The organism is Streptomyces abyssalis (genome assembly GCF_001751365.1).
Lineage (GTDB): Bacteria > Actinomycetota > Actinomycetes > Streptomycetales > Streptomycetaceae > Streptomyces > Streptomyces abyssalis.
In genome coordinates, this window is sequence record NZ_LJGT01000036.1 from 1 (window position 1) to 115,343 (window position 115,343).

A 115,343-nucleotide genomic window follows, 5' to 3' on the forward strand; every position below is an offset into this window, starting at 1 on the left:
TCACAACCCTGCCACAGGCCACTCCGGGCGCTTCCCTCTCGGTGAACCCGACACTATCAAACTCCTTGCCCCGCAAACGAATTGGGGCTGCAGGCCGAGCTGTCGGGCGCCGGGCCGAGGGGCGACGTTACCGGGCTGCAGAAGCAGGGGCAAATTGATTTCCCACCACACGGGGCCCGTGCGGGGCCGGTACGCACACGCCACACCCTCTCGCTCGCGCTGAGCGGGCCGTTTCCATGACTTACGCTTCTCAACGATGCGCCGTCCAGGACAGGTCGGGGACGGCGGACGTTCCGTTCCCTCACCGGGAGGCGCCATGACCACCGTTACGTCCCCCCTGGCCGGAGTCGCCATCGGGCTTTCGGCGGTGCCCGACCCTGTCTTCTCAGGGGCGATGGTCGGGCCCGGCACCGCCGTGGACCCCGTACGGGAGCCCATCGAAGCCGTCTCCCCCGTCGACGGGATCATCGTCTCGCTGCATCCGCACGCCTTCGTCGTCGTCGATCCGGACGGTCACGGTGTGCTGACCCATCTCGGGATCGACACGGTCCAGCTCAACGGAGAAGGTTTCGAACTCCTGGCCGCCAAGGGCGACACGGTGGAGCGCGGACAGGCGCTCGTGCGCTGGGACCCGGCCGTCATCGAACAGGCGGGGAAGTCGCCGGTATCGCCGGTGATCGCGCTCGAGGCCGCCGCCGACTCGCTCGGGGCCGTACTGGAGGAGGGTGTCGTCGACACGGCTACGACACTCTTCAAGTGGAAGTGACGCCCGTGCCCGCTCCCGCGCAGAGCGTCTGGTACGCGTGAAGTACAGCGGTGGCCGGCTCACCGCACCAACCGGAGATGAGTGAGATGGAAACACCCCTTCGAGGTGTCGGCGTGAGTCACGGAGTGGCGATCGGTGAGGTCCGGCACATGGGTACGGCGGTCATGGAGCCGCCGGCCAGGCAGATCTCCGAGTCCGAGGCGCCGCGGGAGCAGCAGCGTGCGCAACGTTCCGTCGAAGCCGTGGCCAACGACCTGATGGCCAGGGGCAATCTCGCGGGCGGTGAGGCGCAGGCAGTCCTCGAGGCGCAGGCCATGATGGCGCAGGACCCCGAACTGATGGCCGACGTCGAACGGCGCATCGCGGTGGGAAGCACGGCGGAACGGGCCGTCTACGACGCCTTCGCCGCCTACCGGGCTCTGCTCGCCGGCGCCGGTGAGTACCTGGCGGGCCGGGTCGCGGATCTCGACGACGTACGGAACCGCATCATCGCGCGGCTCATGGGTGTTCCGATGCCGGGTGTGCCCGACAGCGACCAGCCGTACGTGCTGATCGCGCGCGACCTGGCTCCGGCCGACACCGCGTTGCTGGATCCGGGGCTCGTGCTCGGGTTCGTCACGGAAGAGGGCGGTCCGACGAGTCACAGCGCCATTTTGGCCCGCGCGTTGGGGGTGCCCGCCGTCGTGGCGCTGGCCGGTGCCTGCGAGGTGGCGGAGGGCACCGTGGTGGCTGTTGACGGCAGCACCGGCACGGTGCGGGTGTCGCCGAGTGAGGAGGAGCAGGCCGAGCTGGCCCGGGAGGCGCAGGAGCGGAAAGCGACGCTCGATGCGGCCAAGGGGCCGGGGGCGACGTCCGACGGTCACAAGGTGCCGCTGCTGGCGAACGTCGGAGGACCCGCGGACGTGAGTGCCGCTGTGGAAGCGGGCGCGGAGGGCGTCGGGCTGTTCCGCACGGAGTTCCTCTTCCTCGACGACAGCATGAAGGCGCCCTCGGAGGAGAAGCAGGTCACGGCCTACAGGCAGGTGCTGGAGGCCTTTCCTGAGGGGCGCGTCGTCGTGCGTGTGCTGGACGCCGGGGCGGACAAGCCGCTGGACTTCCTCACGCCGGGCGACGAGCCCAACCCCGCGCTCGGAGTCCGCGGTCTGCGTACGCTGCTCGACCACCCGGAGGTGCTCCAGGGACAGCTCGCGGCGCTTGCGAAGGCGGCCGACGGGCTTCCGGTCTACCTGGAGGTGATGGCTCCGATGGTGGCCGACCGAGCCGACGCCAGGGCGTTCGCCGAGGCCTGCCGGGCGGTGGGGCTGGAGGCCAAGTGCGGGGTCATGGTGGAGGTGCCGTCGGCTGCGCTGCGTGCGCGGTCCGTGCTGCAGGAGGTGGAGTTCCTCTCGCTGGGGACGAACGATCTCGCGCAGTACACCTTCGCCGCGGACCGTCAGGTGGGCGCGGTCTCGCGGCTGCAGGACCCCTGGCAGCCCGCGTTGCTGGATCTGGTGGCGCTCGCGGCCGAGGCGGCAGCGGCGGAGGGGAAGAGCTGCGGAGTGTGCGGGGAGGCTGCTGCCGACCCGCTGCTCGCGTGTGTGCTGACGGGGCTCGGGGTGACGAGCCTGTCGATGGGCGCCGCGTCCATCCCGTACGTACGGGCGACGCTGGCGAAGCACACGCTGGCCCAGTGTGAGCGCGCGGCCGCGGCGGCGCGTGCGGCGGACAGCGCGCAGGACTCGCTGATCGCCGCGCAGGCCGTGCTTTCCGGCGAGTGAGATCAGGGCCGGCGGCCGGTCCGCGGCCGGTGTATGTCTGACGCCGGTCGCGGACCGCCGGTGCTCGTGCGGACCTGCTCAGCAGTGCAGTCCACCTCCCGGGTGCGGCAAGTCGTGGCCGGGCGCGTGCTCGACCCCGGGCTCCGGGGCCACCGGCTCCCGCGTGGCCGGGTCGGTGCAGTAGGCCGCGAAGACCTCGGCGGCGCTCAGCGGGCTCAGCCAGCATCCGGCGGGGTCGAGCCGCCAGCCGCGAACCACGTCACCCGGCGGGCCCCCGCCGACCGGTCCGCCGCCTCTGCCGTCGGAGCCGCCGGCTTCCGTACGGAGCACGAGACCGCCGTGGCTGCCGGACGCGAACCCGGCGGCGAGCGCCGTGGTCAGTGCCAGCGCCGCGGACTCGTGGGCGTGGCAGGCGCCTTCGGGCGTGCGGCGCACATCGAGTGCCGCGGCGAGCGGTGAGCCGGGGACGGCGACGCTGGCGACCAGGTGATGGACGCCGGGGCCGGCCGCGTCGAGGAGCGTGCTCAGCGCGTGAGCGGCGCGGTCGAAGGCCGCCTTGCCGACGTCGGTGCCGCACCGCCCGCAGGAACCCGCCCTTGCCAGGATCTCGGCTCCCGCCTGCCAGGTGAGGCGGCACGCGTGCGCGTCGCGGAGCTGCGGCAGCAGCCGGGCCAGGGTCTGTCCCCTGTACGGCACGGTGGTGCCGGTCACGGCGACCTCCGCGACAAAGCGCCCTCTGCTGGACGCGGTGTCGGGGTCGAGCCGCTGCTCCTGGCAGAACAGCTCGTAGTCGACGGGGTCGAACAAGGCCACGCGGGTGTGCACGTGATCGGCCGTCAGCGCGCGCAGCATGCCTTCCAGTTGCCTCAGGTAGCTCTGGTGATCGTCGAACGTGAAGGATCCGTACGCCCGCATGCGCGCGAAGTGCGACTCGTCGGCCAGGACCGGGACGATGCTGGGTGCTTCGCGACGCAGGGTGCGGCGGCGGCTGCGTCTGCGGCTTCTGGTGTGTGCCATGGGCTCCCCCTCGGGCCATACGGACCACTTGCTCACTCACCGTAATCGGGGGGTCTGACAACGGGCCGCCGCGGCGGCGGCGCTCAGCCGGCGCGGTCCTGGGCGAGCCGCTCGTAGAAGCGGAGCAGCTCGACGTCGTCGACGGATCCGGGGTTGACGGCCTTGTCCAGTCGGGCGCCCTGGAGCAGGCGCTTCACGGGGACTTCGAGACGCTTGCCGGTGAGCGTGTGCGGCACGCCCGCGATCTCGATGATCTCGTCGGGTACGTGGCGCGGTGAGAGCCCTTCCCGGATGGTGCGCCTGATGCGGTCACGCAGCGTGTCGTCGAGCTCGGCTCCCGGAGCGAGGTGCACGAAGAGCGGCATCCAGTAGCCCCCGTCCGCCTGCTCGACTCCGATGACGAGGGATTCGCGGATCTCGGGCAGCCGCTCCACGGCCTCGTAGATGTCGGCGGACCCCATGCGCACGCCCTGACGGTTGAGCGTGGAGTCCGAACGGCCGTGGATGACGACGGTGTTGCGGCCGGTGAGCGTGATCCAGTCGCCGTGCCGCCAGACGCCGGGGAACATCTCGAAGTAGCTCTCGCGGTAGCGCGTTCCGTCCGGGTCGTTCCAGAAGCGGATGGGCATGGACGGCAGAGGGCGGGTGACGACGAGTTCGCCGACCTCGTCCGTGAGCGGCTTGCCCTGGGGGTCCCATGACTGCAGGTCCGTCGCGAGTGAGGGCGCCTGCAGCTCTCCGGTGTGCACGGGGAGGGTGGGGACGGCGCCGGCGAAGCAGCTGCAGACGTCGGTGCCGCCGCTGACGGAGGCGATCCACATGTCCTCGGAGACCTCGTCGTGGATCCAGCGGAAACCGTCGGGCGGCAGCGGCGACCCCGTGGTGGCGACGCACTTGACGCGTGAGAGGTCGAGGTCACGACCGGGATGGATGTCCGCCTTGCGGCAGGCCATGACGTACGCGGCCGAGGTGCCGAAGAAGGTGGTGCCGGTGCGGGAGGCCACCTGCCACTGCGCGTTCATGTCCGGGTGCCCCGGGCTGCCGTCGTAGGTGACGACGGTGCTGCCGGTCAGGAGGCCGGAGATGAGGAAGTTCCACATCATCCAGCCGGTGGAGGTGTACCAGAAGAAGCGGTCACCAGGGCCGGTGTCGCAGTGCAGGCCGAGCTGCTTGAGGTGTTCCAGTAGGATTCCGCCCTGCGACTGGACGATGGCCTTGGGCAGCCCCGTGGTGCCGGAGGAGTACAGGACCCACAACGGGTGATCGAAAGGCACCTGCTCGAAGACGGGGGCGCTGTCGGCGGGAGCGGAGGTCAGGGCGGACCACTCCAGCGTTCCATCGGGGGCGGGCGTGCCGAGCAGCGGGATGTGAACCACCGCGCGCAGGCTGGGCAGTTCGCGGCGGAGTTCGGCGACGGTCTCGCGGCGGTCGTGTTCCTTGCCGCCGTAGCGGTATCCGTCGACCGTGAACAGCACGGCCGGCTCGACCTGCTGGAAGCGGTCGAGGACGCTGCGCGCACCGAAGTCCGGCGCGCAGGAGGTCCACACCGCTCCGACGGCGGCGGTCGCGAGCAGGGCGACGACCGCCTGGGGAACGTTGGGCAGGTAGCCGCTGACGCGGTCGCCCGGACGTACGCCGAGCCGGCGCAGTTCGGCGGAGAGGGAGCCCACTTGGCGGCGGAGTTCGCCCCAGGTGACGGGGCTCGGCTCATGCTCCTCGTCGACGTGCAGCAGTGCAGGGTCGTCGACGCGTGCCGGGTCCTCGGCCGTGCGCAGCGCGTGCTCTGCGTAGTTGAGCTTCGCGCCGGGGAACCATTCGGCGCCGGGCATGGAGGAGCCGGCCAGCACCGTTTCGTACGGGGCGGAGAAGCGGACGTCGAACCATTCGGTGAGCGCCTGCCAGAAGGAGGCCAGTTCCTCCACGGACCAGCGGTGCAGCGCCGCGTAGCTCGCCTCCGGGTCGCCGGGGACGGCGGCGGGCGCACCGTGGTGTTCGGCGGCCCATGCCTGGAAGCGTGTGATCCGTGCGCCAGCCACGCGGTCCGGTCCCGGCCGCCAGAGAGGCTCCGGCGAGACGGGGTGCGGTTGCGGTGTGCTGTGCGCTGCGGTCATGGCGGCTCCCGGTCCGGATGGGCTGGCGGCACGCCTTGCGGGCGTACGTGTGGCTGACCTGGACGATGCCATGTGATCAACACTCACGCCAGGGCGCACACCACATGCCCGCCTCGCGGCGAATGTGGCGGGAGCACGCTCCTACGGTGACGGGCACGGGCGCCGGCCCCACACACCGGCCGAAGGCGTGTGGAAGGGAGAAGGCGCACGGCACGAGCGGATGTTCGCTGAGTGAACTCCGGTTGAACGCCGGTGACGGGCGACGCCCCCGCTGGCACGCTGAACAGCATGGATGGGCGTGGCCTGGTGGGGGCGGTGCGTGCGGCGGGGGCGGCGTGGCGGTCGAAGCCGGGGCGGTCGAGTCCTGGACGGCCCAAGGCCCAGCGAGCCTCGTGGGGACTGCGGCGAGGTACATCAGGGCGGCAGCGGCCGGGTGGAGCCGAGAGGGCCCGTGTGCCCGGGGCGGCGAGCGGCGCGGTGACCCGGCCGGGGGGCGGGGTGATCCGGTTCGAGCGGTCGTCGCTCTCGGTACGAGTCGCTGTGGGGGGTGCCGTCTTCCTCGGCTGGGACGAGGCGGAACCGAGCCCTTCGTACGCGCTGCCCGGTCCCGTTCCGGACGTGGACACCCGTGCGGTGCTGGAGCCGGACAAGGACGGCGGATGGCGGCTGGTGTCCGAACGGCTGCTGCTGACCGTCTCCCGCCATGGGACGGTCGAAGTGCGCACTCCCGGCGGTGAGTTGCTGCGCAGGGACCTTCCGCCGCGCTGGTGGGAGACGGGCAGCGCCGGGGACGGGAAGCGGGACGAGCCTGCCGGGGTGCAGGGGGCGGCGGAGCCGGAGGACGCCCGGGCAACCGTCGGGGAGGCGGCAGCTGCGGGGCGGGACGAAGCCGCCGCGCCGCGGGGGCTCGAAGCGGGGGTGCCGCCCGTCAGCCGGGGCGGCCGGTGGATGCACCGCTCCCAAGTGGCCGCCGACGCCCGCTTCTTCGGGCTCGGCGGACGTACGTGCGGACCCAGCCTGCCCGACGGCTCGTATCCGCTGCACGGGCGCGCCGCCGCCACCGCCCCGGACGCCGCCCGGCACGGGGGCCGCGTGCCGGACCTCACCATGCCCGTCCAGCTCGTCGTCGCAGACGCGGGCACGCATCTGGTCTTTCACGACAACCCGGGAGAGGGCCGGGTGACGGTGCGCCAGGGCCTGGAGGGCCGAGGCTCGGGACACGACCGTCCGGGGCACAGTCAAGTCCGCATGTCCGGGGGGCCGTTGCGCTACTGGGTGATGGCCGGTCCGCCGGCACGGGTGCTGCACGGCTGGGCACGCCTGACGGGTGCGCCCGCGCTGCCGCCCGGGTGGGCACTGGGGCACCAGCACGCGGGACTCGGCGCCGGTCCGGGCCGGCGGCCGGGTCAGGTCGCGGCGGGTTACCGCGAGCATGAACTGCCGCTGCGTGCCCTGCACTTGGACGGCCCGGCAGGTTCCGCAGGGCACGCAGGTCACGCCGCGAACCTGATCCTCAGGGGCGAACGCGGACGGCGGGCCGGTCTGCCGCCTCTGGCCGCCGAGTTGCAGGCCCAGGGCGTGCACCTCGTGTCCGGCGACGACGACGCCGGGAAGACCGCGTCGTCCGCTGCGGGCGCACAGGAACCGTCCGCGACGGCGCACGACAGCGCCGGCTTCGCCCTCTCGCAAGGGGGCTGGGCGGGCGTGCAGCGCGACGGCGGAACCTGGTGCGGCGAGGTGGCCACAGGGTGGGAGGGACTGCGTGAGTCACTGTCCCTGGTGGTGGGTCTGGGTCTGTGCGGTGTGCCGTATTCGGGCCCGGGGATCGGAGGGCCGGCCGGCACCCCGTCTCCGGAGCTTTATCTGCGCTGGTTCCAACTCGCCGCCTACTTCCCGCTGTTCCACGTCCGTCTCGCCAAGGGGACCGGCCCGAGGGAGCCTTGGGCGTTCGGCGGCGAGACGCTGTCGGGCTGCGCTTCGGCCATGGCCGAACGGGAGAGGCTACGGCCGTACTTCACCACGCTGGCGCATCTCGCGCACCGCACCGGCGCACCGTACGTACGCCCGCTGTGGTGGCAGCATCCACGTGAGCGGTCACTGCGCGACTGCGGCGACGCCTTTCTGCTCGGCGACGCGCTGCTGGTGGCACCGGTGCTGGAGGAGGGCGCCCGCCGCCGGACGGTGCGGCTGCCGCACGGCCGGTGGTACGAGACGGTGACGGGCGAGGTGCACGAAGGCCCGGGCGAAGTGCTCCTCGATGCCCCGCTGTCGCGCATCCCCGTGCTGGCCCGTGCCGGAGCGGCGGTGCCGGTGACCGGCACGGACGGGGGCACGGAACTGGAGGTCTGGACGCCCGCACCGGGACGCCGCGGCAAAGGGCTGGTCATCCGGGAAGCCGGTGCGGGGCGCGGGGAACAGCCGGCGCCCGCGGAGCGCTTCACGGTCCTGCGGCGCGGCGGCACCACGGTGGTGATGCGCGAGGACGGTGCTCCCGTGGGCTACCCGGTGCGCCTGCGGAGCTGATAGACGAATGGGCCATGGCAGCATTCAGAGGATCATTCAGCCGCACGGCGCTCGCAGCCGCGCTGCTCGCCCTGGCCACTCTCGTGTCCGCAGCACCCGCAGCCTCGGCCGCGCCCGGTGACCCCGCTCAGCGAAGCCACCGGGGCGGCGGGCACCAAGACCCCTCCGCGCCCGGGGAGTTCGTCGCGCTGCGGGACGTCGCCCCCACCGTCCTGGAGGAGATCCGCTACCGGACGCGGCACAACTTCGTCGGCGACCGCGTGCACGGCTACCGGCAGAGCATGTGCATCGTCACCCGCGACACCGCCGAGGCGCTGCGGACGGCGCAGCGCTCGCTCCTCAGGAAGGGCTACTCCCTGAAGGTGTACGACTGTTACCGCCCGCAGCGGGCGGTCGACCACTTCGTGAAGTGGGCGAAGGACCTGGACGACGAGCGGATGAAGGACGAGTTCTACCCGCGCGTGGACAAGGACCGTCTGTTCGAGGACGGCTACATCGCCGAGAAGTCCGGCCACAGCAGGGGCAGCACGGTCGATCTGACACTGGTGCGGCTGCCGGCGAAGCCGACGCGTCCGTACCGGCCGGGTGAGCCGCTCGTTTCCTGCTTCGCGCCGCAGGATGTGCGCTTCCCCGACAACTCCGTGGACATGGGCACCGGTTACGACTGTTTCGACACGCTCTCGCACACACTCGATCCGCGGATCGAGGGCAAGCAGCGGGCGAACCGGATGCTGCTGAAAAACACGATGGAGAAGTCCGGGTTCACCAACCTCCCCGAGGAGTGGTGGCACTACACCCTCACGGAAGAGACGTTCCCGGAGACCTACTTCGACTTCCCCGTGTGGCGCCGCGCGCTCGAAGGACGCTGAACGGCCACCGGCGGGGCACTGGTGCCCGGCTCGCCGGAGCACCTGGTCGCCGGACGAACGGACCCGGCCCCGTACGGCGGCACGGAGCCACCCCCGTGGGTCCCGTGCCGCCGTACTGACGTCGTGGACGGCGGCGGCGACGGGACGGTTCACCGCCCGGACGGTCCGTACGCACGTGTGCGCGTCCGGTGACACGGCCGTGACATCCGGGACCGGGCGGCCCTCCGGCGGGCCTCAGAACGGGTAGTGCGCGTGCCGCGTGGCGAGCGTGACCCAGCGGGTGTTGCTGAACGCCTCGATGCCCCAGCGGCCGCCGAACCGGCCGTAGCCGGACGCCTTGAATCCGCCGAAGGGGACCTGGGGTTCGTCCGCGACCGACTGGTCGCCCACGTGCACGATGCCGGTGCGTATGCGTCGCGCGACGGCGAGCCCGTGCGTGCCGTTCTCGGTGATGATGCCGCAAGTCAGGCCGTGTTCGGTGTCGTTGGCCAGAGCGACGGCCTCGTTGTCATCGGTGAAGGTGGCGATCGCGCAGACGGGGCCGAACGCCTCACCGTGGTACAGCTCCATGCCAGGGGTGACGCCGGTGAGCACGGTGGCCGGGTGCACGGCGTTCTCCGGTGCGCCTCCCCCGGTGAGCACCTCGGCTCCCTTGCCGACGGCGTCCCGTACGAGAGCCGCGACCCGTTCCGCGGACGCGGCGTTCACCATCGGACCGATGACGGTGGCGGGTTCCGCCGGACCGCCGTGCGGCAGCGAGGCGACCTTCGCGGTGAACTTCTCGGTGAACTCCTCCGCCAGTGCGGCGTGCACCAGGATGCGGTCACCCGACATGCAGATCTGCCCGGCGTTCATGAAGACCGCGAACGTGGCGGCGTCGACGGCGTAGTCGACGTCCGCGTCGTCGAGGACGATGACGGAGTTCTTGCCGCCCAACTCCAGGACAGCGGGCTTGAGATGCTGCGCCGCGAGATTGCCTATGAGCCGGCCGACGCCCGTCGAGCCGGTGAAGTTGACCGCGCGCACCGCCGGTTCGGCCACCAGCGTCGCGGCGACTTCGGCGGCGTCCTCGGGGGCGTTGCTGACGACGTTGAGCACACCGTCGGGCAGGCCCGCCTCGCGCAGTACGTCCGCCACGAAGTAGCCGCACGCCAGCGGTGCGTCCTCGCTGGGTTTGACGACGACGGTGTTGCCCGCGGCGAGCGGCGCGGCCACGGCACGGGTGCCGAGGATGACCGGTGCGTTCCACGGGGCGAACGCCGCCACGACACCGACCGGTTCGCGGACGGCCAGGCTCAGCGTCCCGTCGTCCTGCGGGGTCAGCACCTCGCCCTGGGGGGCGGTGACCGCCGCAGCCGCCTCGCGGAGCATCCCGGAGGCAAGCTGCACGTTGAAGAGGGCCCAGGGGCGGCTGCCTCCCGCCTCCTGCGCCATGACCGTCGCGGCCTCCTCGCCGCGGGAGTCCAGGATGTCGGCGGCCTTGAGGAAGACGGCGCGGCGCTCGGCCGGCCCGGTCGCCGCCCAGGACGGGAACGCCGCGTCGGCGGCGGCGACCGCTCGGCGCACGTCCTCAGGTCCGCCCGCGGCGACCGTGGCGTACACCTCGCCGGTGTAAGGGTTGTGGTCCTCGGCCGTGCGTCCGGAGGCGGCGGGGACATCCTGCCCGCCGATGAACAGGTCGCGGTGGACGGTCATGCCGGGGCCCTCCCGAGGTGGCGGCGGTGCCGGTGCGAGGTCCCGCCGCCGGTGCGGGGCCGTGAGCCGCCGGACGCCGCGAGCAGGACCATGTTCGCCAGGCGAACTTTCGTTCATATTTGCTAGCCGGAGTCTCCGGCTGCCCCGGCGCGGGTGTCAACGGTCGTGGCCCGTCCGCCCCCGCCCCACCCCGCCGGCAGGAAGCGGAATCCTCCCGGCGATCCCGTACGGGCCAGGGTCCGCGAGCGCGCCACGGGGCCCCGGGATCCGGGGGAAATACGGAGCGGATCACTCCGACACGGCGGCGATGTCGATGACCTGCGCGGCCCGGCACGTCCATGATGTCAATGCCCTTGACGGTCCCTCAGCTGCGATGAACACTGCCGACACGCTCGTCACGGAGACCGGGCGGGGTGGCGCGCCGGACCGTGATCAGCGGCCCTCTGCCCTGGCGCCGGCTCCGTGCCAGATCAAGCACCATCCCGAAGGAACGTCCGGGGGCACCTCCCCCGGCCAAGGGACAAGGAGCCGTCATGAGCCAGTTCTCCAACACGGACATCTTCGCGGGTGAGGTGATCGGCACCGCGATTCTCATCCTGTTCGGAGCCGGTGTCTGTGCCGCTGTCAATCTGCGTTTCTCCAAGGCCGCCGCCTCCGGCTGGGTCGTCATCGCCTTCGGCTGGGGCTTCGGCGTCCTGGCCGGCGCCTACACGGCGCTGCCGCTCTCGGGCGGGCACATCAACCCCGCGGTGACCGTGGCCCTCGCCCTCGACAGCGGCGAGTGGGGCAAGGTGCCGCTCTACATAGCCGCGCAGATGATCGGCGCCGTCATCGGTGCCGTCCTGGTGTGGGTGGCCTATTACGCACAGTTCGCCGCCAACGCCGACCCCGAGTTCGCCCAGGGGACGCTCGGCAACTTCTCCACGATTCCCGAGGTGCGCAACCCGGCCGCCAACCTCGCCACGGAGATAATCGCGACCGTCGCGCTGGTTCTGCCGATACTCGCCTTCGGTGCGACCACGGCACTGGCCAAGAACGGTACGCAGGTTCTCATCGTCGCTCTGCTCGTCGTCGGCATCGGGCTCTCGCTCGGCGGCCCGACCGGGTACGCCATCAACCCCGCCCGCGACCTCGGGCCCCGCATAGCCCACGCGCTGCTGCCGATCCCCAACAAGGGCGGGTCGGACTGGGGTTACTCCTGGGTCCCGGTCGCCGGTCCGCTCGTCGGGGCCGCGATAGCGGCGGGCATCTTCAAACTCGCCTTCTGACCCCGGGCCGAGGGCCCCGGGACTCTCTCTCCAGCACTCCGGTTCGGACAAGGGGACGCGACCATGTCGGACAAGTTCGTCGCAGCGATCGACCAGGGCACCACGTCGAGCCGCTGCATCATCTTCAACCAGGACGGCGCCGTCGTAGCCGTCGACCAGCGCGAGCACCGCCAGATCTTCCCGAAGCCGGGGTGGGTGGAGCACGACGCCACCGAAATCTGGTCCAAGGTGCAGGCGGTGGTGGCCGGGGCGATCGCCAAGGCCGGTCTGCGCGCCGACCAGCTGAGCGCGCTGGGCATCACCAACCAGCGTGAGACCACCGTCCTGTGGGACAGGAAGACCGGAAAGCCGGTCCACAACGCCATCGTCTGGCAGGACACCCGCACCGCCGCCCTCTGCACCGAGCTGGGCGGCTCGGACGGCCAGGACCGCTTCCGCGACCGTACGGGCCTGCCGCTGGCGAGCTACTTCGCCGGGCCCAAGGTCGCCTGGCTCCTGGACAACGTGCCCGGTCTGCGGCAGCGGGCCGAAGCCGGCGAGATCGCCTTCGGCACCATCGACTCCTGGCTGATCTGGAACCTCACGGGGGCCACGGACAGCGGGGTGCACGTCACCGACGTCACCAACGCCGGGCGCACCATGCTGATGAACCTGGAGACCCTCCAGTGGGACCAGTCCATCCTCGACGCGATGAACGTGCCCGCGGCCGTGCTGCCGGAGATCAGGTCCTCGTCGGAGGTCTACGGGACGGCACACGGCCAGGTCGCCGGGGTGCCGGTGGCGTCCGCGCTCGGCGACCAGCACGCGGCGCTGTTCGGGCAGACGTGCTACTCCGTCGGCGAGGCCAAGAACACCTACGGCACCGGCTCGTTCCTGCTGCTGAACACCGGGCAGCGGCCCGTACCCAGCAAGAACGGGCTGCTGACGACGATGGCCTACCAGCTCGGCGGTGAGGCTCCCACGTACTGCCTGGAAGGGTCGATCGCCATCACGGGCGCGCTGGTCCAGTGGTTCCGTGACCAGCTGGGCATCATCAAGGAGGCCGCCGAGATCGAGACGCTCGCGGCGAGCGTCGACGACAACGGCGGTGCCTACATCGTCCCGGCCTTCTCGGGGCTGTTCGCTCCGTACTGGCGCTCGGACGCGCGCGGCGTGGTGGCCGGACTGACGCGCTACGTCACCAAGGGGCACCTGGCCCGCGCGGTGCTGGAGGCCACGAGCTGGCAGACGCGCGAGGTCGTGGACGCCATGTACCAGGACTCCGGCGTCCACATCACCAGCCTGAAGGTCGACGGCGGCATGACCGGGAACAACCTGCTCATGCAGCACCAGGCGGACGTGCTCGGCGTACCGGTGATCCGGCCGGTCGTCGCGGAGACGACGTGTCTCGGCGCCGCCTACGCGGCGGGGCTGGCGACAGGGGTCTGGTCCGACCTGGACGAGCTCAGCAGCCACTGGAAGCGCGACGCGGAGTGGACTCCCCAGATGGACGAGGACGCCCGGGGCCGCGAGTACCACAACTGGCGCAAGGCGGTGGAGCGCAGCTTCGGCTGGCTGGAGGACAGCGAGTGACCGGCTGACGGCGGCTCACCCGTCCCGCGGCGTGCGGCACCGCCGCACGCCGCACGGCAGTGGCGGAGCCTCGTCCGGTCCCGGCGGCGTTCAGCGCGCCGGGGCGGGGCGGGGCTCCGTCTGCTGGGCGGCCACGGCACGGCGCATCGCATGCTCGACGACGGAGACGAGCACGTCGCGGACGGACTCGCGGCGGCGGGCGTCGCACACCAGCACCGGTACCTCCGCATCCAGGTCGAGCGCCTCGCGGATGGCGTCGGGAGGGTAGACCTCCGCACCGTCGAAGTGGTTGACCGCGACGGTGAAGGGGATGCTCCGGCGTTCGAAGTAGTCGATGCCGGCGAAGCTGTCCTCCAGCCGCCGCGTGTCGACGAGCACGACCGCGCCGAGTGCCCCCTGCGCCAGCTCATCCCACAGGAACCAGAACCGGTCCTGGCCGGGCGTGCCGAACAGGTAGAGCACCAGGCCGTCGTTGATGGTGATGCGGCCGAAGTCCATGGCGACGGTCGTGGTGGACTTCGACTCCACCCCGGCGGTGTCGTCCACCGGGCGGCCCGCCTCGGTGAGTGTCTCCTCCGTGCGCAGCGGTTTGATCTCGCTGACGGAGCCGACGAGTGTTGTCTTGCCGACGCCGAATCCGCCGGCCACGAGAAGTTTCAGCGTCACCGGTTCGGCTGGTGTCGCCTTGCTCGCGCCTCGCTTAGAGCGCCCGAAGGCCATCGATTACCTCTCTGAGAATGCTTTCGTCCGGCAGTTCCGCCGGAGGGACGGGCCTGCTCACGCGTACCCAGTCCGCGTCGATGAGGTCCCCGATGAGAACGCGTACGACGCCGACGGGAAGGTCCAGCTCGGCGGCCAGCTCGGCGACGGACTGCGGAGCGCGGCGGCACTGGACGACGATGTCGACGTGCTCCGGAGCGAGGGAGTTGTCCGCGAGCACATCTGTGTTGTCGTGGGCGCCGCCGCCGGTGTCCTCACCGGCCGCGCCCTGGTGATTGTCGCCGCCGCCGTCGCCGGTCTCCTGGGCCTTCGCGGGCCCTTCACCGTCCCGGCTCTGCGCGATCACCAGGGCGATGAGGTCGAGACGTACCTCGTCGGAGCTGCTGCGGGTGCGGCCGCGCGTCATGGCGTACGGCCGCACCACAGGCCCTGCGGCGTCGTCGAACCAGCGGTCCGTCATCACTGTGTCCCGTTCAGATCCCGTCAGTTGCCGCCGGCGCGGCTCGGCGGGCCCGACCGGGGGGCGGTGCCCAGGTGCGCACCGACCCGCTTGACCAGGAGCGTCATCTCGTAGGCGATCAGCCCGACGTCGGCGTCCGCCTCGGCCACCACGGCGAGGCAGCTGCCGTCGCCGGCTGCCGTGACGAAGAGGAACGCCTCCTCCAGTTCGACGACGGTCTGGCGCACGCCGCCCACGTCGAAGTGCCGGCCGACGCCCTTGGCAAGGCTGTGGAAACCGGACGCGACGGCGGCCAGATGCTCGCCGTCCTCCCGCGTCAGGTTCTGGGAGGCTCCACGGGGCAGCCCGTCGCCGGAGAGCACGAGAGCCTTGCTGATGCTGCCGACACGCTGGACCAACTCGTCCAGGAGCCAGTTGAGTTCACCGCTCCCAGAAGCGTTGCTCTCCGTGCCTTTCGGTGCGGTCATCGACCGTCCCCCTCCGGTGTCGTTCCTGGTGCTGACTCCGCCGCCTCGTCCCCCGACGCGCCGGCGTTGTGCAGGCGGCCGCGCTGCCAGCCGCGCTGGAGCGAGGCCATCCGGCTGCGTACCTCGTCCGCGTCGCGGTCGGCGAGATCGTCGGGGCGGGGACCTTGGTCGCCGCGCCCCGGTGCGCTGTCGCCCGAATCCTGCTTGAGCTGGGGTGCCAGGCTCGCCTGACGGACCCTGCGGGGCAGTCCGGAGACCGTACCGGACTGCGCGGGTCCGGCGGACGGCGTGGTGCCCTGACCTGTTCCGGCCTCCGCGGAGTGGTCCTGGCGGCCCCGACGGTCCCGGCGCTCTTCCGTCCCGTCGGCCTCCTCGGCCTCCTGCGTCTCTGAGGCCTCCTCGTCGCGTCCGACCGTACGCCCGTGGTCGGCGACCAGCACCGGCGTACGGGGGCGGCGGCGCGGCAGCGGGGCCAGGCCGCCCGCGCCCTCACCGGACGACGAGGGCCGGGAGGAGCCCCCCGGGTCGTCCTCGGCCTGCTGGTGCTGTTCGAGGCCGGGTCTGGGACCGCCCAGGGCCGGCCCGGGGGCGCTGTGGAGCGGCGTGCGGCGGCCGCCGTTCGCGTCCTCCCTGCCGCTCTCGCGCCCGGAGCCCGAGCCCTCCTCCAACTCGCCCAGCGGCGCCTCCAGTTCGACGGGACCGTCGAGAGCGGCCGGCTGCCGCGGAGTCCCGCTCGGACCCGGCGCCGAAGGACCGCGGGTGAGTGCGTCCAGCCGGGTGCCGGAGACGCCGTTGCCCGACGGCCTCCGCTCCAGCCGGTCCTCGTCGTGCCCCGAGGTCTCCGTGAGGATCCTGCCGGGGAGCAGGACGACGGCCGTGGTGCCCCCGTACGGCGAGGGCTGCAGCGACACGCGTACGCCCTGGCGCTGTGCGAGGCGGGAGACCACGAAGAGGCCGAGGCGGTCGGTGTCGGAGAGTTCGAACTCCGGTGTCTCCGCGAGCCGCAGGTTCGCCTCCAGGAGCGCGTCGGCCGCCATGCCGAGGCCGCGGTCGTGGATCTCCAGGGTGTAGCCGTTCGCGACGCGTTCGCCGAGGACCTGGACCGCCGTGTGAGGAGGCGAGTAGACGGTCGCGTTCTCCAGGAGTTCGGCGATGAGGTGCGTGAGGTCGGCAACGGAGCCGCCGTCCACCGCGAGCCGCGGCAGGCGGCGGACCTCGATGCGTTCGTAGTCCTCGACCTCGGCGACGGCGGCGCGTACGACGTCCATCAGCTGCACGGGCTTGCGCCACTGCCGGGAGGGCGCGGCTCCGGAGAGGATCACGAGCCCTTCCGCGTGGCGGCGCATGCGGGTGGTGAGGTGGTCGAGGCGGAAGAGGTCGGCGAGTTCGTCGGAGTCCTCGGTGCGGCGCTCCATGTGGTCCAGGAGGCTCAGCTGCTTGTGCAGCAGAACCTGGTTCCGGCGGGCCAGGTTGACGAACACCTCGGAGACGCCGCGTCGCATGTCGGCCTGTTTGACGGCTGCTTCGACGGCGGCGCGCTGAAGCGTGTTGACGGCCTGTCCGACCTGCCCGGCCTCGTCCTGCGAGTACTCCAGCTTCGGCGCCTCGGTCTCGATGTCGACGGCCTCGCCGGCGGCGAGACGGCGCATGACGCTCGGGAGCCGCACTCCGGCGGCCTCCTGGGCCTCTCTGCGCAGGGTGCGCAGGTCGCGTACGAGGCCGCGGCCGACCCGGAAGGAGATGATCACCGAGGCGATGACGGCGGCGGCACCGAGCACGGCCGCCGCTCCGGCCTGGATGAGCACCTTGGTCGCGTCCGGCTGCACGCGCTGCTCGTAGCGGTCGCGGGCCTCGAAGTTCATGCGTTCGAGGTCGGTGAGGACCGTGGAGGTCGCAGACTGCCAGCGTTCCGAGTTGACGACGCCGTCGGTGCCCCGGCTGCCCGCAGCGATGACGGCGTCCTCGTAACTGCGCAGCGTGCCGCCGTCGGTGCCGTTCCAGTAGGTGTCGAAGACCTGACGTTCCTCGGCGGGCAGTTCCGCGAGCGTCGTCTCGTAGGTGAGGTTCCGTTCGGCGACGCGGTCGGAGAACGCGCGCCTGTCGCCGCTTGTCATCTTCCCGGAGGCGAGGGCCGCGGCCATCAGCGCGTCCTCGCGGGAGAGATACTCACGTGCACGTACGAGGCCGACGAGAGCACGTCCCTGCTTGTCGAGGTCGACGTCGTCGAGGCCGCCCAGCGCGCTGAGGAACGTGTAGCAGGGGTCGATGAGTGCGTTGTACGCCTGGAAGGCGCCGCCCCGGGTGAGTGTGCTCTCCTCCGCCTTGCGGACCTTCTTCAGGCCTTCGAGCTTGTCCAGCATCGCGTCCAGGCGCTGGTGCGCGGTACCCGTGAGGTTCGAACGCAGCCCGGGAGCACGGGCGTTGGCGCGCAGCTTCGCGATCTGCGCGTCGGTGTCCCGCTGCTGCTCCTTCAGCTGGCTCAGCGCCTCGGAGCCACGCGGGTCCGCGAGGTAGACCATCACCTGCCGCCGCTCCCGCTGGAGCGCCTGGGCCGCGTCCTGCGCCGGGTCGCCCACCTTGTCCACGGTGTTGACCACGTTGAGCAGCTCCTGCGCCTGCCGGCCGGTGATGTACGTGGCGAAGGCCCAGATGGACACCAGAGACAGCAGCGGCACCAGCAGCAGCACCACGATCTTCCGGCGGATCGACCTACCGCGCAAGCGCATGGCCTCCCCTAGTCAACCCCGTCCGCTCGGGGGCGAGTTCCGACAGCAAACGGCGTGAGCCTACTACTGACGCAGTACCCAGTCGTAGATGTGTCCGAGCGGGAAAACCGGCCGTCCAGGGTGCCTCATCCTGAGATGTCCGGCGATGCCCCACACGCGTCCCTGGATTGTGGCGCAGGCCACTGACGTGGAAACGTGTGACGTAAGGGGGATCGTGAGGGGGGAGTGAAAGGATCATGTACGCGAGACCCAGACTGCCGGACCCCGTCCGTGCGGCGGCGGTCCGGGCACTCGTCATAGTCGCGGTGACGCTCGTCCAGGTCATGATCGCCGTGCTGTGCTCGCTCGCAGAGGTGTGGCTGGCCTTCCCCATGGTGATCTCCACTGTGGCCAGCACGGTGGTGGCGACGTGGGCGGTGCTCGACGTGTGGGTGACCCGTCAGGTGTGGCGGCAGCGGCACGGGGTGCTCTCCGAGCCCAGCAGCGCCGCGCGGCAGCGCGCGGTGGAGCGGGCCAGGACGAGAACGGGAAGTGGAACCGGAACGGGGCCGCACGGCGGCCGGAGGGCGTGACCGGGAACGGGGGCCGGCGACGCAGGGGGTGCGGCCGGACCGGGGCCGTTCCGCACGGCTTCCCGCTGCCTTCCCGCCGCGGCCGGCCGGACCCCGCTCCGTACGAAGTGCCGCCCGTACGTGCCCGGTCAGGGCTCCCGGCGCGGGCCTTCGGCCTGTGCCGGCACCCGCGGCTCGTGATCGCCCTCGGGCCTGCGGAACATCCGCGTCGCGGTGATCTCGCCGTGCACGGCCTCCTCGTCCGCGTCCTGCTGCGGCAGCCCCGGCCGCAGATGCTCCTCGACGCTGATGTACTTCAGCCCCGCTCGCAGGTCGGCGTCGTTGCGCAGCCGCACGACGAGGGGGAACTCGGCGAGGGCCGTGGTGTCGAACAGCCCCGTGGTGTAGAGCAGTTGGACACCGAGGGCGTCGGCGACGGCCCGCTGCAGCTCCAGCAGATACGTGGCGTTGGCACGTCCGATGGGGTTGTCGAGGAACAACGTGCCGGCGTGCCGGTCCCTGTCCTGGCCTCGGTCGTTGCCGCGCAGCGCCGCCATGGTGCAGTAGAGGGCGATGGCGGCCGTCAGCAGCTGGCCGCCGGAGAAGACGTCGCCCATCTGCCCCACGGGCACCCGCTCGGCGCGCAGCACCGCGTCCGGTTTGAGGATCTCCACAGAGACTCCACGCGGCTCCAGGGCGGCGTGAACTCCCCGCAGCAGCAGCGACATTCCGTCCCGCCGCAGATCGGAGTTCTTCGCGACGGCGGTACGGGTGGCCTCGTCGACCACCTCCCCGAGCCGCTCGGAGAGTACGGCCTGGTCCGGGTCGTCGAAGCGGATGCGCAGGAACTCCTGCCCCGACCACTCGCCGAGCCCCTCGGGCAGCCTGGAGAGGCGCTGCGCGGAGCGCAGCGTCGCCAGTGACGACTCCACGAGGCCGCGCAGCCGGTCGACGATGCTGCCGCGGTTGCGCTCCAGCTGCTCCAGCTCGTCGCTGAGCACCCGGAGCCGCGGCGCGAACGCCTCCGCCCAGGCTGTGGCGTGGTCGGGCAGCGCGGAGGCGGGCAGTTCGCGGATCTGCTGCCGGGCCGGGGTGCGGACCTGCTCGTACCGGGAGGAGTTCGCGTGCCGTACGAGCACGTCGCAGGCCTCCCGCACCGCCTGCTCCGCGGCCGACAGGTCGGCCGCGCAGCCTCGCAGGGAGCGGCGGGCCTCGGCGGCGGCGCTTCGCGCCTCGGCGGGTGTCGCCGGGAACGGCTCGGGCGTCGATCCGGGCTCCTGCGCCGCCGGTTGCTGCGGGTCGCGCAGTGAGTCCCGCAGCAGCGCGGCCGTCTCGTCGAATCCGTCCGCGGCCTCCTCAGCCGCCCGGTGCGCCCGTACGAGTGCGGTGTGCGTGGCGCGCGTCTCCTCCAACTCCTCGTCCTCGGCTGCCAGTTCGGCCTTGGCTGTACGCAGCAGGCGCTGTGCCTCCTCGACGTCCGCCGGCTCCATGCCGGCGGGGAGTTCCGTGTGGCTTCCCCCCTGGGAGGGGGCCAGCCGCTCGGCCTCGCCGCGCAGTCTGCCCAGCTGTTCGCTGGCGGCGGCGGCGCGGGACTCCAGCATCTGCACCCGCGACTCGGCGCGTGCCGCCGCGGCCTGCCGGGCGGGACCGTCCGCGCCGTCCGGACCGTCCAGAAGCAGTGCCGCGCGGCTGCGGACCTTGTTGGTGAGCCGGTCGAGGGCGGCCAGCGCGGCCGACTCGTCGCTCTCGGCGTGGGCCTGCTCGGCACGCAGATCGGCGCCCACGCCGACTCTCTCGTACAGCTGGGAGGCCGATCTGTACGCCTCGCGCAGGGAGGGCAGCGACGCCCCGCCGGGCGCCCGTACGGTCTCGTCGACGTCGTCGGGCACGCCCGCGATCTGCGCCCGTTCGGCGCGCAGCGCGCGTGCGGTGCGCCGCGCGTCGTCCGCGGCTCGCTGTGCGGCACGTCTGTCCTCGTCGCCCGCGCGGGCGCGGGCGAGGCAGGTCTCCGCGCGCTCATCCGCCTCCGCGGTCTCCCCGGCCAGGGCGCGGAGCCGGGTCAGCCAGCCGCTGCGCTCGCGCAGCCGGGAGGCGAGACCGGCGAGGGCGTCCGCCGCCCGCCGGGCCCGTCCGGCCCGCTCCTGCCGCTCGTCCCGTACGCGTGCGGCGCCCGCGGCGGCTTCCTCCGCCTCTTCGTGGGCGGTGCGTGACGCCACGAGGTGGGCGCGGGCCGCTTCCGCTGCCGCTCGGGTGCCCTCCGCGGCCGCTGCCAGCTCCGCGAGCCGGCCGGGCGGACAGCCGGTGCGCCATGAGGCGAGGCGGGCCGCGAGGGTGCGGTCGGCGGAGAGACGTGCGGCGAGGGCGCGGATCTCCTCGTCCCGGGCGAGCGCCCTGGTGCGCAGCTGCCGGCGCTCCTCGTCGGCGGCGTGCTCGTCGTGCATGGCCGGGTTCGGCGGTACGAGGAAGACGTCGTCGCGCCGCGCGGCGGCACCCTCCCGGGGGACGGGCGCGAGCAGGGCCGCGGCCGTGCCGACCGCCACCGCGGACCGGGGCAGCAACGCGGCGCCGGCCAGGACCTCCTGAGCGCGGACATGGCTCGCGGGGTCGGTGATGACGACGCCGTCGACCAGCTCGGGGCGGGCCGCGAGCACGTCGGCGTGGTCCGCCGGGTCGACGGCCTGCGCGAGATAGCGCCAGCCGGGCAGCGCGGGGACGCCGTGCTCGCCGAGGTAGTCGACGGTCGCGGTGACGTCGGGGGCGGGCGGCAGCAGACCGCCGTCGCCGAGGGCGCCGAGCATGCGGGAGTCCTCCGCGGCGCCGGTGCGCAGCTCGAAGAGCTGCCGCTCGCACGCCGCGACCGCGTCGTCGAGGAGCTCGGCCAGCGATTCACCGCCGCTGTCCAACTCCTCGGCGGTCAGGGGGCCTTCGGTGTGGGCGGCGCCTCCCCGGGCGCCGTCCGGAGAGCCCGCCCCCGGCGAGGAGGCTGAACCCGGCGCGGGCCCGGCGTCCTCGTCGGCGGCGGCAGCCGTACGGGGCGAGGGCACCGCGGGCGGCCCGTGCTCCCCGTCCTGGCGCGGATTCCGGGCCGCCTGCGGCAGACCGAGCAGCTCGGCGAGGCGTTGCTCCGCGCCGAGGGCTCCGGCCGTACGCAGCTCCGCGGCGTGTGCGGCGGCGGCCGCCTCGGCAGCGTCCTCCGCGCGTGCGGCGGCGAGTTCGGCGCGGGAGAGCTCCGTGACGGCCTCCTGAGCGCGGTCGGCAGTGCGTCGTGCGGCCTCGCGTGCCTCTTCCCAGGCGGCGGTGGCGCTCCGTTCGGCGTCCTCGGCGGCGAGGGCGGCAGCGGCCGGGTCCGGACCGGCGTCGCCGTCCTCCGGTGCGTCGATCCAGCCCGCCCGCACGGCCTCGGCGGTCTCCTGCTCCACCTCCGCGAGGCGTGCGCGCAGGTGGCCGGTCTCGCTGCGGGCGCGCTCGGCTTCGGTGGCGGCGGCGGTCGCGTCCCGGTGTGCGTCCTCCGAGCCGGACTGCAGCGCCGCGGAGCGCTCCTCCTCCTCGGCGGCGCTGCTCTCCGCGTCCTCGGCGGCGGCATGCAGTGCGCGTACGAGGTCGGCGGCTGCGGTGGCACGGGCGGCGAGGGCGGGAGCCGCGTCCCGCTCGGCCTCGCGGATGGCGTCGGAGAGCCGCGCCGCGCGGTCGGCCGCGGTGCGGTGGGCGAGCACTGTCTCCGCGGCCTGCCAGGCCGAGAACAGGGTGCGGGCCTCGGTGAGTTCGCGGCGCTGGGCGGAGGCCGCCCTCTCCGCTCCCTCGAGCGCCGACGAGGCGTGTCTGTAGGCGAGTTCGGCGGCGATGAGGGACGAGCGGTCGCGCCGGGCGCCGGCGCGGGTGACGGCCTGCTCCGCTTCGGCGACCCGTCCGGCGAGTTCGGCGCTGTGGCTGCGTTCGGCACCGCCGCGGGCCGTGAGGCGGTGCACCAGCGTGCGGGCGCGGCCCTCGGCTGCGGCGTGGATCTCCCGGGCGCGTTCGCGCTGCTGCGCGGAAGAGGCGATGCGGTGCAGGAGGTCCAGCGAACCGGCGGTGAAGTCGCGCTCCGCGGTGAGTTCGCTGCGGCGGCCGAGCTTGTGGGCGAAGCCGTGCACCAGATCGGCCAGTCCGTCGGTGTCGCGGGTGTCGGTGACGGCGCGCAGCAGCAGGTCGGTGAAATCCGAGTCGTTCTTCACCGCGAAGAGGCCGGCTGCCTCCCCCTCGTCGGCGTTCATCTCCCTTTGGTAGCGGAAGAGTTCGGGGTCGAGGCCGAGGCCGGTGAGGCGTTCGGTCCACCGTTCGTGCACCTCCTCCCAGGCGACGTCGAGGTTCGGGTAGGCCTTGCCCGTCTCCGTCAGTACGTCCCGGAAGCCCTTCATCGTGCGGCGCCGACCGCGCGCCGACGAGGTGCCCTCGGACGCGGGACGCAGCGCGGCGGACTCGGCGACGGGCAGCGAGTCCAGGCTCATGCCGGGACCCGGCCGGAAGGAATACCACGCCTCGGCGAACTTCCGCGGGTCACTGGAGACTTGGCGCCCGCGCCACTCGCTGACCTTGCCGACGACGACGGCCTCGCCGGTGCGCGTGTGCTGCCACTCCAGTGCCACGTGGCCGCAGTCGTCCGCGAGGAGGAACTTGCGCAGCACGCCGGAGCTCGCACCGCCGAGGGTGTTGCGGTGCCCCGGCAGCATCACGGAGAAGATCAGCTTGAGCAGTACGGACTTGCCGCCGCCGTTCTCCAGGAAGAGCACTCCGGCGGGGGCGGGGCGGCGCGGGGGCCCGCCCGGCTCCTCCTCGAAGAAGTCGGCCTGTGCGGGCGCGGGGCTGGGCACCGGACCGCCGACTCCGCGCAGATCCAGCACGGTGTCGGCGTAGCGCGCACCGGCGGGTCCGATGGAGTAGAGGCGGATCCGGGACAGCTCGTACATGGCGGCGGGCTCTCGTCGTCGTGGTCGGGGTCAGCGGGTGCGGGGGCCGGGGCCGGCGCGGCGGCTCACGGGCGGGTGCCGGGCGGCACCGGAGCGGACGGTCAGGAAACGGACGGGTCAGGAGTGGAACGGAAGGGCTGCGTCACCCGCGAGGGCCGGTTCGCCGTCCTCTTGTGCCGGCAGCAGCGTGGCGCTGCCGTCGCTGACGGGGACGACGCCCAGCTCCAGCAGTTCGGACATGGCGGCGCTGCCTGCCATGTCGCGGACCTGGAGCTGATAGCGGGCGGTGGTGCGGTAGGTGCCTCCGGCGTCGTCACCGGTGCGCTGCAGGAACCCGGAGTCGGCGAGGAAGGCGACGGCCTTGCCGATGATGCCCGTCGTCGAACCGGCGAGCCTGCGGGCGTCCTTGGTGGCACCGGTGGAGCTGCGCCGTGCGTAGACCCGCCAGGCGGCCTCCAGGCCTGGGGCGTCGGTGGCCGGGTCGGCGTTCTCGCCGGCCTCCTCGGCACGCTCCGCCAGCCTGCGGCAGGCCTGCCGGACGAAGGAATCCACCCCGTTGACCGAGATGCGGCCGATGTAGGTGTCGTCGGCGAGGTCTTCCGGCCGGGGGAAGGCCATGGCGGCGACGGCGAGATGAGCCAGCCCGTGCAGGAACCGGTCGGCCGAGTCGGCGGTGGCACGCCGCGCGTAGTCGCCCATGCGGACGGCGAAGGCCGAGTCCTCGCCGGCGGCGAGCGCCATGCCCGCCCGGCTGGAGACCTCCAGGACGACCAGGCCCAGCCCGGTGGCGACCGCATCGGCGAGGCGCGCGAACCCCGGTTCGTCCCGGTAGCGCCGCAGCAGCCCCGCGTATTCGGAGTCGCGGGCGGGCAGCAGCTTCGGGTGCAGCCCGAACGAGACGAGGCGAGCGGCGTCGGCGGTGTCCGCGGGCGTGACGGCCACCGGTGCGGTGCGGGCCGTGGAGGCGGGCTCGCCGGCCGTGCCCTCCACGGCCGCGAAGGGGGCGCCGGGAGCGGAGGCGAAGCCGCTGCCCTCGTCGTGGTTGTCGGTCACGGGTGCGTCACTCCTGCGCCTCGGGTCGGATGCGGGAACGGGACGGGGCTGGGCGGGAACCTGGAGGGCCGGCGAGAGCCGGAGGGGAACGGCGAGGGGCGCACCGCGAGGGGCACTGCGCTCCGCCGAGTGAACTGGCCGCCACCGCAGCCCACTTCACGAGCTGCGGCGGCAGGCGGGTCGTGGCGGCTCATGCCGCTCCCTCGCGGCCCTCACGGGCCTCGCGGGCCTCGCGGCCGGACGCCATCCCCGCCGCGTCGAGCGCGGCGGTGCCGACGATCAGATCGGCTCCACCGAACTCCTCGTCGTCCAGCTCTTCGCCGTCGTCGACGGCGAAGAGCAGTGTCCGCTCGCCCTGGCGGTATGCGGTGCCCACGGGCGGACTCGCCGCGTGCACCGCCAGCAGCGAGACGAGGTAGGGAAGTTCGGGATCGAGACGCCTGGCGTCCGCAAGCAGCCCGGAGAGCCTGCGCGGCGCGTCCTGCGGCAGGTCCAGCAGCTCCATGGCCCGCTCCAGCTGTTCCTCGCTGAACCGGCTGTCATCGGGGGTGGCGATGAGGTCGGGCTCCGGCATCTCGGCGCCGAGATGTTCACGCGGCGCGGGCGGCGTGAGCAGCATCTCCGTCAGGTCCCCCAGACGTACGGCGCCGGGCGTGCGCAGCCCCGTCCCGCGGGCGAAGAAGGCGTCGGTCACCGCGCCGGCCTGCTCCACGGGCAACGGCAGCAGCGGCGCGAGCAGTTGGCCGTACAGATCGAGGCCGGCGCGGGCGGCGGGCGGCGCGAAGGACTGGCGGTCCTGCTCGGCGCGGAAGAGCGGGCCCGCCGCCAGCAGCCGGGACTGGAGCTGGGTGTGGCGGCGGATGCAGTCCTTGACGATGTCGACGAGCTCGGCGGCGCGGCGCTTGTGGTCGGGGCCCCGCTCGGACGCCGCCTCGTCGCGGGCGCGGCGGATGTTGGTGAGGATCGCGTTCTCGTGGCGGTAGCGCTCGGCGACGTGCTCCAGGGCCTCGGTGATCATGTCGGGAACGGTGCTCAGCCAGTCCACCGCGCGCACGTCGCGCCGGGTCGCCTCCAGGGTGCGGCGGAGCGTCTCCGCATACTGCACCGTGCGGTAGCGGGCCTGTTCGGCCGCGAGCTGTGCGTCGGCGAGGCGGCCGCGGCTGATGAGAACCTCGAGCTTGACCTCGGCGGCGATCTGGGCGCTGGTGACATCCGTGTCGAGGGCGCCCACCAGCACGTTGACGGCCTCGTCCGTGGTGCGCAGATACACGCTGCCGCCGGGGCCGGGGACCTCCTCGATGAGCTTGAAGTCGTAGTCACGGCGCACGTACGAGCCTTCCGGCCCGAATGTGCCGTACACGGCGCGGAATCCGCGGTCGACGCTGCCGACGTTGAGCAGGTTCTCCAGCACCCAGCGGGCGACGCGCTCGTGCTCCGCGGCGCCGCGCGCCGGGGCCTGCGCCGCGACGCGCGGCAAGAGCCTCGCCACGACGTCGTCGTGGTCGGCGCCCGTGTCGAAGTCCATCTGCAGGGTGACGAGGTCGATGGCGCTGAGGGCCACCTCCGCCATGGCGTAAGTGCTGTACTCCCCCGCCAGGTTGGCCTTGCGGACATCCAGGTCGTGCAGCGGAGCAGTGCAGGCCAGGGCACGGAGCCGCCGTGCCAGCCCCTCGTCGGCCGCGGGGCCGGGAGCCGGGGACGGGACGATCGGCGGGGCGTGCTCAGTCACGACGGACACACTATGCGGTCGCGCTGACAACGCCCGGAACAGCCCCTGTTGTCGGTTACGTCACCGGCGCGCGGCCCTCGACTGCGCGCTCCCCCACCGCAGTTCACGCCCGACGGCGCCGGACAGACGGCCCGTCAGACCTGACAGCGAGGAGGAGTTCAGCCGGCAGACCCGGCACCGGGCAGCGAGCAGACGCAGGAGCGCCCGGAGCAGGACCAGGACCTGGACCTGGACCTGGACCGTAGAAGTCACAGGCTGCAGCGGCGTGGACGGGCCCGGCTACGCGGGCTCAGCGCCCCGTCTCCGGGCTGAGCCGTCCGCGCACCGCGCTCTGCACTCCGGCTTCCTCCGCGGGATCGGCGGCGAGCCTCCGCAGCCGTTCGACAACCCGCTCGTCCCCGGTCGCGGCGGACTCCGCGGCGAGCGCGCGAGTCGTCTCCTCGCAGTCCCACAGGCATTCCACGGCGAAGCCCGCCGCGAAAGAGGGGTCCGTCAGGGCGAGCGCTCCGGCCGCGCGGCCGCGCAGCTGCGAGGAGGACGTCTCCCGGTAGATGTGCCGCAGCACCGGCGCCGCGCAGTCCACGCCGAGCCGGCCCACTCCGTCCACCAGCGGCCACAGCGCCTCGCTGTCGGGGCCTTCCTTCCGTACGGTCCGGCGCAGGGCGCTCAGCACGGCCCGGGCGTCCTGCGCACCGCCGCGGCACGCGAGCATCTCGGCGGCGGCGGTCGTGAGGCACTCGGGCAGCGCCCCCTCGGGCGCTGCCGCCCACTGCCGGGCACGCACGATCGCCGCCGTGCTGCGCATCCGCGCGAACGCGCACAGCGCGGCTTCGACGACGGTGGCGCCGGGGTCGGCGGCGGCCAGCTCGATGAGGCCGAGCACGTCGGGGTCGGCCCGGTCGGCGAGATGACGCAGCGCGGCGGCGCGTGCGGCCTCGCGCTGCGAGCGGGCCGCGGTCAGCAGTTCCTCACGGTCCTCAGGGCCCGCAACGGCGGAGAGGCACCGGGCGGCTGCCGCCTCGCGGTGCACTCGCGGATGCTGTTCGAATCCGTCCTGTGCCCAGTCGAGAACCTCGCGCACGCTCCAGCCCGGACGGGGGCCCTGCGCCTGCATCTGGCGCTGCCAGCGGTCGAAGCAGCCCTGTTCGCGCACCCGCAGCAGCCGCTCCGCCTGCTCGGGACGGGCCTCGTCCTCGGCCCACAGCCGCCAGGGGCGCGGCTCGAAGGCGTCCCGGGCCGCCGCGGCCAGCTCGGCGTCGCCTTCCGCCGTACCGGGGAAGCGGGCGAGGACTGCGGGGCCCAGCCCGCGCAGACCGGCGTCGTCGTCGCGGACGGCCAGCTCGTCCAGTGCCCACTGCCAGTTGGCCCCCGAAGCGGCATATCTGCGCAGGAGCGCCCTCGCGGCGGCGTCGTCGTAGGAGGCGAGGTGGCCGAGCACGGACAGCGCCAGCCCCGTGCGCGCCTCGCGGTCGCCGCCGGGCGGGAGTTGGTCCTCGGGAGCGAAGAGATGTTCCTCGATGTCGTCGAGTGAGGCGTCGAGCTCCATGTGGAGCCGCGCGTAGTAGAGCGAACGGTTCTCGATCCGCCAGTCCCGCCGGGGGTCGTGGAGCACGCACTGCCTCAGCGCGGCGAGCGCCTCGGCGCGAGGCGCCGCCAGCGCGTGCAGCGTGCCGTCGCCGCGGCCCCTCTGAAGGAGGCCGAGCAGCGTGCCGCTGGGCGCTATGTCTGAATCGACGGAATCGACGAACATAAGGGTCAGCATCCGGTGCGGGGTGTTCGACTGGCAACGGGATTTCCGTTGACCAGCATCCTTGCCGGTGGTCGCGGTTCTACTCCTGCTCCTGGCACGGCGCACAAGCGGAATGGCGGGACCGCCAGTACGGGCCGGGAGCTTACCCTCACTCCCCTCCGCGTGCCCCTCCGCCCGGACGAGCGCTCCGCCCGCACCTCGCCCCGGCGGGAGAGCCGCATATGTCCGGTGCACCACCCGGCCGGGTATCGCGAAACCACTTACGGACAGTCGCAGGCTGTGCAACAGTCGTAACCGAGCCCTCACTTCCCGTATCGGAGACCTCGATGCCCTCCCACCTCGATGCGGACCGTCCGGCCCCTCAGCCGCCCGAACGCGGCGCGCTCGACGCCCTCATCACGCAGGCGCGGCATCTGCGCGGCGGGATCGACGCCGTGCGTCCGCGCTCGGCGGACGAGGACGCGCAGGGAGTGGAGGACCCGGCCCGGCGCTGGCAGCGCGCGCTGTGCGATCTCGCCGCCCACCAGCTCGACGACCTCGGCCAGCACCTCGGGCAGCTCCGCGCGGGCGCGCCCGCGCAGCCGGACCCGCAGGGCGGCCCGCCTCCGGGCGAGGGTTCCGTCACGGCCGGTGCGGCGCGACCGGCGGCGCCCGCCGGCAGAGCGGGCAGCGCGGAGTGGAACCTGCTCACGGACGAGGTGTCCTGGTCGGAGGAGCTGTACGGCATCTTCGGACGCACCCCAGGGGAGGGCCCCCTCTCCCTGGACGAACTGCCCTCGTGGGTGCTTCCCGAGGACCAGCCGCTGCTGGCCGCCGCCGTGACGGGCTGCCTCGTCGACGGAAGGCCCATCGACCAGGAGTTCCGCATCATGCGGCCGGACGGCGCCGTGCGCAGCCTCCATCTGCTGGGTGAGCCGGTGCTCGACGGCCACGGCGGCACCGCCGCGATGTGGGCCGTGCTGCGCGACGTCAGCTCGCTGCGCCGCAGCGAGCTCGCCGTGCGTGAGAGCCGCGAGACGGTGCGGCACGAGCGTCACGCGGCACAGGCCGAGCGCAGGCTCGCGGCGGAGCTGCAGGAGACGGTGCTTCCGCCGCTGCGCGGCTCCCGGCGCATCGACGGCGGCGGTTCCGGCCGTACGGGCGGCCAGGGGGCGCTCGACATCGCCTCGCACTACCTGCCGTCCCCCACCAGCACCATGATCGGCGGCGACTGGTACGACGCCCTGGAGCTCCCCGGCGGGACCACCCTGCTCTCCGCCGGGGATCTCACCGGGCACGGTGTCGCCGCGGCCTCGGCCATGGCGATGCTGCTGGGCGCGGTACGGGGGATGGCCTTCGCGGGGGTGGAGCCCGGCGCGCTGATGGGTCATCTGAACGACCTGCTGGAGGCCTCGGCGCAGCCCGCTCTCGGCAGCGCCGTGTGCGGCCGCTATGACCCGCGCGACCGCACCTTCACCTGGTCCCAGGCGGGACATCCGGCACCGGTCGTCTTCCGCGGCGCCGCCGGCCGGGCGCTGCGGCCGCCGCAGGGCGTGCTGCTCGGTGCGACACCGGGCGCCGCCTACGGGCAGCGCACCGAAGTGCTGCGGCCCGGCGACCTGTTGGTGCTGCACACCGACGAACTCGCCCCTCGCGTGGGGCCGTCGGGCACGGCGGCCGCGCAGGGCACCGCGCCGGAGCGGCTGCTGGCACTCGCGGAGCGCTTCGCCGGGGCGCGGTCGGCGCAGGAGTGCGTGCAGACACTCGTCGACGAGTTCGGCGGCCGCGAACGCGAGGGCGACGCCTGTGTGCTGGTCGCCCGCGTGACCGGCTGACGGCAACTCACGGGGCCCGCGGCCCTGTTGAAGCGGTCGCGGGGAGCCGCGCGGGGAGCGGCGCAGGGAGCGCGGCATTCGGGACGGCAGAGAAGAAAACACCCGTGCGCGTTCATTTGTTGGAGTCAGAACGCTCTCTCTTGACGTCACGTTTCTTCAACGCGAAGCTTTCGCTCGCCCTGGACGTGACCGTCCGACCCGACGGCTTCACGTGGTGAACTCATCCGGGCGCGGCCGCAGGCCCGTCCCCGTTCCTCTCCTCTGGAGGATGCGTGCGTACCAACTCCCGCCGGAACTTCCTGCGAGCAGCTCTGGTCGGTGCGTCGGCGGTGGCCGCGCCCGTACCGCTGGCGGGCGTGGCCCGCGCCGAGGGCGCGGACACGCCGGCGGCCGCGAGGGCCTCCGGGGAGGCGCCCGGCGGTCCCGGGGCGAGCACGGTGTTCACGCCTGCCGACAAGACGGGCTTCGGCACCTCCCGCACGAAGGAGAGCCTCGTGTGGTTCACCCTGCAGGGCGGCCGCATGAGCGAGACGTACTACCCGGACCTGAGCACCCCCGCCGCCCGCCAGACGCAGCTCGTGGTCACGGACGGCAGGACGTTCGTCGAGCGTCTCAGCGACGGCGAGTCCCGTACGGAGCTCTGCGGCCGGGACGGGGCCCCCGTCTACCGGCTGACCAGCAAGGGCACCGGCTGGTGCGCCGTCACGCGGTACGTCACCGACCCGGAGCGGGCAAGCGTGCTCATCGACGTCGACGTGCGCTCCGAAACGAACGCCCCGCTGCGGGTGTTCCTGCTGCACGACCCGTCGCTCTCCGGGGACGGCGACGACGACAGCGCCTTCCCGCAGGACGGGGCGCTGGTCGCGAAGGACAAGCACGCGGCGAGCGCACTGGTCGCCCACGACGGATTCGCCGAGTCCACGGTCGGCTACCTCGGCGTGAACGACGGCTGGAGCGAACTGTCGGAGAACAACGGCAACTTGGAGCACCATTACGCCACGGCGGGCCCCGGTAACGTCCTGCAGACCGGGCGGCTCCGGATCGACGGACGCACCCGTACCCGGCAGACGGTCGTGCTCGGCTTCGGTGAGAAGCCCGCGGATGCGGTCAGCACGGCACGGCGCTCGCTCCGCCGGGGCTTCGACGCGGCGGCCCGTGCGTACGAGCGCGGCTGGAGCGACTACCTCGCCGGCCTGCCCGGGACGCCGGGGAGCCTGCGCACACCGTCCCAACAGGCCCTGTACACCGCGTCCGTTGTGACGCTCGCGGCCGGCGAGGACAAGCGCAACCCGGGGGCGTTCATCGCTTCTCCGTCCATGCCCTGGGACTTCGCCTCACGCCACGTCGTGCCCGAGACCGGCCCGTACCACCTGGTGTGGCCGCGGGACCAGTACCAGATAGGCACCGGCCTCCTCGCGGCAGGCGACCGCGCGGCTGCGGAGCGGGCCCTGGACTTCATGCTCAGGACACAGGAGTCCGACGGGCACTGGGCGCAGAACTGCAAGGTCGACGGCGAACCGTTCTGGACGAACATCCAACTCGACGAGACCGCGGCACCGATGCTGCTCGCGTGGCTGCTGGACCGCCACGATGCCAGGACCCTGGATCGCCTCGTCCGGGCCGCGGACTTCATCCTCGGCTTCAAGAGCGAGGAGGGCTACAAGGCGCCCTACAGCCAGCAGGAAAGGTGGGAGGAACAGTCGGGCTACTCGCCCTCGACGATCGCCTCCGTGATCGCGGGGCTCGTCTGCCTCGGCGACCTCCTCGAGCGCGGCGGCCAGGGAGAGAAGGCGGCCGAGTACCTCAAGGCAGCCGACAAATGGCAGAAGTCGGTCGAGGACTGGACGGTGACGACGAAGGGACCCGACTCCTCCGAGCCCTACTATCTGCGGCTCACCAAGAACGGCAAGCCGGACTCCGGTATGAAGTACGAACTCGGCAACAACATCGAGACGCCCGTCGACCAGCGCACCGTCGTCGACGCCGGGTTCCTGGAGCTCGTGCGGCTGGGCGTCAAGCGGGCCGACGACCCGGTGATCCTCAACTCCCTCGCCGTGGTGGACCGCAAGCTCGCGGTGGACACTCCTTCCGGCCGGCACTGGTACCGCTACTCCGGCGACGGCTACGGCGAGCAGCCGAACGGCGAGCAGTGGACCGTCAACCGTCCCGAGGTGAAGACGACCCACGGGCGGCTGTGGCCCATCTTCTCCGGCGAGCGCGGTGAGTACGAACTCCTCTGCGGCGACAGGCAGTCGGCGGCCGGGCGGCTGCGCGACATGGCCTCGACGGCCGGCGAGACGCTGATGCTGCCCGAGCAGGTCTGGGACGACCGGCCGCCGGTGCCGCGTGAGCAGTCCGGCACCGGCACGGCCTCGGCCACGCCGCTCGCGTGGACGCACGCGCAGTACGTGCGCCTCGCCCGGTCCCTGGAGCGCGGCACTCCGGTGGAGTACCCGACCGTGGTCGCGGAGCGCTATCTGCGCCGCTGATCCGGCCCGGCCCGCCGGGGGGAAGGACCGCTGCCGCTCACACCGAGCGCAGCCCCCTGCTCCCCGGCAGCTGGGCCGGCTTGGGCTCGTCGGACAGCTTCGGCCGCCTGGGCTTCCTCGGCAGCGCGTGCTGGATCTCCTCGCGCAGGTCGGCGACGGTGCCGTGCCCCGCGTACTGACCCGTGAGCCGGTACATCTCGCGCAGCCTGTCCCAGGTGCGGTGCGAGGAGTTCTCGCCGATGCTGACGAGGGCGAGGCGGGCGTAGCGGTCGGCCTGTTCGGGCTCGTCGGCGATGAAGTAGGCCGAGGCCAGCGAGATCCAGTCGAAGATCTTCGAGCGCTGCCGCTCCTCGGCCCGCAGCTGGAGGGCCTGCTTGGCGTGCCCCTCCGCCACACGTGCCGCGGCCGGCTCGTGCTCGGCGAGCGTACGGAAGGCCAGGGCCTCCATGCCGTGCAGATCGGCCTCGTCGAACATCTGCATCCAACTGGGCGGCGGCACATCGCCCTTGTCGGAGGCGAAGAGGTCCTCCGCCTCCCCGAGCGTCCGCCGCATCTCCTGCCCCCGGCCCATCGACGCCTGCGCCCACGCCTCGATGGTGTGCAGCATCGCGCGCGTACGAGGCAGGGTCTCCGCGCCGGATCCGGCACGGGCCAGCTTCATCAGGTCCAGTGCGTCGTCCGGGCGTCCGAGGTGCACCATCTGGCGTGCGGCGCGCGAGAGGGCCTCGCCCGCACGTGGCCTGTCACCCCCCTCGCGGGCCGCATGCGCGGCGATGACGAAGTACTTCTGTGCGGTGGGCTCCAGGCCGACGTCGTGCGACATCCACCCGGCGAGGACGGCGAGGTTGGCCGCCACGCCCCACAGCCGCCGCTGCAGACGGTCGGGATGGTGGTAGGCCAGCATCCCGCCCACCTCGTTGAGCTGGCCGACGACCGCCTTGCGCTGGAGGCCGCCGCCACGTGCGGCGTCCCATGCGCGGAAGACCTCGACCGAGTGCTCGAGAGCCTCGATCTCCTGCGTTCCCACCGGGGCCGCGTCGTACCTGTCGAGGGCCGCGTGGTCCACGAGGCGCGGATGGCCCGGGTGACCGGGGTGGAGAGTGCCGGCGGCGGAACCGGGGTCGCCGCGGAGCCAGTCGTACATGGCACTGCTGAGTGCCGATCCTGCGGTGAGTGCGGCGCCCGCGCCCACCAAGCCGCGTCGGTTGAGCATGAGGTCCATTCCCGTGAATTCGGTGAGGACCTCGGCCGTCCGATCGGGCGCCCACGGCAGCCCGTCCAGTCCGGACTGCTGCCGTCTGGCCGGCTGCCCCGCCTTGCTGAACCCGAGGTCCTCGATGGTCACGACACGGCCGAGTCGCTCGGTGAACAGGGCCGCCAGCACCTTCGGCACCGGATCGCGCGGGGTCTCCCCCATGTCGATCCAACGCCGCACCCGCGAGGTGTCGGTCGCCAGCTGCGCGTGGCCCATGGCCACCGACTGCCGGTTCACGAGCCGCGCGAGCTCGCCCTTGGACCATCCGGCGAGGCCGAACAGGTCCGCGAGACGGGTGTTGGGTCCCTTGGTCACGTCAAGCCCCCAGGTTCTCGGCTGAGTTGACAGTAACCCCCGCTCAACTGCCCTGCGAGTATTCGCCAGGGTTCGCCAGGGTCCGCCAGATGGTGTGCCACCCGCGCGCGGGTGTCCTGTAGGACCGCGCCACCCCGGTCCCCGTCCGGTCCGGCCGCGCACTCCCCAGGGTGCCGGCCGCCTCCCCCGGACGGGACCGGCGGGCGCGCAACCCGTCGGCGTACGAAGGGACCCTGCTCACCATGCATCCAGCGACGTCCGCCGTGTCCGCACCGCTCCGGCCGCTCGGCACGCCGCCCTACGGCGGCGGTTCCCCCGCAGCTCCCTTGAAGGAGGGGTCCGCCGCCCCCCGTACCGCCCCTCCACGGGCCGGCACCGCACGGGCACGGCTCGCGGGCGGCGCCGCATCCCAACCCGTCAGCGGGAGACTGGACTTGTCCGGGCCACACGGTGCACAGCTGCGCGCGGCCATCGCCTCCGTCCACCGGATCTGCCCGGAGTTCCACCCGGTGCAGGTGCTGCGCCGCGTCGGCCGCTCGGTGCTGGTGTCCGGGACGGCAGGGCGGAACGCCGTGGTCGCCAAGTGCCTCGTGGACAAGGGCGATTCGTCCGTCGAACGCTTCCGGCACGAAATAGCGGCCTACCGCACCTTCGTACGCCACCGGCCCCCGGTCCGGGTGCCGAGGCTGGTGGCCGCCGACCCGGAGGAGTGCGTGCTGGTGATCGAGCGCATGCCGGGCCGCGTGGCGGCATTACGGCGGCATCTGCTCGACTCCCCGCCGCGCGCCGATCTGCGTGCCGCGCTGGGCGCGTTGTGCAAGGTCAACCTCTGGCATCCGCCGGGTCCGGCCTTCACCCGCCCGATCGACTATCCCGCGCGGCTCTCCCGGTGTCACCAGCAGGGCCTGCTGACGGACCGTGACCTGGGAGACCTGCAGACCCTGCTGCACGGCGTCGCCAAGGCGCACGGCACGGGCGGCGGCGCACCCTGGCAGTTCTGCCACGGCGACGCCCTGCTGACCAACGTTCTGCTCGCTCCGCCGGGCCCCTCCCTGGTCGACTGGGAGCATGCGGGCTGGTATCTGCCCGGGTACGACCTGGCGACCCTGTGGGTGGTGCTCGGTGACGCACCGATGGCCCGGCGCCACATCAGTCAGCTCGCCCAGGCGCAGGGGGCGGCGGCGAGGGACGCGTTCCTGGTGAACCTGATGCTGGTGCTGACGCGCGAGATCCGTACGTACGAGACGGCCATCCAGCGCACGATGCGCGAACCTGCCCCGTCCGCTCCCACGGGCGGCGGTCAGGAACGTCCGGGTGCGATGGCCACCGGAGAGCAGCAACGGCTGCTGCTGCGGCGGCTGCACGACGACTGCGGGCTCGCGCGGCGTGCGGTGCGTGCCGCCGTGGGCACCCGGTAGGCGCGGGCCGGCGCAGCGGCCTGCGGGCGGTTCCGCCCGTCACCTGCGGGGCGTCACCGGTCTGGACAGGTGACGCCCCGCAGACGTACGGGGACGCCCGTGTGCGCACCCCAACGCACCACGCTGACGTGCGAATTCTCCTCCGCGTACGGTCATTGACGGATGGTCGGGCAACCGATACCTCTGAGGCCTGCTCGCACCTGTAGCGACGGGCCCAGACCGAGGAGGCCGCATTGCCTGGATCACCCGGATCTTCTGGTTCGCTTCACGACTCTCCCGACCCGCTCAGACGCCTCGCCCGTGGCATTTCCCGAGGCGCCCCGTCAGGAAGGGGCACACCCCGAAGCCGCCGCTCCCGTGCGCTGTGGGCCGCCGGCACCGGTGTCGCCGCGACGGCGCTGCTGCTCCCCCTGGTCTCCGCCGGTCCGTACGCGACGGCGGAGCAGCGCGGCACCTCACGGCTCCAGCAGCAGTTCACCGACGCCGCCGAGGAGTACGGGGTGCCGGAGAGCGTGCTGCTCGGGGTCTCGTATCTGCAGTCCCGCTGGGACGCGCACGACGGCGCCCCGAGCGTCTCCGGCGGCTACGGGCCGATGCACCTGACCGATGCGCGTACGGCGCTCGCCGGGTCGGCGGCGACGCGAGCGGAGCACGGCGCGGGGCACTCCGGCGAAGAGGACGCCCGCGGCGACACGGCACGCCCGGTCCGTACCGCCGGTGCTGCGGCGGCTGACACCGGTGCGCCGCGCGCCCGCGATCTGCCCGCGCGCCTGCGCACCGCCGAGGCGGCCGCGAAACTGACCGGCCTGCCGGCGAAGGAGCTGCGCGGGTCCACGAGCGCGAACCTGCGCGGCGGCGCGGCGCTGCTGGCGGCGGCGCAGAAGAAGCTGGGACGTTCCCTCAGCTCCGATCCATCGGACTGGTACGGCGCGGTGGCCGCCTACCCGCAGGCATCCGAGCGGGGAACCGGGTCCGTGTTCGCCGACGACGTGTTCGAGGTGATGCGTTCGGGAGAGCAGCGCACCACGGACTCCGGGCAGCGGATGCGGCTGGAGGCCGACCCGGGCCTGCGCGCAGGCCCGGGTCGGCCGGGTGGTCCCGGGCAGGACGGGCCGGGCCCGCGCTCCGCGGCGAAGGAGAGGCCCGAGTGCCCCCGCAGCGTGTCCTGCGAGTGGCTGCCCGCGCCGTACGAGGAGTACACGGACGACGACGGCAATCCGACCTACGGGAACCACGACAAGTCCCGCCGTCCCGGCTCGGCCTCCATCGACTACATCGTGGTGCACGACACCGAGGGCCGCTGGGACACCGTCCTGGACCTGGTCCAGGACCCGACGTATGTGTCCTGGAACTACTCGCTGCGCTCCTCCGACGGTCACATCGCCCAGCACGTACGGGCGAAGGACGCGGCCTGGCACGCAGGCAACTGGTACGTCAACGCCAAGTCGGTGGGGCTGGAGCACGAGGGCTTCCTCACCGATCCGGACGCCTGGTACACCGAGGCGATGTACCGCTCCTCGGCCCGCCTGGTGCGGTATCTGGCCGCGAAGCACGACATCCCGCTGGACCGGCAGCACATCCTCGGCCACGACAACGTGCCCGGCGTGACCACCGCCAACATCCCCGGCATGCACACCGATCCCGGCCCGTACTTCGACTGGCAGCACTACTTCACGCTGCTCGGCAAGCCCTTCGTACGGGGCGCCGGGAAGGACAGCAGGCTGCTGACGGTCCGGCCTGACTACGACAAGCACCGGCCGTCGTACACCAAGTGCGACGACTCCGGTGATCCCTGCCCGCCGCACGGCTCGGGTGCCGTGCGGCTGCACACCGGGCCGGACGCGGACTCCGGACTGGTCGAGGACGTCGGGCTGCACCCCGGCGGCGGCAAGTCGACCACCGGCGTCAACGACACCGGCGCACGCGCCAGCACGGGCCAGCAGTACGCGGTCGCGGGCCGCAAGGGCGACTGGACCGCGATCTGGTATCTCGGCCAGAAGGCCTGGTTCCACAACCCCGGGGAGCAGCCCACCGCCGTTCCCTCCCGGGGCAAGGTGGTCGTACCGAAGGCGGGCAAGGACGAGATCCCTGTCTACGGGCGGGCCTACCCGGAGAAGGACGCCTACCCCGAGGGCGTGCCCGTGCAGGAGCTCTCACCGCTGCCGTACAAGATCAAGGCGGGTCAGGCGTACGCCGCGGGCCTCAGGACGCGGGGTGAGTATCTCTACGCCAAGGAGTTCGACCCCGAGGCGGAGAAGTTCAAGGTGGTGCGCGGCGATCTCACGTACTACCAGATCCAGCTCGGTCACCGCGTCGCGTTCGTCAGGGCGGACGACGTGCGGGTGACCGGCTCGTCGTCGTAGGACCGCCGGTCCCGAGGAGAGCGGGAAGCGGAAGGGCCCGGCGCGCGTGGCCGGCACGGAGTGTGCCGCCACGGGCGCCGGGCCCGTTCACGGGTCCGTGAGCGTCACTGCTGGAACATCTCGGCGGGCAGGGGCTTCAGCAGCGCGTAGAGGTCGCTGGTGATGGGCCGGTCCCAGCTCGCGATGGTGACGAGGACGCCGTCGCTGCGGTCGAACTGGACGCACGAGATCCGCTCCTCGGAGCACTTCACGCGGCGCACGATCAGCAGGTTGTCCTCGTGCATGACCGGGTCGTCCTCGACGCCGGTCACCTCGACGGCTTCGTCGTTCTCCAGCGCCGACAGCAGCTGCGCCACCTCGAAGGGGACCTGGCTGCCGGTGACCTCGCGGGCCGGGGAGCCCTCCGGCAGGTTTCCGATGATCATCGCCGGCCCGCGGCCGCCGAAGAGGTCGTACCGCAGGAAGACGCCCTGGCAGGTGCCGTCCGGGGCGGGCAGCAGGCCGGCGCCCAGGTTGCCCGGCCAGTCGGTCGGGTCCATGGCCAGGACATCGAAGTCCGGACCTGCTGGAACGGACGCACTGCGACGGCGGAGGAACGACATGCCGACATGGTACGTCCCCCGGAGCAGCCCTTCCCCGGGGCGCCTCAGCATGGTCACGGTCCCGTCACCGCGCACGGCGGAGGGCTCCCCGGCAGGTGCCGCGCCGGGAGGATGTGCCGGGCTGCGGCGGAGCGGCGACGCGTGACGTCGGCCCTGCCAGGGTCCGCGTACGGGACGGGCCTGACCCGGGCCCGCACGACCCGGGGTCGCGCACGGCCTGACGGTGGCACACACAGCTGGACTGCCGGACATCCTGCGGCAGTTGGGCAGCACCAGCCGAGCGGGGACAAGTCCGGCCCAGGCCACCGGGCCGGGCCGCACGTCAGATCAGGCCAGGCCCGATCAGGCCGGATCAGGTCAGGTCGAAGCGTCCGTTGCGCGCACCGAGCACGAACGCGTTCCACTCACCCGGTGAGAAGATGACCGCCGGGATCTCGGGTGTGCGGCCGTTGCGCATCGCGATGTAGCCCTCGACGAAGGCGATCTCCACGCCGCCCATCGCCTGGGTGCCCGACTGCCAGCGGGCGTTGGTGAGATCGAGGTCCGGCCTCGTCACGGTGCTGGTGGTGGTGCGCTCGGCCACGTGCGCTCCTCCTGGTTCTCTTCGCGGAAGAGTTCAGCGTAACGACCGCGGGAGGGCGCCCGACAGTGCCGTGCTGCAGCCGATTGCGCCCGGGGCCGGGCGCGGGCGCCGTCAGACGATCTTGTCGCCGTTGAAGATCCCGAGGCGCTCGCGGTACAGCTCGACGGGCACACCGTTGGGGTCCCGCAGATAGAGGCTCTCCTCCACCCCGCGGTCCGGTCCCGCGTACTCGACTCCCGCCGCGTCCAGTGCACTGCGCGCCGCCGCGTGCGCATCGCTCTCCATCGACAGGGCGAGGTGCTGCACGCCGCCGACCGTCTCGGCGAACGGCGGGTGGTCGTGGCCGGGGAAGTCGAAGAAGCCGAGCAGGTTGCCGTTCCCGATGTCGAAGAAGAAGTGCGTCGAGCCACGGTAGTCGCGGTTCTCCACCAGTTCGACGAGCGGGAAGCCGAGGAGCTCCTGGTAGAAGCGGATGGTCTCCTCCACGTCACGGCAGATGAAGGCCACGTGGTGTACGCCGCGGGCGGTCGTGTCCGGCCGGTCGGGGACGCCGAGCAGATAGCGGGACCGCAACGTCTCCCGCCGGGTGCGCAGTTCCTCCAATGCCGTTCCCTCCGGCTCAGCCATCGCGGACCTTCCTGCAGAAGTGATTGGTCGTTCAACCATTCACTCTACGGGGCATCCGGGGGCGAGTTGAACCTGCAGCCGGGGCCTTGGGCCGGCCGGGCGACAGAACGGTACAAAGCAGGCGCGAGGCCGCCCGGCTGTCCCGGGCATCGGGCGCCGCTGGACGGAGAGTTCGTGAACGCCGCCGAGCGTGCCCACCGGTCCCCGCCGTGCCCTCCGGTCAGTTCCTCTCTTCCGCGAGGAACGTCTGCACCGTCGCGGCGAACTCCTTGGGCCGCTGCTCGTGCACGAGATGGCCTCCCTCCTCGACGGTGACGAACCGCCCGTGCGGGATGCGTTCCGCCATCGCCGCCATGTCCTCCTGCGAGAGATGACTGCCGGACCCGCCGCCGACGATCAGTGTGGGTGCGGTGACTGCGGCGAGCTGTCGCCACCAGCGCGGATCGGGTTCGTTGCGCTGCCGGGTCCACTGCTTTCTGACCTCGAAGTCGAACAGCGGACGTCCCGGCGGCGGTTCGGGGACCGCACGGGGCGGATCGAGGGGCCGCAGCGCGACCGTCTCCTCCAGCACGAGGCGCTCGACCCTCTCGGGGTGCTCCCCCGCGAAGACCGAAGCGACGGCCGACCCGAAGGAGTGCCCGATGAGGATGACGCGAGCCAGGCCGAGTTCGTCCAGGAAGCACCGCAGGTCCTCGCAGAACAGATCCAGCCCGTACTCGCCGGGCCAGTCGCTGCCGCCGTGCCCGCGCAGGTCCGGCGCGTACAGCGGGTGCGCGGCGGCGAGCTGGGCGACCAGCGGCCCCCGCCAGTCCTCTCCGTCCTCGCCCAGGCAGTGCAGCAGGACGACGGGGGCGCCGCCGGCGTTCTCCGCCCCCCAGGTCCGGTAGGCGATCCGGATGCCGTTCGCCGGCACCGTTCGGACTTCGTCACTCATACGGGCGACGCTACTGCAGGTCCTTCCCGGACTCCGGCTGCCGCTGCCGGGCGAGTCCCGAGCGGCGGCGGATGTTACCCCGGGCGTGGCTCACCGCGCCGGGCCTGCCCCGTGACGGTCGTCCGCCTCCAGTACGGCCATGGCCGCGTTGTGCCCTCCGATGCCGCTCACGCCGCCGCCCCGTACCGAACCGGCGCCGCACAGCAGGACGTTGGGGTGAGCCGTCTCCACGCCCCAGCGACGCCCGCCGTCCTCGTCGGTCCACGGGAAGGAGAGGTCTCCGTGGAAGATGTGACCGCCCGGAAGGCGCAGCTCGCCTTCGAGGTCCAGCGGGGTCTTGGCCTCGATGCACGGTCTGCCGTCGGCGTCCAGGGCCAGGCAGTCGGCGACGGGCTCCGCCAGATGGCGGTCCAGTTCGGCGAGAGTACGGTCCAGGGCCTTCTGACGGAGTGCGGCGCGGCCGGAGCTGTCCGCGGCCTCGAAGCAGCCGGCGGGTGTGAGCAGCCCGAAGAGCGTGAGGGTCTGGTAACCCCCGGCGGCGAGCTCCGCGCCGAGGATCGTGGGGTCGGTGAGGGAGTGGCAGTACAGCTCGGAGGGCGGAACCCGGGGCAGCTCCCCCGCCTCGGCCTGCCGGTGGGCCTCGGCCAGCTGCTCGTACCCCTCGGCGACGTGGAAAGTGCCGGCGAAGGCCTCCCGTGCGTCGACTGAGGCGTCCTTGAGACGGGGAAGCCGGCGCAGCAGCATGTTGACCTTCAGCTGCGAACCGCTGACCGGACCGGGGCGGCCGCCGTTCCCGGAGACGTTCCCCGGGCCGGTGTCCTCCCCGAGCATCTGTGACAGCGCTTGCGGTGAGGCGTTCACCAGGACGCGGCGGGCGGCCGCCGTGCCCTCGCCGTCGGCGGTTCGGTAGTGCACATCCGCGGTGGCGCCGTCGGTCTCGACGCGGTGCACGGTGTGGCCCGTACGGATCTCCGCACCTGCGGCGCGGGCGGCGTCGGCGAGGGCGTCCGTCAATGCCCCCATACCGCCGACGGGCACGTCCCAGTCGCCGGTGCCGCCGCCCACCACGTGGTAGAGGAAGCAGCGGTTCTGCAGCAGCGAAGCGTCGTGCGCATGGCTGAAGGTGCCGATGAGGCCGTCGGTGAGCACCACGCCCCGCACCAGGTCGTCGGCGAACCTCTCCTCGATCGTCTCGCCGAGCGGCCGCTCGAACAGCGCCTCCCACGCGGCGTCTTCGCCGATCCGCGCCTTCAGCTCGGCGCGGGTGGGAAGCGGTTCGGTGAGCGTGGGGAAGACGCGCTGGGCCACGCGCTGCGTCATTCCGTAGAAGCGCTCCCAGGCCTCGAACTCCCGCTCCCCGCCGGTGAGCCGGGCGAAGGACTCGCGCGTACGGGCCGTGCCGTCGCCGACGAAGAGGCCGGTTGCCCTTCCGTCGCGCACGGCGGGCGTGTAGGAGGAGACGCCGCGCTTGCGTACGGCGAAGCGCACTCCGAGGTCGTCGATGATCCGCTGCGGCAGCAGGCTCACCAGGTACGAGTAGCGCGAGAGCCGGGCGTCGACGCCCGCGAAGGTCTGCTCGGAGACGGCGGCGCCGCCGGTGCGGTCCAGCCGCTCCAGCACCAGGACCCGCTGTCCTGCGCGGGCGAGGTAGGCGGCGGCCACAAGGCCGTTGTGGCCGCCGCCGACGATGACGGCATCGTGGGCGGCGCTGTCGTGTGAGGTCTCGTGGGACGCGTGGTGGGAGGCGGCAGGCATGCCTCTTCGTAGCATGTCCCGGCCCGTGCGCACAGGTTCATTCGTCCGGATCGGAGTCCGGCGTGACGTCCATGCCGAGCACGCCGGCCGTGTGGAACATCTCCGACGCCAGCTGCCGCACGTCGCCGGTGCCTTCGAGACGCAGCACGACGTGTGCGGTGTCCTCGGCCCCGGGGCGCTCCCCTCCCCCGGGCTCCCCCGCGGGCCGCGGCACCCTGTCGACCCTGACCCCGAGGATGCGGAAGTCCCGGTCGGTGCACATCTCCATCAGCTGCGGCAGCAGTGCCGCTCCGGTGCGGTAGCGCAGACGGACCGTGGACTCCTTGGCCGCGCGCTCGGCGAAGAGGCGGTTCGCGACGAGCGGGTAGCCGCGGATGACGACGAAGTGCAGGGCGGTGGTGACGGCCGCGAGCACACCGAGCCCGCCGCCGCAGGCCATGCCCACGCCGCAGGTGAGCCAGACGGTGGCGGCGGTGGTGAGCCCGCGTACCGCGTCGCGGCGTACGAAGATCAGGCCGCCGCCGATGAATCCGATTCCGGCGATGATCTGCGAGGCGACACGGGACGGGTCGAAGGAGACGTCCTCCATGCCCAGCACGTTGCTGAAGCCGTACTGGGAGATCTGCATCATCAGGGCGCTGGCGATGCCGACGAGCGCGTGCGTGCGCAGTCCCGCGCTCTTCTGCCGGGTGCCCCGCTCCCAGCCGATGAGGGTGGAGAGCACCAGCGCCAGGCCCAACTCGGCCAGCTGGGACCAGCCCTGATGGTTGTGCACGTCCCAAAGGGGAGCCGCCAGATCCATCGCACGCGCCTCCTCTTGCGCCGGTACGCCGCGGAAACTATCAGCAAACGCATGCTTTCCTGACTATTCCGACACAAGGTTCCAGCCACGCTCCGGCATGCCGTTCCCCTGGGCGGCCCGCCCGCCTCCCAACCCCTGAGGCAATCAAGGCGGTTCGGCATTCAACGTAAGGGCATTCTATGAACCCTTCTCCGAACAGACCTGCCGCCGGGGGGAGTTGAGGTCCGCTCAAGCCGTCCTCTCCGTACACACAGGGGCACGCCTCCCGCACATCGGCCGCCGGAACTCTGTGAGGGCTCCCCGCCCAACTCGATTACCACCAGAGGCTGCTGACATATGCTCAGCACATACCCACCCGGGCCCAGGGCGGAAGAATCGGGGCCAGGCGCACGGAAAAACCGGCTCCCCGCGCATTGCGACCTGGAATGGTGGTTCCGGTCGGTCATGACGCTGAGTAGGGTGTGCGTTGCTGCCGGGAACCGGACCAGTTCCGGTCGAATTCGGGTTGCCCGGATTGTGCATATTGGGCGGCATTCGCGCAGAGAGCAGACTCGGCAGGAGAGCATGACCGCTGGCTTTTTCGAAGGGCAGTACGTGTGGCACCCGGCGGCCGATGACCGTCAGCTCGCACGAGCATGCGTGGATGTGCGGGCGGGCCGGTATCTCAGCGCGTACGAGGTGCTGAAGGACGCCCGCAGGGACGCCGGCCTGCGGGCCCACCGTTCGCTCGTGCTGGCCTCCGAGGCATGCGACTCCGACCTCGCGGAACGCTGGCTGTCCGAGGAGCCCAGCAAGGAGGCGGCGCTGATGTGGGCGCGGGTCTCCTCGCTGCGCGCGCTGCGCGCCGCGGACGCGGAGGACCACCGCGCCGGCGACCTCGGCCGCATCGCCTTCGCCGCCTGCCAGCGGGCGGCGCTGATGGCTCCCAGGGACCCCACGCCGTGGGTCAGCCAGCTCTCCCTTTCCAGGCTCCAGCGCCCCCGGGACCCGGCGCCGCAGGGCCTCCTCACCGCGCCGCCGGGGCCGTGGGTCCTCTTCTCGCACATCCTCCGGCTCGACCCGTGGCACCGCGAGGCCCATCACCGGTTCCTGTCCTTCTTCTTCGCACGCCACGGCGGTTCGGCCAACGCCGCGTGGGACGTTGCGGCCTTCCTCGGCCAACGGGCCCCCGTCTCATCTCCGTTGAGACTGCTGCCGCTGGTGGCCCTCATCGAGGAGCACGACCCGTCGACCCTGCTGGCCGACCGCACATGGGAGCAACCCCAGTGGAAGGCCACGGCGTTGGGGGCCTATCAGCACTGGCTGCCGGAGGTCGCCGCCGGTGAGTTCACCCCGGTGCTCGACCTGGCGTACCTGGCCCACGCACTGATCATGGCGCACTGCGAGTTCGAGGCGCGTCCGGTGTTCGCCGCCATGGGCCCCTACGCCTCACGCATGCCGTGGAGCGCCCTCGGCGACCCCGAGCAGCAGCTCAGCAAGGCCCGGCTGGCCTGCGGGCTGCCCGTACCGGGATCGCGCGGACGCGGTGGGGGCTTCCGCGCCGGCGACGGCCCGTGATCCGCGGCCGCCCCTGGACGGACGCCGGCTCCCACCGCCACCCCACCGATAACGGCGAGGCTTCCCCGATATCCACACGAGAAAGGCCCGAACGTGCCCGACACCGCCTTCACAGGCCGCACGAGAATACGACAGCGGGAAGCGCCTGTCGCTCTGGACGATGATGCGACGCTGCACGCGATGGGATATCCGCGGAAACTCACGCGGCGGTTCCGCGCGTTCGACAATTTCGCGATCTCCTTCACCATCATCAACATCATCTCCGGAATCTTCTCGTCGTTCGGGTTCGGAATGAATGCGGGCGGCCCGTTGGTCCTCGTATTCGGCTGGATCAGCGTTTCGGTGCTGGTGCTCTTCATCGGTGCGTCCATGGGCGAGATCGCATCCGCCTATCCCACCAGCGGCGCGCTGTATTTCTCGGCCGGGAAGCTCGCCAAGCACAACAAGGGCGCATGGTCCTGGTACACGGGGTGGCTGAACTTCGTCGGCCAGGTGGGCGGCACGGCGGCGACGGGGTATGCCGCCGCCACTTTCATCCAGGCGCTCGTCGCGATGCAGTGGCCGGGGTACGAGGTGACCGGGCACCGCACGGTGCTGATCACCGCGGCGATCCTGCTGCTCCAGGCCCTGGCGAACACCTACACGGTGCAGCTTGTCGCCGTCTTCAACCGCATCTCGGTGTGGTGGCTGCTGATCGGCATGGTCGTGATCGTCACCGCCCTGTGGGTGATGCCCGAGCACCACCAGTCGGCGTCCTTCGTCACCCACTTCGCCAACAACACCGGTTTCACGAGCGCCCTTTACGGCGGCATGCTGGGCCTGCTCGTGACGAGCTGGACCTTTACCGGCTTCGACGGCAGTTTCCATATGTCCGAAGAGACGGTCCGGGCCACCGTGAACGCACCGCGTGGCATCATGCGTGCGATCGGTTACTCCGCCATCACAGGTCTGATCCTCATGCTCGCCCTGGTCTACGCGATCCGCGACTACGGCAAGGAGGCCGCCGCGGACGCCCCGCCCGTGCAGGTTCTCATCGACGCCCTTGGCATGGGCACAGCCAAGCTTCTCCTGCTCATCGTGATCGGCGCGATGCTCTTCTGCGGTCTGGCCAACATGACCAGCAACACCCGCCAGATCTTCGCCTTTTCACGTGACGGCGCAATGCCGGGGTCCCGCTGGTGGCATTCGGTCTCCCCGCGCACCCGTACACCCGTGAAAGCCGTATGGCTCGCGGCGGCCTGCTCCCTGATCCTGGTCATCCCGGGCTGGTGGTCCAAGACGGCGTTCACTGCCATCGTCAGCGTCAACGTCGTCGGGCTCTTCCTCGCCTACGCGGTGCCCATCTATCTCCGTCTCCGGCTGAGCGACTTCCAGCCGGGTCCGTGGCACCTCGGGCGCTGGGGCAGGCCGATCGGCATCGTCGCCGTGGCGTGGATCCTCGTCAGCAACGTCCTGTTCATGCTTCCCCACGCCTCACCGATCACCGTGACGACGTTCAACTACGCGCCGATCGCTCTGGGCGTGGTGCTGATCATCGCCACGGCGTGGTGGTTCGCCACCGCCCGGCAGCGCTTCCAGGGGCCGGTCAGCTACGGCAGTCCGGACGAAGTGGCCGCCATGGACCTGATCTGACACAGCGCCGGCGGGCCGCCACCGGCCGGCCCGCCGGCCCACCCACCCAGTGGAAAGGACGCACAAGGCATGGAACCTCTCGGGGACGACGCCCCGTACCCGGCCTCCGCCGAAGGCCCGGGCTCCGTGACGGCCCCGTCCGGCGGCAGCGGCGGCGCGGGCGAACTCGCCGTCTCCCGCGCCTCGTCGGACGAATGGCTCCGAGTGGAGGAGTGGGCGGCCGAGGAGCAGTGGAACCCGGGGCTGGGCGACACGGCCTGCTTCCACCCCACCGACCCCGGCGGCTTCTTCCTCGGACGCGTCGACGGCAGCTCCGTCTCGGCGGTCTCCGTGGTCAACTACTCCCCCGGCTTCGCCTTCCTCGGCTACTACCTGGTCCGTCCGGACTTCCGCGGCAAGGGCGTGGGCCTGGCCACCTGGGAGGAGGCTGTGCCGCACGCCGGGACGCGGACAATCGGCCTGGACGCCGTCCTCGAACAGCAGGAGACCTACGGCCGTTCGGGCTTCTCCCCCGCCTACGGCACCTGCCGCTACGGCGGGCGTCCCGCCTCCCGCGGCACTCCGCCGCCCTGCGTGGGGCCGGCGACGGAGGATCACTTCGACGCGCTCGCCGCCTATGACGAGGAGTGCTTCCCGGCTCCACGCCGGGGCTTCCTCCGCAGGTGGCTCACCGCCGCGGCCCACCGTGCGCACGTCTTCGTACGGGACGGGGAGCCGGCGGGCTACGGCGTGATCCGGCAGGCCAGGGACGGTCACCGCATCGGCCCGCTCTTCGCGGACACCCCGCAGGCGGCCGAGGCACTCTTCGACGCACTCACCGCACACCTCAGCGAGGACGACGAGGTCCATGTCGACATCCCCCGTACCAACGAGGCGGCCGTCTCTCTCGCCACGAGCCGTGGCCTCTCTCCCGGCTTCGAGAGCGTCCGGATGTACAAGGGCCCGCCGCCGGTCGTACGTGCGGAGCGCGTGTTCGGTGTCACGAGCCTCGAACTCGGCTGAGTCCCCGGCTGAGACCGCGGCCGCCGCACCCGCCCGCGAAATCCGCCGGGCAGGCCCCGCGCGTCTCCGCACCTGCCGCCCCGTGCGGCAGGGTGTAGGAGTGCAGCCGGTGCGGGCGGCACCCCGCGCCACGGCGGGATTCATGACAGGCGGTCAGGGAGACCTCGCGGCGCGGCGGCGGACGCCGTGTCAGGGCCGTCCCGCCCGGGCCGTACAACAGGACCGCGCGGCCGCGATTTCGGCTCTGACCTGTAGTAATACTGGCCAGAGGGACAGTGCTACGCTCACTCGGAGGTATCAATGAAGATGCTGATCAATGTGCCGGAGAACGTTGTCGCGGACGCCCTGCGGGGAATCGCCGCCGCGCATCCCGAGCTGACGGTCGACGTGGAGAACCGCGTCGTCCTGCGCCGCGACGCCCCCGTCGCCGGCAAGGTGGGCCTGGTCTCCGGCGGAGGCTCCGGCCACGAGCCGCTGCACGGCGGCTTCGTCGGCCGCGGAATGCTCGACGCGGCCTGCCCCGGCGCGATCTTCACCTCCCCCGTGCCCGACCAGATGACGCGTGCCGCTGCCGCCGTCGACAGCGGCAGCGGAGTCCTGTTCATCGTGAAGAACTACACCGGCGACGTGCTCAACTTCGACATGGCCGCCGAGCTGGCGGAGGACGAGGGCATCCAGGTGAGCAAGGTCCTGGTGCAGGACGATGTCGCCGTCACCGACAGCGAGTTCACAGCCGGACGCCGCGGCACCGGCGGCACGCTGTTCGTCGAGAAGATCGCGGGTGCGCTCGCCGAGGAGGGGGCTCCGCTGGAGCGCGTCGAGGCGATCGCCCGTCAGGTGTCCGACTCCTGCCGGAGCTTCGGCGTGGCCCTCGCACCCTGCACGACGCCCGCGAAGGGCAGCCCCACCTTCGACCTGCCCGCAGGTGAACTGGAGCTGGGCATCGGAATCCACGGCGAATCGGGCCGTGAGCGGCGCCCGATGATGACCTCCGGCGAGATCGCCGACTTCGCGGTGGACGCCGTGCTCACCGACCTGGAACCGGACGGTCCCGTGCTGGCCCTCGTCAACGGCATGGGTTCCACACCCCTGCTGGAGCTGTACGGTTTCTGCGCCGAGGTGCAGCGCGTCCTGGACGAGCGCCGCGTGCCGGTCGCCCGTACCCTCGTCGGCAACTACGTCACCTCGCTGGACATGGCCGGAGCCTCGGTGACCCTGTGCCGGGCGGACGAGGAGACACTGCGGCTGTACGACGCACCGGTGAGCACGCCGTCACTCCGCTGGGGTTGCTGAAGATGAGTCATGGGCACCGGGCCGAACCGCCGGCGCCGTTCCGGGAACGGCTCTCGGCCCTTGTGAAGAGGGAGTTGTCTTGACCGACCTGACCGATGAGCTGGATGCCGGGACCGTCTTCCGCTGGCTCACCACCGCAGCCGCCTCCGTGGAGCGCGAAGCCGACCTGCTCACCGAGCTCGACTCGGCCATCGGGGACGCGGACCACGGCAGCAACCTGCAGCGCGGCTTCGCCGCCGTCGTGACGGCTCTGGGCAAGGAGTCGCCGTCGGCACCCGGAGCGGTACTGATCCTCGCCGGACGTCAGTTGGTCTCCAGCGTCGGCGGCGCCTCCGGCCCGCTGTACGGGACGCTGCTGCGCCGTACGGGCAAGGCGCTGGGCGACGCGGAGCGGGTGACGGGCAGCCAGCTGGCCGAGGCGCTGCGAACAGGAGTGGACGCCGTGGCACAGCTGGGCGGTGCCGCCCTGGGCGACAAGACGATGCTGGACGCGCTGTACCCGGGCGTCGAGGCACTGGCCGCGGGCGGGCCCCACCCGTACGGCGCGGCACGCACCGCGGCCGACGAGGGCGCGCTGGCCACCGTGCCCATGCGCGCGCGCAAGGGCCGCGCGAGCTATCTCGGCGAGAGAAGCGTGGGACACAAGGACCCGGGGGCGACGTCCTCGGCGCTGCTCTTCACGGCGCTGGCCGGGGCGGTCGCCGATGAGTGAGCAGCAGGACACCCCCCTTGCGGGCGGGCAGGCACCGGACCGGTCCGCGGAGGGCAAACCCCAGCCGAGGGTCGGGATCGTGCTGGTCTCGCACAGCAAGGAGGTCGCCGACTCCGTGGCCCGCCTCGCGGTCGGGCTCGCCGCCGGAAGGGACAGCGCGCCGGTCGAAGGCGCGGGCGGCGGGCCGGACGGCGGTCTGGGCACCAGCGCGGAACTCATCAGCGCCGCTGCGCACAAGGTCGACACGGGGGCCGGTGTGGCCATCCTCGTCGACCTCGGCAGCGCGGTGCTGACCGTGAAGGTGCTGCTGGCCGAGGGGGACGATCTGCCCGAGAACGCCCAGCTGGTGGACGCGCCCCTCGTCGAGGGGGCCATCGCCGCGGTGGTGGCTTCGGCGGGCGGCGCGGACCTCGCGGAGGTCGCGGCGGCCGCCGAGGAGGCTTACCACTTCCGGAAGGTGTGAGCGACGCCCGTGACCGGCACGGCCGCCACCGGCGTCGCGGGGCGTTCCGGTGCCCGGCCGTCCCGGGGTCAGGCCCGTCACGCGATCAGGCGGGGCCGCGGAGCCTGGGGGCCGCCGGCGCGCCCCCGGGTGTGCCCGGCGCGGTCTGCGAGTTCCGCGTGGCCGGCTGCTCCTTGCCTCCGGTCCCGGCCTCCTCGGCGGCGTCCGCGGTGGTGCGCGCCCAGTCCGCGAGCCCCGCGACGTCGATGCCGTGCGGGGGACGGCTCCGGTACGGCTCGATGCCGCCGGTGCCGCGCAGCAGCAAACGTGCCCCGCCCCTGGCGTTGCCGCGGGCGAGGTGGGTGATCCCGACGGCGAGCTGCGCGAGGCCCTTCCACAGCGCCGCTTCCGCCTCCGGCGCCGTCTTCCAGGCGTCCTCCAGCACCTCGTGCGCATGGAAGGGCATGCCCTCGTCGAGCAGACGCTGTGCCTCCTCCAGGCTCCGGGCCGGAGTGCGCACGACACCCTCGGGCTGGCGGGCCACGCCCTCCTGTCCGTAAGGAAGCGGCCGTCCCAGTCCGTCGCGGGGGCGGGCGTTGCGGGCCTTGCCTTCGGGGTCGCGGTCGCGCCTGCGCGAGCCGGCCCTGGCACGGGCGGTCTCCGGCGGAGGTCCGGCGGGGGTGGCGGCACCGGCCGGCGGACCCGTACGGGAATCGTGGCCGCAGTGTTCGCACTCGGCCCGTGAGGGGTCCTCACGCACCCTGCCGCACTCCTCGCACACCTGGTTCAGCCAGCACGCCGGCTCCCCGCCCTGCTGCTCGTGGCTCTCCTGCACGTGACGCCCTTCTCCCTCGCTGCACGCGGCCGGTGCCGGTGCCGCACGTCTCGGCCGGTGCCGCCGACGGCCCCTCCGGGGGCGGCGGACATCGCCGTCACCCTCCCGCGAAGACCTCGGTCAGCGGCACGCCGACATCTCCGAGTCTCCCCGCATCGACCGGCAGACCGGAAGTCACCAGTGTGCGGATGGGCCCTGTGACGTCCCAGACGTTGACGTTCATCCCGGCGAGCACCCGGCGCTCCCTGAGCCAGAAGGCGATGAACTGGCGGTCGGCCGGGCTTCCCCTGAAGACGACCCGGTCGTAGCCGCCCCGTCCCACATGGCCCGTGTACTCCATGCCGAGGTCGTACTGGTCGGTGAAGAAGTACGGGAGCCTGTCGTAGCTCGCGTCCTCGCCGAGCATCGATCTGGCCGCCGTGGCGGGCTGGTTGAGGGCGTTGGCCCAGTGCTCGACGCGGATGTGCCGGCCCAGCAGCGGGTGGAAGGCGCGGGCGACGTCGCCCGCGGCCCAGATGTCCGGGTGCGAGGTGCGCAGTGCGGCGTCGACGCGGACGCCGTCGTCGGTCTCGATCCCGGCACCGTCGGCGAGCGCGGTGTTCGGGGAGACGCCGACCGCTACGACGACGGCGTCCGCCGCGATCCGCTCGCCCCCGGGAAGCAGCACACCGCTGACACGGCCGGCCTCACCGGTGATCTCGGTGACATGGGTGCCGCAGCGCACGTCCACGCCGTGATCGGTGTGCAGGTCGGCGAAGACCTGCGCCGTCTCACGGCCCAGCACCCCGACGAGCGGCAGATCGGCCGCCTCCAGCAGGGTCACCCGCACTCCGGCCTCGCGGGCGGCGGCCGTCACCTCCAGGCCGATCCAGCCGCCGCCGATGACGACGAGCCGGGAGGCGGCGCCGAGGGTCTCCTTGAGCGCGTCGCTCTCGGCGAGCCGGCGCAGATAGTGCACGCCGTCGAGGTTCTCGCCCGGCACGGGAAGCCTGCGCGGTGAGGAGCCGGTGGCCAGCAGCAGCTTCGCGTACGGGAGGGTCTCACCGTCCCCGAGGGTGACCGTGTGGCCGCCGGGATCGATGCCGGCCACGGGGGCTGCCAGGCGCAGCTCGACGCCGTTCTCCTCGTACCAGCCGCGCGGATGGACGTAGACCTCGTCGCGCGCCGACATACCTCGCAGGTACTCCTTCGACAGCGGCGGACGCTCGTACGGGCGCTCCTGCTCGTCGCCGGCGAGGACGACCGGCCGGTCCGACCCTCCATCGCGCAGTGCCTCGGCGGCCTTCGCACCGGCGAGCCCGGCACCGGCGATCACGAAGGGGGAAGTCGTCGTCGCGCCCATGCTCTGCTCCTCGGCTGGAAATCGGCGGTGGACGCCCGGCGGTACGGATCGCTCGGCCTGCCTGCGGCTCGCCGCCGGGGAACGTTCGGGCCGGGGCGGTCAGCCGGACGGGCCGTGCGTCCCGGCTGCGCGCAGTTCCTTCTCCAGGGTCCGGAACAGGTCGCTCCAGGAGTCCGCGAACTTCCTGACGCCCTCGTCCTCCAGCGTCGTCACGACGTCGTGGTACGAGACGCCCGCGACGTCGAGGTCGTCGAGGATCTGCTGGGACTCCGCGTACGTGCTGTGGACGGTGTCGCCCGTGATCTCCCCGTGGTCCTCGACTGCGCGGAGGGTCGCCTCGGGCATGGTGTTCACGACGTCCGGCGCGACCAGCCCGGCGACGTAACGGGTGTCGTCGAAGGAGGGGTCCTTCACGCCGGTGGAGGCCCACAGCGGGCGCTGCGGCCGCATCCCGGCCGCTTCTAGCGCCTGCCACCGGTCGCCGGCGCGGGCGCGCTCGAAGTGCTCATATGCGAGGCGGGCGTTGGCGAGGGCGGCACGTCCGCGCAGCGCCTGGGCCTGTGAACTGCCCAGCTTGTCCAGGCGGTTGTCGGTCTCGGTGTCGACGCGGCTGACGAAGAAGGACGCCACCGACGCGATGGAGGACAGGTCGCGTCCCGCGGTGTGCGCCTCCTCCATCCCGTCGAGGAAGGCGCCGATGACCTGGTCGTAACGGTCGAGCGAGAAGATCAGCGTCACGTTGACGCTGATGCCCTCGGCGAGCGCCGCGCTGATCGCTCCCAGGCCCTCACGGGTGGCGGGGATCTTCACGAAGAGATTGGGCCGGTCCACCAGCCACCACAGGCCGCGTGCCTCGGCGAGGGTCGCACCGGTGTCATGTGCCAGGCGCGGGTCGACCTCGATGGAGACGCGTCCGTCCACGCCGCCGCTGGTCTCGTGGACGCCGCGCAGGATGTCGCAGGCCCAGCGCACGTCGTAGGCCGTCATCAGGCGGGCCGCCTCGGCCACGCCGACGCCGCGCCGGGCGAGGTCCGCGATCTGTGCGTCGTAGTGCGGTCCGGATCCGATCGCCCGGTCGAAGATCGTCGGATTGCTGGTGATGCCGACGACGCCCTGCTGGCTGACGAGGCGGGACAGCCAGCCGCCCGCGAGCCGCTCGCGGCTCAGATCGTCCAGCCAGGGGGCCACTCCCTCGTCCGCGAGCCGCTCCAAGGTGTCGGTCATGGTCATCTCCTCGGGTCGTCCTCCCCCCGAACAGCCCATGACTCCAACGTAACTCCGCCCATCCCCGCGCCCATGACCTGCGCGGACGCCCTCGGCGGGCGGGCTCAGCCCTGGGCGATGCCCTCGAACCAGGTGGGCCCGTCACCGGCGGCCTGCTTGATGCGCATGACGACGCCGTCTTCCATGGGCGGCAGGGCGTCGAGCCCGAACCAGCCCACGTCCAGCGACTCGTCGTCGTTGACCCTCGCTTCGCCGCCGGTGGCGCGGCAGCGGAAGCAGATGTCCATGAACTGGCAGATGTCGCCGTTGGGGAAGGTCACCGGCTCCTCCAACGCCTGTACGACGACGACGCGTTCGGCGACGCAGCGCACGGCCGTCTCCTCCTCCACCTCGCGCCGGGCCGCCGCCGCGGGCTGCTCGCCCGGCTCGGGGATGCCGCCGATGATCGACCAGCGTCCGGTGTCGGCCCGCCGGCCCAGTAGGACACGCCCCTCTTCGTCGAACACGACCGCGCTCACGCCCGGCAGGTAGAGCAGCTGGTGACCTGCGGTGGCGCGAATCCGGCGGATGAATTCAGGCGTCGACATGATCCCGAGCCTACGTGTTTACGTACGCCACCCGTCCTCGCCGCTCGTTCACGGCAGGCACATCTCTCCTGTACGGGATATCCACAATCAAGGCCGGACGCACTACGGTTGACGAGCGAAGTCGCAGCCCGTCGCTTCCCGGGGAGTGGAGCGGTACGGGGTGCGCCGGTTTCGGGGGGTCGCAGGGATGACGTCACCTGTGCTCGGGTCGTCCGCGGTGCGTGAACGGGAGAGCGGCGCCGCCGACGTGACAGGGGTACTCGTACTGGGTGCCTGCGCGGGCTGGGCACTGATCACGGCCGCGGGACGGGACGCGAGGCCGGAGGGGCTGCTCCTCGCGGTACTCGCGGTGGGTGCCGGTTACGCCACCGGACGCATCGCGGGTTCCGTGCTGCCCGTCGGCGCCGCCGCCGGAGCGGGGGTTGCGGGGGTCTTTCTCGCCCTTTTCGGGCCGTCGTCCTCGCGCGTCATACCCGGCAGCATCGACTTCGCCGGGCCCGCGGGGCGTTCGGGGGTGACCGCCGCGCTCCTCACGCTGGCCGTGGGCGCCTTCTGCTGTGCCGCTTGGGCGACCGGGGTGCGTGCCGTGCGGCTGGTCCTGCGCCTGCTGGCGGCCGGAACGGTGGTCTGCGCCCTGCTCGCCGGCACTCCGGTCGGATTCGCGGCGGCCCTGGCCGTGCTGGTGTGCTCCCTCGCGGCGGGCTCCGTACGGGGGCGGACGGTGTGCCTGGCCACGCTGGCGCTGGCAGCCGCCGGCGTCACGGGTGTCACCTTCGCGGTGGCACAGGACGGGCTGCCGCGCGGCGCGTACGTCGCACTGCATGAACAACTCACGGATCACCGCGTGGAGTTGTGGCGGGACGCCGTCGCGATCACGCGGGCGAATCCGCTGTCCGGCACCGGTCCGGACACGTTCAAGGATCTGAGCGTCACGGCAGGCGGCAGGGGTCCGGCCGCCGGCACGGCAGGTGGCACGGACACGGAGTCGGACACGGGCACGAGCACGGGCACGGTCACGGTCACGGAGATGAACGCCGGCACGGCGCGCTCCGCGGGCACCGGGCAGGGGACGCTCCCCGCGCACGCGCCTGCGCCTTCCGACGGCAAGCCGCACTCCGCTCCCCTGCAGGTCGCCGCCGAGCAGGGGCTGCCGGGGCTGGCGCTGCTCGCTGCGGCCTTCGGGTGGCTGCTGCTGGCCCTGTGGGCCTCGCCCCGGCCCACGCCCCTCGTACTGACGGCGGGTGCGGCGCTCGCGGCACTGGCCGCGCTGGCGGCGATAGGCAACGCGCTGAGCTTCACCCAGGTCACTGCGGGCGCCGGCCTTCTCGCGGGCATCGCCTGCGCGAGAAGGCTCAGCTGAGGCGCGGCGCCGTGACGGTTCCTTCTGTTACGCGGTCGCGGCTGCCCGAATCGGCCGGACCGGCGGGATCGGCCGGACCGGCGGGATCGCGGGATCGGCGGGATCAGGGCGTGACGGCGGCGCCTGCGAGCAGTCTGCCCTCGGTGTAGGTCGCCGCCGGCTCGGGGAGCCTGGCCGTACGTCCGCCGAGCAGCACGGTCAGACCGCCGGTCGGGGCGGCACCCGGGTCAGGAGCGGTGCCGATCCTGCGCAGGGCCTGGGCGGCGACCGCCTCGGCCGAGCCGAAGAGCACGGGCCCGGGCCCGCCTTCCCCGGTCACGGCCGCGCGGATGCGTCCGCCGACGAGTTCGTAGTGGGTGCACCCGAGGACGACGGCGCGCACGCCGCGCGGGGTCAGCGCGGCGGCCGCGCCGACGGCGACGCCGATGGCGTGCTCCTGAGCGGTCTCCACGGCGTCGGCGAGGCCGTGGCAGGGCACCTCGGTGAACTGGGCGTCCCGCCCGAACTCCGCGATGAGCCGCCGCTGATAGGGACTGCCGGTGGTGGCCGGAGTGGCCCAGACGGCGACCGGACCGCCGCCCTGCGCCGCGGGCTTGACCGCGGGCACCGTGCCGATCACTGGAACGTCGGGCTCCAGTTCCGCGCGGAGAGCGGACAGGGCGTGTACGGACGCGGTGTTGCAGGCGACGATCAGCGCATCGGGCGCGTGTGCGCGCGCCGCCTTGGCGCATGCCATGGCGTGCGCCGTGATGTCGTCGGCGCTCCGCGGGCCCCAGGGCATGCTGCCCGGGTCGCTGGAGAGGACGAGGTCCGCGTCGGGACGCGCTCTGCGTACCGCCGCCGCGGCCGCGAGCAGGCCGATACCCGAGTCCACCAGCGCGATCTTCACGGCAGGCAACTCTAGTCGATCGGCCGTACGGGCCACGCACCTCCTCCCGCCTCACCGCAGGCCCCGGCGTACCGCCCGTACCGCCCGCCGTGCGGCAGACTGCGGCGGATGAGCGCGCTGACCTGGATCGCCTCGACATCCCTCGCCGCATGGCTGTGGCTGCTGCTGTGCCAGGCCCGCTTCTGGCGTACGGACATCCGCCTGCCGCCCCGCGAGCTCCCGGAGCGCTGGCCGGCGGTGGCCGTCGTGGTGCCCGCGCGGGACGAGGCGGAGGTGCTGCCGATGAGCCTTCCCGGACTGCTGGCGCAGGAGTATCCGGGACGGGCGGAGATCTTCCTCGTCGACGACGGCTCCGCCGACGGCACCGGCGCCCTGGCCCGGCGCCTCGCCGCCGAACAGCAGCCGGACGGCCTGCCGTTGACGGTCACCTCCCCCGGCGAGCCGGAGCCGGGGTGGACGGGCAAGCTGTGGGCGCTGCGGCACGGCATGGCTCTCGCCCGCGAGCGCACCGGCGCCGAGTTCCTGCTGCTCACGGACGCCGACATCGCCCATGCCCCGGGCTCGCTGCGGGACTTGGTGAGCGCCGCGACCGGTGCCCGTCTGGATCTCCTCTCCCAGATGGCACGGCTTCGGGCCGACAGCGCGTGGGAGCGGCTCATCGTCCCGGCCTTCGTCTACTTCTTCGCGCAGCTCTATCCCTTCGGCCGGGTCAACCGTCCCGCCTCCCGCACGGCCGCCGCGGCCGGCGGCTGTGTGCTGCTGCACACCGGGGCGGCCGAGCGCGCCCGTGTACCGGAGAGCATCCGGCACGCCGTCATCGACGACGTGACGCTCGCTCGTGCCGTCAAGCGGGCCGGCGGGCGGATCTGGCTGGGGCTGGCGGACGGCGTGGAGAGCGTGCGCCCCTACGACCGGCTGCCGCAGCTGTGGCGGATGGTGGCACGCAGCGCGTACGCGCAGCTCGGGAACAACCCGCTGGTACTGCTGGGAGCGGTCGCGGGTCTGACGCTGGTGTATCTGGTGCCGCCGCTGACGGCGCTGGCGGGGTCCCCCGTCGGGGCGGCGGCGTGGGCGCTGATGGCTCTGACGTATGTGCCGATGCTGCGCTACTACCGGCAGCCGCCGTGGCGGGCACTCGCACTCCCCGTCACGGCGGCTCTGTATCTGCTGATGACGATCGACTCGGCGCTGCGGCACCACCGCGGGCGCGGTGCCTCATGGAAGGGCCGCACGTACGCGTGATCGCCGCGCCCACGGCGGCAGTTGACGACAGGGAAGCCGACGGACCCCGCCCTCCGGGGAAGTTCACCCGCGGGAGCTCACTCGCGGGCGCTCACTTGCGGCCTCGGGTCCACTGCATGCCCCAGCCGTAGGCAGCGTCGACGGTGCGCTGCGGGCTGCTGCCGCGCGGGGTGACCAGATAGCGGGCCTCACGCTGCACGACGAGGTCGCCGCCCTCGTTGGTGATCAGTGCGAGCGCGCAGACGTTGGACGTCACGGTGCACTCGTCGAGCGAGAACTCCACGGGCGCTCCGTGCTGGGGCTGGAGGGTGACGGTGCCGGCGACGCCCTCGAAGCTGCGGGCCCCCTCGTAGATCGTGACGAAGACGAGGATGCGGCGCAGGTCCGCGGCGTGGTCGAGGTTGACGGTGAGGTTCTCTCCGGAGGCGACCGCGCCGGTGCGGTCGTCGCCGTCGAGATGGATGTACGGCGGTTGCTGCAGCGAGCCGAAGGCGTTGCCGAGGGCCTGAACGACGCCCTTGCGCCCGTCGGCGAGTTCGAAGAGCGCGCACAGGTCCAGGTCGAGGTCGGAGTATCCGGCGATGGCCTTGCCGAGCTTCTGGCCCCAGCCCGAGAACTGCTTGTGCACCTGCCAGTTGAGATTGACCCGCAGGACGCCGCCGGAGCCGCCCTGCTTGGTCAGCGAGACGGACGGCGACTGCTTGGTCAGCGTGACCTTGGTGAGCCGCACGGGCGCCCCGCCGGAAGCGGATGCAGGGGTGGGGGCAGAGGGGGGAGCAGAAGAAGGGGCGGACGCGGTTGCGGCAGCCGCGGCGGGCGCCGAGCCGCGCACCGATGCGCCCGCGTCCGCCTGTTCGTCAACACTGATCCCGAAGTCCGTTGCCAGACCTGCCAGTCCGCTTCCGTACCCCTGGCCGACCGCGCGGAACTTCCAGCCGCCCTGCCTGCGGTAGAGCTCACCGAGTACGAACGCCGTCTCAACCGTGGCGTCCGCGCTGTCGAAGCGGGCGATCTCCGCGCCGCCGGACGCGTCCACGAGCCGTACGTACAACCCGGGGACCTGCCCGAACGTGCCGCCGTCGGCGGAGGCGGCCAGCACGATCCGGCCGATGTCCGGCTCGACCTTGCCGAGGTCCGCGCCCAGCACGTCGAGGACGGCGTCCCCTTCGGGGTGCTTTCCCTCGTGCGTCACGGCGCCCGAGGCGTGGCGCGGCTGGTTGTAGAAGACGAAGTCGTCGTCGGACCGGACCTTCCCGGATTCCGTCAGCAGCAGCGCGGACGCGTCCACGTCCACGGGGCCCGTCCCGGACCTCCGGCCCACCTCGATACGCACCGTCTCCGCCGCGACGGACACGTTGCTGCCCTTCTGCATCGTCATGCCACTCCACTCCCCCTCGTCGTTCCGCCGTGGCGCCACGGCGGCCTGTTCACCGCGCTCCAGCCGCGACCGGCACATTCCGTTACAACATCTCGACACGTCCCCGCGACCGTTTTTGCCGGGTTCGCTCGTATTAGTGATGGGGAGTCACGGCAAGCACGAGAAACCGCTCCTTGACCGGGGTCCCCAACGGCCACATTTTGGGCTTACCTTATGGGCATGACCTCCCCCCGCTACTCCCCTGGCGGCTACTACGCTGGCCCTTCCTACCCCGACACACCGATCTACGACATGCTCGTGAACGAGCGCGGCACCCCGCAGATCGCTCCCATCCGGGTCCCGTCGGCGTACGAACCGATGCCTTCCCTCGCCGCACTGCCCCCTGCACTCCCGGCACTTCCCGCCGGCCCGAGTCACCACCAGCAGCACACGCCCCCGCAGGGATACCCGGGCGCCATGGGCCACCAGCCCCCGCCGCCCGGCATGGCGCATCCCGCGCCCCTGCAGTCGGCTCCGCTGCAGCAGACGCCCGCGCCCTACATTCCGCAGCAGGCACCCCAGCAGCGCGGTTATCCGGACCCGCGGCAGCAGCCGCAGCAACAGCCCCCACCGTCGCAGCAGATGCGGCCCGTCGCACCTCCGCGCCCTGCCGCGCCCCGTCCTGCCGCACCGCGGCCGGCCGCGCCCCGGCAGATGCCGAACTCGTACGACGACCCCTACGGCGGCCACCAGTACCCGGGCCGCGGCTACTGACGGCCACTGACCTGATCCGGCCGTTCAACTGCCTCACGGTGGTGGGAGGATGGCCGTATGACGTCCGCGTGGCTGGCATCGCTCCACCTCTACCCGGTGAAGGCACTGGCGGGGACCGAACCTGAGGAGCTCAGGGTCGAGCCGTGGGGCCCGGCCGGGGACAGGCGCTGGATGCTGACGTCTCCGGACGGCAGCCAGGTCACGCAGCGCGAACACCCACGTCTCGCACAGGCACGCGCGCTTCCGCTGCCCGGAGGGGGAGTCAGGGTGGCGGCTCCGGGGAGGGAGCCGCTGGAAGCCGGTGTTCCGCCGGCGGGCCAGGACGTCGTCCCGGTGCGGCTGTTCGGGAAGAAGCTGGAAGTGGCGGCTGCGGACGCGGCGTCGAGCGAGTGGTTCTCGGAGTATCTGGGCACACCCGTGCGGCTGGTGCACCTGGACGCTCCCGAGCGGCGACGCCCCCTCGACCCGCGGTTCGCACGCGAGGGCGAGACCGTCTCCCTCGCCGACGGCTTTCCCCTGCTTCTCACCACGGTCTCCTCGCTGGACGCCCTCAACTCGCTGATCGCACAAGGCGATCACGCCGACGAGGGCCCGCTGCCGATGAACCGCTTCAGACCGAACCTCGTGGTGCGGGGAAGCGCCCCGTGGGCCGAGGACGGCTGGGAGCGGCTCCGCATCGGAGAGATCGTCTTCCGCGTGGTCAAGCCGTGCGGCCGCTGTGTGGTGACGACGACCGACCAGTCCACGGGCGAACGCGGAAAGGAACCGCTGCGCACCCTCGCCCGCCACCGTCGCTTCGGGGACCAGTTGGTATTCGGTCAGAACCTGGTCCCGGAGCATACGGGCAGGGTGCGCAGCGGCGACTCGGTAGAGGTGCTCGCCTAGACAATGCCTCGCGGCATCAGGGAGGTGCCTGGGCGAGCCCCTCCTCTCCGGCTCTTCCGGGATTCCCGGCGCACCTGGTGCCGTGGCGGATGTGCGCCGGTGTGTCCCTTCCGCCGGTGTCCTCACGGCCTCGGCGGGTGTCCTCGCGGCCTGCCGCCGTTCAGCCGCCGTCCTCCTCCATCAGCCGCGAGCGGATCAGGAACCGGACGCCTTCCGGTGCTTCCAGCGAGAAGCCGCTGCCACGTCCCGGCACCACGTCGACCGTGAGGTGTGTGTGGCTCCAGTACGCGAACTGGCTGGCCGACATCCAGAACGGCACCGGCTCGTCGACGCCGTCCACCGCCAGCCGCCCGAGCAGCACGTCGGAATCGCCCGTGCGCAGCTCGCCGAGCTGGTAACACATCGGAGAGCTGCCGTCGCAGCAGCCGCCCGACTGGTGGAACATCAGCGGCCCGTGCTGCTGCGTCAGCCGCCGGATCATCGTGGCGGCCTCCTCCGTGAAGCCGACCCGCTCCGGCACGGGGGCCGCCGTGCGTTCCCCCTCCGCCTGGTCCGCTGACGACATCAGAAGAACCCGAGCTTCTTCGGCGAGTAGCTCACCAGCAGGTTCTTGGTCTGCTGGTAGTGATCGAGCATCATCCTGTGGTTCTCGCGGCCGATGCCGGACTGCTTGTACCCGCCGAACGCGGCGTGCGCCGGATAGGCGTGGTAGCAGTTCGTCCACACGCGCCCGGCCTGGATGGCGCGTCCCGCACGGTAGGCCGTGTTGCCGTCGCGGCTCCATACGCCGGCGCCGAGGCCGTAGAGGGTGTCGTTGGCCGTCGCCATGGCGTCGTCGAAGTCGGAGAAGCCGGTGACGGCCACGACCGGCCCGAAGATCTCCTCCTGGAAGACGCGCATGCTGTTGCTGCCCTCCAGGATGGTGGGCCGCACGTAGTAGCCGCCCTCCAGCTCGCCGCCCAGCTCGGCACGTGTGCCGCCGGTCAGCGCCTTGGCGCCTTCCTGCTTGCCGATGTCGAGGTAGGAGAGGATCTTCTCCATCTGGTCGTTGGACGCCTGCGCGCCGACCATCGTCTCGGTGTCCAGCGGGTGCCCCTGGACGATCTTCTCCGTACGGGCGACGCCCGCGTCGAGGAAGTCCCGGTAGTGGCCCTGCTGGATGAGGGCGCGCGACGGACACGTGCACACCTCGCCCTGGTTGAGGGCGAACATCGTGAAGCCTTCCATCGCCTTGTCGTAGAAGTCGTCGTCGGCGGTGGAGACGTCGTCGAAGAAGATGTTCGGGCTCTTGCCGCCGAGTTCGAGCGTGACGGGCTTGAGGTTCTCCGAGGCGTACTGCATGATCAGCCGGCCCGTGGTGGTCTCGCCGGTGAAGGCGACCTTGGCCACCCGGGGGCTGCTGGCCAGCGGTTTGCCCGCCTCCGCGCCGAAGCCGTTGACGATGTTGACGACGCCGGGCGGCAGCAGGTCGGCGACCAGGCTCATGAAGAAGTGCACGGAGGCCGGGGTCTGTTCGGCCGGCTTGATGACGACCGCGTTGCCGGCGGCCAGCGCCGGCGCCAGCTTCCACACGGCCATGAGGATCGGGAAGTTCCACGGAATGATCTGGGCGACGACGCCGAGCGGTTCGTGGAAGTGGTAAGCGACGGTGTCCTCGTCGATCTCCGACAGTGACCCTTCCTGCGCCCTTATCGCTCCGGCGAAGTAGCGGAAGTGGTCGATGGCCAGGGGAATGTCGGCGGCCAGGGCCTCGCGTACGGGCTTGCCGTTCTCCCAGCTCTCCGCGACGGCGAGTTCCTCGAGGTGGTCCTCCATGCGCTGGGCGATCCGGTTGAGCACCGCGGCGCGTTCGGCCGCCGGCGTGCGCGCCCAGCCGGGTGCCGCGTCGTGCGCCGCGTCGATGGCACGTTCCACGTCCTCGGCCGTGCCACGGGCGATCTCCGTGAAGGACGCTCCTGTGACGGGTGTGGGGTTCTCGAAGTAGCCGCCCTGTTTCGGGGCGACGTAAGTCCCCCCGATCCAGTGGTCGTAGCGGGACTTGTATTTCATGACGGCCCCGTCGGACCCGGGCGCGGCGTAGCGGCTCATCTCTGCCTCCCCTTGGTGCGGGCGGCCCGCCGCATCCCTTCGGCGGGCTCGATCTGCGGCAGAGACTAGGGCCGGGAACGTTGCCGATACGTTGCGTGCGCTCCCCTGTCCTCTCCGTACGGACGGCGAGGGGCCGGCTCCTGGGCACTGTCCAGCCCGTAGGCGCGGCGCAGTTCGCGTACGCGCCCGTTCAGGGCCGCCGTGCGCGCCTGCCCGGACTGGCGTCCGGCGAGCAGCGCCTCCCACATCTCCAGGTCGTCCTCGCCCCAGGGAGTACGCACCCACTCCTCCAGCAGAACCGGGTCGCGGGACGCCAGCAGGGCGCGGCGCAGCCGGTCCTCCAGCCGCCTGCGCAGCCGCATGACGCCTGGCGCCTCGGAGAGCGGCAGCAGCGGACCGCGGTACGCCGAGAGCGCGGTGGGCAGGTCGCCCTCCGCCAGGGCCTCGCCGACGGCGTCGTGGTCGGTGTGCGGGAGGGTGCGCAGCCGGTACGGGCGTGAGTCGAGCAGCGGCCCCAACAGGCCCCGGAGACGGGAGAGTTCGGCTCGCAGCGTGACGGGCGTGACGGACCGTTCGCCGTAGAGTTCCAGGGCGAGCCGCTCACCGGTGAGGCCCTCGGGGTGCGCGGCGAGCAGCACCATGATCTCGCTGTGCCGGCGGCCCAGCCGCAGGGGTGCGCCCCCTCCCGTGTCGAGGAGGGCCTCGTCGCAGCCGAGGGCGTTGAGCACGGGCGCACCGCCGGCGGACGCGCCGCCCACGGCGGCCTGTGCGGCGAGGAACGCCTCGGCGGCGCGTGCCGTGGCCTGGACGAGCGCGAGGCTCTGCGGTGCCGCGAGGTGGTCGCCGCCGGTGATGTCGATCGCGCCGATGAGCCGGTGAGTACGCGGATCGTGCACGGGGGCGGCGGCGCACGTCCACGCCTGTACGGGGCGGCAGTAGTGCTCGGCGGTGAAGATCTGCACGGCGTGGTCGACGGCGAGCGCAGTGCCGGGGGCGTTGGTGCCGATGTAGCGCTCGGACCAGCGGGCGCCCGGCACGAAGTTCATCCGCTCGGCATGGCGCTGCACCTGTGAGTGGCCCTCGACCCACAGCATGCGCCCGTTCTCGTCGCAGACGGACAGCAGATGGGCGCCGTCGTCGGCGACGGTGCCGAGCAGTTCACGGAAGAGCGGCATGACCCGGGAGAGGGGGTGCGCCGAGCGGTACGCGGCGAGGTCCGCGTCGGCCAGGTCGATGCTGGCCACGCTCTCCGGTTCGACGGAGGCACCGGCGCAGCGCTGCCAGGACTCGGCCACGACGTTCCGCACCTGTGCGCCGATCGCACCCTCGGTCACGAACTCCTCGTGCGCGCGGCGTACCTGGCCGGTCCGCTCGGCCGCGTCTGCCCCTGTCTCCAGCGCCAGCCATGGATTATGCACACCGTCATCGTGCCGTGCGTCACAGCCCCAGGCAACGCCGTGGACCCGGACAATCCGACATGGTTCGGGATACTCCCCGGCCCGGCGTACGTGTGCCGCCGCGCACACCCTGGTACCCGTCCTCCATGCACACCCCCTCCTCGCTCTCCGACGCCGAGACCGCACAGCTCGACGCGCACTGGCGCGCCCTGAACTACCTCTCCGCCTGCCAGCTGTATCTGCGGGAGAATCCGCTGCTCCATGAGCCGCTGCGCCCCGAGCACGTCAAACCGAGGCTGCTCGGTCACTGGGGTTCGGCGCCCGGGCTCGGGCTGGTCTACACCCACCTCAACAGGGCCATCCGAGAGCACGGCCTGGAAGCCATGTGCGTGTGGGGCCCCGGTCACGGTGCTCCGGCGGTACTGGCGGGGGCGTGGCTGGAGGGCACGTACGGCGAACTCGAACCGGACCGTGCGCGTGACGCCGAAGGCATGCTCGGACTCTTCCGCGACTTCTCCCAGCCGGGCGGGCTGCCGAGCCACACGGCCCCCGACGTACCGGGCTCGATCCAGGAGGGCGGCGAACTGGGCTACGCGCTGGCGCACGCCTACGGCGCGGCGTTCGACAACCCGCGCCTGCTGGTGTGCGCCGTCGTGGGCGACGGCGAGGCGGAGACGGGGCCGCTGGCCGCCGCGTGGCACTCCGGCAAGTTCCTCGACCCCGTACACGACGGTGCTGTGCTTCCCGTGCTCCACCTCAACGGGTACAAGATCGCCAACCCCACCGTGCTCGCCCGGATTCCGGAGGACGAACTCGACTCCCTGCTGCGCGGCTACGGATACGACCCGCTGCACGTCACCGCTCACCCGGACACACCGCCGGCGGAGACGCACCGAGCGCTGGCCGGGGCGTTCGACGTGGCGCTGGAGCGCATCGGGCAGTACCAGCGTGAGGCGCGCGCCAGTGCCGGCGGCTCCGGCCACCGGCCGCGCTGGCCGGTGCTCGTGCTGCGTACGCCCAAGGGCTGGACGGGCCCGGCCGACGTGGACGGCGTACCCGTCGAGGACACCTGGCGCTCGCACCAGATCCCGCTGGCCGGTGTGCGTGAAGACCCGGAACGACTGCGGCAGTTGGAGGAGTGGCTGCGTTCGTACCGTCCCGAGGAGCTCTTCGGCGCCGACGGCAGGCCGACGGAAGAGGTGCTGGCGTGCGTGCCCGGCGCAGAGCGCAGGCTGGGCGCCGTCCCGCACGCCAACGGGGGGCGGCTGCTGCGCGATCTGCCGCTGCCCGCGCTGGAGCCGCACGCGGTGGAAGCCGAGGGGCACGGGCAGGCCGTGCACGAGCCGACGCGGGTGCTCGGCGGCATGCTGACGGAGCTGTTCTCGGCCACGCAGGAGCGGCGCGACTTCCGCATGTTCGGACCGGACGAGACTGCCTCGAACCACCTCGACGGCGTGTTCGGCGTCACTCCGCGCGGCTGGCAGGCACAGCTGCTGAAGACCGACGAGAACCTCGGTGCGCACGGGCGGGTGCTGGAGGTTCTCTCGGAACACATGTGCCAGGGCTGGCTGGAGGGTTACGTCCTCACGGGACGGCACGGGCTCTTCGGCTCGTACGAGGCCTTCGCCCACATCGTCGCGAGCATGGCCGGGCAGCATGTCAAGTGGCTGCAGAGCTCACTGGAGGTTCCCTGGCGCAGGCCGCTGGCCTCGCTCAACTACCTGCTCACGTCGCACGCCTGGCGGCAGGACCACAACGGCTTCTCCCACCAGGACCCGGGCTTCATCGACCACATCATGAACAAGAGCCCGCAGGTCGTGCGGGTCTACCTGCCGCCGGACACCAACACGCTGCTGTGCGTCGCCGATCATGTGCTGCGTACGCGCGACACCGTCAACGTCGTGGTCGCGGGCAAGCAGGAGTGCTTCGACTGGCTGTCGCTGGACGAGGCCCGCGGGCACTGTGCGCGCGGTCTGGGCGTGTGGGAGTGGGCGGGCACGGAGGCGCCCGGCGGGGAGCCGGACGTGGTGCTCGCCTGCGCGGGCGACGTCCCCACCCAGGAGACGCTGGCGGCGGCCTCGCTGCTGCGCGAACATCTGCCCGGGCTGGCGGTGCGGGTGGTCAACGTGGTCGACATCGCACGGCTGCTGCCGCGTTCCGAGCATCCGCACGGCCTGCCCGACGCGGAGTTCGACGCCGTCTTCACGCGCGACAAGCCCGTCATCTTCGCCTACCACGGCTATCCGTGGCTGGTGCACCGCCTCACCTACCGGCGGGCCGCGCACGACTCTCTCCACGTACGCGGCTACAAGGAAATGGGCGCCACGACAACGCCGTTCGACATGGTCGTGCGCAACGACATGGACCGCTACCGGCTCGTTATGGACGTCATCGACCGCGCCCCGGGGCTGCCCGTGCGGGCGACCGGTGTGCGCCAGGCGATGGCGGACATGCGGACCCGGCACCACTCGTGGATCCGTGAACACGGAACGGACCTGCCGGAGGTCGCGGACTGGAAGTGGAGTGAGTCCGCGGCCTCCGGCTGAGGTCCCCCTCCTCCCCGCCCCGGCCTGTGTGATCCCCCGCCGTCGTCAGACCTCCACGTCCTCCAGCACCCCGAGGGCGTCCGGAACGAGAACGGCCGCCGAGAAGTAGGCGCTCACCAGATAGGAGATGAGGGCCTTCTCGCCGACTCCCATGAAGCGGACGTTCAGACCCGGCTCGATCTCGTCGGGGATGCCGGTCTGGTGAAGTCCGACGACACCCTGGTCGTCCTGGCCCGTACGCATCGCCAGCACGCTCGTCGTGCCGTCCTCGCCGACCGGGATCTTGTTGCAGGGCAGCAGCGGAATGCCCCGCCAGGTGCGCACGGTGGCGCCGTGCAGTTCGGTCTGCGGAGGGTGGATTCCGCGGCTGCTGCACTCACGCCCGATGGCGGCGACGGCACGTGGATGCGCGAGCAGGTACTGGGTCTTGCGGCGGCGTGAGATCAGCTCGTCGAGGTCGTCGGGGGTGGGCGGGCCGGAGCGGGTGTGGATGCGCTGGGACGGTGCCGCGTTGTGCAGCAGCCCGAAGTCACGGCTGTTGACCATCTCGTGCTCCTGCCGCTCCCGCAGCGCCTCCACCGTCAGCCGCAGCTGCTCCTCCACCTGGTTCATCGGATGGTTGTACAGATCCGCCACCCTCGTATGCACCCGCAGCACCGTCTGCGCCACACTCAGCTCGTACTCCCGCGGAGACGACTCGTAGTCCACGAACGTCCCCGGCAGCAGCACCTCACCCGCATGCCCCGAAGCCAGCTCGATCGACGCCTCACCGCGCCTGTTCTGCCGGGGGATCGCGCGGGAGAGGTACGCGTCGAGATACGAGCGCAGAGCCGGTGAACGGTCCGCGACCTCGCGGAACTCCTCGGCCCGCAGGGCCAGTACGGTGCACTTCGTCAGGGCGGTGAGGGTCTGCTCCCACTCCCCCGGATCCGGCGACAGGGCCTGCTCGCCCGCGTGGTCGCCGCCGGCGAGGACGCCCAGCGACACCTCCTCGCCGTACTTGCCGCTCGCGGTGCGCTTCACCTTGCCGTGCGCGATGAGGATGAGCTGTGCCGGGTCGCCCGGGGAGACCACGGTCTCGCCCGCGGTGTGCTCCCGCTGTTCGAACCGTCCTGCGAGAGCGCTCAGGGCCGCCTCGTCGGCCAGCCCGCGCAGGAGCGGGATCTCACGCAGCTCCGCGGGGATCACGGCGATGTCGGCGCCCGTGGCGACGAACTCCACGCGCCCGTCGCCCAGCGTGTGCGTCAGCCGCCTGTTGACGCGGAACGTGCCGCCCGTCGTCTCAACCCACGGCAGGATCCTCAGCAGCCAGCGCGAGGAGATCCCCTGCATCTGGGGCGGCGTCTTGGTGGTGGTGGTCAGGTTGCGGGCCGCGGCCGGAGCGAGGCTGTGCTGTGCGGCGAGGCCGGGCGTCGGACCGGGGTGGCCGGACTGGCTGGTCATGGACCGGAAGACCTTCCGTGCTGGAGCCTGGGCTGAACTGGAGAGAGAACTGACACCGGGAACAGGCCCGTTCGGCGCCGCGGTTCTCCTGCGGCTGCCGGACCGTCAACACCCGGTCTCAGTGGCCGGTTTCGACGTCCTCGAGGATTCCCAGGGCGTCCGGGACCAGTACGGCCGCCGAATAGTAGGCGCTCACCAGATAGGAGATGAGCGCCTTTTCGTCGATGCCCATGAAACGGACCGAGACCCCCGGCTGGAATTCGTCGGGAATTCCCGTCTGATGCAGGCCGACGACGCCCTGGGCCTCGCCCGTACGCATCGCCAGCACCGACGTGCTGCCCGAGCCGGTGACCGGGATCTTGTTGCACGGGAGGACGGGCACGCCTCGCCACGCGGGTACGCGGTGCCCGTCCAGCTCGGCGCTGTCGGGATGGATGCCGCGGCTGCTGCACTCCCGCCCGAAGGCGGCGATCGCCTTGGGGTGGGCGAGCACGACGCTCGGCTCCTTCCATACGGTGGACAGGAGTTCGTCGAGGTCGTCGGGGGTGGGCGGGCCGGAGCGGGTGTGGATGCGCTGGGACGGTGCCGCGTTGTGCAGCAGCCCGAAGTCACGGCTGTTGACCATCTCGTGCTCCTGCCGCTCCCGCAGCGCCTCCACCGTCAGCCGCAGCTGCTCCTCCACCTGGTTCATCGGATGGTTGTACAGATCCGCCACCCTCGTATGCACCCGCAGCACCGTCTGCGCCACACTCAGCTCGTACTCCCGCGGAGACGACTCGTAGTCCACGAACGTCCCCGGCAGCAGCACCTCACCCGCATGCCCCGAAGCCAGCTCGATCGACGCCTCACCCTCGGGCGTGTGCCGGCCGGGTGCCTCGGCCGCGGTCCGGGCGGTGTGCGCGCGGAGGCTCTCGGAACGGCCCGCGATCTCCTCGAAGGACTCGCGCGCGAGCGTCAGAACGGTGCCACTGGTCAGCGAGGTGAGGGTGATGTCCCACTTCCCCGGCTCGCCGGTGAGCCGTTCGGACCCCACGTGGTCGCCGCCGGCAAGCACCCCCAGCACGCTCTCGCCGCCGTACTTGCCCTCGGTCGTCCTGCGCAGCTTGCCGTGGGCGACGAGCACGAGCTGGTCGGCGGGACGCCCTTCCTCGATGATCGTCTCGCCCGGCCCGAAGTCGCGCTGTTCGCAGCGGTTCGCGAGCGCTTCGAGCACTCCGCGGTCCTCGTAGCCGCGCAGCAGCGGGAGTTCGGTCAGCTCCAGCGGGACGACCCGTACCTCGGCGCCTGTCGCGGTGAATTCGACCCGGCCGTCGCCGAGGGTGTGCGTCAGGCGCCTGTTGACGCGGAAGGTGCCGCCGGGAACGTGGACCCAGGGAAGGACCTTCAGCAGCCACCGCGAGGTGATGCCCTGCATTTGCGGGGGCGTCTTTGTCGTGGTGGTGAGATTGCGTGCGGCGCCTGTCGCGAGACTCGACTGCGCGTTCTGCGCGGCCTCCTCGCCACCGGAATTCGTCTCGACCGCAGTCGCCATATGGATACCGCCAATCTCCGTGTCCGCACCGGCAATTCGCTCGTTGCGATGACGAAGCTAAGCCGCGATACCCATAAGGGGCAATCGCTCAAAAGAGATGGCATTGCATGGAATGCCCGGTCAATGTGCTGGGTACCGGACGCCGTTCGCCGTGGGCCACCGGCTGACACTGGGTGCAGCTGCGTTCCACGCCCCCGGCGCGGGACCGCCCGCCGCGGGGAGTATGGTCGGAGCTCCACGACGGGGTGGCCACGAAGCCGGGGCGACGACCACGTTCCGGTGATTTGAGTCTCTTTGGCCTGCTCCCAAGCATGTACCTCCCGCCATGAGGTACTTACGCATGTGGAGAAGGGGGTGAGAAGTTATGCGCGCGATCGTCGGCCTGTGGCGCTGGCGCGGCAACCCGCTGTGCCGTCGCAGCGACCGCCGTGAAGCATGGCTGGCACTGGGTGCCATGATCCTTGTCGTCGTCGTCGCTCCACTCGCCGGGTGGCTCGGAGCCTCCGCCGCGCACGGTGCTCTGATGAAGAACGCGGAGGAGCAGCAGCGCGGCCGTCACCAGGTGTGGGCGACTGCCGAATCGGTGCAGAACCGCGCTCCGTTGGGCTCCGATCCCGAGTCAGGGTCGCAGCAGCCCGAACGCCGTCACGTGGTCGCCCACTGGGCCGGCCCCGACGGCAGCAGCCACAAGAGCACAGTCACCACGCAGGAGCGTGTCCAGCCGGGTGAGCGCTTCCGTATCTGGACGGACGGGGACGGCACGGCCACCCGCCGCCCGATGAGTCCGGAGACCGCGTCCTCGCAGGCCGCTCTCGCCGGGCTGGCCGCCGGCGCCGGAGCCGTCGGGGCCCTGGAGGCCGCACGCAGGCTCGCCATGCGGCAGTTGCTGCAGCGCCGGTACGCACTGTGGGACGCGGAGTGGTCCCGCATCGGCCCCGACTGGGGACGCACAGGCTCCAACAACTGACCACCGGTCCGCCGCCCCCGACCCGCAGGGACCCGCCCCGGCCGCCGGCGCCGGTGCCCGCGCGGTCCGTCCGCGGCTTCCGAACGCACAAGCGGCGGACGGACGGTGGGCATCGTGCGCCCGAAGTGCGGACACGTGACCGCGGCACTCCCGGCGCACGCTACGGTGGTGCGACTCCGGTGCGCATCTCAACGCGCCACAGGAACTTCGAGGTTGGGGCACAGCTGTCCATGGCACAGGGCTCGGTGCAGGTGACGCACGCCGGTACGTCGCGGTGGCGGCGCCGCACGGGAGAGTACGGCTCCCTGACTGCCGCCCTGGAAGCCGCCACCGACGGCGACGTGATCACCGTCGCGCCCGGAACGTACCGCGAGAACCTGGTGCTCGATCGCACCGTCACCCTGCGCGGGCCCGAACGTGCCGCTGCCGGCTCGGTCCGCATCGCCCCCGCCGAGGGTGTGGCCCTGACCGTACGGTCCTCGGCCGTCGTGCAGCATCTTCAGATCGAGGCGCAGGACGCCGCGTCGCCCGCGCTGCTGGTCGAGGACGGTGCCGCGGAGCTCAGCGGCCTGCGGGTGATGACGCGTTCGGCGTCCGGGATCGAGGTGCGCGGCGGTGCCCGTCCCACGGTGCGCCGCTGCACCGTCGACAATCCGGCCGGCACGGGCATCACGGTGACCGGCGGCGCCGGCGGGGTGTACGAGGAGTGCGAGGTCGTCTCGGCGGGGCAGTCGGGCGTATCGGTGCGCGACGGCGCCCATCCGCGGCTGGAGCGCTGCAGCGTGCACCACGCCACCGGCGCCGGCCTCTCGCTGCACGGCGAGGGCAGCGCGGCGGAGGCCGTCGGCTGCGAGGTGTACGAGATCAAGGGCAGCGGCGTGCAGGTCGTCGCCCGCGCCACGGGTCATCTCACCGACTGCCGTGTGCACCGCACGTCCGCCGACGGCGTCACCCTGGACACCGACGCCGTCCTCACGCTCGCCGACTGCGACATCCACGACATCCCCGAGAACGCCCTGGACCTGCGCTCCCGTTCGGTGCTCACCCTCACGCGCTCCACGGTGCGGCGCTTCGGCCGCAACGGCCTGTCGGTGTGGGACCCGGGCACCCGCGCGGATGCCAACAGCTGCGAGATCCATGAGAGTACGGGCGACTACCCGGCCGTGTGGATCAGTGACGGCGCGAGCGTCGTGCTGGACTCCTGCCGCGTGCACACCGTCCCGGACGCGCTGTTCATCCTCGACCGGGGCTCGCGTGCGGATGTCATCGACAGCGACCTCGCCCAGGTGCGCGGCACGGCGGTCTCGGTGAGCGACGGCGCGACCGTGCAGCTCGACGACTGCCGCATCCGGGAGGCCGCGACGGGCGCCTGGTTCCGCGACCACGGCAGCGGAGGCACGCTCGCCAACTGCACCGTCGACGGCGTCGCGACGGGCTTCATCGTCACCAAGGGCGCCGACCCCGCCATCGACAGGTGCACGGTCACCTCGCCCGCGGATGCCGGTTTCTACGTCTCGGCGGAGGGCCGCGGCACCTTCCACGGCTGCCGGGTCAGCGGCTCACAGGGGTACGGCTTCCACATCATCGACGGCTGCCGCACGACGCTTCGCCGCTGCCGTACGGAGCGGTGCGCGCGCGGGGGGTTCGAGTTCGCCGAGAAGGGCCCGGTCGTCGAGGACTGCAGAAGCGACGACAGCGCCGCCGTCGCGGCGCCCGGTGACGCGGAGGTGTCCCCTTCCGCGGTCTCCGCTCAGCCGGCGGCTCCGCCGGCCCCGGCGGCGGGTGGAGTGGCCGTGCCTCCCGCGCTGATGCCGGCGAAGGCACCGGCCGGGCAGCGGTCCGCAAAGGCCGCGGACAAGGCATCCGCCGGCGCCGCCGACCCGGCGCAGCAGACCCCGTCCGTTCCGGCCCGCCCGGCGCAGGAGGTCCTCGGCGAGCTGGACACGCTGGTCGGCCTGGAGAGCGTCAAGCGTGAAGTGCGGGCGCTCACCGACATGATCGAGGTGGGACGCCGCCGCCAGCAGGCGGGGCTCAAGGCGGCATCGGTGCGGCGCCATCTCGTCTTCACCGGCTCCCCCGGCACCGGCAAGACGACGGTGGCCCGTCTGTACGGAGAGATACTGCACGCCCTCGGGGTCCTGGAGCGCGGCCATCTGGTGGAGGTCTCCCGCGTCGACCTCGTCGGCGAGCACATCGGCTCCACCGCGATCCGTACGCAGGAGGCCTTCGACCGAGCGCGCGGCGGGGTGCTCTTCATCGACGAGGCGTACGCGCTCTCCCCCGAGGACGGCGGCCGGGACTTCGGCCGTGAGGCCATCGACACGCTGGTCAAGCTCATGGAGGACCACCGCGAGGAGGTCGTGGTCATCGCCGCCGGCTACACCACGGAGATGCAGCGCTTCCTCGCCGTCAACCCCGGTGTGGCGTCCCGCTTCTCACGCACCATCACCTTCGGCGACTACACGCCGGAGGAGCTGCTGCGGATCGTGGAGCAGCAGGCCGAGGAGCACGAGTACCACCTCGGGGACGCCGCGACCGAGGCGCTGCTGAAGCACTTCACGGTGCTGCCGAAGGGCCCTTCGTTCGGCAACGGCCGCACCGCACGCCAGACGTTCGAGTCCATGGTCGAGCGGCACGCGGGCCGGGTGGCGCAGCTGTCCGACCCGAGCACCGAGGACCTCACCCTCCTCTACGCGGACGACCTGCCCGAATCGGCCTGAGACCCGGTGTCTTCGCAGGCGGTCTGATGTGGAACCTCCGGGGTCACGAGCGGATCCGGCGTCATCGCCGGGCCCTGACCCTCTTCTTGCGCTGCCTGGCCCTGCCTGGAATGGTCACGTTCCGTATTCGCCCGCTTCAGTTCGGATACCGCCCTGATCACTGCCGCCGCACCGGAGCAGACGGCGAGCACGGCGCCTCCCGACGAGGCGATGATCTGGGCGAGATCCGGCACGTCCAGCACCGCGAGCCGCAGGTTGTCGACCGCGACCGGTACGCACAGGCCCGCGACCACGAAGGCGGTCACCGCGTATGCGAGCAGCCAGCCGGGGGCGAGCCCTCGCCCGAAGCCGCGGTCACCGGTCTCCGTTCCGGCGGCGGCCGGAACGGGCGGCGACGGTGCTGCGTCACGGGGCGGCGTTCCCCTCTGCTCTTCCCCGGGCCGCCGTTCCGGCACGGCGTCGAAGCCGCCTCCCGGCCGGGCACCCGCCGCGTCCGGCGCCGTCCCGGGCTCCGCGTCCGGCTCCTCGTCCGGGCCGCCGGAGGGGCACGGTTCGCGGCGTCGCAGGCGGAGCAGCAGGCGGTCCCGCTCCGCGTCGAAGACCGGGTCGGCCTGGTATTCGCCATGGCCCAGGATCGGTGCGGGAAGAGGCTGCCGGAGGGTGCGGCCGTATTCGAGGGGGTCCAGCAGCGGGCCCCGGTCGATGCCGGCGCCCTCCAGTCGTACGGGGCCGCCGATGGGGTCGGTCAGGCGCCACAGGTTGCGCCAGCAGTCCACCTGCCGGTGGAGGTCGTGCAGTTGGCGGGGGCCGAAGTACGCGGGGAACCAGCGCCCGTACAGGCGCTCCAGGGGCGAGCCGTAGGTGAGCAGGGCGACCTGGCCGCGTGTGCCTCGGTCCAGGTGCCACACGGCGGCGGCCGCAAGCACGCTGCCCTGTGAATGCCCGGAGATCACCAGCCGGCCGCCGGTGGTCTCCGTCCAGGTGGCCATCCGCCAGGCCAGGTCGGGTACGGCGCGCTCGGCGTAGCAGGGCGGGGCGAAGGGGTGTGCCGCGCGGGGCCAGAAGGTGCCGACGTCCCAGAGGATGCCGATGGTGCGGCGGGCCGACGGGTCGCGGTAGGCGCGGCGGCCCCAGGTGATGAGGAGGACGAAGGCGAGACCGATGAGCCACGAGCCGAGCACCTGGGCGGCGTCGGCGAATCCGTCGACGACGGCGGGCTGTCCGTCCGCGGCGCGTCCGGGCACTTCTCCGGTGAGCCAGGTGCCGAGGACGCCGGCGGTCCCGAGGAGCAGCGTTATCCCGGCGACGGTGCCCACCAGCCAGGGTGCGGCGTCGGTGAGCCCCGCCCGGCCGATGGTGGAGGCGATGCGGCGGGAGCGGGAGGCGTCGGGGAGGGCGTCCGGGTAGCCGCGCTCCACGTCGCCGGTCAGCTCCCGGCTGCGGCGGGCGAGCTGGAGGAGGAACCACAGCGCCAGTACGAGTACGACGCCGAGCAGTACGGGAATGGCCGCGGACTGCCAGGTCAGCAGCGTCGGAGGGCCCTCGATCAGCCCGTTGCCCATGCCCGGGGTGCCCGGACCGTCCAGCCAGTCGCCTACGCGCTGCGTCACTCCGCCGGACATCACACCGCCCAGGGCGCAGGCGAGCATCGCGACCGACGCGGAGCCGAGCCCTTTCAGCGCCGTACGCTGCGCGGGCCGGCGGCGGTGGAGGACGACGCCGAGCACTCCCATCGCCGCCACCAGCAGGCCCTGCGCGACGGCGAGCACGCCGAAGGTCTCGTCGCCCGGCAGTTCCCCGCCGCTCGAGACCCACTGCGGCCGCGGCCACGACGCGTGCACCACGGCCAGCAGCAGGACGGCGACGGTGATGCCGGGCAGCGCCCGCACCGTGAACCTGTCGAGTGCGTCGTCCGGTTCGCTCTCCTTGCGGCCGCGGCGGCACACCACGTACAGCACCCACGCCGCGCACGCCACGACGAGGATCTCGGTCAGCCAGCCGACGGCGTCGAGCGCGTCGCTGCCTCCGGGCTTGCGGTCGTACCGGGTGGTCGCGGCAGCCAGCGCGGCGGCGACGGTGAGGAACCCGGCGGCGGTGTGCGCGGCACGCAGCCGCGCCACGAGCCGCTTGCCGTACCAGAACCCGGGCAGGCAGAGCGCCGGACGGTCACGGGCCTCACGGTCGTACTCGTCGACGGGCCTGCGCAGCGGCGGCTGTGACTCGTACGCCGCCCAGGTGCGGTGCGAGAGCCACCACAGCAGCAGCGTCAGTGCCGCGGGCACCACCGCCGCCAGCGCGAGCCGGCGGCCGGGCTGGCTCCACCATCCGCCCCCGCCGGACGGATCCTGCGCCATGAAGCCCAGCCAGGAACGCTGTTCGGCGCATCCGGTCGAGCCGGCGCACTGCCACGCGACGAGGTCGAGGGCGACCTCGCAGGCCGCGGCGACGAGCAGCACTGTGAGGCTGAGGGAGAGCAGACGCACCAGGACACCGTGCACGCGGGCCAGGACGAGGCGGGGGCCGTAGTCGGCGGGGCGCATCCAGTGCGAGAGGTTGGCGACCATGAACGGCAGCAGGAGCAGCCACAGGGCGCGGGCGCTGTTGCCGGAGGTCAGATTGGACCAGGAGTACGCCTCGGGCACCGGCTTGTCGGTGTAGTCCTGCGGCCGGGCCTCGGCGTCGACGTCGTCGGTGCGCCGGTAGACGGCGGCGGTGGTGTCGCCGGTGACGCGCTCGATGCGCGGGTCGCCGAGCATCTCCTGGGGCGTGGTGCCGCCGACCCCGTGCACGAGCAGTTCGAGGTTGAGACCTGGCGGAGGCTCAACTCCCGACTCTCCCGGGGTGGTTCGTGTGACGTCCGCCGTCGCGCCGCCGCCGTTCTCCGCCTTCTGCAATTCTCGCTCCCCCGAGTGCCGCGTCCTCTTCCCCGTTCTTCGGTGCTGCCTCCAGCATCCTGCCCCCGCCCGCGCGGCACAGCCCGCCCACACACAAGCCACGCGAAATCGTGACGTGCGCTCCCACCTTCACCGGATGGGAGGATGGGCAGCCGGGACGGGGCGGCAGAAGGGACGACGGCACGGTGACCACGGCGGGCGACAACCAGAATCTGCTCGCGGAGCAGCGGCGCGCGCTCATCCTCGCGGAGGTGCGCGAGCGCGGCGGCGTGCGCGTGGCCGAGCTGACGCGGAGGCTGCTGGTCTCCGACATGACCGTGCGCCGCGACCTGGACGTGCTGGCCCGCCGCGGCGTGCTGGAGAAGGTGCACGGCGGTGCGGTGCCGCTCGCGGAGGCCAGCACGCACGAGCCGGGTTTCGAGGCGAAGTCGTCGCTTGAGCAGTCCGCGAAGGAGGACATCGCCCGCGCGGCGGCGGTGCTGGCGAAGCCGGGCAGCGCGATCGCACTGTCCGGCGGCACGACGACGTACGCGCTGGCGCAGCAGCTCACCGAGGTGCCGGACCTGACGGTGGTCACCAACTCGGTAAGGGTCGCGGACGTCTTCGAGGCCGCGCAGCGCCGTCCGCCGGGCGGGCCGCAGGCGCGCGCGGGCGCGGCGACGGTGGTCCTGACCGGCGGTGTGCGTACGCCTTCCGACTCGCTCGTCGGCCCGGTCGCGGACGCGGCGATCCGCACACTCCACTTCGACGTGCTCTTCCTCGGCGTGCACGGCATATCTCCCGAGGCCGGGCTGTCGACGCCGAACCTGGCGGAGGCGGAGACGAACAGGCACTTCGTCGGCTCCGCCCGGCGCGTGGTCGTGGTCGCGGACCACACCAAGTGGGGCACGGTGGGCCTGAGTTCGTTCGCGGCGCTGGAGCAGGTGTGCACGCTCGTCACGGACGGCGGGCTGCCCCACGAGGCCCGCGAGCGGATCCGGGAGCAGATCAGCGAGCTGGTCGTCGCGGGCGAGCCGGCCGAGGGCGGGCGCGGCCCGGTGAACGGCGAGGCGGCCTCCGACGGCTGACAGGCACCCCGCCGGCCCGCCCGGGCCGCCCGCCTCGGGACGTAGTTCCCCAGCCCGATGCACGGAACCGGACGCACTGGCATAACGGACCCATGAACGATCTGCGCATCGACTCCTCGCGTGCCGGGCAGTACCTCGCCCGCATCGGCGCACAGCGCCCGGTGACGGCCGACGCCGACGTGCTGCGGGATCTGCACCGCAGGCACCTGCTCAGCGTCCCGTTCGAGAATCTGAGCGTGCACCTGGGCGAGGACATCGTGCTGGAGGCGGAGGCGCTGACGGGCAAGGTGGCCACGGACCGCCGCGGTGGCTTCTGCTACGAACTCAACGGCGCATTCGCCGCACTGCTCGCGGCCCTGGGCTTTCCGGTGACGCTCCTCGCGGCACGGGTCTTCGGCGAGGACGGGCCCGGACCGCTCTTCGACCACCTCGCGCTGCGCGTGGAGACACCTCAGCCGTGGCTGGTGGACGTCGGATTCGGGCGGCACAGCGAGTATCCGCTGCGTCTGGACCGGCGCGGCGAACAGGCCGACCCCGGCGGGGTCTTCCGCGTCTCCGAGACCCCGCAGGGCGATCTGGACGTGCACCGGGACGGCGTCCCGCAGTACCGGCTCGAACAGCGCCCGCGTGCGCTCGCCGACTTCGAGATGGGCTGCTGGTGGAACAGCACCTCCCCGAAGTCCCACTTCACGAGGTCGCTCGTGTGCTCCCTGCTCACGGAGACGGGCAGGATCACCTTGAGCGGCCGCACCCTCACCGTCACCGGAGCCGGTGGCCGGCACGAGGAGGAACTTCCCGAGGAAGCGGTGCCCGCCGCCTACCGCGAGCACTTCGGCATCGTCCTGGACCGCGCCCCGGTGGTGGAGTGCGGCACGGGTTCCTGAGCGCGGGCCGGGGACCGCCGGCGCCCGTCAGCCCGTCCAGTCGCCCGTCGCGAGGAAGGTGTCGACGGTCTGGCTGTACGGGGCGATGTCCAGGCCCTGCGCCGTGAGCCAGCCGTCGGAGTAGTACTTGTCGAGGTAGCGGTCGCCCGGATCGCAGATCAGCGTGACGACGCTGCCCGTACGTCCCTGGGCGGCCATCTCGGAGACGATCTTCAGGGCGCTCCACAGCCCCGTCCCCGTGGAACCTCCGGCGCGCAGCCCCATGACGCGTTCCAGCGCGCGCAGGGCGGCGATGGCTGCGGCGTCGGGGACCTTCATCATGCGGTCCACGGCGGACGGCAGGAAGCTCGGCTCCATGCGGGGGCGTCCGATGCCTTCGATGCGTGAACTGCCCTCGCTGAAGGCTTCGTTGTCGCCACGGACCCAGCCGTCGAAGAAGCAGGAGTTCTCGGGGTCGGGCACGCACACCCGGGTGTCGTACTGCATGTAGCGCACATAGCGGGCGATGGTCGCGGAGGTGCCGCCGGTGCCCGCGGTGGCCACGATCCAGGCGGGCTCCGGGAAGCGTTCACGCTTCATCTGCTCGTAGACGGATTCGGCGATGTTGTTGTTGCCGCGCCAGTCGGTTGCCCGCTCGGCGTAGGTGAACTGGTCCATGTAATGGCCCCCGGAGTCCTCCGCGAGGGCGGCCGAGACCTCGTACACCGTGCGCGGGTCGTCCACGAGATGGCACCGGCCGCCGTGGAACTCGATGAGCCGGGTCTTCTCGCGGCTGGTCGTGCGCGGCATCACCGCGATGAACGGCACGCCGATCAGCTTTGCGAAGTACGCCTCACTCACCGCGGTCGAGCCCGAGGACGCCTCGATCACCGGTCTGCCGGGGCGGATCCAGCCGTTGCACAGCCCGTAGAGGAACAGGGACCGCGCGAGGCGGTGCTTGAGGCTGCCGGTGGGGTGCGTCGACTCGTCCTTCAGGTACAGGTCGATTCCCCACTGCTCGGGGAGCGGGAAGGACAGCAGATGCGTGTCGGCACTGCGGTTGCTGTCCGCCTGGACCTTGCGGACCGCGTCCTTGAGCCAGTCGCGGTACTCCGCGTCGCTGCGGTCGACGTCCACGGTGGCCGCGGCGGACGCCGGGACCCCGTCACTGATCGGGGGCTGGGCGGACCCCGTGCCGGGTGCGGAGGCGGAAGCGGACGCTGAAGCGGGGGCCGGGTCGGTGGTGCTCACATGGCCGATCATAGAAGGGCCCTCTGGTGGAGCCCGCGCCTTGCGTGCACACTGCACAGAGGGTATGGGGCCGGCCACCCGGGGGGACCGGGGCCGCGAGGAGAAGGTGGGAGGCGATCGTGTCGGAACCGGAGTACGACGCGGGCGGGGTCCGGATACGGCGGATGCTGCGCTCACTCACACGTGCGGGTCATGTCCTTGTACGGGACGGCCAGTTGGTGCTGATGACCAGCTACGGGAGCGAGATCGACAGCGCTCCCCTGGACAAGGTCCGCATCAGCGGCTACGGCATGCCGGACAGCGCGCTGGCGACGATGAGCGGCACCCGGTATGTGCTGCAGTTCGGCCTCGGCCGCCGCGCCGGCCTGCTGAACGCCGTGCGTACGGCGCGCGCCAAGGCAGCCGCGGACCAGGGGATTCTCGGGACCTGAAGCCGGGGCGCGGGCGCTCGACGCAACCGGAGCGCACGGGTGGCGGCAGCGGTCCGGCTCGCGTTGCGGGAGACGGAGCACGGTCTCATCCTGAGCGTGTGTCTTTCATCACATATGCCTCGAATGTCGCTTTCCGCTCCCTGACCACCGCGTGCAGGGAGCCGCTGCCGTGACCGCCCGTGCCACGGGGAGGTCGCGCACCCACTGCGCGGTCGAGTTCCAGGCGCTGCCCTCACGGATCGGGCAGGTGCGGCGGATCGTCTCCGCGCAGCTGCGCTACTGGCGGCTGGAGCCGCTCATCGACGCGGCCGCGCTCGGTGTCACCGAGCTGCTCACCAACGTCCACCGGCACACCGGTTCCGACAAGCACTGCACCGTCGAGATCGTCTTCCGCAAGGACCACCTCACGGTGTCCGTACGGGACCACGATCCGCGTCTGCCGCGGGTGCGGACGGCCGAGCCGTCCGCGACCAACGGCCGGGGCCTGGCACTCATCGCGGCCGTCAGCGCCAGCTGGGGGATGCGTGCCCAGAACGACGGTTCGGGCAAGGTCGTCTGGTTCACGCTGCCCGTCACGCCGGGCACGCCGCCACAGCGTGCCGCGGCCGTCTCGTCGGCCCTGCCCGACGAGTCCTCGCTGCCCGCGTTCGCCACCGCGGCGGGCGCGGGCGGCGGCGCGAGCAACGGGGTGGCCGACGGGACGGGGCACGGCTCGGGCGGCGGGATGCCGTCCGGCTCCGGACCCGGGCCCGGAGCCGAAGCCGCCTGCCAGGGGGCCGGGAGCCCCGCGGCACCGGCCCGTCCGGGCCCCTAGCCACGTCCGGCAGCGGGCAGAAGGCTCATACCGGGCCGTCCTTGTACGGCGTGCCGCCTTCCTGAAGGACGGAGAGCCGCCGCCAGTACTCGTCCTCGTCGATGTCGCCCTCGGCGAAGCGCCGCCCCAGCAGGTCGACGGGTGAGTTCTCCGGCCGCGGGCCGCCCGCCGCCGCGGGGCCACGCCCCTGCCAGGGGGCGTTCCATGGCCCGTTCCAGGGGCCGCGGCCGCCGCGCCGGACGAAGCGGCGCAGCAGGACGGCGACGCCGGCGATCACCGGCGCCCAGATCAGCAGGAAGAGCGGGATCATCCACGGGCCGGGGCCCGCTCCGCCGTGCCAGTGTGCGAGTTCGGACATGCCGGTCAACTCCTCGGTCGCGAAGGGGTTCTGCGTGCTGTTCCTTCGCTTCCGAGCGTCGCCCGGTGAGGGGGCCGCGGTCGTCGTACGGCCGGCGGCTCCTGGCCTGCCGCTCCGGGAGTATCCGCACGCGGGCGGATACTCCCGGCGGGTGCGGGGCGCGACCTCCGGGACCGGGTGCGGCGCGCGGCCTTCCCGCGCCCGCCAGGGTGTCAGAGAGTGACGGCGATCCCGACGTGCGGACGCCTGCCGCGCCTGAACAGGGCACCGCCGGAATCGGTGAGGCGGAACTGCCAGCCGTACTTGCGGGCCATCGCCCGGCGCACCCGGTCCAGGCCGCCCTCCTCGGTCATCAGCCTCGCGGTGCCTTCGGCAGGCTCTGCGTCCTCGGGCGTACGGCCGCGCGCGTCGCACGGCGTGACGGTGACCCGCGCGCCGTTGCGCACACGCTTGACCTTGCCGCTGTCGTCGCGGGTCCACACCAGCAGTTCACCGCCGTCCTCGACCGCCCATACGGGCGTGGCGACGGCCGTGCCGTCGCGCTTGAAGGTGGTGAGGCTGATGTACCGGCTTCCTGCGATCTGAGGTGTCATCACGTGCCGAGGCTAGGCCCTGCCGGGCGAATGGCGTCATCCCTCCCCCTGGGCCCCCGGCTCCATAGCCCTCATCAGGGCGGGCCGGCCGCGGCCGGCGAGTTGGGAGCACCCCTGGCGAGACCGGGCCCCAGCCGGCCTTAGCCGGGGTGGGGGCACCGCACGGGCCGAAGACCCAGCGGCGGGAGCGCTGGGGGCACTCCCCTCGCTGCTCTCCAGACCCTTCGGCCTTGGTGGAAGCCACCGCGGAGCGGGGAGAGTGCGTGCCAGGCGCCGCCGGCCGGAGGAGATTTGCCGGACAGGGCCTACGGGCCGGGCGCCTGGTCAGACCCCTCCGGCACCGAGTTCGCGGCGCATGCACACCCGGGGCCACCGGTCCAGGCCCGCGTGCGCCTCCTCGGCCCGGATCCTGCGCAGCCCGGGCGTCAGTTCGCCGTCGGCCAGTACGCGGAAGCCGCAGCGCTCGTAGTACGGGGCGTTCCACGGCACCTCCGCGAAGGTGCACAGCGTCAGGGCGCGGACGCCGGCGGCCTCCGCCTGCCGGGCCACGTGGCCGATCAGCGCACGCCCGATGCGGCGGTGCGCGCTGCGGGGGTGGACGGAGACCTGCTCGATGTGGATGTTGCCGTCCACGGGTTCGGCCATCACATAGGCCACGGGCTGGTCGCTCGCGAAGTCCGTGCCTTCGCCCTCCCCGCCGGCCGCGACGTCCACCGCGACCCACAGGCCGCCGTGGTGCGCGTAGCGGCGCAGTACGGGAAGCGGTGGCGGCGCGTCGTCGGCGATCCGGTCCATGCCGACTTCGCGGAAGACGCCGCCCGCCGCGCGTTCGATGTCCTGAAGGCGCCTCAGATCTCTCTCGGCACCGGCCCTGATCTGCACCGTCGTCATCCGTTCAAGGCCCCCAGCGGGTCGTCGAGGACGGGCTGCCAGGCCAGTTCGGCCGCGCCGACGAGGCTGTTGTGCGCCAGCGAGCTGGGCAGAACCGGGACGCTGCCGCTCCTCCCCCACAGGCTGCTGTCGGCGATCACCGCTCGCAGGCGTTCGCCGTCCGTCTCCAGCAGGGTGCGGTGCAGACCGCCGAGGATGATCCGGTCGGGGTTGAGGATGTTGACGAGCCCGGCGAGGCCCAGTCCCAGCCGGTCGATGAGGGTCTCGACCGCCGTCCGTACGGCCGGGTCGCTGCCGTACTCGGTGCTGATCAGCTCCTGGGAGCGCTCCAGCAGCGAGACCTCCGGGCCGGGTTCGCGGCCCGCGGCCTCCACGAAGGCCAGGGGGTCGGTCTCGACGTCGAGGCAGCCGCGGCTGCCGCAGTGGCAGGGACGTCCGCCGGGGTCCACGGTGAGGTGTCCGACCTCCAGGGCCAGGCCCGAACTGCCCGTGTGCAGCCGACCGTCGAGCACGAGAGCGCCGCCGACGCCCCGGTGCCCGGTCCCCACGACGAGCAGATGCTCCGCGCCGCGGCCGGCGCCGTGCCGGTGCTCGGCGAGGGCCGCGAGGTTGATGTCATTGGCCGCGCAGCCGGACGCGGTCGTCTCACCGGCGCGGCCCCCGATGCGGGCCTCGGCGAGGGCGCGCGTGAAGATGTCCCGTACGGGGGCGCCCACTTCCCATGCGAGGTGCAGCGGATTGATCGCGGTTCCCTCGGGTTCGGCTACCGCGGAGGGCACGGCGAGACCGGCTCCGACGCAGCGGCGGCCGCTGCTCTCCAGCAGGCCGGCGCCTGCCTCCACCACCTCGCCGAGAATCTGCGCGGGGTCGGCCGCGACCGTCCCGCATCCGGGGGCGGTGGCGACGATCCGGCCGCCGAGGCCGACGAGCGCCGCGCGGAAGCCGTCGGCGTGCACCTGCGCGGCGAGCACCACCGGCCCCCGTGGGTTCACCGCGAGCCGGTGCGAGGGACGGCCCTGCGTTCCAGACGCGGCGCCCGGCCGCGAGTCGACCGTGATCAGGCCGAGCGACTCCAGCTCGGCGGCGACGGCGCCCGCGGTCGCCCGGGTCACGCCGAGTTCCGCGGTGAGCGCGGCGCGTGTGGGCGCTCTGCCGGTGTGGACGAGTTCCAGGGCCGGACCGAGAGCGCTGCGGCCTCGCTCCAATTTGCTTGTACGCGTCGGGGTCACCCCTCTATTCTCGCTTTGTGCCGACACTGAACAAAATACGGTCGGCGCTTGCCGGAGCAACGGGGCTCGGCAGCTGCCGCGAGGCCGTCCGCCGTGAGGGGTCCCCGCCAACCGTCCTGCGCCGTCTCCGTACCGCGACAACGGTCTTCTTCGCGCTCGACGGCTTCGTCTTCGCCGGCTGGGTCGTGCGCATCCCCGCGATCAAGGAACAGACGGGGGCCTCGCCCAGCACCCTCGGGCTGGCGCTGCTCGGCGTGTCCGCGGGCGGCGTGATCACGATGATGCTCACCGGGCGGCTGTGCCACCGCTTCGGCAACCACCCCGTGACCGTCGCCGCGGCAGCGCTGCTCTCGCTCAGTGCCGCGCTGCCGCCGCTGACCCACTCCGCCCTGTCCCTAGGTCTCGTGCTGCTCGTGTTCGGAGCAGCCTACGGCGGTCTGAACGTGGCGATGAACGCCGCGGCCGTCGACCTGATCGCGGCTCTGCGACGGCCCGTCATGCCCTCGTTCCACGCCGCGTTCAGCCTGGGCGGGATGACCGGTGCGGGCGTGGGCGGCCTGGTGGCGGGACACCTGTCGCCGACTCGTCATCTGCTGATCCTCACCGTGACGGGGCTGTTCCTCACCGCTCTCGCCGGACGCGTGCTGCTCGCACACGTGCCACCGGCCGCGGAGCAGCGGCCGTCCGGGCTTGCCGGCGGGGAGGCGGCACGCGGCAGGAACGGGACGGGAGCGGGCGGCGGGAGCGGTGGCTCCCGGGCCATGGCGGGCCGCACGCGCCGGCTCGTACTCGCCCTGGGTCTGATCGCGCTCTGCACCGCGTACGGGGAGGGTGCGCTGGCGGACTGGGGCGCGCTGCACCTCGCCGAGGACCTGCACGCGGGGCCCGGCGTCGCCGCGGCCGGCTACTCCGTCTTCGCGCTCGCGATGACCGCGGGCCGGCTGTGCGGTACGTGGCTGCTCGAACGTCTCGGCCAGAGCCGCCTGTTGACGGCAGGCGGCCTCACCGCGGGTACGGGCATGCTGCTGGCCGCGCTGGCCCCGCAGGTCTGGCTCGTACTCGCCGGCTTCGTGATCACCGGACTCGGTCTCGCCAACCTCTTCCCCGTCGCCGTGGCCCGTGCGGGGGCGCTCGCGGGCCCGGGCGGAGTCGCCGCCGCGTCGACTCTCGGGTACGGCGGCATGCTGGCCGGGCCCGTCGCCATCGGCTTCCTGGCCGAGTGGTTCTCGCTGACGGCGGCGCTGACCACCGTCGCGCTGCTCGCGGCCGTCGCCGCCGCCGTGACCCGGGCCGTGCGCGGGGCGCTGGACGCCGGGGACGCGGATGCCGCCCGGGAGACGGGCGCCGGAGCGGGCGCCGAGGCAGGAACCGGAGCGAGTGCCGGAACGGAATCCGGAACGGAATCCGGAACGGAAGGAGACGCCCCGGAGCCCGGTGGCGCGGAAGGGCACCCGGCGCGGCACTCGCCCGGAGGAGGCTGAGCGCCGCGCCGTCGCGTGAGGTGGCGCCGGATGGTCAGGTGAGCGTCAGGGTCGTGTTCAGCTCCGCCTCGGAGCTGCCGCCTGCGTAGATCCCGAACTCGCCCGCCTCCACGAGGAGTTCACCCCGGGGGTCGTTGCTGTGGAAGCCGAGGTCGTCGGCGCCGAGTTCGAAGGAGCACGTGCGGCTCCCGCCTGCTTCGAGCGTGACCCGTTCGAAGCCGCGCAGCCTCCGCACGGGCTGGGCGATGCTTGCGGCCTTGTCGCGTATGTAGAGCTGCACCACCTCGTCCCCCGCGCGCCGGCCGGTGTTCTTCACGCGCACGCTCACCCGGACCTTCGCCCCGCCGTCCCGTACGGCCTGTGCGCTCACGCTCTTCTCGCTCAGCTCGAGCCGCGAGTAGCCGAACGTGGTGTAGCTGAGCCCGTGCCCGAACGGGAAGAGCGGACCGTGCGCCAGGTCGAGGTACTTGGAGGTGTACTTGTTGTCGGCGTCGTAGGGGCGGCCGGTGTTCTCGTGCGCGTAGTTCTGGGCGAGCTGACCGACGGCGCGCGGGAAGGTCGTCGGCAGCTTGCCGCCCGGGTTGACCTTTCCGAAGAGCACGTCCGCGACGGCGTTGCCGCCCTCCAGTCCGGGGTGCCAGCCCTCCAGGACCGCCGGTGCGTGCTCCACGACGCCGGAGAGCACAAGCGGCCGGCCGGCGAGGACCACGACGGCGAACGGCTTGCCCGTACGCGCGATCCGGCGGATCAGCTCCTCCTGGACGCCGGGCAGTGTGATGTCGCTGCGGGAAGCGGCCTCGCCGCTGTGGCTCGCCTTCTCGCCCACCACCACGACGGCGGCGTCCGACGCCCGTACGGCGGCCTCGGCCTCCTTGAAGCCGCCGGTGTCATCCCCCGTGATGTCACATCCGCGGGCGAAGGTGACCTTCGCGTCCGGCACGGCCTTCTTCACGCCCTCCAGCACGGAGACGGCGGGGAACATCCGCGCGCCCGGCCCGGCCCAGGTGCCGTGCAGCTCCTGTGTGTCGTCGCCGAGCGGTCCGACGACGGCGAGCGAGGGGGTGTCCTCGCCGAAGGGCAGGGTCCGCTCGTCGTTCTTGAGCAGCACCGCGCAGCGGGCGGCGGTCTCGCGGGCGTGACGCCGGGCGGACCTGGTCGGCTCGCCGATCTCGCCGTCCTCGTCGGTGTACGGGTTCTCGAACAGGCCCAGGCGGACCTTGATGCGGAGGATGCGCGTGACGGCGTCGTCCAGCCGCTGCATCTCGATGCGGCCGGACTCCAGGAGTTCCTTGCCGTTGTCGGCGTAGGTGGTGCTGACCATCTCCATGTCGACGCCGGCTCCCAGGGCGAGCGCCGCCGCGTCGGCGTCGTCGGCGGCGACGCCGTGCGGGATCAGCTCCTGCACGCCGTTGTAGTCGCCGACGACGAAGCCGTCGAAGCCGAACTCCTCGTGGAGGATGCCGGTGAGGGTGTGCCGGTTGGCGTGCGCGGGAACGCCGTTGACCGTGTTGAAGGCGGCCATCAGGGTGGCCACTCCGGCGTCCACCGCCGCCTTGAACGGCGGCAGCGCGATGTCGCGCAGCCGCCTCTCGGAGATGTCCACCGTGTTGTAGTCGCGGCCGCCCTCCGGGAAGCCGTACCCCACGAAGTGCTTGGCGCAGGCGGCGAGCCGGCCTTTCTCCGAGTAGTCGTCGCCCTGGTATCCGCGTACCTTCGCGGCCGTCAACTCCGCCGTCAGATACGGGTCTTCACCGCTGCCCTCGGCGATCCGCCCCCAGCGCGGCTCCCGGGTGACGTCGGCCATCGGCGCGAACGTCCAGTGCACGCCCCACGACGCCGCCTCCCGGGCGCTGACTTCGGCATCCGTCGTGACCACGTTGGGGTCGAAGGAGGCGCCCTGTGCGAGCGGTACGGGAAAGGTCGTCAGGAAGCCGTGGATGACGTCGAGTCCGAAAACGAGGGGGATGCCGAGGCGTGACTCCTCGACTGCGAACCGCTGGAGCTCGTTGCACTCCTTGGCGCCCGTGATGTTGAGGACGGAGCCAAGACGTCCCTCGGCCGCGGCCTCCCGCGCCTTGTCGTTCTGGCCTTCGCCCGGACCCGTGTCGGGGTTCCAGGTCAGCTGCTGCAGCTGGCCGAACTTCTCCTCGACGGTCATGCGTGCCAGCAGCTTCTGCACCCGGCGCTCCGTTCCGGCGTCGACACTCCCCCAGCCTTCGGCCGGGGGTGCCCCCATGCGTGCGGCCGCGGTCGCGCGGCGCGCGGCGGAGGCGGCTTCCGCGGCGGTCGCCCCGGCAGGAGCGGCAGCGGCGGGAGTGGCCGCGAACGCCGGGAGCGATGCCGACGAAGCGACGACGGCCGCCCCCGCGGAAGCCCTGAACACGCTGCGACGGCTGAGGTTTCCGGCCACTCGGGTCTCCTTCGGAAGGCGTGCCGACCTGTGTCACTTGGATCTTGCCGGAGTGCAGTCAATCCGCCGCCGCAGAGGCGGTCAAGGGACGAAAGGGGTAGCGGACCGAGTTTTTGGAAGCGCATACATCGTGCCGGCCGGGCCCTGCCGCGGAACCGCGCGTGGACCCGCGTGCGTGTGCGTACGCACCGGGCGGGAAGGAACCCTCGTCAGGGGGCGTCACGCCTCGGACCCGGCGCGCGACCGGACGCCGGGAGCGGAACGGGCACGAGGGGGAACGCCATGAGGGGGCCACGCACACAGGCCGAACGGGACGCCCAGACAGTGGAGATCGGCTTCGCGCTGCTGACCGGAGCGCTGATGGCCGGGCTGGCCCTGCTCGTGTTCCTCGGCCTTCTGGGGTTGCTCACCGCGGGCCTCGGGATGCGTTCGGCGTCCGACGGGAACACCTTGCTGAAGCTCGCGGGAGGCGCCTGCGTGACCGTCTTCGTCGCCCGCGTGGTGTACGTGCTGCTGCGGGCCCCGGCCGGCCGGCGGGGCGCCGGCACGGCGGGCGGGGACGGTGCAGGGCACCCGGACCACGAGGACGCGGATCACCTGGACGGAAGCGCCGGCGCCGGCTTCGCGGAGGGAGCCGGCGGCGCCGGTCCTCAGCCGAGCCAGCCGGGACGTACGAGCCCGGACTCGTAGGCCAGCACGACGAGTTGGGCGCGGTCACGCACCCCGAGCTTGACCATGGCGCGGCTGACGTGCGTCTTGGCGGTCAGCGGCGAGACGACCAGACGGCCCGCGATCTCCTCGTTCGACAGGCCGATACCCACGAGCGCCATCACCTCCCTCTCCCGCTCGGTGAGTCCGGCCAGCGCCTCCAACTGAGCCGGGGCCTTGGAACGGGCCGCGAACTCCGCGATCAGCCGCCGCGTGACGCTCGGAGAGAGCAGCGCGTCCCCCTCGACGACGGCGCGTGCCGCCCGCACCAGTTCCTCGGGTTCGGTGTCCTTGACGAGGAAGCCCGACGCTCCGGAGCGGATCGCCTCGAAGACGTACTCGTCCAGCTCGAACGTGGTCAGCATGACGACCTTCACCCCGGCCAGCGCGGGGTCCTCGCAGATGCGGCGCGTGGCGGCGAGACCGTCGAGCACGGGCATGCGGATGTCCATCAGGACCAGATCCGGGCGGAGTTGGCGTACGAGTTCGAGGCACTCCTCGCCGTCGGCCGCCTCTCCGGCCACCTCGATGCCGGGCTGGGCGCCGAGCAGTGCGCGGAATCCCGCACGTACCAGCGACTGGTCGTCGGCGAGCAGGACGCGGATCACGGTGACTCCTTCGCTGGGGGCGGCGACACGCTACCGCGCGTCTGCGAGCGGCAGACGCGCGGTGACACGGAATCCGCCGTCGCCGCGCGGTCCTGCCTCGGCGCTCCCGCCGAGTGCCGCCGCCCGCTCCCGCATTCCGACGAGACCGTTGCCGCCCCCGGCGGCGCCGCCGGTGGTGGTGCCGCCGTCGGAGCTCCCGCTGCCGCCGCTCGCCGCCGGGCCGTCGTCGTCGACGTCGATGCGGAGTTCGCCGGGTCCGTAACTCAGACGTACCCGCGCGGAGCGCGACCCTGAGTGCCGTACGACATTGGTGAGCGCCTCCTGGATGATGCGGAACGCCGCCAGATCGGCGCCGGGCGGGAGCGGCACCACGTCTCCCCCGGTCGCGGTGGAGACGTCCAGGCCGGCGTCGGCGGCCTGTGCGGTCAGCTCCGGGAGCCGGCCGAGGCCGGGCGCGGGGGCGCGCGGGGCGTCGCCGGACGCCCGCAGGGTGTCCAGCACCTGGCGCACCTCGCCGAGGGCCTCCTTGCTGGCGCTCTTGATGGTCGTGAGAGCCGTACGGGCCTGTTCGCGGTCGGAGTCGAGCAGCGCGAGGCCCACCCCAGCCTGAACGTTGATCACCGAGATGCTGTGTGCGAGTACGTCGTGCAACTCGCGGGCGATGCGCAGCCGTTCCTCGTCCACGCGGCGGTGCTCGGCCGCCTCCTCCTCGGCACGGCGGCGTACCCACTCCTGGCGGCGGGTGCGGGCGAGTTCGGCTGCCGCGAGAACGGCGGCGATCCAGGCGGCGACGAGGAGCTCGCCCTGCCAGCCGGGCGGCTGGTCGCCCGCCGGCGGCAAGTGGTCGCGCAGCGGGAATCCGGCCAGAAGATGGCCTGCCCAGACCAGGCCCAGTGCGCCCCAGGCCGCGTACCGCTCGCCCGCGACGACGGCGGAGAAGGCCGCCACGGCCAGGCTCAGGAAGACGGGCCCGTACGGATATCCGGCGCCGAGGTAGACGACCGTCGCCGCCGCGGTGCCGAACGCGGCGGTACGTGGCAGCCGGTGGCGGACGAGGAGCAGCAGCGGACCCACGGCCAGCAGCAGGCGTGCATAGACGTCGAGCGAGGTCCGCACGCCTTCCTGGCCGGCGGCGGCACCCTGGGAACCGGCCTGCTGGACCACCAGCACGATGAAGGAGCTCAGCCACGGCAGGTGGCGCCGCCCGGACCCGGGCCACGGGCCACGGCTCCTCCACCACGGCGGGCCCCACGGACCGGGCGGCCCGGGCGGGCCCCAGTGGCCGGCCGCGTACGGGCCGCGCCGGGGCGGCCCACCGTCAAGCGGGCCACCACCGGCGTGCGGGTGACCCGGGGTCCGCGCGTCGTCCCGGCGGCCGGCGGAGCAGGCGCCGCCCGTGCGCAGGCCGAGCCGTCCCGGCAGGTCACGGCGCGGGCGGTCGGGCTTCCGGTGCGGGCGGCGCTTCATGTCAGCAACGCTAGCGGCGCGGTGCACCCCCGTAGTCAGCCTGTGGCGGGCCTCCTCACTACTCCGCGGGGAGTAGCCGGGAGCAGTGGGCCCGCTGGGGGAGCGGGAGTCCCGGTCAGGTGAGGCCCACGTTGCGGGCGAGAGTCACGGCTGCGTGATCGAAGAACTTCTCCCGTGCCGCGACGACACGTTCGAACTGACCGAAGACTTCGAAGCTCACCAGCCCGGCCAACTGCGCCCATACGGCGACCAGTTCGGCCACGACCGGAGCTGGCAGACCGATGCCGAGGCGCTCCGCAAGCTCGCGCGCGTCCTCCAGGACGGGCTCAGGCGCGGACGGCGCGCCCTTCGCTTCGGGGTCGGGGCCGCCCCGCGCGGCTCCGTCCGTGCCGGGCACCCTCAGAGCACCAGCGGCGTACGCCTCGGCGGCGACCGTGAGCAGAGCCCGGGCGGCACGCGTGGCCGAGACCGTGGTGGAAGCCGGAGCCGCATAACCGGGGACGGGTGAGCCGTAGATGAGCGCGTACTCGTGGGGGTGCGCGAGGGCCCACGACCGGTGCGCGCGGCAGACGGCCTGCCAGCGGGCGATGTGCGAGTCGGCCTGCGCGGCGGACGCTTCGAGGGCCGCTTCGGTGGCGTCACCGAGGGCGTCGTAGGAGTCGGTGATGAGGGCGGTGAGCAGGTCGTCGCGGCCGGGGAAGTAGCGGTAGAGCGCGGACGAGACCATGCCGAGGCTGCGGGCGACGGCGCGCAGGGAGAGCCTGGCCGCGCCCTCGGCGGCGAGCTGTCTGCGGGCTTCGTCCTTGATGGCGGCGGTGATCTCGTCGCGTGCGCGCTCCCGGGCGCCCTGGATCCTGGTCATGTACGCAGTCTGCCAGTTTTTCGGAGCACCGAACACTTTTCAGAGCACCGCTCTGGTGTTAGCGCACCGCTCGTGTAACACTGCCCTCAAGAGAGAGCGGTGCTCTCGAAATGGAGAGCCGCTCACGCCGCCCGAAAGGATCACCGGCCATGACCACCACACATGTCATCAGACCCGACTGGGTCACCCGCCGCGTCCTCAACCCCGCGCTCGCCTGGCTGACCCGGCGCGGCATCAGCGTGGCCGGATCACGGGTGCTCGCCGTCCGCGGCCGCAAGAGCGGCCAGTGGCGCCGCACTCCCGTCAACCCGCTTCCGTACGAAGGCGACCGCTATCTCGTGGCCCCTCGCGGTCACGTCCAGTGGACGCACAACATGCGCGCGGCGGGCGGCGGCCAGCTGCACAAGGGCAAGCACGTCGAAGACTTCCGCGCGGAGGAACTGCCCGATGCGGAGAAGCCGGAGATCCTGCGCGCGTACCTCGCGAAGTGGAGCTGGGAGGCCGGCGCCTTCTTCAAGGGGCTCAGCGCACGGTCCACCGATGCCGAACTGCTCGCCGACGCGCACAAGTTCCCCGTCTTCCGGATCACGGCCGCGGCAACGCCCGCCTCGGGCGGCGACGGCTCGCCGGACACAGGAGGCACGGACGGCACGGGCTCCGCGCCCCGCGCCTGACCCCGGTCCGGAGGGCGGCCGCGGCACCGGCCCGCGCCCGGGACGAGGCCGCCCGCGAGGACCGCGCGCGGCCCGGGCTCCAGGACCGGCGCGCAGCAACTCAGGCGGGCCGCCCGGGTACGTGCCCCTACTGCGGCCGGTCCAGCGTGTCCAGCGCCCGGCGCGCCACGGGGCTCGTGCGGACGACGTCGGCCAGCGAGGTCGCGCCCCGCGTGAACTGCGCGAAGACGTTCCAGGCCGGGCGGAATCCGGTCAGTGCGGCGTGCAGCATGCCGGGGCGGCGTGAGAAGACGTTGAACATGCGCCGCCCGACGCCCATTTCGACTCCCAGCCCCGCCTTCACGGCGAAGGCGTAGTTGAGCGTCTGCCTGCGGGCGTCCACGGCGTCGTGCGACTCGGCGACCCGCAGGGCCCACTCCCCCGCCAGCCGTCCCGAACGGAGCGCGAAGGAGATCCCCTCGCGCGTCCACGGCTCCAGCAGACCCGCGGCGTCGCCGCACACCAGCACGCGGCCCCGGGAGAGCGGCGAGTCCTCAGCGCGGCAGCGGGTCAGGTGCCCGGTGGAGACGCTGGGTTCGAACCCGGCGAGTCCGAGCCTGCCGATGAAGTCCTCCAAGTAGCGCTTGGTGGCGGCACCTTCACCGCGGGCCGAGATGACACCGACCGTTAGGGTGTCGCCCTTCGGGAAGACCCATCCGTAACTGCCGGGCAGCGGGCCCCAGTCGACGAGCACCCGGCCCGCCCAGTCCTCTGCGACGCTCGCGGGCACCGGGATCTCCGCCTCCAGGCCCAGGTCGACCTGGTCCATCTTCACTCCGACGTGGGCGCCTATCCGGCTGGCGCTGCCGTCGGCGCCGACCACCGCCCGCGCCAGCACGGGCCGTTCCTCACCGGAGAGCACCACGGCGACGGTACGGCGGTCGGGCACCGAGGGGCCGTGCTGTTCGACCCGGGTCACGGTCGCTCCCGTACGGACGCGGGCGCCCGCCTTGACCGCGTGCTCGACGAGCGACTCGTCCAGTTCGGAGCGGTTGACCAGCCCGAAGAGCATCTGCCGGGAGCGCCGGGTGCGCGTGAGCCTGCCGTTGAGTGAGAAGGTCACCGCGTGCACGCGGTCGCGCAGCGGCAGGTCGAAGCCGGGGGGCAGAGCGTCGCGCGAAGGGCCGATGATGCCGCCGCCGCAGGTCTTGTAGCGCGGCAGTCCGGCCTTTTCCAGCAGCAGCACCCGGCGTCCGGCGACGGCGGCGGCGTACGCCGCGGAGGCCCCGGCGGGCCCGGCACCGACGACGACCACGTCCCAGACGGGGTCGTCGTCCGCCTGCCCGCCCGGTACGCCGTCCGTGACCGGCTCGTCCGGGGGCGCTGCGGCACCGTCGCCGCTGTCCCCCGCAGCGCCCGGGACGTACGAACCGCCCCTGCTCTCCGGCCCCTTCGGCCCGCCTCCCGGGGACTCCTCCCAGCTGCTCCCGGCGTCGCCCCGGCCCTCTGCCCCGGCTGCGTCCTCGCTGCTCACGATGTGCTTCCACTCCGCTCGACCTCGGCTTGGTGTGGCCGGTCGCATACTACGGCGCCGCTCGGGCGGGCCCCGCTGTGGGAGGATCATCGCCGACCTCAGGGCAGGTCCGCCGCGGATGCGCCGTACCCGGACACCGCGCGGCGGACTGCCGAACACCGCGCCCACAAGGAGCGTTCCATGACTCTCAGTCCGGCTCGCGGGGACGAGCAGCAGCCCGGCGCCGCCCGCGGTACCGACGGCGGCCGTGACAGCGCTGACAGCCGCACCGCGGCGATCAGGACGGCCGTCTCCGCCGGCATGCCGCGTGCCCGGACCGAGCTCGCCGAACTGGTCGCCTTCCGCTCGGTGGCCGATCCCGGGCAGTTCCCCAGGAGCGAGTGCGAGGGCGCCGCACGCTGGGTCGCGGACGCCCTGCGCGGTGAAGGCTTCGAGGACGTGGAGGTGTTCGGCACGCCGGACGGCACCGAGTCCGTCTACGGTCTGCTGCCGGGTCCGGAAGGCGCCCCGACGGTGCTGCTCTACGCCCACTACGACGTGCAGCCGCCGCTGGACGAAGACGCCTGGCACACGCCGCCGTTCACGCTGACGGAGCGCGACGGACGCTGGTACGGACGCGGGGCCGCCGACTGCAAGGGCGGAATCCTCATGCATCTCCTGGCACTTCGCGCGCTGCGGGCCGAGGGCGGACTGCCGGTCACCGTCAAGTTCATCGCGGAAGGGTCCGAGGAGCAGGGCACGGGCGGACTCCAGCAGTACGCGCAGGCCCACCCCCGGCTGCTCTCCGCCGACACCGTCGTCATCGGCGACACCGGCAACTTCCGCGCCGGTCTGCCCACGGTGACCGCCTCGCTGCGCGGGATGTCCGTGCTCCAGGTCACGGTGGAGACGCTGGAGGGCAACCTGCACTCCGGGCAGTTCGGCGGAGCCGCACCGGACGCGCTGGCGGCCCTCATCCGCATGCTCGACTCGCTGCGCGACGCCGACGGAGGCACCGTCGTCGACGGCGTACCGCCGGGCCCTGGCTGGGACGGCCTGGAGTACCCGGAGGAGGACTTCCGCAGCGACGCACGCGTGCTCGACGGGGTCTCACTGACCGGCTCGGGAAGCGTCGCGGACCGCATCTGGGCGCAGCCCTCGGTCACCGTGCTGGGCATCGACTGCCCGCCCGTCGTCGGCGCCACCGCCTCCGTGCAGGCGAGGGCACGGGCCTCGGTCAGCCTGCGGGTGCCGCCGGGCGCGGACACGGAGAAGATGACCGCGCTCCTCATCTCGCACCTGGAGTCGCACGCCCCCTGGGGCGCACGCGTGACCATCGAACGGACGGGAAACGGCCAGCCCTTCAGCGCGGACACCTCGTCTCCGGCGTACCGGGCCATGGCCGTCGCGCTCAGCGCCGCGTACGACGGGCAGGAGATGCAGATCGCCGGCCAGGGGGGCTCCATCCCGCTCTGCGCCACCCTCGCCTCGCTGTACCCGGAGGCGGAGATCCTCCTGCTCGGGCTGAGCGAACCCGCGGCGCAGATCCACGCGGTCAACGAGAGCGTCTCGCCTGAGGAGTTGGAGCGGCTGTCGGTCGCGGAGGCGCTCTTCCTGCGGGAGTACGCCGAGCGCGCCTGAACCTCGCGGGCACGGTCACGGTTCACGGGGGCCGGCGGCGCGCGCCGCCGGCCCCCGGCGGTGCTGCCGTCGGAGCCCGGCAGTCCGAGCGGAGCCGGTGGTCATGTCATCGGGATGCCGGACGCCTGCGACCGGGCCGTTCCGGGGACGGGCACGCCCGCGACCGCCTGGGCAGGGGGTCCACCCGGATCAGGGATGCCGTCGAGCCGGCGTTCGCCGCGGTGACAACGGCCGGTCTGGTGGGCCGGGTTGCCGGTGGACGACGAGGCTCCGCCCATGATCTCGCCGGAGGGACCTACGCCGCGTCGCGCCCGTTCTGCTCGCCGACCGGGACGCCCGCCTCCAGATAGAGGGAGCGTCCCGTCTTCCGGGCCCGCAGGGCTCCGCGGAGCCTCTCCAGGCGTACGGGCGGCAGAAGTTCGGCGGCCTCGGCCTCGGTGACGAAGCGCCAGCCGCGCAGTTCCGCGCCCGGCAGCAGCATCCGGTCGGCTTCCTCCGCGGCCAGGCGGCCGCCGTCGAAGAGAAGGCGGATCCCGCCGTACCCGGGGGGACGGGGCGGCTCCCAGTCGGTGACGAGGAGCCGCGGGGCCGACTTCAGCCGCAGTCCCAGCTCCTCGGCGACCTCCCGCAGGCCGGCGCGCGCGGGCGCCTCGCCGGGCTCGACGACGCCGCCGGGGAACTCCCAGCCCGGCTTGTAGGTGGGGTCGACGAGCAGCACCCTGTCGTGCTCGTCGAAGAGCAGGACTCCCGCGGCTACGGTCTCGGCCTTCGGCTCGGGCGTCTGGACGATCTCCAGGGTCCCGGCGCCCTCGCGCAGCGCACCCGCCACTTCCTCCGCGGTCTGCCGGGGCGTGAGCCGCGAGGTCTCCACCGTGTGTGCGTCCGCGGTGAGCCAGCCCAGCGCGGCGCGGTAGGCGGTCAGCTGCCCGCGGCACCAACTCCGGTCCGGACGGCCCGCGGTGTCGTCCGTCTGGTCGATCCGCGTCCGAAGGATCGTTTCATCCGCGTGGAGAAGAACGTGTCGCACGGGTATCCGGCGGGCGGCGAGCGCGCCGAATATCTCGTCCCGGTACTCCTGCCGCAGCAGCGTCATGGGAACGATCAGCGGGCCCGGCACCTCGGTGAGCAGCGCCGCGGCGGTGTCCGCCACGAGGCGCCGCCAGGACGGAAGTTGCTGGTAGTGGTCGACCTGAGAGAGCCGTTCCTTGGGCAGCATGTCTCTCAGCGCCGTGCCGATCAGGGCCGGGTCGCACAGGGTGCTCCCCGGGATCAGATCCAGGAGTTCGTGCGCCGCGGTGGTCTTGCCCGCGCCGAAGGCGCCGTTGAGCCACACGATCACGGTCGGTTCCCCCTCTGCCGTCGCCCCCCGTTTCACGCTGCCCGCTCAACCCTGCCACGGAAACGCGCGGGGGCGGCGCCGTCGCAAAACCCTGGCGCACGCGGCGGATTTCACCACTTCGGGGCGCCGAGGGACAGCCGGAAGGCCCACGAACTGGGACGACGCGGACGACAAGGACGACGCGGACGTTCAGGCCGTCACGGGCGGACACCAGCCCGGGTCGCGGCCGCTCAGCGCGAGCAGTTCGTCGAAGAGGGACGCGTCGTCGGGCACGGGGAAGGGCTCACCGAAGACGTTCATCTTCCGCCCCATGGGGGCCAGTTCCCGCCAGCCCTCCAGGAGCACCGGAAGACTCGGCTCGTACGGAGTGAAGTCCTGCCCGGTGGCACGTGCGAGGTCCCAGGCGTGCACGGTCAGATCGCCGAGCACCATTCCCCCGACGGTGCGCTGCGGCAGCCCCATGCCCTGCGAGGTGCCCTCCAGCGCGCCCGGTGCCGCCCAGGCGTCCACCAGGCGCGCGGTCTCCTCGTCGAAGCGTGCCCGCCAGTCGCTGCCGCCGCCCACGTAGCCGGGTGTCGTGGAGAAGTCGGCGGTGCCCTTCGCGGCGAGGGCCTGGAAACTCACCACCACATGCATGAGGTGGTCGAGCAGGGCCCGTACGTCGTACTCGCTGCAGGGTGTCGGGGCGCCCAGCTGTCCCTCGCGCACTCCGCGCACGACGGGGCGGGCGGCGCGGGCGGCGCCTTCCAGCAGTCCGGAGATTTCGTTCGTCATGTCCGGAACGCTACGGCGGAGCGCGCACCCGGGATTGAAGAAACACGACACCCCGGCAGGCATAGGATCGCCGGCATGGCAGGTCGGCACGGCCGGGACGGCGGGACGGGGCCCGGTCCCGGGCCGAGGAGGTCCGAGGCCGGGCCCGCATACGGCGCGGACTCGCCGCGCGGCGACACCCGGGGGATCGTCGGCGCGGGCGAGCTCTTCTCCCGCGTGCGCTTCCGGCGCCGGGCGGCCGCCGGGCCGCTGCGCCCGTACGTGGAGCACTACTGGCTGATCGACTGGGACCTGGAGCGGCCCCACCTCTCCCAGGTCGTGCCGCACCCCTCGGTCAACATCGTCTTCCAGCGCCACGGTGCGGGACCGCCCGGCGCCGAGGTGGCGGGCGTGGGGCTGGGCCTGTTCTCGATCACGCTGGAGGGGACGGGCCGGGTCTGCGGCGTGCAGTTCCGCCCGGGCGGCTTCCGGCCGTTCCTCACCCGCCGTGGCCACGGGACCGTCGGAGAGCTGACCGGCCGGAGGGAGCCGCTCAGCGAGGTCTTCCCGGCCGCTGACGGCGTCTCCTTCGTCCCCGGCACGGTTCTGACACCCGCCGAGGAGGACGAGAGGGTCGCGGCGCTGGACGCCTTCCTGCTGGGCCTCGGCCCGGAACCCGACCCCGCGGCCGGGCGCGCCATGGAGCTGGCACATCTCGTACGTACCGACCGCGGCATCACCCGCGTCGAGCAACTCGCCCGCCACGAAGGGGTGTCGGTGCGTTCGCTGCAGCGGCTCTTCGCCAACTGCGTCGGTGTGAGCCCCAAGTGGGTCATCCTGCGCTACCGCATCCACGAGGCGCTGGAGCAGGCAGCCGGGCATCCGGACATCGACTGGGCGCGGCTGGCCGGCGAACTCGGCTACAGCGACCAGGCGCACCTCGTGCGGGACTTCACCGGCACGGTCGGGCTGCCGCCGGCGGAGTACGCACGCGCCGCCGGCGGACCCGCGTCGTACCTTGACTCCTCACCGGGGTCCGCGGGTCACTAGGCTGCCTCCGTGCGCTCCGGCTCCCCCGACACGGGCTCCCCTCGCGCGGCAGGCGCCGTGGAGGGCCACGGGGGGCGGCTCCGTTTCGCCGTGCTGGGCCCGGTCCGCGTGTGGTCGGGCGGGACTCTCCTCCCCCCGGGTTCGCCCCGGCAGCAGGCGCTGCTGGCGGCATTGCTGCTGCGCGGAGGCCGCACCGCGACGGCCTCCGAGCTCATCGACGCCGTCTGGGGGGAGAACCCGCCGGAGGCCGCGGTCGCCTCGCTGCGCACGCACGCCTCGCGGCTGCGCAAAGCCCTCGGTCCGGACGGAGGGCGGAGCCTGCTGAGCAGCTCCGGCGGCTACGCGCTTCGGGTGGAGCGCGGGGCGCTCGACCTCGATGTCGCCGAGGAGTACGCGGCGCGGGCCGGCAAGGCGGAGAGCGACGGCGAACCCGGCACGGCGAGGAACCTGCTCGAAGCCGCTCTCGCGCTGTGGGAGGGCGAGACGATGGCCGGTGTGCCGGGTCCGCACGCCGGCGCGCAGCGCGCCCGCATCGAGGAGCGGCGGCTTCAACTCCTCGAAGCCAGACTGGAGATGGACCTGCGCACGGGCCGTCACGCGCAGGCGGTGACCGAACTGACGGCGCTGACGTCGGCCCATCCCCTCCGCGAGCGGCTGCGGGCGCAGCTGATGGTGGCGCTGTACCGCAGCAACCGCCAGGCCGAGGCGCTCGGTGTCTACTCGGACTGCAGACGGCTGCTGGCCGGCCACTCGGGCGTCGGGCCTTCCCGGCAGCTGCGTGAGCTGAACCGGCGGATCCTCCAGGCCGATCCCTCGCTGGCGGCGCCCTCGGGCACGCTCGGCTCCGGGGCGTCCCCCATGCTGCTGCATCCGGCGGGGACCTCGCTCTCCTCCGGCGGCTTCACGGGGCGGGGCGCGGTGGTGAAGGAACTCGTACGGCGGCTGGCCGGCGACGACGGGCAGCTGACGGTGATCGCGGGCATCGCGGGTGTGGGCAAGACGGCGCTCTCGGTGCACGTGGCCCACGCTGCCCGGGCGCTCTTCCCGGACGGTCAGCTCCAGGTCGATCTGCGGGGCGCCGGCGCCGGGGCGCTGGAGCCCAGGGACGTACTCGGAACCTTTCTGCGGGCGTTGGGCACCGCGCCCTCGGCCGTGCCCGACTCCACGGACGAACGAGCGGCCCTGTACCGGTCGTTGCTGCACGGACACCGGTTTCTCATCGTGCTCGACAACGCGCGCGACGCGGCCCAGGTCCGTCCGCTCCTGCCCGGCACCCCCGACTGCGCCGTGCTGGTCAACAGCCGCAGCCGTATGGCGGACCTGGCGGGGGGCCACCTCGTGGAACTCGACGTGATGGAGCCCGAGGACGCCCTGGAGCTGTTCACGAACATCCTCGGCGAGGAACGCACCGCCCGGGAGCGCGACGCCGCTCTGGACGCCGTAGCGGCCTGCGGCTTCCTGCCGCTGGCGATACGCATAGCCGCCTCACGGCTGGCGTCCCACGGCGACTGGACGCTCTCCGGGTTCACGGCCAGGCTCGCCGACAAGCGGAACCTGCTGAACGAGCTGCGTACGCACGACCTCGCGGTGGCAGCGGCCTTCCGCCTGAGCTATGACCGCCTGACGCCGCAACAGGCCCGCGCCTTCAGGCTGCTGGGCCTTCAGGACCACCCGGAGATCTCCCTGCATGCCGCGGCGGCGCTGCTGGACCTCGGCCCGCACGACACCGAGGAGGTCCTGGAGTCCCTCGTCGACACCTCCCTGCTGGAGTCGGCCGCCGCCGGCCGGTACCGCTTCCACGACCTCATCCGCCTCTTCGCGCGCACCCGCGCCTACGTCGACGAGGAGCCGCGCCGGCGGCTCGGCGCGCACTCCCGGCTGCTGGACTTCTACCTCGCGACCACCGCCGGCGTGTATGCCCTGGAGCGCCCGGCTCAGCCGCTGGTGGACCATCTGGAACCCACCGTCCATCCGGGTCTGGTCTTCCCCGGCAGAGCGCACGCGCTGGAGTGGCTCTTCTCCGAGGAGCGCTGCATGCTCGCCTGCGCCGCCCAGCTCACCGGCAGCGGCTTCCTGCGGCGTTCCGTCGATCTGGTGCGGCTGCTGTCCGACCTTGCAGGCGACACCTCCGACTCGCGTCATATCGAGAGGGTGAGCAGCACCCTGCTGACGGCCGCGTGCGCGGCCGGTGACGAGCACGCGCAGGCCCGTATGGAGGTGACGCTGAGCTGGACCGAGATCGTCGCAGCGCGATTCGACGAGGCGGACAGGCACGCGCGAGCGGCCGTGGCGCTCGCGGCCTCGGCCGGAGACCGGTGCACGGCGTCGACGGCCATGAACGACCGCGGCATCGTCGCGCTCCAGCAGAACCGGCCGGGCGACGCCGAAACCCTCCTGCGCGAGGCCCTGGAGGCCTTCCGCGCCGACGGCAACAGACCGGCGGAGGCCAGCGCTCTGTGCAATCTCTCCCGTGCTCATCTGGCGGCCGGCCAGGTCGAGGAAGCGGTCCGCCTGGCCCGGCAGGGGGTCGGCATCTACCGGCAGACCGGCGCGACCATGCGGCTCGCGAACGCCATGTACGCGCTGGGCACCGCCCTGACCCGGTCCGGCGGACTCGCGGAGGCCGCGGACCGTCTCACCGATGCGCTGGCCGTCTTCCGGAGCAGCCGCCACCGGTTCTGGACGGGGATGACACACCTCCGGCTCGCCGAGGTGCACCTGGCGGCACGACGTCACGCCGAGGCGGCCGACGAGGCGGAGCGAGCCGTGGCGTTGCTGCGCGGATGCGGGGAGCTGTGGAGCGCCCGGACCCTGACCGTGCTGGGCCGGGCGCTGCACGGCACGGGCGAGACCCAACGGGCGCGGATGTGCTGGCGGGAGGCGCTGACCGTGTGTGAGCGACTGGGCTCCCACGACAGCGAGGAGCTGAGATCCCTGCTCGCCGGGCACGGCTCGGACGGCCCGCCCTGACGGCCGGGCGCGGTGCCGGCCCCTGCGCTGCGGGGGGCCGCGCGCGGTGCCGGAGCCGTGGCCTCCCGCGCGCACGCGTGCGGGGCGCGGTGCGCGCCGTCAGTGGCAGCCCAGGTTCCGGCAGGCCGCCGCCGCCCCGATGAGTCCGGCGTCGGTTCCCATCTGCGCCGGCACGATCTCCAGGCCCTGCACGAACGACAGCGTCGCGTAGTCGCGCAACGCCCGCCGCAGCGGCGCGAAGAGGACCTCGCCGGCCTTCGCGACTCCCCCGCCGAGCACCGCTATCTCGACCTCCACGAGCGTGGCCGTGGCGGCGATGCCGGCGGCCAGCGCCCGGGCCGCGCGCTCGAACGAGGCGATGGCGACGGGGTCGCCGTCCCTGGCCGCCGCGGCGACGGCGGCGGCGGAGGCGTCGCCGTCCGGACCCGGGCGCCAGCCCCGGTCCAGCGCGCGGCGGGCGATGTTGGGTCCGCTGGCGATGCGTTCGACGCAGCCCCGCCCGCCGCAGGGGCAGCTGTCGCCGTCCAGGTCGACGCTGATGTGGCCGATGTGCCCCGCGTTCCCGCTGGGGCCGGGGTGCAGTTCGCCGCCGAGGACCAGTCCGCCGCCGACGCCGGTGGAGACCACCATGCACAGCGCGCCCGTACGCCCGCGCGCCGCTCCCTGCCAGTGCTCGGCCGCGGCCATCGCCACGCCGTCGCCGACGAGGGTCACCGGCAGCCCGCCCGTACGTTCGCGGACGCCCTGGAGGAGTGGATACTCGCGCCAGCCCGGGATGTTGACCGGCGAGACCGTGCCTGCCTTGGCGTCGACCGGCCCCGCGCTGCCGATGCCGACGGCGCGGACGCCGGGCCACATCGCCGACGCGGCGAGCTCCTCCAGGACCTCACCCAGGGCTGCCATGACCTGCTCGCCCTCCCCCTGGGGCGGCGTCGGGCGCTGTGCCCGCAGGAGCAGGCCGCCGCCGCTGTCCACCAGAGCGCCCGCGATCTTGGTGCCGCCGATGTCGAGGGCGGCCACGAGGTCCGTGTGCATGGGTGATGTTCTCCCGGGGAGGGGGCCGGAGACCCGCCCCCGGCCGGGAACGGTCGAGAGATCAGTCTGGCGTTTTGTGACAACGTTGTCCAGACTGCTGTGCGAGGCAGCTATGCTGCTCGCTGCCACTCCACGCATCAAGGGGGACCCGACAGCCGTGACCGAGACCGTACGATCCGCCGCATCCCGCGCGTCCGGGGCCCGTTACGGCAACCGGCCCACCATGAAGGACGTCGCCGCCCGCGCCGGAGTCGGCCTCAAGACGGTCTCCAGAGTCGTCAACGGCGAGGCGGGGGTCTCGCCCGACACGGAACGCCGCGTGCAGGAGTCGATCACCGCTCTGGGGTTCCGGCGCAACGACAGCGCGCGCATCCTCCGCAAGGGCCACACCGCCAGCATCGGGCTCGTGCTGGAGGATCTCGCCGATCCCTTCTACGCACCGCTGAGCCGGGCGGTGGAGGAAGTCGCCCGCGCACACGGGGCACTGCTGATCAACGGCTCCAGCGCCGAGGACCCCGAGCGTGAGCAGGAGCTGGTCCTCGCCCTGTGCGCGCGGCGCGTCGACGGCCTCGTCATCGTCCCGGCCAGCGACGACCACCGCTATCTGGAACCGGAGATGGCCGCGGGTGTGGCCACCGTCTTCGTCGACCGCCCCCCGGGCAACGTCGAGGCGGACCAGGTGCTCGTCGACAGCTTCGCCGGTGCCCGCGAAGGCGTCGCGCATCTCATAGCGCACGGACACCGGCGCGTCGGCTTCATCGGCGACGTGCCCCGCATCCACACCGCGCACGAGCGGATAAGGGGTTACGAGGCGGCGATGTCCGGCGCGGGGCTCCCCGTGCACCCGGGCTGGCTGGCACCGGGCTCCACGGACCCCGGGCGGGTGCGCGCGGACGCCGAACGCATGCTGAACGGGCCCGAGCCGGTCACCGCGGTCTTCGCGGGCAACAACCGTGTGACGGTCACGCTGGTGCGGGTGCTGGCGGAACTCGACCGCCCCGTCGCGCTCGTCGGCTTCGACGACTTCGAACTCGCCGACATGCTCTCGCCCCCGGTGACCGTCGTGGCGCAGGACCCGGCCCAACTCGGCCGCACGGCCGCCGGTCTGCTCTTCCGGCGGCTGGAGGGCGCACACGACCCGCCGTGCCTGATGACGCATCCGACGACGCTGATCACGCGGGGATCGGGCGAACTGCCCCCTGCCTGAGGGCACTTGGCGGCTTCCCCGGGGGGCAGCGGACCCAGGCAGCAGACCCAGGCAGCGGACCGGCCGCGGTACACCGGCTGCGGCGAAGTGCCGCCCGGCGCAACGGCACTTGGACACCCGGCCCCGGCCCGTCTCCCGCGCCGCCGCGCCGGTCAGGCGGGGAGGACCGAGCCGAAGAGGGCTTCCGCCGCGTCCACGGCCGCCGCCAGGGCCTCCGGCTGCGTGCCCGCCGCTGCGAGTACGCCGTCGACGCCGCGCAGCCCCGCGCGGTCCAGCAGCGTCTTCTCATTGGTCACCCAGTCCCCACGCGCGGCGAGGACGGCGTGCGCATGCTGCATCGCGGCGACGGCGATCGTGCCGGCGACTTCGGTACGGCCGCCACGCGGAACGTGGTTGGCCCTGGCATAGGAGAGCGTGGCCCCGGCCGTCTCCCGCCACCACGCGGAAGCCGAGGTACGCAGCGCGGAGGGGTAGGCCGGGCGGGGCAGTTCGCCGCGCAGCACCTCGTTCAGGGCGAGTTCGCCGACCACGAGGTAACTGGGGATGCCCGCCAGGTGGAACATGAGCTGCTCCCGGTGGAAGCGCCCCTGCTCGGCCTCCGCGATCTCGTGCTCCACCACGTCGAGATCGCGGTAGTGGACGTCCGTACGGCGGCCGTCGACGGTCAGCCAGGCGCCTCCGTTGAAGACGCCGCCGCCCCACTCGCCGATTCCGCTCACCTCGCCCGGCCAGCCGAGCGCGCGCAGATCGCCGGGATCGAAGGCGCCCCGGTAGTAGAGGGCGAAGTCCCAGTCGCTGCCCGGACGTTGAGTGCCCTGGGCGCGGGACCCGCCGAGGGCGACGGCTTCGACGGCGGGCAGCGCGGCGAGCGCGTCGGCGACGTGGTCGGGGAAGGCCTGATCGTCCATGCCGGACAGGTATACCCGCCCGGCCGGAGCTGTGCCGTACGCCCGCGTTCCCGTCCGGCGGTTCGGCGCGGGGCGGGCCCGGCGGGCGTCAGCGCACCGGGAGGCCGGCGGGCGTCAGCACACCGGGAGACCCGGCACGGGCTTGTCGTTGTCTCCGCCCTTGATGTAGACGTCGCTCACGAACACGCGCTTGTTGCCGCTGTCGTCGTCCGTCTTCGCCCACCAGACGTTCGTCCAGCGTCCGGAGGTCTCGCGGTGCCGGAGCTTGGCCTGGCAGAAGAAGTAGTTGGTTCCCGCGTTGAGCCGGCCGACCGGCTTGTGCTGTGCGTTGTAGGACGTAGCAGCCTTCCACACCGTGCAGTCGAACTTCTCCTTCGTGCCGGGCCTGGGATGGCAGACCGGGTCGGGGCCGGGTGCGCCGCCGCTGCCGCCCGCGCTGCTTCCGCCCGAACCGGACGAGCCCGGCGGGCCGCCGGAGTCCGCTCCGCCAGGTCCCTTGCCACCGCTGCCCCCGTCGGCGCCCTTGCCGCCCCGGCCGTCCTTGCCGCCGGAGGGGCCGCCTGCCGAGGCGCCCGGCTTGGAGCCCGCGCTCTTGTCACCGCCCGGTGGCGGCCCGGCTTTCTCCGGGACGCTGCCGCCGCCCTTGCCGGACTCCTGCTTTCCTGCCCCGGGGGAGCCGGCCTCGCCGGAGCCGCCGCCCGCGCGGGCGCCTTCGCCGCCCGTCCCCGACATGACGGCGTACGTGGCGCCGGCACCCGTCAGCAGGACCGCGGTCACCGCGGCGGCGACGGCAGCGCGTCGCCGCCGGCCGCCCGCCCGCTCGCCCCGCGTACGGACGGTGTGCTGGTCGGTGTCCCTGCCCGGGGCGGAAGCGGGTCCGGCAGCGGAAGCGGACACGGAGGCGGCGCCCGGCACCTGGCCGGGCCGCGAGCCGAACCCGCCCCGCGCACCGTGGTGTTGAGGCCGCCGGCCGCTGCCGCCCGGGGCGGCGGCCTTCCCGCCGTCCCCTGAGCCGGGGCCCTGCTCCTGCGCCGTCCTGCCCAGCCGCATCGTCGCGGACGGGCCGGCCGGCGGCGGCGTGCCCTTGGCAACCGCGTCCAGCAGGGCCGTCGCGCGTTCGGCGTCGGCACGCCTGCCCGGGTCCTTCTCCAGCAGTTCCGCCAGTACGGGCCCGAGCGGCCCGGCACGCAGGGGTTCGGGCAGCGGTTCGACGACGATCGCGTTGAGGGTGGACCAGGTCGAGGTGCGGCGGAAGGGGGCGGCGCCCTCGACCGCGGCGTAGAGGGTCGCGCCCAGCGCCCACACGTCGCAGGCCGCACGGGGCGCTTCGCCACGGGCCCGCTCCGGCGCCAAGTAGTCGAGAGAGCCGACGAGTTCGCCGCTTCCCGTCAGCTGCGTACTGGCTCCGTCGTCCGGGTCCTCCACCGCGGCGATGCCGAAGTCGGTGAGGACGACCCGCTCCGAGCCGTTCTCCAGCAGCACGTTGCCGGGCTTGACGTCGCGGTGGAGGACACCGGCCCGGTGGGCGGCCGCGAGGGCGTCCATCACCTTCGCGCCGATGGCGGCGGCCTCGCGCGGTTCGACCGTGCCGCGTTCGCGGAGCACGTCGTCCAGCGAGGGACCCTCGATCAGCTCCATCACGATGACGGGACGGCCCTCGTGCTGGGCGACGTCGTGCACCGAGACGACTCCGGCGTGCCGTACGCGCGCGGCTGCCCGCGCCTCGCGCTGCATCCGGGTCCGCAGCTCGTCCAGTTCACCGCCGGCCGCGTCGGTGAAGGTCCGCAGTTCCTTGACGGCGACCTCTCTGCCGAGCACCTCGTCGACCGCGCGCCAGACCACGCCCATGCCCCCGCGGCCGAGACGCCCCGTCACCCGGTAGCGGCCGGCGAGGACGCGGCCGGCCTCCGCCGGGCCGGTGCTCCGTCCTGCCGGTCCGCCGCCGTCGCCCGCGGGGCCCGGCTGCCCGATCCCGCCGCTCTCGGGCGGCTGCTCCCCCGGTGTCCGCACTGCCCGTCCCCTCTTGCCGCGTACCGCTTCGTCGCGTGAAGGGCAAGACTACGGGCCTCAGTTGACTTCTGCCTCCGTGGGCCGTCCGGCGAAGTGGCCCAGATCCGCGCGGGTCAGTCCCGAGTGCCTGGCCACCTCTCCGGGCGAGAGCGCGCCGCAGTCCAGGCCACGCATCAGGTAGCCGCTGAGTGCGCGGGCGGTCGCGGGTTCGTCCATCACCGCGGCGTCGGCCCCGGCGTTGCCGGTGTAGGCGGCGAGCCGGGCGGCGGCGCGCTCCATGCCCTCGCGGTAGAAGGCGTAGACGGCGGCGTAGCGGGTGGGCAGATGGCCGGGATGCATGTCCCAGCCCTGGTAGTAGGCGCGGGCCAACGACCGCCGTACGAGGGCGTGATGGTGCCGCCACGCCTCGTGTACCTGCTCCCTCGTGCCGCTGGGGACGATGTTCGTCGAACCGTCCGACAGGCGCACGCCCGTCCCCGCCGCGGCGGTCTGCATCACCGCCTTGGCGTGGTCGGCGACGGGATGGTCCATGGCCTGGTGTGCGGCGCTCACCCCGCAGGCGGCGCTGTAGTCGAACGTCCCGTAGTGGAGCGAGGTGGCACGGCCCCCGGCGGCGTCGATCATCAGCGCGACGGTGGCGCGTCCGTCTGCGCCGAGGACGGACTGCGTCGTCTCGATCTGGATCTCGAAGCCGAGGCGCCCCGCCGGCAGCCCGCGTGCCGCCTCGAACTCCCCGCACAGCCGCGCCATCGCGGCCACCTGCTCGGGGTGGCTGACCTTGGGCAGGGTGAGCACGAGGCCGTCCGGCAGCCCGCCGGTCTCCAGCAGGCCGGTGAGGAAGATGTCGAGAGTGCGGATGCCCCTCTCGCGCACGCCGGCTTCCATGCACTTCATGCGGATGCCCGTGTACGGGGGTGCGCCGCCTTCCTCGTGGCCGGCGCGGACGACACGGGCCGCCGCGGCGGCCGCCGCGTCCTCCTCCGCGTCGGAGCGGATGCCGTAGCCGTCCTCGAAGTCGATGCGCAGGTCCTCCACGGGCTCGCGCTCCAGCTTCGCCCGTACGCGCTCGTACACGGGCGCCGCGAGATCCTCGCGCAGGCCGAGCACGGCCGCCAGCGAGGCCGCGTCCGGGGCGTGTTCGTCGAGCAGGTCCCGTGCCTGCTCGCCCCATGCGCGCACGGTGCCGGGCGTGACGGCGTCGGCGGGCACATAGACGGTGTGCACGGGCTGGCGCGTGCCCGGCTCGCCCGGGTACCGGCGGGCGAGTTCGGCGTCGACGGGGGCGAGCCGCGCCGCGATGTCCGCGCTCACGCTCTCCGCCAGGCTCGTGGCTGCGGTCCCGTCCTCGGTCACGCCTTCACCCAACTTTCCGCTCTGTGGAATCAACAATTCGTAGAACGAAGCTATCCAGGGCTGTCGAGGCTGGTCAACCACGCACCGGCGGCCGCTGCCCGTGACGGACGGGCCGGAGTCACCAGCTCGCGTGCAGCGGCTCGCCTTCCGCGTAACCCGCGGCGCTCTGCACGCCCACGACGGCCTTCTCCGCGAACTCCTCCAGCGAGCCCGCTCCGGCGTAGGTGCACGAGGAGCGCACGCCCGCGATGATCGAGTCGATGACGTCCTCGACACCGGGCCGTGCCGGGTCGACGAACATCCGCGAGGTGGAGATCCCCTCCTCGAACAGGGCCTTGCGTGCACGGTCGTACGCCGACTCCTCGCTCGTGCGGTTGCGTACGGCGCGTGCGGAGGCCATGCCGTAGGACTCCTTGTAGGCCCGTCCGTCGGCGGTCTGCTGCAGGTCGCCCGGCGACTCGTACGTACCGGCGAACCACGAGCCGATCATGACGTTGGACGCACCGGCGGCGAGCGCCATGGCCACGTCGCGCGGATGCCGCACACCGCCGTCGGCCCACACGTGCTTGCCGGACTTCCGTGCCTCCGCGGCGCATTCGAGCACGGCGGAGAACTGGGGGCGGCCGACACCGGTCATCATCCTGGTCGTGCACATGGCGCCCGGCCCGACGCCGACCTTGACGATGTCGGCCCCGGCCTCGATGAGGTCGCGTACGCCCTCGGCGGCGACGATGTTCCCCGCGACGACGGGCACTTGGGGGTCGAGGGCCTTCACGGCGCGCAGCGCGTCGACCATGCGCTCCTGGTGGCCGTGGGCGGTGTCGACGACGAGCGTGTCCACTCCCGCCTCGAGCAGGGCGCGTGCCTTGCCCGCCACGTCGCCGTTGATACCCACCGCGGCGGCCACGCGCAGCCGGCCGGCCGCGTCGGTCGCCGGGGTGTAGAGCGTGGCGCGCAGCGCGCCCTTGCGGGTCAGGATGCCCACGAGGCGTCCGTCGGCGTCCACGGCGGGGGCGAGCTTGCGGTGTGCGCTGTCGAGCTGGTCGAAGGCCTCGCTCGGGTCGACGTCCGCCTTGAGCACGAGCAGATCGCGGGACATCACCTCCGACAGCTGCGTGAAGCGGTCCACGCCGGTCAGGTCGGACTCGGTGACGACGCCCACGGGCCGTCCCTCCTGGACCACGACGCCCGCTCCGTGCGCGCGCTTGGGCAGCAGCGACAGCGCGTCGGCGGCTGTCTGGTGCGGCGCGAGCGTGATCGGGGTGTCCAGTACCAGGTGGCGGCGCTTGACCCAGGCGGTGACCTCGGTGACGACGTCGATCGGGATGTCCTGCGGGATGACGGTGAGACCGCCGCGGCGTGCCACGGTCTCGGCCATGCGCCGGCCCGCGATGGCCGTCATGTTGGCGACGACCAGGGGGATCGTGGTGCCGCTGCCGTCGCGGGACGCGAGGTCCACGCCCTGCCGGGAGCCGACCGCGGAGTGGCGGGGCACCATGAACACGTCGTCGTACGTCAGGTCGTACGGGGGCTGCTGGTCGTTCAGAAATCGCATACCGGCTCTCTCACCTGTGTCGTCGCTCCATGCGGGGGTGCGCCCCCGGCGTGGCCGGGGGACCCCCACCCAGCGGTGGCTGGGGGAAGGTGGGGAGTGAATGCCGGAGGCGGAGTGTCCCCTTCGGTGCTCCTACTCCATCATCCCCGACCGGGCGCGGGGGCGGCGAACCGGCCCCTTCCGAGATGGGTCACGGCGCCTGCCCCGGGGGGCTTCCCGGCCTGTTGCACGCCCGCCGGGAGCACATCTAGTGTCCCGCTTGGACACATGAATCCATCCATGTTTGGGGGGCAGCAGGTGAGCAGGGCTCTCCCCACGTCCCAGCGCGCCTACCAGTACGCGAAGGACCGCATACTCGACGGAATCCTCGCCGGAGGCGACCTGATCAGCGAGGGCACGGTCGCCGAGGCTCTCGGCATCAGCCGTACGCCCGTTCGTGAGGCCTTCCTGCGGCTGGAGTCCGAGGGGCTGCTGCGGCTCTACCCCAAGCGGGGCGCGGTGGTGGTGCCGGTCTCCGCGAAGGAGGTGGAGACCGTACTGGAGACGAGAGAGCTGATCGAGTCCTTCGCCGCGGAGAAGGTCTCCTCCCTCGGCGCGGCTGCTCTGGAACGGCTCGTGGAGGAGCTCCGCGACCAGCTCCAGGAGCAGAAGAAGCTGCGCGAGGCCGGCGACGGCAAGGCGTTCGTCGCCGCCGACCAGGTCTTCCACCAGCTCATCGTGCAAGCGGCCGACAATCCGATCCTGCTGGACCTGTACGCGGGACTGCGCGACCGCCAGCAGCGCATGGGCCTGTACGCGGTCTTCAACGACAGCGACCGGCTGCGCGCCACGAACCACGAGCACGTCGAACTCGTCGCCCTGCTCGAGAAGGGCGACCTGGCGGCGTACCGGGCGGCGCTGCGCGGGCACCTGCGTGGCACCCGCGCAGCGGTACTCGGGCTTCAGGACAGCAGCATCCAGCCCAGCACGGACGTGGACTGAAGGAAGACCAGGACGCACATCAGGAGCAGCAGCGCCAGGCTCCAGCCGACGACCTTCCTCAGCAGTTCCGGCTCCCGTCCGCCCAGGCCCGTGGCGGCAGCGGCGATGGCGAGGTTCTGCGGGGAGAGCATCTTGCCCAGGACGCCTCCCGAGCTGTTGGCCGCGGCCAGCAGCTCCGGCGCGTAGCCGGAGTTCTTGGCGGCCGTCACCTGGAGGATGCCGAAGAGGGCGTTCGCCGAGGTGTCGGACCCCGTGACCGCCACTCCGAGCCAGCCCAGCACGGGTGAGAGGAAGGCCAGTGCGGGTCCGGCACCGGCGATGAAGTGGCCGATGGTGGAGGTCTGGCCGGACAGGTTCATCACGTACGCCAGAGCGAGCACCGTGGCGACGGTGAGGATCGCCCACCGCAGCTGGTGCAGGGTGCGCTTGTACGAACGCGCGGCGACGCCGGGCGACACGGCCAGCAGCAGGGCTGTGATCACGCCGCTGAGCAGCAGCATCGTGCCTGTCGCCGGCAGCCAGTCGAATTTGAACACGGTGGAGGCCGCGGGCTTGCCGCTGACGGGATCGGCGACGTGCAGGCCGGGCCAGTTGTAGAGGATCGTGCCCTTCTCCTCCAGCACCGTCTTCACGGCCGGCAGTTTGGTCACGGCGAAGACGATGATGATCACGGCGTACGGGAGGTAGGCCTTCACGGCGGCACCCCTGCTGTCCTCCACAGCCGTGTCCGTGCCGCCGCCCTCCGGCTTCTGCGTCGCCGTCCCGTTGCCGGTGTCCCGCGCGCCCGCTCCGGCACCGCCGTCCGCGCTGCCCGCGCTCCCCGCGCCGTCGGCGGAGCTGTCCGGGTCGTCGGAAGCGGAGTCGGTCAGGGCGCCCGCGGGCAGCGGCGTGTAGGAGCCACGTATCCGCATCACCAGTACGAGCACGCCGACGGCGACGAGCGCGGCGACGACGTCGGTGAGCTCCACGGAGAGGAAGTTGGAGGTGACGAACTGGGCCACGGCGAAGGCGAGTCCGCACGCGAGCGCGGGCCACCAGGTCTGCCTGACACCGCGCCGTCCGTCCACCATGTACACCAGCAGCACCGGTACGACCGCGGCGAGCATCGGCGTCTGCCGGCCCACCATGGAGGAGACGTCCTCCAGCGGCAGGCCCGTCAGTTCCGACAGTGTGATGACGGGCGTGCCCATCGCACCGAACGCCACAGGCGCGGTATTGGCCACCAGCGCCACCGCTGCCGCCTTGAACGGCTTGAAGCCCAGCGCGATCAGCATCACCGCGCTGATCGCGACCGGCGCCCCGAACCCGGCGAGCGCCTCAAGGAGCGCCCCGAAGCAGAAGGCGACGATGACGGCCTGCAGACGCTGGTCGTCGGAGAGCTTGCCGAAGGAGCGGCGCAGCACTTCGAAGTGTCCCGTGTCGACGGTCATCTGGTAGACCCACAGGGCGTTGACCACGATCCACATGATCGGGAACAGCCCGAACAGGGCTCCGAGCGCGGCGGAGTTGAGGCTCTGCCCGACAGGCATGCCGTACGCGGCCACCGCCACGACGATCGCCGTGGCGAGCGAGGCCATGCCGGAGAGCCATGCCTGGACGCGCAGCACGCCCAGGAGCACGAAGAAGACGACCAGCGGAAGTGCGGCGACGAGCGACGACCACCCCAGCGAACCGCCCAGCGGGTCGAGTACGGGTTGGAACACAGTGCCTCCGGTGACGAGTTGGGACTCGGGGACGGATCACCAGGGCCTGACGCCGCGTATCGAGGCGTCGACGACCTGGACGGGATGCAGCACGGGGAGCTGCTTGTCGAGATGGCGCGAAATCTGCAGCAGACAGCCGGGGTTGGCCGTCACCACGGCGTCAGGGGCCGTCGCGCGTACGTTGTCCGCCTTGCGGCGGCCGAGTTCCTCGGCCGGCCCGGGCTGGATGAGGTTGTACACGCCGGCGGAGCCGCAGCACATGTCGGCCTCGGGAATGTCGACGACGTCGAGTTCCGGGACGCTCCGCAGGACGGTGCGCGGCTGTTCGCGGACGCCCTGAGCGTGGACGAGGTGACACGCCTCGTGGTGCGCGAGCCGTGCCGGTACGGGGTGGCGGGGTGCGAGCGGGGTGAGTTCGGCGAGGAGTTCGGAGACGTCGCGGACCTTGGCCGCGAACGCCTCCGCCCGCTCGCGGTATTCGGGGTCGTCGGCGAGCAGCCTCCCGTACTCCTTCAGGGCCGAGCCGCAGCCCGCCACATTCACCACGATCACGTCGACGCCGAGCGGTTCGAAGGTGTCGATGAGCCGCCGCGCCCGCACGACGGCCTCCTCCTCGCGGCCCGCGTGCTCGCTGAGCGCGCCGCAGCAGCCCTGCGCCACGGGGGCGATCACGTCGCAGCCCTCCGCGGTCAGCACGCGGACCGTGGCCTCGTTGACCTGGGCGAAGAAGACCTGCTGCACACAGCCCGTGACCATGCCGACGGTGCGGCGCGCGGCCGGCGGCTCCGGCGCCGGGCCCGCCGGGTCCTGGCCCGCCGTCGCCGCTGCCGACTGCGGTGGCGCCCCTGTCTCCGTCTCCGCTGCCTCGCCGAGGCCCGTACGGACGGCCGGCGTGCGCTCCGGCGTCCTGCGCAGCGCCGAGCGCAGCGGCACGTCCGGCATCAGCGCCTCCAGGGCGCGCAGCCTCGCGGGAAGCCTCCGCAGCAGCCCCGTGCGGCTCAGCGCCCGGCGGATGCCCAGCCGCTGGTAGAGGGCGCCGAACACGGCGGCCACCCGCAGGCGGCGCGGGTAGGGGAAGAGGCGGAAGATCAGTCCGCGGAAGGCGCGGTCGGAGCGTGAACGCGCCCAGTTGCGTTCGATCTGCGGACGTACCGACTCGATGAGCCGGTCGTACTGCACTCCCGAGGGGCACGCCGTCACACACGCCATGCAGCCGAGACAGTTGTCGAAGTGGCCCACGGCGGCGGAGCTCAGCGGCGCCTCGCCCTCGTTGATGAGCTGCATCTGGTAAATGCGGCCCCGGGGTGAGTTCATCTCCTCACCGGTGAGGGTGTACGTGGGGCAGGCGGGCAGGCAGAAACCGCAGTGCACGCAGTCGGAGAGAAGCTCCGGGGACGGCGGGCGGTGGGCGTCGAAGCCGCCGCCCGTGGCGGGCGTCTCGGGCGTTCCACCGTGCGGCGTGGTCATCAAGTGCTCCCTACGGATGAGCCGGGGCGTGGTGTACCGGCCGGGCCGGCCGGTCAGAACCAGGGCGCGAAGCGCCCCGGTGCACACAGGTCGTCGGGGTCGAACTGCCGCTTGAGGGACCGCAGTACGGCGACGGCAGGCGGCGCGGGCCCCCACGCCGCGGCGAGGGCGTCGACGCCTTCCCGGCGCCGCCGCAGCGTCACCGAGCCTCCGGCGCCGTACACGGACTCGCGCCATGCGGTGAGGCACGCGGCGTGCTCAGCCGCGTCCCCGCCGCGCAGCACGACGGTGTGCAGGCCCTGGGCGACACCGCTGACGAGCTCCGCCTCCACGGCGCCGCCGGTGGTCAGTTCGTTCAGCCGCCGCAGCAGGGCGGGCAGCCGCGCGGGATGTGTTCCGGCGCGCAGCACGGTCTCGCCGTCCTCTCCGCGTACCAGGCGGGACAGCCGCTGCCAGGCGGCACGTGCGGCGTCCTCGCCGAGTACGCGGGCCGCCGCGAGACCGGGGACGTCCGGGGCGAGGCGGCCGCGCTCCGCGACGCTCTCCGCGGTGCCCTGGAAGCGGATCAGCAGCCGCTGCCCGTCCCACTCCACCGCGACGGGCTCCAGCGGCGAACGCATCACGGCACGCGCCGCCGTGAGCGCTCCCTCGGCGTCGTCGACGGGCAGGGCGAGGGTCGCCGTGGCTTCGGGCAGCGGGTGGACGCGCAGGTTGAGCCGGACGGCGAGGCCGAACGCGCCCAGCGAGCCGGCCATCAGCTTCACGAGGTCGTAGCCGGCGACGTTCTTGATGACGTCGCCGCCGGTACGGGCCACGGTTCCGTCGGCGAGCACGAGTGTCGCGCCGATCACCAGATCGCCGAGGGAGCCGTACTTCAGGCGGCACGGCCCGGCGTCGCCGCACGCGAGCAGGCCGCCGAGCGTCGCGCCGTCGCCGCCGGTGGGCGGCTCGACCGGCAGCCACTGCCCGGCCGGGGCCAGCACCTCCTGGAGCCGGGTGAGCGGCATCCCGGCCTCGACGCCGACCGTCCAGTCCTCGGGTGCGTGGCTGATCATGCGGTCGAGACCGGAGGTCTCCAGCACGAGGCCGGTCTCCGCCACGGGGGCGCCCCACTCCAGCGCCGTACCGGCGCCTTCGAACAGCACCGTACGGCGCTCGTGTGCCGCGGTCGCGAGGGCGTCGGCGGCCTCGGCGAGGCCCGGCGGGCGTACGCGGGAGGGCAGTTCGCCCGCCGCTGTGCCAGACTCCCCCGCAGGCGGCCGCAGTTGAGCCGCACCGGGTGCCGGCGCCGCCGACGGTGCGGGTTCCGGGGCGGGTTCCGGTGCGCCGTCCGCGGGCGGTCCGCTCGCACGGACCGTCCCCTGAGGCTCCTCGGTCACCTCTGTCACAACCTCTCGATCACGCCGGCTTCTTCGAGCGGGTGCGGCCGGTAGCGGCCGGACGCCTCCCCGCACAGCCGCGGAGTGGGCAGCACCTTGCCGGGATTGGCCAGTCCGTCCGGGTCGAAGGCCGCACGCAGCTGCCGCATGACCGCCAGGTCCGTCTCCCCGAACATCTCCGGCATGGAGCACGCCTTGTCCAGGCCGATGCCGTGCTCGCCGCTGAGCGAACCGCCCAGCTCCACGCACATCTCGGCGATCTCGGCCGCCAGGCGCTCCGCCCGCTCCGACTCCCCTGCCCCCTCGTCGAAGAGGACCAGCGGATGCAGGTTGCCGTCGCCCGCGTGGAAGACGTTGGCCACGCGCAGACCTTCGGCGCCCGACATCGCGGCGATGCGGCTCAGGGCCTCGGACAGGCGGGTGCGGGGGACGACGCCGTCCTGCACGAAGTAGTCGGGGCTGATGCGTCCCACAGCGGCGAAGGCGGCCTTGCGTCCCTTCCAGATCAGGGCGCGCTCATCGGAGGTCGTGGCGATGCGTACGTTCGTGGTGCCCTTCTCATGGCACAGCGCGACGACCTTCTCGAACTGCTCGTCGCACTCGTGCTCCATCCCGTCGAGTTCGACGACGAGCGCCGCCGTGGCATCCAGGCTGTACCCGGCGTGCACGGCCGCCTCGCAGGCCTCGATGGCGAGGGAGTCGAGCATCTCCACCGCCGCCGGCACGATGCCGGACGCCATGATCCCGCTGACGGCCTCCCCCGCCGCCTCCACGGTGGGGAAGTCCGCGACGAGAGTGCGGACGCTCTCGGGTGTACGCAGCAGCCGCACGGTGATCTCCGTGGCGATGCCGAGGGTGCCTTCGGAGCCGATGAAGAGGCCGCGCAGGTCCGGCCCGGGGCTTTCCGGTGCGTCCGCGCCGAGTTCGGTGACGGACCCGTCCGGCAGGACGACGCGCAGCGCTGTCACGTGGTGCACGGTGAAGCCGTACTTGACGCAGTGGGCGCCGCCGGAGTTCTCCGCGACGTTGCCACCGATCGTGCACACGACCTGACTTGAGGGGTCGGGCGCGTAATAGAGGCCGTGCGGCGCGGCGATCCGCGAGATCTCGGCGTTGGTGACGCCCGGCTGAAGCACCATC

86 protein-coding genes and 1 pseudogene (1 of these 87 running past the window's edge) are annotated in these 115,343 nt (G+C 72.5%); 36 read left to right on the plus strand and 51 right to left on the minus strand.

Going from position 1 to position 115,343, the window contains the following annotated elements; all coding sequences use genetic code 11:
• Positions 1 to 316: 316 nt before the first annotated feature.
• A complete protein-coding gene (locus tag AN215_RS00870) occupies positions 317 to 766 on the plus strand; it encodes a PTS sugar transporter subunit IIA (RefSeq protein ID WP_070012744.1) in 450 nt (149 codons plus the stop codon).
• Between the two features lie 86 nt (positions 767 to 852).
• Positions 853 to 2,523: a phosphoenolpyruvate--protein phosphotransferase gene (ptsP, locus tag AN215_RS00875; RefSeq protein WP_070012743.1), complete on the plus strand. Its 1,671-nt coding sequence runs from the start codon at positions 853 to 855 to the stop codon at positions 2,521 to 2,523.
• A gap of 78 nt (positions 2,524 to 2,601) precedes the next feature.
• Here the strand turns inward: ptsP and AN215_RS00880 are convergent, their stop codons facing one another.
• Together AN215_RS00880 and AN215_RS00885 are read right to left on the minus strand one after the other, a co-directional pair.
• Positions 2,602 to 3,540 (minus strand): DUF8829 domain-containing protein, encoded by a 939-nt coding sequence (locus tag AN215_RS00880; RefSeq protein ID WP_070031081.1) that lies wholly within the window; start codon positions 3,538 to 3,540, stop codon positions 2,602 to 2,604.
• Between the two features lie 83 nt (positions 3,541 to 3,623).
• Positions 3,624 to 5,651 carry an acetoacetate--CoA ligase gene (locus tag AN215_RS00885; RefSeq protein ID WP_070012740.1) on the minus strand — a complete coding sequence of 676 codons (2,028 nt, stop codon included), beginning with the start codon at positions 5,649 to 5,651 and terminating at the stop codon, positions 3,624 to 3,626.
• A gap of 498 nt (positions 5,652 to 6,149) precedes the next feature.
• Between AN215_RS00885 and AN215_RS00890 the strand changes: the two genes are divergently transcribed.
• Both AN215_RS00890 and AN215_RS00895 read left to right on the plus strand, forming a co-directional pair.
• Positions 6,150 to 8,174 (plus strand): glycoside hydrolase family 31 protein, encoded by a 2,025-nt coding sequence (locus tag AN215_RS00890; RefSeq protein ID WP_431306300.1) that lies wholly within the window; start codon positions 6,150 to 6,152, stop codon positions 8,172 to 8,174.
• Positions 8,175 to 8,188: 14 nt separating this feature from the next.
• Positions 8,189 to 9,043 carry a M15 family metallopeptidase gene (locus tag AN215_RS00895; RefSeq protein WP_070012738.1) on the plus strand — a complete coding sequence of 285 codons (855 nt, stop codon included), beginning with the start codon at positions 8,189 to 8,191 and terminating at the stop codon, positions 9,041 to 9,043.
• 234 nt (positions 9,044 to 9,277) lie between these two features.
• Here the strand turns inward: AN215_RS00895 and AN215_RS00900 are convergent, their stop codons facing one another.
• A complete protein-coding gene (locus AN215_RS00900) occupies positions 9,278 to 10,738 on the minus strand; it encodes an aldehyde dehydrogenase family protein (protein WP_070012737.1) in 1,461 nt (486 codons plus the stop codon).
• Positions 10,739 to 11,271: 533 nt separating this feature from the next.
• Here AN215_RS00900 and AN215_RS00905 point away from each other — a divergent pair.
• Both AN215_RS00905 and glpK read left to right on the plus strand, forming a co-directional pair.
• The gene (locus AN215_RS00905) at positions 11,272 to 12,006 is read left to right on the plus strand and encodes an MIP/aquaporin family protein (RefSeq protein WP_070012736.1); all 735 of its coding nucleotides are present in this window, start codon (positions 11,272 to 11,274) and stop codon (positions 12,004 to 12,006) included.
• A gap of 63 nt (positions 12,007 to 12,069) precedes the next feature.
• On the plus strand, positions 12,070 to 13,578 hold the full coding sequence (gene glpK, locus AN215_RS00910) for a glycerol kinase GlpK (RefSeq protein ID WP_070012735.1): 1,509 nt from the start codon (positions 12,070 to 12,072) through the stop codon (positions 13,576 to 13,578).
• A gap of 90 nt (positions 13,579 to 13,668) precedes the next feature.
• Here glpK and AN215_RS00915 read toward each other — a convergent pair whose 3' ends face one another.
• Genes AN215_RS00915 through AN215_RS00930 form a run of 4 tightly spaced genes read right to left on the minus strand, consistent with a single transcriptional unit; the run spans position 13,669 to position 17,951 of the window.
• The gene (locus AN215_RS00915; protein ID WP_070012734.1) at positions 13,669 to 14,298 is read right to left on the minus strand and encodes a GTP-binding protein; all 630 of its coding nucleotides are present in this window, start codon (positions 14,296 to 14,298) and stop codon (positions 13,669 to 13,671) included.
• A complete protein-coding gene (locus AN215_RS00920) occupies positions 14,279 to 14,758 on the minus strand; it encodes a DUF742 domain-containing protein (RefSeq protein ID WP_070012733.1) in 480 nt (159 codons plus the stop codon). The genes AN215_RS00915 and AN215_RS00920 overlap by 20 nt, the downstream gene beginning before the upstream one ends.
• A 23-nt stretch (positions 14,759 to 14,781) precedes the next feature.
• Entirely contained in the window at positions 14,782 to 15,225 is a 444-nt protein-coding gene (locus tag AN215_RS00925) for a roadblock/LC7 domain-containing protein (RefSeq protein ID WP_070012732.1), read from the minus strand.
• Entirely contained in the window at positions 15,222 to 17,951 is a 2,730-nt protein-coding gene (locus AN215_RS00930) for a sensor histidine kinase (protein ID WP_070012731.1), read from the minus strand. Before AN215_RS00930 ends, AN215_RS00925 begins: the two co-directional genes overlap by 4 nt.
• Before the next feature lie 236 nt (positions 17,952 to 18,187).
• Between AN215_RS00930 and AN215_RS00935 the strand changes: the two genes are divergently transcribed.
• Positions 18,188 to 18,523: a hypothetical protein gene (locus tag AN215_RS00935; protein ID WP_070012730.1), complete on the plus strand. Its 336-nt coding sequence runs from the start codon at positions 18,188 to 18,190 to the stop codon at positions 18,521 to 18,523.
• 128 nt (positions 18,524 to 18,651) lie between these two features.
• Here the strand turns inward: AN215_RS00935 and AN215_RS00940 are convergent, their stop codons facing one another.
• The 4 genes from AN215_RS00940 to AN215_RS00955 form a co-directional block, all read right to left on the minus strand.
• Positions 18,652 to 23,445, minus strand: a complete 4,794-nt coding sequence (locus AN215_RS00940) for a hypothetical protein (RefSeq protein WP_070012729.1) — start codon at positions 23,443 to 23,445, stop codon at positions 18,652 to 18,654.
• A 117-nt stretch (positions 23,446 to 23,562) separates the two neighbouring features.
• Positions 23,563 to 24,498 carry a hypothetical protein gene (locus tag AN215_RS00945; protein ID WP_107374249.1) on the minus strand — a complete coding sequence of 312 codons (936 nt, stop codon included), beginning with the start codon at positions 24,496 to 24,498 and terminating at the stop codon, positions 23,563 to 23,565.
• Positions 24,499 to 24,688: 190 nt separating this feature from the next.
• Positions 24,689 to 26,227 carry a hypothetical protein gene (locus tag AN215_RS00950; RefSeq protein ID WP_070012728.1) on the minus strand — a complete coding sequence of 513 codons (1,539 nt, stop codon included), beginning with the start codon at positions 26,225 to 26,227 and terminating at the stop codon, positions 24,689 to 24,691.
• A gap of 289 nt (positions 26,228 to 26,516) precedes the next feature.
• Entirely contained in the window at positions 26,517 to 27,977 is a 1,461-nt protein-coding gene (locus AN215_RS00955; protein ID WP_070012727.1) for a hypothetical protein, read from the minus strand.
• A gap of 326 nt (positions 27,978 to 28,303) precedes the next feature.
• Between AN215_RS00955 and AN215_RS00960 the strand changes: the two genes are divergently transcribed.
• Together AN215_RS00960 and AN215_RS00965 are read left to right on the plus strand one after the other, a co-directional pair.
• Positions 28,304 to 29,791 (plus strand): PP2C family protein-serine/threonine phosphatase, encoded by a 1,488-nt coding sequence (locus tag AN215_RS00960; protein WP_070031082.1) that lies wholly within the window; start codon positions 28,304 to 28,306, stop codon positions 29,789 to 29,791.
• A 272-nt stretch (positions 29,792 to 30,063) separates the two neighbouring features.
• Positions 30,064 to 32,280: a glycoside hydrolase family 15 protein gene (locus AN215_RS00965; protein ID WP_216093862.1), complete on the plus strand. Its 2,217-nt coding sequence runs from the start codon at positions 30,064 to 30,066 to the stop codon at positions 32,278 to 32,280.
• 37 nt (positions 32,281 to 32,317) lie between these two features.
• Here the strand turns inward: AN215_RS00965 and AN215_RS00970 are convergent, their stop codons facing one another.
• Positions 32,318 to 33,850, minus strand: coding sequence for a DNA-binding protein NsdB (locus AN215_RS00970; RefSeq protein WP_070012725.1), 1,533 nt, complete (start codon positions 33,848 to 33,850; stop codon positions 32,318 to 32,320).
• 242 nt (positions 33,851 to 34,092) lie between these two features.
• On the opposite strand from AN215_RS00970, the gene AN215_RS00975 reads away from it, so the two are divergent.
• Positions 34,093 to 35,268, plus strand: a complete 1,176-nt coding sequence (locus AN215_RS00975) for an aminoglycoside phosphotransferase family protein (protein WP_070012786.1) — start codon at positions 34,093 to 34,095, stop codon at positions 35,266 to 35,268.
• Positions 35,269 to 35,630: 362 nt separating this feature from the next.
• Complete coding sequence (locus tag AN215_RS00980; RefSeq protein ID WP_070031100.1) at positions 35,631 to 37,631, plus strand: N-acetylmuramoyl-L-alanine amidase; 2,001 nt, start codon at positions 35,631 to 35,633, stop codon at positions 37,629 to 37,631.
• A gap of 104 nt (positions 37,632 to 37,735) precedes the next feature.
• Here the strand turns inward: AN215_RS00980 and AN215_RS00985 are convergent, their stop codons facing one another.
• The 6 genes from AN215_RS00985 to AN215_RS01010 all read right to left on the minus strand — a co-directional run bounded on the left by AN215_RS00985 (position 37,736) and on the right by AN215_RS01010 (position 42,934).
• Positions 37,736 to 38,233, minus strand: coding sequence for a hypothetical protein (locus AN215_RS00985; RefSeq protein ID WP_070012785.1), 498 nt, complete (start codon positions 38,231 to 38,233; stop codon positions 37,736 to 37,738).
• 352 nt (positions 38,234 to 38,585) lie between these two features.
• Complete coding sequence (locus AN215_RS30170; protein WP_070012724.1) at positions 38,586 to 38,816, minus strand: DUF397 domain-containing protein; 231 nt, start codon at positions 38,814 to 38,816, stop codon at positions 38,586 to 38,588.
• A 111-nt stretch (positions 38,817 to 38,927) separates the two neighbouring features.
• Complete coding sequence (locus AN215_RS00995; RefSeq protein WP_070012723.1) at positions 38,928 to 39,443, minus strand: VOC family protein; 516 nt, start codon at positions 39,441 to 39,443, stop codon at positions 38,928 to 38,930.
• 220 nt (positions 39,444 to 39,663) lie between these two features.
• Positions 39,664 to 40,377: an alpha/beta fold hydrolase gene (locus AN215_RS01000; RefSeq protein WP_070012722.1), complete on the minus strand. Its 714-nt coding sequence runs from the start codon at positions 40,375 to 40,377 to the stop codon at positions 39,664 to 39,666.
• A gap of 90 nt (positions 40,378 to 40,467) precedes the next feature.
• Positions 40,468 to 42,132, minus strand: coding sequence for a phytoene desaturase family protein (locus AN215_RS01005; RefSeq protein ID WP_070012721.1), 1,665 nt, complete (start codon positions 42,130 to 42,132; stop codon positions 40,468 to 40,470).
• A 37-nt stretch (positions 42,133 to 42,169) separates the two neighbouring features.
• Positions 42,170 to 42,934, minus strand: a complete 765-nt coding sequence (locus AN215_RS01010) for an MgtC/SapB family protein (protein WP_070012720.1) — start codon at positions 42,932 to 42,934, stop codon at positions 42,170 to 42,172.
• A gap of 564 nt (positions 42,935 to 43,498) precedes the next feature.
• Here AN215_RS01010 and AN215_RS01015 point away from each other — a divergent pair.
• The 6 genes from AN215_RS01015 to AN215_RS01040 all read left to right on the plus strand — a co-directional run bounded on the left by AN215_RS01015 (position 43,499) and on the right by AN215_RS01040 (position 49,593).
• Positions 43,499 to 44,491 carry a hypothetical protein gene (locus AN215_RS01015; protein WP_171904103.1) on the plus strand — a complete coding sequence of 331 codons (993 nt, stop codon included), beginning with the start codon at positions 43,499 to 43,501 and terminating at the stop codon, positions 44,489 to 44,491.
• 180 nt (positions 44,492 to 44,671) lie between these two features.
• Positions 44,672 to 46,123 carry an amino acid permease gene (locus AN215_RS01020; RefSeq protein ID WP_070012719.1) on the plus strand — a complete coding sequence of 484 codons (1,452 nt, stop codon included), beginning with the start codon at positions 44,672 to 44,674 and terminating at the stop codon, positions 46,121 to 46,123.
• 69 nt (positions 46,124 to 46,192) lie between these two features.
• Positions 46,193 to 47,125, plus strand: a complete 933-nt coding sequence (locus tag AN215_RS01025; protein WP_171904104.1) for a GNAT family N-acetyltransferase — start codon at positions 46,193 to 46,195, stop codon at positions 47,123 to 47,125.
• 300 nt (positions 47,126 to 47,425) lie between these two features.
• Positions 47,426 to 48,418 (plus strand): dihydroxyacetone kinase subunit DhaK, encoded by a 993-nt coding sequence (gene dhaK / locus AN215_RS01030; RefSeq protein ID WP_070012718.1) that lies wholly within the window; start codon positions 47,426 to 47,428, stop codon positions 48,416 to 48,418.
• A gap of 79 nt (positions 48,419 to 48,497) precedes the next feature.
• Complete coding sequence (dhaL, locus tag AN215_RS01035) at positions 48,498 to 49,130, plus strand: dihydroxyacetone kinase subunit DhaL (protein WP_079122573.1); 633 nt, start codon at positions 48,498 to 48,500, stop codon at positions 49,128 to 49,130.
• Positions 49,123 to 49,593, plus strand: a complete 471-nt coding sequence (locus tag AN215_RS01040; protein ID WP_079122574.1) for a PTS-dependent dihydroxyacetone kinase phosphotransferase subunit DhaM — start codon at positions 49,123 to 49,125, stop codon at positions 49,591 to 49,593. Before dhaL ends, AN215_RS01040 begins: the two co-directional genes overlap by 8 nt.
• Before the next feature lie 85 nt (positions 49,594 to 49,678).
• Here the strand turns inward: AN215_RS01040 and AN215_RS28295 are convergent, their stop codons facing one another.
• From AN215_RS28295 to AN215_RS01060, 4 genes are all read right to left on the minus strand, one after another.
• The gene (locus AN215_RS28295; RefSeq protein WP_079122639.1) at positions 49,679 to 50,332 is read right to left on the minus strand and encodes a DUF309 domain-containing protein; all 654 of its coding nucleotides are present in this window, start codon (positions 50,330 to 50,332) and stop codon (positions 49,679 to 49,681) included.
• Positions 50,333 to 50,504: 172 nt separating this feature from the next.
• The gene (locus AN215_RS01050) at positions 50,505 to 51,749 is read right to left on the minus strand and encodes an NAD(P)/FAD-dependent oxidoreductase (protein ID WP_070012717.1); all 1,245 of its coding nucleotides are present in this window, start codon (positions 51,747 to 51,749) and stop codon (positions 50,505 to 50,507) included.
• 99 nt (positions 51,750 to 51,848) lie between these two features.
• Positions 51,849 to 52,973, minus strand: coding sequence for a transaldolase (tal, locus tag AN215_RS01055; protein WP_070012780.1), 1,125 nt, complete (start codon positions 52,971 to 52,973; stop codon positions 51,849 to 51,851).
• Positions 52,974 to 53,077: 104 nt separating this feature from the next.
• Positions 53,078 to 53,560 (minus strand): NUDIX hydrolase, encoded by a 483-nt coding sequence (locus tag AN215_RS01060; RefSeq protein WP_070012716.1) that lies wholly within the window; start codon positions 53,558 to 53,560, stop codon positions 53,078 to 53,080.
• A 187-nt stretch (positions 53,561 to 53,747) separates the two neighbouring features.
• On the opposite strand from AN215_RS01060, the gene AN215_RS30175 reads away from it, so the two are divergent.
• On the plus strand, positions 53,748 to 54,920 hold the full coding sequence (locus AN215_RS30175; RefSeq protein WP_070012715.1) for a hypothetical protein: 1,173 nt from the start codon (positions 53,748 to 53,750) through the stop codon (positions 54,918 to 54,920).
• A 103-nt stretch (positions 54,921 to 55,023) separates the two neighbouring features.
• On the opposite strand, the gene AN215_RS01070 is transcribed toward AN215_RS30175, so the two are convergent.
• Positions 55,024 to 55,809, minus strand: coding sequence for a glutamate racemase (locus tag AN215_RS01070; RefSeq protein WP_070012779.1), 786 nt, complete (start codon positions 55,807 to 55,809; stop codon positions 55,024 to 55,026).
• A gap of 108 nt (positions 55,810 to 55,917) precedes the next feature.
• On the opposite strand from AN215_RS01070, the gene AN215_RS01075 reads away from it, so the two are divergent.
• Positions 55,918 to 57,051, plus strand: a complete 1,134-nt coding sequence (locus AN215_RS01075) for a glycosyltransferase (protein WP_070012714.1) — start codon at positions 55,918 to 55,920, stop codon at positions 57,049 to 57,051.
• Positions 57,052 to 57,142: 91 nt separating this feature from the next.
• Here AN215_RS01075 and AN215_RS01080 read toward each other — a convergent pair whose 3' ends face one another.
• Positions 57,143 to 58,423, minus strand: coding sequence for a TerD family protein (locus tag AN215_RS01080; protein WP_070012778.1), 1,281 nt, complete (start codon positions 58,421 to 58,423; stop codon positions 57,143 to 57,145).
• A gap of 225 nt (positions 58,424 to 58,648) precedes the next feature.
• Between AN215_RS01080 and AN215_RS01085 the strand changes: the two genes are divergently transcribed.
• Together AN215_RS01085 and AN215_RS01090 are read left to right on the plus strand one after the other, a co-directional pair.
• The gene (locus AN215_RS01085; protein ID WP_171904105.1) at positions 58,649 to 59,182 is read left to right on the plus strand and encodes a DUF6643 family protein; all 534 of its coding nucleotides are present in this window, start codon (positions 58,649 to 58,651) and stop codon (positions 59,180 to 59,182) included.
• A 57-nt stretch (positions 59,183 to 59,239) separates the two neighbouring features.
• Positions 59,240 to 60,067, plus strand: a complete 828-nt coding sequence (locus AN215_RS01090; protein WP_070012712.1) for an MOSC domain-containing protein — start codon at positions 59,240 to 59,242, stop codon at positions 60,065 to 60,067.
• A 160-nt stretch (positions 60,068 to 60,227) separates the two neighbouring features.
• On the opposite strand, the gene AN215_RS01095 is transcribed toward AN215_RS01090, so the two are convergent.
• From AN215_RS01095 to AN215_RS01105, 3 genes are all read right to left on the minus strand, one after another.
• On the minus strand, positions 60,228 to 60,632 hold the full coding sequence (locus AN215_RS01095; protein WP_070012711.1) for a DUF779 domain-containing protein: 405 nt from the start codon (positions 60,630 to 60,632) through the stop codon (positions 60,228 to 60,230).
• Entirely contained in the window at positions 60,632 to 62,155 is a 1,524-nt protein-coding gene (exaC, locus tag AN215_RS01100) for an acetaldehyde dehydrogenase ExaC (RefSeq protein ID WP_070012710.1), read from the minus strand. Before exaC ends, AN215_RS01095 begins: the two co-directional genes overlap by 1 nt.
• 65 nt (positions 62,156 to 62,220) lie before the next feature.
• Positions 62,221 to 63,573 carry a sigma-54-dependent transcriptional regulator family protein gene (locus tag AN215_RS01105; protein ID WP_245694133.1) on the minus strand — a complete coding sequence of 451 codons (1,353 nt, stop codon included), beginning with the start codon at positions 63,571 to 63,573 and terminating at the stop codon, positions 62,221 to 62,223.
• 125 nt (positions 63,574 to 63,698) lie between these two features.
• Between AN215_RS01105 and AN215_RS01110 the strand changes: the two genes are divergently transcribed.
• The gene (locus AN215_RS01110) at positions 63,699 to 66,098 is read left to right on the plus strand and encodes a phosphoketolase family protein (RefSeq protein ID WP_070012709.1); all 2,400 of its coding nucleotides are present in this window, start codon (positions 63,699 to 63,701) and stop codon (positions 66,096 to 66,098) included.
• Between the two features lie 45 nt (positions 66,099 to 66,143).
• Here the strand turns inward: AN215_RS01110 and AN215_RS01115 are convergent, their stop codons facing one another.
• Together AN215_RS01115 and AN215_RS01120 are read right to left on the minus strand one after the other, a co-directional pair.
• A complete protein-coding gene (locus AN215_RS01115; RefSeq protein ID WP_070012708.1) occupies positions 66,144 to 67,541 on the minus strand; it encodes a family 2B encapsulin nanocompartment shell protein in 1,398 nt (465 codons plus the stop codon).
• Between the two features lie 118 nt (positions 67,542 to 67,659).
• Positions 67,660 to 69,072: a family 2B encapsulin nanocompartment shell protein gene (locus tag AN215_RS01120; protein ID WP_070012707.1), complete on the minus strand. Its 1,413-nt coding sequence runs from the start codon at positions 69,070 to 69,072 to the stop codon at positions 67,660 to 67,662.
• A gap of 364 nt (positions 69,073 to 69,436) precedes the next feature.
• Here AN215_RS01120 and AN215_RS01125 point away from each other — a divergent pair, with 364 nt between their 5' ends.
• Both AN215_RS01125 and AN215_RS01130 read left to right on the plus strand, forming a co-directional pair.
• Complete coding sequence (locus tag AN215_RS01125) at positions 69,437 to 70,039, plus strand: Rv1733c family protein (protein WP_070012706.1); 603 nt, start codon at positions 69,437 to 69,439, stop codon at positions 70,037 to 70,039.
• Positions 70,040 to 70,269: 230 nt separating this feature from the next.
• Complete coding sequence (locus AN215_RS01130; RefSeq protein WP_070012705.1) at positions 70,270 to 72,759, plus strand: right-handed parallel beta-helix repeat-containing protein; 2,490 nt, start codon at positions 70,270 to 70,272, stop codon at positions 72,757 to 72,759.
• Positions 72,760 to 73,229: 470 nt separating this feature from the next.
• On the opposite strand, the pseudogene AN215_RS01135 reads toward AN215_RS01130, so the two are convergent.
• Positions 73,230 to 75,653: pseudogene (locus AN215_RS01135) on the minus strand (hypothetical protein); the annotation flags it as partial.
• Positions 75,654 to 75,838: 185 nt separating this feature from the next.
• Here AN215_RS01135 and AN215_RS01140 point away from each other — a divergent pair.
• Positions 75,839 to 76,720 (plus strand): DeoR/GlpR family DNA-binding transcription regulator, encoded by an 882-nt coding sequence (locus tag AN215_RS01140; protein WP_070012703.1) that lies wholly within the window; start codon positions 75,839 to 75,841, stop codon positions 76,718 to 76,720.
• Between the two features lie 92 nt (positions 76,721 to 76,812).
• The gene (locus tag AN215_RS01145; RefSeq protein ID WP_079122576.1) at positions 76,813 to 77,604 is read left to right on the plus strand and encodes an arylamine N-acetyltransferase family protein; all 792 of its coding nucleotides are present in this window, start codon (positions 76,813 to 76,815) and stop codon (positions 77,602 to 77,604) included.
• Positions 77,605 to 77,631: 27 nt separating this feature from the next.
• Here the strand turns inward: AN215_RS01145 and AN215_RS01150 are convergent, their stop codons facing one another.
• A complete protein-coding gene (locus AN215_RS01150; protein WP_079122577.1) occupies positions 77,632 to 78,846 on the minus strand; it encodes a PLP-dependent cysteine synthase family protein in 1,215 nt (404 codons plus the stop codon).
• Between the two features lie 107 nt (positions 78,847 to 78,953).
• Here AN215_RS01150 and AN215_RS01155 point away from each other — a divergent pair, with 107 nt between their 5' ends.
• A complete protein-coding gene (locus AN215_RS01155; protein ID WP_070012701.1) occupies positions 78,954 to 79,265 on the plus strand; it encodes a hypothetical protein in 312 nt (103 codons plus the stop codon).
• Positions 79,266 to 79,434: 169 nt separating this feature from the next.
• Positions 79,435 to 80,079 carry an ATP-binding protein gene (locus tag AN215_RS30180; protein WP_079122578.1) on the plus strand — a complete coding sequence of 215 codons (645 nt, stop codon included), beginning with the start codon at positions 79,435 to 79,437 and terminating at the stop codon, positions 80,077 to 80,079.
• A 25-nt stretch (positions 80,080 to 80,104) separates the two neighbouring features.
• On the opposite strand, the gene AN215_RS01165 is transcribed toward AN215_RS30180, so the two are convergent.
• The 4 genes from AN215_RS01165 to AN215_RS01180 form a co-directional block, all read right to left on the minus strand.
• The gene (locus AN215_RS01165) at positions 80,105 to 80,437 is read right to left on the minus strand and encodes an SHOCT domain-containing protein (RefSeq protein ID WP_070031083.1); all 333 of its coding nucleotides are present in this window, start codon (positions 80,435 to 80,437) and stop codon (positions 80,105 to 80,107) included.
• Positions 80,438 to 80,649: 212 nt separating this feature from the next.
• Positions 80,650 to 81,030, minus strand: coding sequence for a PPOX class F420-dependent oxidoreductase (locus AN215_RS01170; protein ID WP_070012775.1), 381 nt, complete (start codon positions 81,028 to 81,030; stop codon positions 80,650 to 80,652).
• Positions 81,031 to 81,354: 324 nt separating this feature from the next.
• Positions 81,355 to 81,912: a GNAT family N-acetyltransferase gene (locus AN215_RS01175; RefSeq protein WP_070012774.1), complete on the minus strand. Its 558-nt coding sequence runs from the start codon at positions 81,910 to 81,912 to the stop codon at positions 81,355 to 81,357.
• A 5-nt stretch (positions 81,913 to 81,917) separates the two neighbouring features.
• Entirely contained in the window at positions 81,918 to 83,150 is a 1,233-nt protein-coding gene (locus AN215_RS01180; protein WP_070012699.1) for an ROK family protein, read from the minus strand.
• Between the two features lie 17 nt (positions 83,151 to 83,167).
• On the opposite strand from AN215_RS01180, the gene AN215_RS01185 reads away from it, so the two are divergent.
• Positions 83,168 to 84,631 carry an MFS transporter gene (locus tag AN215_RS01185; protein ID WP_079122579.1) on the plus strand — a complete coding sequence of 488 codons (1,464 nt, stop codon included), beginning with the start codon at positions 83,168 to 83,170 and terminating at the stop codon, positions 84,629 to 84,631.
• Positions 84,632 to 84,665: 34 nt separating this feature from the next.
• Here AN215_RS01185 and AN215_RS01190 read toward each other — a convergent pair whose 3' ends face one another.
• The gene (locus AN215_RS01190; protein WP_070012773.1) at positions 84,666 to 86,867 is read right to left on the minus strand and encodes a glycoside hydrolase family 3 N-terminal domain-containing protein; all 2,202 of its coding nucleotides are present in this window, start codon (positions 86,865 to 86,867) and stop codon (positions 84,666 to 84,668) included.
• 456 nt (positions 86,868 to 87,323) lie between these two features.
• On the opposite strand from AN215_RS01190, the gene AN215_RS01195 reads away from it, so the two are divergent.
• Complete coding sequence (locus AN215_RS01195) at positions 87,324 to 87,731, plus strand: DUF6332 family protein (protein WP_070031084.1); 408 nt, start codon at positions 87,324 to 87,326, stop codon at positions 87,729 to 87,731.
• Here AN215_RS01195 and AN215_RS01200 read toward each other — a convergent pair.
• The 3 genes from AN215_RS01200 to AN215_RS01210 form a co-directional block, all read right to left on the minus strand.
• Positions 87,692 to 88,357 (minus strand): response regulator, encoded by a 666-nt coding sequence (locus AN215_RS01200; RefSeq protein WP_070012695.1) that lies wholly within the window; start codon positions 88,355 to 88,357, stop codon positions 87,692 to 87,694. The two genes, AN215_RS01195 and AN215_RS01200, sit on opposite strands and share 40 nt — an antisense overlap.
• A gap of 30 nt (positions 88,358 to 88,387) precedes the next feature.
• Positions 88,388 to 89,761, minus strand: coding sequence for a sensor histidine kinase (locus tag AN215_RS01205; protein WP_431306305.1), 1,374 nt, complete (start codon positions 89,759 to 89,761; stop codon positions 88,388 to 88,390).
• A 178-nt stretch (positions 89,762 to 89,939) separates the two neighbouring features.
• Entirely contained in the window at positions 89,940 to 90,686 is a 747-nt protein-coding gene (locus AN215_RS01210) for a TetR/AcrR family transcriptional regulator (RefSeq protein ID WP_070012692.1), read from the minus strand.
• 149 nt (positions 90,687 to 90,835) lie between these two features.
• Between AN215_RS01210 and AN215_RS01215 the strand changes: the two genes are divergently transcribed.
• Complete coding sequence (locus AN215_RS01215; protein ID WP_070012690.1) at positions 90,836 to 91,360, plus strand: nitroreductase family deazaflavin-dependent oxidoreductase; 525 nt, start codon at positions 90,836 to 90,838, stop codon at positions 91,358 to 91,360.
• A gap of 127 nt (positions 91,361 to 91,487) precedes the next feature.
• Here the strand turns inward: AN215_RS01215 and AN215_RS01220 are convergent, their stop codons facing one another.
• Complete coding sequence (locus AN215_RS01220) at positions 91,488 to 92,873, minus strand: geranylgeranyl reductase family protein (RefSeq protein WP_420856212.1); 1,386 nt, start codon at positions 92,871 to 92,873, stop codon at positions 91,488 to 91,490.
• A gap of 300 nt (positions 92,874 to 93,173) precedes the next feature.
• Here AN215_RS01220 and AN215_RS01225 point away from each other — a divergent pair, with 300 nt between their 5' ends.
• Positions 93,174 to 94,493 carry a dipeptidase gene (locus AN215_RS01225; protein ID WP_070012770.1) on the plus strand — a complete coding sequence of 440 codons (1,320 nt, stop codon included), beginning with the start codon at positions 93,174 to 93,176 and terminating at the stop codon, positions 94,491 to 94,493.
• A 295-nt stretch (positions 94,494 to 94,788) separates the two neighbouring features.
• Here the strand turns inward: AN215_RS01225 and AN215_RS01230 are convergent, their stop codons facing one another.
• Positions 94,789 to 95,832, minus strand: coding sequence for an NUDIX hydrolase (locus AN215_RS01230; RefSeq protein ID WP_070012689.1), 1,044 nt, complete (start codon positions 95,830 to 95,832; stop codon positions 94,789 to 94,791).
• A gap of 189 nt (positions 95,833 to 96,021) precedes the next feature.
• Positions 96,022 to 96,606 (minus strand): TIGR03086 family metal-binding protein, encoded by a 585-nt coding sequence (locus AN215_RS01235; protein WP_070012687.1) that lies wholly within the window; start codon positions 96,604 to 96,606, stop codon positions 96,022 to 96,024.
• Positions 96,607 to 96,681: 75 nt separating this feature from the next.
• Here AN215_RS01235 and AN215_RS01240 point away from each other — a divergent pair, with 75 nt between their 5' ends.
• Both AN215_RS01240 and AN215_RS01245 read left to right on the plus strand, forming a co-directional pair.
• A complete protein-coding gene (locus AN215_RS01240) occupies positions 96,682 to 97,635 on the plus strand; it encodes a helix-turn-helix domain-containing protein (protein WP_079122582.1) in 954 nt (317 codons plus the stop codon).
• A gap of 9 nt (positions 97,636 to 97,644) precedes the next feature.
• Positions 97,645 to 100,605, plus strand: a complete 2,961-nt coding sequence (locus tag AN215_RS01245; protein ID WP_079122583.1) for a BTAD domain-containing putative transcriptional regulator — start codon at positions 97,645 to 97,647, stop codon at positions 100,603 to 100,605.
• 99 nt (positions 100,606 to 100,704) lie between these two features.
• Here the strand turns inward: AN215_RS01245 and AN215_RS01250 are convergent, their stop codons facing one another.
• Positions 100,705 to 101,640 carry an ROK family protein gene (locus AN215_RS01250; protein ID WP_070031085.1) on the minus strand — a complete coding sequence of 312 codons (936 nt, stop codon included), beginning with the start codon at positions 101,638 to 101,640 and terminating at the stop codon, positions 100,705 to 100,707.
• Positions 101,641 to 101,863: 223 nt separating this feature from the next.
• On the opposite strand from AN215_RS01250, the gene AN215_RS01255 reads away from it, so the two are divergent.
• On the plus strand, positions 101,864 to 102,847 hold the full coding sequence (locus AN215_RS01255) for a LacI family DNA-binding transcriptional regulator (RefSeq protein ID WP_070031102.1): 984 nt from the start codon (positions 101,864 to 101,866) through the stop codon (positions 102,845 to 102,847).
• Positions 102,848 to 102,999: 152 nt separating this feature from the next.
• Here AN215_RS01255 and AN215_RS01260 read toward each other — a convergent pair whose 3' ends face one another.
• The 4 genes from AN215_RS01260 to AN215_RS01275 form a co-directional block, all read right to left on the minus strand.
• The gene (locus tag AN215_RS01260) at positions 103,000 to 103,755 is read right to left on the minus strand and encodes a nucleotidyltransferase domain-containing protein (protein ID WP_070012683.1); all 756 of its coding nucleotides are present in this window, start codon (positions 103,753 to 103,755) and stop codon (positions 103,000 to 103,002) included.
• Positions 103,756 to 103,869: 114 nt separating this feature from the next.
• Positions 103,870 to 105,726 (minus strand): serine/threonine-protein kinase, encoded by a 1,857-nt coding sequence (locus AN215_RS01265; protein ID WP_070031103.1) that lies wholly within the window; start codon positions 105,724 to 105,726, stop codon positions 103,870 to 103,872.
• 96 nt (positions 105,727 to 105,822) lie between these two features.
• On the minus strand, positions 105,823 to 107,118 hold the full coding sequence (locus AN215_RS01270; RefSeq protein ID WP_070012681.1) for a DUF6986 family protein: 1,296 nt from the start codon (positions 107,116 to 107,118) through the stop codon (positions 105,823 to 105,825).
• Positions 107,119 to 107,236: 118 nt separating this feature from the next.
• Positions 107,237 to 108,673: a GuaB1 family IMP dehydrogenase-related protein gene (locus AN215_RS01275; RefSeq protein WP_070012679.1), complete on the minus strand. Its 1,437-nt coding sequence runs from the start codon at positions 108,671 to 108,673 to the stop codon at positions 107,237 to 107,239.
• 297 nt (positions 108,674 to 108,970) lie between these two features.
• Between AN215_RS01275 and AN215_RS01280 the strand changes: the two genes are divergently transcribed.
• A complete protein-coding gene (locus AN215_RS01280; protein ID WP_216093861.1) occupies positions 108,971 to 109,654 on the plus strand; it encodes a GntR family transcriptional regulator in 684 nt (227 codons plus the stop codon).
• Here AN215_RS01280 and AN215_RS01285 read toward each other — a convergent pair.
• The 4 genes in view from AN215_RS01285 to AN215_RS01300 are tightly spaced (at most 53 nt apart) and all read right to left on the minus strand, a layout consistent with a single transcriptional unit that may run on beyond the window.
• Complete coding sequence (locus tag AN215_RS01285) at positions 109,615 to 111,357, minus strand: L-lactate permease (protein WP_070012675.1); 1,743 nt, start codon at positions 111,355 to 111,357, stop codon at positions 109,615 to 109,617. The two genes, AN215_RS01280 and AN215_RS01285, sit on opposite strands and share 40 nt — an antisense overlap.
• A gap of 36 nt (positions 111,358 to 111,393) precedes the next feature.
• The gene (locus tag AN215_RS01290; protein WP_070031086.1) at positions 111,394 to 112,824 is read right to left on the minus strand and encodes a (Fe-S)-binding protein; all 1,431 of its coding nucleotides are present in this window, start codon (positions 112,822 to 112,824) and stop codon (positions 111,394 to 111,396) included.
• A gap of 53 nt (positions 112,825 to 112,877) precedes the next feature.
• Positions 112,878 to 114,203 (minus strand): FAD-binding oxidoreductase, encoded by a 1,326-nt coding sequence (locus AN215_RS01295; RefSeq protein ID WP_171904107.1) that lies wholly within the window; start codon positions 114,201 to 114,203, stop codon positions 112,878 to 112,880.
• A 5-nt stretch (positions 114,204 to 114,208) separates the two neighbouring features.
• A protein-coding gene (locus tag AN215_RS01300) for an FAD-linked oxidase C-terminal domain-containing protein (RefSeq protein WP_070012672.1) crosses the window boundary here: on the minus strand, positions 114,209 to 115,343 show its 3' portion. It continues 317 nt past the right edge of the window; only the last 1,135 of its 1,452 coding nucleotides appear in the window; its start codon lies beyond the right edge, outside the window; its stop codon occupies positions 114,209 to 114,211.

Bases quoted from the DNA above. Each gene is read 5' to 3' on its own strand.
- AN215_RS00995 (WP_070012723.1), bottom strand. From the start codon at position 39,443: ATGGCTGAGCCGGAGGGAACGGCATTGGAGGAACTGCGCACCCGGCGG.
- dhaK (WP_070012718.1), top strand. From the start codon at position 47,426: ATGAAGATGCTGATCAATGTGCCGGAGAACGTTGTCGCGGACGCCCTG.
- AN215_RS01050 (WP_070012717.1), bottom strand. From the start codon at position 51,749: ATGGGCGCGACGACGACTTCCCCCTTCGTGATCGCCGGTGCCGGGCTC.
- AN215_RS01020 (WP_070012719.1), top strand. From the start codon at position 44,672: ATGGGATATCCGCGGAAACTCACGCGGCGGTTCCGCGCGTTCGACAAT.
- AN215_RS00900 (WP_070012737.1), bottom strand. From the start codon at position 10,738: ATGACCGTCCACCGCGACCTGTTCATCGGCGGGCAGGATGTCCCCGCC.
- AN215_RS01275 (WP_070012679.1), bottom strand. From the start codon at position 108,673: ATGCGATTTCTGAACGACCAGCAGCCCCCGTACGACCTGACGTACGAC.
- AN215_RS00915 (WP_070012734.1), bottom strand. From the start codon at position 14,298: ATGGCCTTCGGGCGCTCTAAGCGAGGCGCGAGCAAGGCGACACCAGCC.
- AN215_RS01210 (WP_070012692.1), bottom strand. From the start codon at position 90,686: ATGACCAGGATCCAGGGCGCCCGGGAGCGCGCACGCGACGAGATCACC.
- AN215_RS01110 (WP_070012709.1), top strand. From the start codon at position 63,699: ATGCACACCCCCTCCTCGCTCTCCGACGCCGAGACCGCACAGCTCGAC.
- AN215_RS00975 (WP_070012786.1), top strand. From the start codon at position 34,093: ATGCATCCAGCGACGTCCGCCGTGTCCGCACCGCTCCGGCCGCTCGGC.
- AN215_RS00895 (WP_070012738.1), top strand. From the start codon at position 8,189: ATGGCAGCATTCAGAGGATCATTCAGCCGCACGGCGCTCGCAGCCGCG.
- ptsP (WP_070012743.1), top strand. From the start codon at position 853: ATGGAAACACCCCTTCGAGGTGTCGGCGTGAGTCACGGAGTGGCGATC.
- AN215_RS01215 (WP_070012690.1), top strand. From the start codon at position 90,836: ATGACCACCACACATGTCATCAGACCCGACTGGGTCACCCGCCGCGTC.
- AN215_RS01000 (WP_070012722.1), bottom strand. From the start codon at position 40,377: ATGAGTGACGAAGTCCGAACGGTGCCGGCGAACGGCATCCGGATCGCC.
- tal (WP_070012780.1), bottom strand. From the start codon at position 52,973: ATGACCGACACCTTGGAGCGGCTCGCGGACGAGGGAGTGGCCCCCTGG.
- AN215_RS01145 (WP_079122576.1), top strand. From the start codon at position 76,813: ATGAACGATCTGCGCATCGACTCCTCGCGTGCCGGGCAGTACCTCGCC.
- AN215_RS00905 (WP_070012736.1), top strand. From the start codon at position 11,272: ATGAGCCAGTTCTCCAACACGGACATCTTCGCGGGTGAGGTGATCGGC.
- AN215_RS01165 (WP_070031083.1), bottom strand. From the start codon at position 80,437: ATGTCCGAACTCGCACACTGGCACGGCGGAGCGGGCCCCGGCCCGTGG.
- AN215_RS01090 (WP_070012712.1), top strand. From the start codon at position 59,240: ATGACGTCCGCGTGGCTGGCATCGCTCCACCTCTACCCGGTGAAGGCA.
- AN215_RS01235 (WP_070012687.1), bottom strand. From the start codon at position 96,606: ATGACGAACGAAATCTCCGGACTGCTGGAAGGCGCCGCCCGCGCCGCC.
- AN215_RS01060 (WP_070012716.1), bottom strand. From the start codon at position 53,560: ATGTCGACGCCTGAATTCATCCGCCGGATTCGCGCCACCGCAGGTCAC.
- AN215_RS00985 (WP_070012785.1), bottom strand. From the start codon at position 38,233: ATGTCGTTCCTCCGCCGTCGCAGTGCGTCCGTTCCAGCAGGTCCGGAC.
- AN215_RS01290 (WP_070031086.1), bottom strand. From the start codon at position 112,824: ATGACCACGCCGCACGGTGGAACGCCCGAGACGCCCGCCACGGGCGGC.
- AN215_RS01260 (WP_070012683.1), bottom strand. From the start codon at position 103,755: ATGGACGATCAGGCCTTCCCCGACCACGTCGCCGACGCGCTCGCCGCG.
- AN215_RS01255 (WP_070031102.1), top strand. From the start codon at position 101,864: ATGAAGGACGTCGCCGCCCGCGCCGGAGTCGGCCTCAAGACGGTCTCC.
- AN215_RS00885 (WP_070012740.1), bottom strand. From the start codon at position 5,651: ATGACCGCAGCGCACAGCACACCGCAACCGCACCCCGTCTCGCCGGAG.
- AN215_RS01010 (WP_070012720.1), bottom strand. From the start codon at position 42,934: ATGGATCTGGCGGCTCCCCTTTGGGACGTGCACAACCATCAGGGCTGG.
- AN215_RS00930 (WP_070012731.1), bottom strand. From the start codon at position 17,951: ATGCGCTTGCGCGGTAGGTCGATCCGCCGGAAGATCGTGGTGCTGCTG.
- AN215_RS01005 (WP_070012721.1), bottom strand. From the start codon at position 42,132: ATGCCTGCCGCCTCCCACCACGCGTCCCACGAGACCTCACACGACAGC.
- AN215_RS01170 (WP_070012775.1), bottom strand. From the start codon at position 81,030: ATGACACCTCAGATCGCAGGAAGCCGGTACATCAGCCTCACCACCTTC.
- AN215_RS00880 (WP_070031081.1), bottom strand. From the start codon at position 3,540: ATGGCACACACCAGAAGCCGCAGACGCAGCCGCCGCCGCACCCTGCGT.
- AN215_RS01240 (WP_079122582.1), top strand. From the start codon at position 96,682: ATGGCAGGTCGGCACGGCCGGGACGGCGGGACGGGGCCCGGTCCCGGG.
- AN215_RS01120 (WP_070012707.1), bottom strand. From the start codon at position 69,072: ATGGCGACTGCGGTCGAGACGAATTCCGGTGGCGAGGAGGCCGCGCAG.
- AN215_RS00960 (WP_070031082.1), top strand. From the start codon at position 28,304: ATGCCCTCCCACCTCGATGCGGACCGTCCGGCCCCTCAGCCGCCCGAA.
- AN215_RS01130 (WP_070012705.1), top strand. From the start codon at position 70,270: ATGGCACAGGGCTCGGTGCAGGTGACGCACGCCGGTACGTCGCGGTGG.
- AN215_RS01080 (WP_070012778.1), bottom strand. From the start codon at position 58,423: ATGCAGAAGGGCAGCAACGTGTCCGTCGCGGCGGAGACGGTGCGTATC.
- AN215_RS30175 (WP_070012715.1), top strand. From the start codon at position 53,748: ATGACGTCACCTGTGCTCGGGTCGTCCGCGGTGCGTGAACGGGAGAGC.
- AN215_RS01250 (WP_070031085.1), bottom strand. From the start codon at position 101,640: ATGCACACGGACCTCGTGGCCGCCCTCGACATCGGCGGCACCAAGATC.
- glpK (WP_070012735.1), top strand. From the start codon at position 12,070: ATGTCGGACAAGTTCGTCGCAGCGATCGACCAGGGCACCACGTCGAGC.
- AN215_RS00955 (WP_070012727.1), bottom strand. From the start codon at position 27,977: ATGTTCGTCGATTCCGTCGATTCAGACATAGCGCCCAGCGGCACGCTG.
- AN215_RS01190 (WP_070012773.1), bottom strand. From the start codon at position 86,867: ATGGGGGCACCCCCGGCCGAAGGCTGGGGGAGTGTCGACGCCGGAACG.
- AN215_RS00925 (WP_070012732.1), bottom strand. From the start codon at position 15,225: ATGACCGCACCGAAAGGCACGGAGAGCAACGCTTCTGGGAGCGGTGAA.
- AN215_RS01115 (WP_070012708.1), bottom strand. From the start codon at position 67,541: ATGACCAGCCAGTCCGGCCACCCCGGTCCGACGCCCGGCCTCGCCGCA.
- AN215_RS00935 (WP_070012730.1), top strand. From the start codon at position 18,188: ATGTACGCGAGACCCAGACTGCCGGACCCCGTCCGTGCGGCGGCGGTC.
- AN215_RS01225 (WP_070012770.1), top strand. From the start codon at position 93,174: ATGCCGCGTGCCCGGACCGAGCTCGCCGAACTGGTCGCCTTCCGCTCG.
- AN215_RS01075 (WP_070012714.1), top strand. From the start codon at position 55,918: ATGAGCGCGCTGACCTGGATCGCCTCGACATCCCTCGCCGCATGGCTG.
- AN215_RS00870 (WP_070012744.1), top strand. From the start codon at position 317: ATGACCACCGTTACGTCCCCCCTGGCCGGAGTCGCCATCGGGCTTTCG.
- AN215_RS01195 (WP_070031084.1), top strand. From the start codon at position 87,324: ATGAGGGGGCCACGCACACAGGCCGAACGGGACGCCCAGACAGTGGAG.
- AN215_RS01085 (WP_171904105.1), top strand. From the start codon at position 58,649: ATGACCTCCCCCCGCTACTCCCCTGGCGGCTACTACGCTGGCCCTTCC.
- AN215_RS00920 (WP_070012733.1), bottom strand. From the start codon at position 14,758: ATGACGGACCGCTGGTTCGACGACGCCGCAGGGCCTGTGGTGCGGCCG.
- exaC (WP_070012710.1), bottom strand. From the start codon at position 62,155: ATGAGCCGCTACGCCGCGCCCGGGTCCGACGGGGCCGTCATGAAATAC.
- AN215_RS00940 (WP_070012729.1), bottom strand. From the start codon at position 23,445: ATGTACGAGCTGTCCCGGATCCGCCTCTACTCCATCGGACCCGCCGGT.
- AN215_RS01015 (WP_171904103.1), top strand. From the start codon at position 43,499: ATGACCGCTGGCTTTTTCGAAGGGCAGTACGTGTGGCACCCGGCGGCC.
- AN215_RS01095 (WP_070012711.1), bottom strand. From the start codon at position 60,632: ATGTCGTCAGCGGACCAGGCGGAGGGGGAACGCACGGCGGCCCCCGTG.
- AN215_RS01040 (WP_079122574.1), top strand. From the start codon at position 49,123: ATGAGTGAGCAGCAGGACACCCCCCTTGCGGGCGGGCAGGCACCGGAC.
- AN215_RS01025 (WP_171904104.1), top strand. From the start codon at position 46,193: ATGGAACCTCTCGGGGACGACGCCCCGTACCCGGCCTCCGCCGAAGGC.
- AN215_RS01125 (WP_070012706.1), top strand. From the start codon at position 69,437: ATGCGCGCGATCGTCGGCCTGTGGCGCTGGCGCGGCAACCCGCTGTGC.
- AN215_RS01150 (WP_079122577.1), bottom strand. From the start codon at position 78,846: ATGATCGGCCATGTGAGCACCACCGACCCGGCCCCCGCTTCAGCGTCC.